The organism is Vagococcus humatus (assembly GCF_003950325.1).
Classification (GTDB): Bacteria; Bacillota; Bacilli; order Lactobacillales; family Vagococcaceae; genus Vagococcus_C; species Vagococcus_C humatus.
In genome coordinates, this window is the sequence record NZ_PXZH01000002.1 from 57,672 (window position 1) to 173,014 (window position 115,343).

The window sequence follows — 115,343 nt, forward strand, 5'->3', positions numbered from 1 at the left end:
GAGAACGAGTCTTTCAAAAAGATTATTATTTTTCTCGCATTTCAGCGATGTTGCTTATGGAAACAATCTTTTTATTGTTATCTTTTGAGGATTCTGACAGATTAGATAAAATCAGAAACCATGAAGAACTTATTTCAGATAGCAAAATATAAATCATCAAGATAGAAACGTTTGACTAAATTTAATTTCAATATTATAATTTATGTGAAATTAAATTTCTTTTAAAAGGACATGAAGGAGATATCTTGATGAATAAGAAAGCTTGTGCAGAAAAAGCTGCCACCCTCATTCAGCCAAATACTGTGATTGGTTTAGGAGGCGGTAGCACCATAGCTTATCTAGCAGAAATCTTGTCACAACAAGCCTTAAACCTACAAATTGTCACCCCTTCTCACAAAACAAAACTATTATGTCAAAGATTAGGGCTCCAGGTAATAGAGACTTGTTTAGTAGATGAAATACCTATCGCATTTGATGGATGTGACGCGCTAGATCATGAATTAAATGGATTAAAAAGTGGCGGCGGCATTCATACTGATGAAAAAATTATAGCTAGTATGGCAACCGACTATGTGTTGTTAGCAGATGAAGAAAAGTTAGTATCTAACTTAATGGAAACTAGCCTTCCTATTACTTTAGAAGTGTTAGAGTCTAGTCAACAAGTCGTTCAAAAACAACTCTTAGCATATGACTGTTCTGTGGAATTTCGTAGTAGTTCTGTTTTAGCTGATGTTACTCGAACGAAACGTGGCAATTTATTATTAGATATGTACCATTGGCCAAAAGAGTTATCACTAAAACAATTAAATCAGTGGTTATTAATGATGCCAGGAGTAGTAGATACTTCTTTATTTTATCAACAAGCATCAAAAGCAGTGATTACCTCACAACAAGGTGTTGTGATATTAGAAAGGAAAGAGCGAGATGACAAGCTATAATTGGGGAATTGTTGGAACAGGTTGGATTGCACATGACATGGGAGAAGTATTGGCTAAACGAGACGGAGAAATTTACGGAGTATGTGGTTCTAGTTTAGTAAAGGCAAAAGAATTTGCTAAAGAGTATCCAGTTAAAATGGTGTACAGTGATTTAGACGATATGTTAGCCGATCCTCACATAGATATTGTTTACATTGCCACTCCTCATAACTTACATTATGCTATGATCAAAGCTGCCTTATTAAAAGGAAAGCATGTCTTTTGCGAAAAGGCGATTACAGTGAACTCTCAACAATTAGAAGAATGTGTCAACATTGCCAATGAAAAACAATTAGTGCTATCCGACGGAGTAACATTGTTCCATATGCCTCTTTATAAAAAATTACGACAAGTCGTTCAAAGTGGTAAATTAGGAAAAGTTAAAATGATTCAAGTGAACTTTGGTAGCTTAAAAGAGTATGACGTAAACAGTCGTTTCTTTTCAAAAGAATTGGCAGGTGGCGCACTACTTGATATTGGTGTCTACGCAGTCTCCTTTGCGCGCTATTTTATGACTTCTCAGCCAGAAGTGATTTTAACTAGTGTGGAATATTTTGAAACAGGTGTAGATGAAAGTTCAGGCATTATTTTGAAAAACCAAGAAGGTGAGATGGGAGTCATTGCCCTAACTATGAGAGCCAAACAGCCTAAACGAGGGGTGATTGCTTGTGAACATGGGTATATTGAAATTAACGAGTATCCTCGAGCAGATGAAGCGAAGATTATTTATACCAACACCGGTGAAACAGAAGTCATTAAATTAGGAGATAGTAAAGAAGCTCTCCACTATGAAGTATTAGATATGGAAAACTATATTTCCACAAAAACTGGAGCAGAAAATTTACAAATGATTCAAGATGTGATGACTATTTTAACAAAAGTCAGACAAGAATGGGGAATGGTTTATCCCTTTGAATAAATAAAATTATAAAAAAGATAGTCTTTTGAGATAAAAGAGACTATCTTTTTTGTTTAATAAAAAAAGGACTATTGAAAAAATAAACAACAAGCGTTATAGTATTAATATACGAATTGTGAACTTTTACACAATAAATGCTAATCTATAGATAGAATTTATGAAGTTAAATGTTAGTCAGTAAAACGATTTACTAAATAAGTTAATAGATTTCAAAATAGTTAGGCCAATTGGAAACTATTTTAAATAAAAAAATGAGATAAGGGAGTAATCAAATGAATGAAAAGTATTTAGAAGAAGCTGAGATAGCCTACACTATTAATACCGTCATGGAAGAAGCACAACGCTGTTTACTATGTCATGATGCCCCATGTTCTAAAGCCTGCCCAGCTAAAACTGATCCAGCTAAATTTATTCGCAGTGTTCGGTTTAGAAACTTTAAAGGAGCAGCAGAAACTATTCGAGAAAACAATGCAATGGGTTCTATTTGTGCCTTAGTTTGTCCGACTGAAAAATATTGTCAATTAGGTTGTTCACGTTGCGGGATAGATAAACCAATTGATATTGCAGGTATTCAACGATTTGTTACTGATTTTGAGCAACAATTAGATATGAAAATTTTGAAAAAAGGCGAACCAAATGGTAAACATATTGCCATTGTAGGAAGTGGTCCCGCTGGTCTACAAGCAGCAGCGTCACTGTTACAAAAAGGTTATGCTGTGACCATCTATGAACAAGCTGAAAAACCTGGTGGCTATTTAAGATATGGAATCCCTGCTTACCGGTTGCCTGATGTTATTGTAGATTATGAAATTGACAGAATTGTAGAATTAGGGGCCAATATTCTTTGCGGAGCTAAAGTTGGTCAAGAGACTAGTCTAAGTGAATTAAAAGAAAATTTTGATGCGGTATTAATTGCTGTTGGAGCAAGTGAAGGAAAAATGTTAGAAATGTTTGCAGATAATCCTTATACTGAAACAGCTGTAGATTTTCTAGCAAGAGTGAGAGATAACCAAGGAGACATCTCATTACCTAATAGTGCGTTAGTCATTGGAGGAGGAGATGTGGCAATGGATGCTGCAACGACTCTTAAAGTGCTAGGAGTAGAAAGTGTCACAGATGTTGCTTATGAAACGTTCTCTGAATTTTTAGCTTCTAAACAAGAATTAGCTGGTGCTCAAGCTAAAGGTGTAACAATCATTGATGGTTACCTACCAAGCAAAGTATCTGATAAACAAGTGACATTCAAACATCGTCACAATCAAAATGAGTTAACGATTACTGCTGATTTAATTATTTTAGCTGTTGGCCAAAAAGTAAACGCAGAAGAGTTAGCTCTTCCGATTGAACATAATGAAGTTACTTTTGAAGGTTATCAAACAAGTGATCCACAAGTGTTTGTGGCTGGAGATATTGCTAAGGGAGATAAAACAGTTGTATGGGCTGTTCAAAAAGGTAAAGAAGCAGCGGCCGAAATAGATGCTATGTTAGGAGGTAAAGCAAATGATTAACAAAGACTTATCTATTGATTTTTTAGGTGTTCACTTTGAAAATCCATTTTGTCTGTCATCATCCCCTGTAGGAAATTGTTACGATATGTGTAAAAAAGCCTATGATACTGGTTGGGGTGGCGTTGTTTTTAAAACAATTGGGCCAGAACATTTTGTTGTAGATGAAGTATCTCCTCGGTTTGATATTTTAGATAAAGAGAGTACGCCGTTTGTTGGATTTAAAAATATGGAACAAATTGCAGAACATACTTTAGAAGAAAACTTAGCCGATTTAAAAAGACTAAAAGAAGACTATCCAGATAAAGTGTTAATTGCCTCTATTATGGGAACTAATGAAGAAGATTGGGTAGAACTTGCTAGATTAGTAACTGAAGCAGGATCTGACATGATTGAAATGAACCTATCTTGTCCCCAAATGACGTCTCATGAAATGGGATCAGATGTGGGAACTAACGCTGAATTATGTAAAAAATACTGCCAAGCAGTTAAACGTGGTTCAGATTTACCAATGATGGCTAAAATGACTCCTAACGTAACCGATATGGTGCCAATTGCAAAAGCCTGTTTAGAAGGCGGAGCTGACGGTATTGCAACTATTAATACGATTAAATCTGTAGCTAATTTAGATTTAAATCGAAAAATTGGGTTGCCAGTTGTTAACGGAAAATCAGCTATCTCTGGTTATTCAGGTAAAGCAGTTAAACCGATTGCTCTTCGTTTCTTACAACAATTACGCTCGGCTGAAGGCTTAGAAAACTTACCTATTTCAGGAATTGGTGGGATTGAAACGTGGGAAGATGCTGCTGAATTTATTCTATTAGGTTCTTCCACTCTTCAAGTCACTACAGGTGTTATGCAGTACGGTTACCGTATTGTAGAAGACATGAAAAATGGCTTAATGCACTATATGGAAGAACAAGGAGTAGACCACTTAGAAGAATTAGTCGGTTTAGCTAACCCTAACATTATTCCAACTGAAAACTTGGACCGAGATTATAAAGTATACCCAGAAATTGACCATGAAAAATGTATTGGTTGCGGCCGTTGTTATATTTCTTGTTATGACGGAGCCCATCAGGCAATTATTTGGGATGAAAAAGAACGGAAACCTTATTGTGATAAAGACAGTTGTGTAGGCTGTCATTTATGTTCATTAGTTTGCCCAGTTGGTGCTATTACGAAAGGTGAAGTTGTACTAAAACCAGGACGGACAGGTAATCCAGCTGACAAAATTATTTAACTTATCTTAAAAAAATAAATCAAAAGCTAGTTATTCTATAAGAGAATGCTAGCTTTTTTATTTTCTTCCGTTTATCTTTAGTAGAAACTTTTGTACAATAAAGTAGCTTGCGAAGGAGGCGTTTAAATAAATGAGTACATCATTAATCACAGAAATTACCCAGTATCAAACAGTCAATGAGCAAGAAGAACGGGACAAAGCGTTGATTTTAGCAGAATTAACTAACAATCCTCAAGTTTTTCTAAGAGAAAGTTCTTTAGCTCATATGACAGCTTCAGCTTGGGTTGTGAATGAAGATAAAACGAAGGTATTAATGGTTTATCATCACATTTATAATTCTTGGTCTTGGCTAGGAGGACATGCTGATGGGGAAGAGGACTTGTTAAAGGTTGCAATCAAAGAAGTCAAAGAGGAAAGTGGATTAAAACAGGTTTCTCCTGTTTCTACTAATATCTTTTCTCTAGAAGTGTTAACAGTTGATGGACATATAAAACATGGCCAATATGTTTCCTCACATTTACATCTCAATGTGACTTATTTACTAGAAGCAAAAGAAAAGGACAAACTAGTGATTAAACCAGATGAAAATAGCGGCGTAGCCTGGTTTCCTTTAGAAAAAGCCGTAGAAGCCTCAACAGAACCCTGGTTTCAGAAACATGTGTATCAAAAATTAAATGCTAAGTTAGTTGAAAGGAATAAGAGATGACTAAAAGAAGATGGGGAATGTTGTTAATTGTTGTAGTCATAGGATTAGGAGTCGGTACGATAGTTAATCAAAAAAGATTAGATGATCAAAAGGTGCATCGCGCTAGCAATTATTTAGCTGATATAAAAGGGATAAATCAGCAAGAAATAACTGCTCAAAATATAAAAGTTAATCAAAAACAAGTGAAACAATTATCAGACAAGACTAATCAATTATTAGTAGATAATCTGTTTAATAAGCAAGAGAAAAGAAATGTGAAAAACGAAGTAGCACAAGAGTTAACTCTTTATAACAAGCGTTCGCTAATATTTACAAAAGAAAAAGAAAGAGTAGCAAAAGATGAGTATTTAGCAGAGTTAAGTGATTTAGAAGCAACGATTATTAAAGAATTTGATTGGCAATTTCCGCCTTTTACTGTGGAAGAGATAGAAGAGGTTTTGAGAATTGAACAAAAAAGACTAGCAGACTTTAACTATTATAAACAAGAAGTTCAAGAAAGATTTACACAATTTGAAGAGGAAGTGACTGACTATATAGAAGCCTATCAACTAAGGGCACATTCAACGAATAGTAAGGTGGTTGGCTTTGATGAGTTGCCAGAAGGAACACAAGTAGCAGTTATTGCTAATCAGTTTGATCATAGACTATCAATGGTTGACGGAGGAAAGTCTATGTATTTGTGGTATGACATTCAAGGAAATGTGCTGATTTTTAGAATTCATAGTGGTGTAGGAAATGCACATCCTTTCCACAAAGTAATGTTGTATGAAGATGGAATTGAATTGTCAGAAATATATTCTAGAGTAGGAGATCATCAAGATTATGAAACTAATTTAGCTAAAGGCAGACAAAAAGCTGAATTATATGCGGATTACCTTGCTAATCAACAGTTATATGATAGAGTCGGAGCAGCAGTTGAAGTCTTACCAGAGATATTCTCTCAATATATAGAGGGAACCCAAATGTCGGAAGAAAAATAGTGTTTTGACTAATCATTGAGTAGAAGTTTAACTAAATGAAATACCGTCTAAAGGAAATGTATAAGCTGTCAAATTTATGATAAAAATCATTTGTTTGACAGCTTTTTTAATTCGCTGATTATTAAAAAATTATTGTTTTTTATTAAAATAACTAATAATAGTAGTAGTATAACTATAAAAAAGGAGATTATAAAGGTAAATATAAGTATTGAATTAGGTGAATTAGCAACACTTTTCTGTACAAAAATTATAAGGTATTTATTTTCTTCAAATAGTTATTTTATAGTCTCCTAAATAGCTTGTTTCAACTCTCAATCTAAACGATAATTAATCGGGTATTGGTATCCAAGTTTTTTATGTTTCCTAAATTTGTTTTGTTATAGTGATGACTGAGAAAAATTAGTTTCATTAACACTGTCTAATCAATGGGATGATGAGGAAAATGATAATGCAGTATTATTTGAAAGAATGAGTTAAAAAAAGAAGGTATTTAGCCTTATTTTTTTGTTTGGTATAATGATAATGGATGAATTTATAGGGGGGATAAAGTGAATAATAGAGAAAAGCTACATGGTGAATTGAAAGAATTTATTGTAAATGTTGGTTGGACCCACAAAATCCATATCGTACGAGCTGATGAATATGTGTCTTATTCTAAAGCTTTTAAAATTATTCGAATTGTTTTAGCATCATTGACATCATCCGGGCTAATTGGGATTTTATTAATCAATGATTCATACATTCTTAAATTGGTGACTGCATTATTATCATTTGCGACTGCATCGATGAATGGATTTGATAAATCTATAGACTATGATAAATTGTCAAAGAAAGAGCAAGTTGATGCAAATAAATTTTGGGAACTTAGAGAGAATGCAAAATCCTTATTATTTGATGTAGTGTATGAAACAAAAAAATTAGATGAGATAGAAAACGATTTAAATGAATTAAAGCAGGCGAGAATTATTTATAATAATGAATTAGATAATGACATTCCAAATAGAACTGTTAATAAAGCGTCTAAAAGACTAAAAGTCAGAAATGATAATGTTTACGAGGAAGACTACACAAAATTTATTTCAGCAGATTTATTAAAATTGAAAAAAGGAATGTGATAGAACTATGGGATTAGGCAAAGAATTTGAAGAGTTTTGTTCTGATTTATTTATGGATGATGAAGAGACTGAAGAATGGAATAATCGAATAAAAAAAATAACTAAAAGATTAAATAAAAAATATTATGAAAATAATGATAGCGATTGTGAGCATATGTTAATAGTTGGCAGTGTTGGAAGAGAAACAGCACTACATAAAGTTAGTGATTATGATTGTATTTTTGAGTTACCCTCAAGTAAATACAAACAGTTTAATGAATATTCTGGCAATGGGCAGTCAGCGTTGCTCCAAGAAGTGAAAAATGAAATTAAATTATTGTATCCTAGTACTAAAGTTAAAGGAGATGGACAAGTGGTTGTCATATCATTTAACTTTGGTGATATTGAGCTTGTTCCAGCATTTAAACAGAGTGATGATTCTTTTAAGTATCCAGATTCCAATAATGGTGGGACTTGGAAGACAACTAAGCCAATTCCAGAAATTGACGAATCGATTAAAATGAATGTAGATTCAAATGGTACATTTGTTGATTTTAGTCACTTGATGAGACGGTGGAAAAATCAAGTAGGCTTTAAATTTAAAGGATTACTTATTGATACATTTGTAAAGAAATTTATAGATAAACAAGAAAACAGACTATCCTTATCATTTTCTGATTATTATAGAGAACTTATTGAGTTTATGAAATATCTTTCAGAACAGGATGAAGAAGCTTCTTACTGGTATGCTTTAGGTAGCAATCAACAAATTTATAATGATGATAGTGGTAAATTTATTAAGAAAGCCAAAAAAGCCTATAATAAGATTAAAGACATAAATGAAGACTCTGATGACGCAATTGTAGAACTAAGAAAACTTTTAGGGAAAGATTTTGCTAAGGATGTTGCTGTTGCCAAGAGTAGCTACTATATTGCTAAAGCCGAAAATGAAGAATTTATAGAAGATAAGTTTAGTAGTGTTAACATTATGTATAACTTGAAAGTTGATTATACTGTAACTCAAAACGGTTTTAGACCAAAAAGAATGAGATATTTTATTCAGAATAGATTAAAGCTAAAAGCTAATAAAAAATTAGATTTTATGATTGAAGAAACTAATATTCCAGATTATATGGAAAAAGAAGTTAGTTGGTATTGGAAGGTTAGAAATGTAGGTAGTGAAGCTATTAAAAGAGGTCAAGAGAGAGGGCAAATCGTTCAAGGTGGAAAAACTATTTCAGAAAGTACTAATTTTTCAGGAGACCATTTTGTAGAATGTTTTGCGGTGTATAATAATATTGTTATAGCTAAAGAAAGAGTAAAAGTACCTATTGATACATATTTTGGAGAAGATTAAAAAAACCCCGCTAAGCTTTTCTCTTGGCGGGGTTTTTCGCAGAAAACTATTTTATTTTTTGATTGATATTTACCTTTTTACAACGACTAAAAAGGTGTTAAATCAAGATAAACAATTCAATTTATATTTATGAATTACTCCCACTCAATGTAAGTTGGTATATAAAAACCTTTATATAACAACATTTTGAAGTGTTTATCTTCATTTTAGTAGGGAAAAAGTAGAGGTTATTTTTTTATTGCTTGATTACCATTAAAATTCGATACATTTGATTTTGTTGCAAAGGTAAAATTGATATTGCCTGTCATTTGTTCAGCTATCACTTCATCATTTCTACTCCATAAATGTGCATAATGTTTTAACGTGATTTCGGGACTTGAATGTCCAAGTCGTTGAGAAACAACAAGGATATCTGCATTAAACTCATTAATTAAGTAACTGACATGTGAATGTCGTAACCCTTTTCCTTGAATAACAGGTACTTTAGCAGACGTAGCATAGCGTTCAATGATTCGTTGAACGGTTGACCGATAGAGTGGAAGGTCAGTATAGCTAAGAATAAAATGTTCTATGCCATGCCTGTTTTGTGTATTCTTCCATTCTTTTAAGATTGATACAGTATCGTTATCAAGTGTGATAGTTCGCATACCATTTTCTGTTTTTGTGTAAGGTTTTCTAATGAAATTATTTTGATTTTGCATTTCAAGAGTATGATGAATTCTCAATTTCTTTCGTGATAAATCAACATCATCCCATGTAAGAGCCAATCCTTCACTCACACGTATTCTCGTCATGTAATACAACCAAATCATTACAAAACACATATGTTCATAGAAATCATTAGTGTAAATGACAGATAATACTTTTTCAAATTCTTCTTTAGACCAGTATTTAACGCTTGTTTTTCCTTTTGAAATAGCTTTTGTTCTTTTAGAAATATTTTCATTTAAGTATTGTAATATTACAGCATAATCTAGAGATTTTCTAAACATCCCGTATAGTAAAGGTGCGCAGCCTTGTGAGTATCCACTTGAATTTAGTAACCAAATTCGGTAGTTTTCACAATCTCAAACGTTTAAATCACGTAGCTTAGTATCTTTGAAATAATCTGAAATTTGATACAATCCACATTCTCTAGAATTCCAAGTACTTTTTTGCACACTTGCTTGATAATAAGGGATGTACGTATTTTTCATAAACTCAGCATAAGATAACTCATAATTTGCATAACCATTGTTAACTAGATATTCGTTTTTAATTCGAGTAACTTCTTTATGCGCAGAGCGTGCAGAAGTGAATCTTTTTCCATGCTGATCTTTAGTTCCTTTTTTCTGAATTCTTTTTCCAGTTAATTGATCATTTCCTAATTCTACTAAAAAATAAAATCGTCCGTTTTTGTCTTGATACACGCAAGGATACTTTGTTTTCGCCATTGGTTATTCCTCCTGATTTAGAGGGATACCGATAATTTCTTCAACGATGTGTTTGGGGGCAACCCCTACAAGATTATTATTATAATATGCATAGCCATTATTTACCATTTATTGCTTTGCTTCTCGTATGATTGAAGTTGCTTGATGTGTTTTAAAACCTAAATTTTCAAGTTCAGTTTTTGAAATCATATTACTCAAAACTAGAATACCCCCTTATGTGTCGTTCTTCCTTATTTAACAATGGAATTAACCTTGTATTAGGATTAAAATTTTTCATATTTGGTGCTTCGAAAATATTAACAGTAGGAGTACCTAAAGAAAACCAGCCTACTCCGAAAGAATCTAGTGGAGGTTGAATCCAATTAGATTGTTTACCAAATATCATTTCTCTAGTGGAAATAGGTGTGGTGACTCCTAAACATATTTTTAAACTGCATTGTTCTCTTATTTCAGTAGGTAAATTGGTGGCATTAGGTTGTTGTAAAGAGAATACTACTTGAATTCCAGCACTTCTTCCTTTTAAGATAATATTTTTTAATAACGATTCGTAGTGTTGTTTAGTTTCTTTTTTTGTTATTTGAGTTGTAAGGGCAGCTAACTCATCATAAAATAAAACAACAGGATGAAACCCAAGAGAGTAAGCATCTATTCCAAATCTCTTAGAACTGACAATTTCTTTTTGTCTATCATTCATTATTATCTCAATACGTTCTAAAATACTTATAGTAGAATTTGTATCGGTTGCTAAATGACCATTCGGCAAAAATTGACCAAGTTGAAATAAATCAGAAATTTTAGGGTCAATAATGTAAATTTCTGAGTTTAATTGAGCAAATTTATATAGTAAATAGATTAAAAGCATGGATTTTCCACTGCCACTAACACCACATACGATTGCATGTGGTTGATGTGATAGATTCCAAATTGTATTTTTTTGAAGTTGTATATTCATATTAGAAATCCTCAATTCTCTGTGAAGAGGTTGATTCAAAATAATAGATAAAAAATTTATTATCTTCAATTACAAGGGAATCTTGTGGTTGCAGTCTATATCCCGCAGGTAAAGAGGCTCTAACGACGGACTCAATTTTAAAATAATCTTTTTCTGTTGGCATAATAGGTTTACGATGATAATTGGGACTGTCGATAAGGGGTCTACCTGTTTCTATTCTAATTTTATTTCTATCATAAAGTACTTGCACCATGCCACCTTGAAAGGAATAGTTAAATTCAATACCTAAATTCAATACCTAAATTCATACATCTGTTGACCACCATGTTTGTAAAATCAACGCGATCATAATTTGTAGAGTGTGTATTTTTAGAGGGTGTTTTTTTCTTTGGCAACAGCATTTTTTTATTAAGTTAATAAACATTTTTTCTCTCCTTTTATTATAGTCACATATAGAAAGTAGCTACAGCTATACTTTCTATACGTAGAGTATCGTGTTATAAATTTTTTGAAATATTGTTATATCGCTTATTGAGTTTTTGTATCTCAGATTCATCTGCTTGAGTCAATAAAAGCTTTATTAACTCAACTAATTCTAGTTTGTCTTTAACATCTAGAAGTTTTAATCTAACCTCAAGAGCGCAAGCAGTTTGTTCTGTTATCACATCAAAATAGATTGAAGTAGCTGCACGTAAATAGCCGTTCGGGTTGTTTTTTATTTCTTTTCTCATAAAATCTCACCTTTAGTTTAATAGTTCTTTTAGTGAACAAAAAGAGTTAGTATCCTCTTGAGTAAAATTGAGTTTAAATGTTTCTGAATCAATTTGTTTAAATTTATCTAGACTTGAATCATATTCATACTCTATCAGTATATCTTTTCTTACTTCTATGATTTTTTCAAGTCGTCTATATAGTTGAAATGCTTTATCTATCTCTTTATCTAACCCTTTTATTTTTTCAAAAAATAAATAAGGTGGGTAAGGAGTTGTGATAATGATAGTTGTTGCAGTGAGAGGTTTATTGAAATATCTTGAAGATACAACCACATCAAAAGTATGTGGATCAAGTATTTTCAATAATTCGTTGTAAGCAATGATATTCGGTCGTAGTTCATCGAGTATGATTACTGATTGACCTTCATAATGTTGAAAAGGGTCATTATTACTACCTGACAAATAAAAATTTTCGCAGTTTTTCTTAGCTATTTTTTTGCTAAATATGTCTTACCTGTTCCAGTCTCACCAAAAATCCAAAATATTGATTTTTTTATATTATTGTCTTTCGTTTCTTTTTTAAATTCATTTGATTTTTTTTAAATGCATCTTTTCTATAGAAATGATAGTTTTTTCATTATGAGCATATTCAATACCTGATAAATTTTCAAGTAATGCTTGCTTATCGATAATTTTTAAATCAAAGAGTTCAATTAATTTGTTTACTTCATTTTTTCTCTTGTTTTTTAAGTCTTTATTATTCGATAAGATAGTTTCAATTTCATTTATACTCATTTCAAAATCAAAATTGGCTACAACATTTTTGGGTGAATATTGTTTTTTATTTTCTTTTCTAGCTTCATCAGTTCGATGTAATAAATAACTATAAGCATTCTTTATACTGCCTTTCCACACTTCGATATATTGAGGTTCAATATCTAAAAGCTTAGCAATTGATGTAATATGACGTGCATTTTCAAATTCTAAAATAATGTGAATATGTTTGAATTCTTCATTATCATCATGAATAATAAATGCATATCGTTTTGCTTTAACTATCTTTTCTAACACTTCTGTGAGTTCTATTACGTCTAAATTAAAGTGTTCAAGTGATTGATTTATCATCATATTTCTTGCTCTAATAAGCCTCACCTCCTTTTGTTTTGACACATTGACACTTTATATCAGCGTTGATAACAAGCCCTCAACGCTGATATAATAAGTTTTCTTCAAAGTTTGACACAACAAACTTTAAAACGATTATTATTTGAATAAGTGTTTTCACTGTGTCGCTTAACTTTGTTAGCTCACGTTGCAACACTTGTTCAATAAGTTCGTTCTAGTTTGTGGTCATTATTTTGATAATTTAATGACTTTTTCAATTTTTTCAGCGGTTACAGAGAGACCTGTAGAATAATCGCCCCAGACAGTTGCTTTTGAAATGTTAACAATTTTGATTGAATTGTTTCGTTTAAAATCAACGGGTGGTTGAATCAGCTTACAAATGAATTTTTCATATTGATTAATTGATTCTTCGTTAAGCCCTACCTCAGAATAATCAGTATTATCTTCCATGATAATTAGTTCAACCTTGTGTAACCCTATTTTTTCATCAATACCTTTGTCAGCAATAAAAGCTAATGATTTGTCTTCAAAAAAACTTTCTGTATCAAAATTTAAAAATCTGTTTAAGTTCTTCATGATTTCACCTACTTTTTGCACTAGAAATTTCATTTCTAATGTTTATATATTTATCTTAAATTATTAGATATTGTTCTTCAATTTGAAATATGCAACAATAAATTGAGATAAAAAACTCTTAGAAACGTTGATGTATCAATGCCTATTTTTTTTACTCAAAATTAGAGGGAGAAATTGAAGGAGGATGCTGATGAATAATGATGAAATAAAAAATTATTTAGATGGATTTTATACCAGAGAACAGATATGCGATAAATTAGGCATAGCTATGAATACTTTAAAAAAATATGAACAAGAAATTGAACAAGAATTTAGTAATTTAGATAACTATGAGTCTATTAATATTGAAGGTAAGCATTATAATCGATATTCTTGGTATTATTTTACAAGTATAGATTCTTTAGAAAAACATCTTAAAATTAAATACGTCGTTCCAGATTGGGATAAAAACAGGGTTGTTCTGTACAAAAGCTCTAAAAGGGGGAACCCAACATATTTTAATAAAAATTATTATGAAATAGTAAAGTATAAAAAAATTTTAAGGAGAGAAATGTTACTAAAAATTTAAGTAAAGCTCAACAGAGAGATAAAATTATAGAACTAACAACAAAAAATGAAGCTTTAGAAAGGGAAATTAAATTATTAAAAAGTTGTTATACACGTGAAATAAAGAAAATGATTAGAAATGACTACTCAAAATTGAAAATAGCAGAGCTATCATTTGTTGTGACAAGTTATTTAAATAGTGCAACAGATAGTAAGTTTAACAGAAAAAAGATATGAATACTTACTAAGTAGTATAGAAGACCTTAATATTTCTTATCAAGAAAATAAAGGGTTTCGAATAAAAAATCAAGATGAGTTGTTTGAATTTTTTGAAAAAAATCCTGATGAGTTCATAGAATAATAGAGGAAAAAAATAATATTCTATTTACTATTCTGTGATTATCTATTTATGTTGTTCATCATCTTTATATTATATTCACATAAACGGCTAATAATGAATAATAACTTTAATACTAAATATGTTTCGATTATGGTAAAATATTAGCTAATGGTTTTATAACAGAAAAGGTGAAAATAATGATAATAGAAGATAATTTTTATAGTAATTTAGAATCAAATTATAAAGTGACATATCCTGAACAAGAGGGAGCAACTTACACTAGTTTGCTGAATTTTTCAGATGAAGGAAATAAATTTAGACAAAGATGGTACAGGTATAAAGAAGGATACTCGGTTGATTTAATAAAAATATTAATAAACGAATATAACAAAAATGCTAATGGTATAATTTTAGATCCATTTTTAGGTAGTGGGACAACGGTAATGGCGGCTAATGAACTAGGGTTGAAAGGAATAGGGTTTGAGGTTAATCCTTTTTCCTATTTTTTATCTAAATGTAAGCTAACAAATTATACTGATTCAGAAAAAATGGAATTTAAAACAGCAGCAGTTGATACTCTGATAGAAGCTGAAAAACTATCAGAAAAAAAAGTAATATTATTACCTAAATTATCTATAGCTGAAAAAGTATTTAACCCTAATATTCAAAATTATTTTATGGCAATAAAAGAAGTTATAGATAGATATAATGGTTCTGAAAATGTTAAAAATTTATTGTTACTTGGTTGGCTTGCTAGTCTTGAAACGATTTCACAGTATAGAAAAGCTGGTAATGGTTTGAAGAAAAAATCATTGAGTAAAAATAAGATAGATAATATATTGTTAGTTACAGAAATAATTAAAGGCAACTATGATAACATCTATAATGACATTACTGGGAATACTTTGAAATTTAATGCAGAGCTTATAAATGATAGTTCATTAAATTTATCTAGCTACATTGACAAAGAAAGTATTAGTGGGGTTATTTTTTCACCGCCATATGCAAACAGTTTTGACTATACTGAAATATATAAATTAGAACTGTGGTTTGGCTCTTTTGTAAAAGAATATTCTGATTTAAAGAAATTACGTGAAATTTCATTTCGTTCTCATTTGAATGGCTTGTCATCTAAAACAGATATATCTAAATTAGATTTAAAAACGATTCCTGAATTAGATACTTTAATTAATGTTCTTCAAACAAAAGAACTGTGGGATAAAAAAATTCCTATTATGTTAAAAATGTATTTTTCAGAAATGTTTGAATTATTAGATAGAATTTGGGAATCTCTAGAGTGTGACGGTTTTTGCTCAATTGTGGTTGGAAATTCAGCCTATGGTGGGATTATATTCCCTACTGATTTATTGATAGCTAAATATGCTGAAACAATCGGATTCACGGTAGATAAGATTGAAGTGGATAGATATATTATCACTAGCTCACAACAATATCATATCACGTTAAATACAAAGAAATATCTAAGGGAGAGTGTCATATGTCTAGTGAAATCAAAAAAATAGAAGAACATATCATAGTAGAAAATTTACCAATCAATATAGTGGAGGACGCAACCTACTCAATTAGTCAAAACAACCCTAATTCATATACCCACGGTTTTTTTAAATATCCATGTAAATTCATCCCTGAAATTCCAAGATGGGCAATTAAAAAGTATGCAAAAAAGAACGCACTAGTATTTGATCCATTTTCTGGATCGGGGACAACATTATTAGAAGCTCAATTACAAGGATATGATGCTTTTGGTACTGAAATAGATCCTATAGCTAAAAAAATTATTCAGACTAAAACTCAAAAATATATAGAAGAAGACCTAAAAAAAATTGATATAGTATATAACCAAATTCTTATGACTTTTGATGATGAACATGATCAAACAAAAGTTTTTATTCCAAAAATTAAAAATTTAGAGCACTGGTTTAATAAAGAAAATGCTCATATTTTGGGTAAAATTAGAACAATAATTGATGAAGTTGAAAATGTTAAGGTGAAGTCTTTTCTTGAAATTGTAATGTTATCAATTATTAAATCAGTTTCTAATGCAGATGATACTTCTCCAAAGCCATATGTTTCATCGAAAATTGTAAAAATACCACCAAATGCTTTGGATCGTTTTAAAACTACCTTTGTAAGATATAGAAAAATGTTACAAGAATATTTTGAAAAACAAGTAACCAATGAAGTTAAAATCGTGGAAGGCGATGCTCTAAATACAAAAACCAAGTTTTTAGCTGATCTTGCAGTTACTTCTCCACCATATATTAATGCATTTGATTATCCTAGAACTCTAAGACTAGAAAATTTATGGATGGAGACGCAAACGGAAGAATCGATTCTTGAATCAAAGGGACAATATGTTGGAACAGAACGTTTTAGTTTGAAAGATGAAAAAGAAAAGGATTTAGATATCTTAGAGCTTTCTGAGACGTTGAAAGAAAAATTTGAATTAATTAAAGAAATTGATGAGAAACGCGCTTACGTTGTTAAAAAATTCTTTGAAGATATGAAAAGAAATATGCTTAATGTTAACGATCACCTAATTAATGAAGGACACTATGTAATAGTAATAGGAAATAGTGTAATAAGAAAGAACTTAATTGAAAGTTGGAGCATATTAAAAGACATAGCTCCGTATACGGGCTTTTCTTTTGTCGAGCATTTTTCTTATAATATTAAGAATCCATATATCAGAATTCCTCGTTCTGGTCGTGGCGGAGAAATAAAAAAAGATCATATTATAGTGTTAAAAAAAAATAGTTAGGAGGAGTATTTTTATGGCTAGTAGAAATAGAGATAAACAAGTTTGGTTTGTTCCCAAGCGGGCTAATGTACACCAAATGATTGCACTTCTTCATGGAATTATTAGTAGAAAATATGATGGTACAACTTGGAATACTTCAAAGCAAGATAATCTTAATTTAGAGTTAAAAAAACTTGGAGCTACACAGAGTGGAAATAAAATTGCTCCCCAGGGTATGCGAACATTATTAGCTTCACTTCACTACTTAGGTTTTGTTTATTTAGATACAACAACAACCCCAACTACTTTAAGAGTAACTAAAGCGGGATATAATTTTTATTCAACTCACCAAAATGATTTAAGACCTATGGATAAGTTAACTAAAGGCCTAACTATAGATTATTCTGAATCAGTACTTTATCAAATGGCTAAATTGCAAATAACTAATCCAATTATTTTGCCTCATTGCGAGGATATATATGTTTTTCCTTTTAGAGTTACGCTGCAGATGCTAAGAACGTTAAATTATTTAGATATGGAAGAAATTGCAATGTTTGTTTTTCATACTCGTGATATGTCAGAAATCGAATATAAAATATCTGAAATTTTGAATTTTAGAAATTTAAATTCCAAGGATAGAGAACATCTTGTTAATCAGTATAAGGCAACTAATATTGGAAATCTTACGCTTAAAAAGGCTCCTAGTGCAGGATATTTTATGGCATTTTGTATGGGAACAGGTATAATGACAAAAAGTCGAGTTGATACGAATGGTGGAAATAAAGTTGGGGCAATTTCTATTAAGAAAAATATGCTTCAATGGGTTGATGAATTACTCGAATTTCATAAAAATACAGAAATATTTGATTTCGAAGATAATTTAAATTTATGGATTAGTTATTTTGGAAATCCACTTAGAGATTTCCCACCTACTTTAATGAAGATTAATAATTATGTTAATAATGAGTTATACATAGAAATAAATGATAGTCAAGATAATCTTATTGATACTACAATTATTAATGCCAACGATAGATATTTTACCCCTATTTTTGAAAATGAAAATTATACAATTAATATTTACAATATTACTGATGGTACTTTAATTTATTCAAATTCATTTATTTCTATCAAACATCAGCAATTTACAATAGATGATCAATTAATTTTAAAAGGAAATTTTGTAAATGAAAAACCCATGTTTTTATCATATTCAACTTTAGAAACTAATCGTTTAATTAATGAAATACTTGATCATAGTGCTAGTAAAAATTTTTCGGATAAAATGCTTATTAAACTGAGGTTACTTCAAACTAAACTAGGAATCGATAAATTCAATGATAAGTCATTAAGAGGAGCCCAATATGAATATTTGTTTTATCTGCTGCTTTCTCAACTTAAAAATAGAAAGATAATTGATGAAGTTATTTGGAATGGAAAAATAGGAAATTATAATTTACCAACTCAAGCGCCGGGTGGTAAAACTGGTACACCAGATATTATTTTTATACTCAATAATGAAAGATACATTCTTGAATTAACAACTATTAAATCAAAATCAATGCAATTCACAGCAGAGGGTTCTTCAGTACCTGATCATATTAAGATTTATCAAGAAGAGTATCCAGATGTTGTTGTTAAAGGAATATTTTGTGCACCAATGGTTCATGAAAGAGTTCATGCAGCTATGAATTCTATTCTATCAGGATATAATATTCCATTGATTTCTATATCAGATGTAGAATTATTAAATATTTTAAATTCAGAAAGCAAACAAGAATTGTCTCAAAAATTAAATAGTATTTTTAATTGATAATTACTTTCATCAGAAGACAATTAAATTAGATATTATTAATAAAATGTTTTATATTGCATAAAAAACCTGCTGAAATTCAGCAGGTTTTTTTGGTAGGGAAATGGTAGGGAACTATATAGTTTTTAATGATTTTCAAGCATTTTAAGTATGCTAAAACGTTGATTTTTCGGTATTCCTCATCCTTATAAAGTATGTTCTTTATTCCCACTCAACAGTTGCTGGTGGCTTACTTGTAATATCATACACGATACGGTTAACGTGATCGACTTCATTCACGATACGAACAGAGATTTTTTGTAACACATCCCAGTCAATACGAGCAAAGTCAGCAGTCATTCCGTCAATAGAAGTAATGGCACGAATACCAATTGTATAGTCATAAGTACGACCATCTCCCATAACTCCTACACTACGAATACCTGGAAGAACAGTGAAATATTGCCAGATATCGCGGTCTAAACCAGCTTTTACGATTTCTTCTCGTAAAATAGCATCACTTTCACGAACGATTTCTAATTTATCTTCCGTTACTTCACCAAGCACACGAATACCAAGACCAGGTCCTGGGAAAGGTTGACGCCAAACGATTGAGTCAGGCATACCAAGTTCAGTTCCTAAAGCACGTACTTCATCTTTAAATAAAGTGTTTAAAGGCTCAATTAATTGGAACTGCATATCTTCAGGAAGTCCACCTACGTTATGGTGAGATTTAATCACTTGAGCAGTATCAGTACCACTTTCAATAACGTCTGTATAAAGAGTTCCTTGTGCTAAGAAATCAATACCGTCTAATTTAGCTGCTTCATCATCAAAAACATAAATAAATTCATTTCCAATGATTTTACGTTTTTGTTCTGGATCAGAAACACCTTGTAATTTATCTAAGAAACGTTTTTGAGCGTCTACTTTGATAATATTTAAACCAAATTTTCCGCCAAGGCTTTCCATTACTTGATCTGCTTCATTTTTACGAAGTAATCCATGGTCAACGAAGATACAAGTTAACTGGTCACCAATTGCTTTTTGTAACAATACACCAACAACACTAGAATCAACCCCACCTGATAAAGCAAGTAGGACTTTTTTATCGCCAACTATTTGACGAATTTTATTGATTTCCATGTCGATAAAGTTGCCCATAGACCAATCGCCTTTACAACCACAAATGTCAAAAGCAAAATGACGTAATAAATCATTTCCGTATTCAGAATGACGCACTTCTGGGTGGAACTGAACAGCAAAGAATTTTTTATCTAATTGTTGCATAGCAGCAATCGGACAATCTTGGCTAGTTGCGACTACTTCAAAGCCAGCTGGAACTTCTGTTACAAGGTCCCCGTGACTCATCCAAACTTGTTGTTTTTCAGGTAAGTCTTGGAATAATAAAGCCTCTTGGCTAGTGATGTTGATGAAAGCTTGTCCATACTCCCGTTTAGAAGCAGACTCCACTTTCCCACCAAAATGTTGTGTCATTAACTGCATGCCATAGCAAATGCCTAAGATAGGAATACCTAATTCGAAGATTTCTGGATCGATTTTAAAGGCATTATCATCATAAACGCTATTAGGCCCACCAGAGAAAATAATACCTTTTGGATTCATCTCTTTGATTTCTTGAGCAGAAATTTTGTGGCTTAATAATTCAGAAAATACACCAAACTCACGAATGCGTCGTGTAATTAACTGATTGTATTGACTACCAAAGTCTAATACGATAATTTTTTCTAACGTAGTGTCTTTTGTCACAATTTTCACCCTATCTGTTTCTTTATTTAAATATTAATATTTAGTTAAGTAAATGTCATCTATCCGGTGATTCGTTGTTTTGTGGATAATGACGTCTGCATTGTTGCGTGTTGGTAAAATAAACTCTTCTAAGTTTTTCAAGTTAACATTTTTCCAAACGCGTTTAGCCATGTTTAAGGCTTCTTCTCTTGGGCCTGTAGCATAAGAGTAATAGAAATTATCTTTGTCTTGAAAAGCAGTATCTAATAGTGCTTCAAACCGTTCTAAATACCATTCTTCAGCTTGTTCAGGCTCGGCATCGATATAAATCGAGAAGTCAAAGAAGTCACTCATATAAATTTGTTGGTTACTAGGAAGTTGTAAAACATTAATCCCTTCAACAATAACGATATCTGGATCAACTAAAGTTTCAGTTGTATCAGGTACAATATCATAAATTTCATGAGAGTAAACAGGCATGTCTACTTTTTCTTTACCACTTTTTACTTCATCTAAGAAGTTAATCAGTTTTTCCATGTCATAACTTTCAGGAAATCCTTTTCGGTTCATAAGCCCTTGTTCTTCTAACACTTGGTTAGGATAAAGGAAGCCGTCTGTTGTAACTAGATAAACATTTCGTCTTCTAAACGTACGAGCGATAATCATTTGTAGCAATCTAGCAGCTGTACTTTTACCTACGGCTACACTTCCGGCTACGCCAATAATAAATGGTGAGGATTCCCCAGTATAAGATTGCATAAATAATCCCTTACTAAGTTGTAGGGACTCGTATTCTTTCATATAAATATGAATAAGGTGGGTGAGTGGAATATAGATGTCTTGGACATCTTGTAAGGAAATATTATCGTTAAAGCTTTTGATTTGTTGCAATTCTTTATCGGTTAAAGGCGGGGTGCCATTTTTCCGGTAAAAGCTTTTCCACTCATCTCTTGAAAAGCGATAATACTTCTTTGAGTTTTCCATTGGGTACTTGCCTCCAACAAATAATCACTAATTGAGCTGTCTAATGGGCTTATTCTAACATAAAAAAATAGGAAATACCTAACATTTTCAAGAAAAAGTAGAAAAAGTTAGGAAATTTTCATTTTTTACGCCCAAGGCACGTCATATGATACGGCTTTAGCAAATTGCTCTTGAAAATCTCTTTCTTTAAGTCGTTGTTGACGGCGTTCTTCATAACCTGCACACACTAGTTTTTCTTCCTCTGATTCTGGAATAACTCCAGGCACAGTAATATCTGTTTCCCAGTTCATTTTAGAAGGGACAGCAACGAAAGTCATAAAACAAGTAGCAGCTAAGTAACGTTCTCCAGTTGCTAAGTCTTCTCCCATAATTTTAGCGAAAACCTCCATAGAACGTTTCCCTGTTCCAGAGATAAAGGTTTCAACACAAACAGAATGATTTTCATAAATAGGATGTAAGAAATCAAGTCGGTCTGTTGAAGCTGTCACTGCTCCTCTACGGCAATGTCTTGATACAGAGATGGAAGCTGTATCATCAATATAAGCCATTAGTTGTCCGCCAAATAAAAAGCCAAACGGATTTAGTTGAGGGGGAAAGACACGGTGAGTTTGAATTACTTTAGACTCTTTGCAGTATTTTTTTTCAATATGTTCCATAAAAATTACCTCCATAATCATTTATCAGTAAAGATATACAGTAGAAGTATAGCACAAGAATTAGCCTGTGCTAGTAATTTTGTTTGGTGTAAGGAAGAAACCTAGTTAAATTTATGGAAATAGTGTTATATCACTATAAAAATGCCTGTTATTCATGTTAAAAATGTTAAAATCATGGTAAGATAAATGACAACTTGTTTCTCTTTGATTAAAGATGTAAAGGAAGTGATTAAATGTATAAAATTATTTTATTTGGAGATAGTATTACTGCAGGTTATTACCATCAGGAAGTGACAGATCTATTAACTACACGTATCTCTCAAGCTTTTCCATTAGCAGAAGTAATCAATGCGGGGATCCCTGGAGACACCACAGTAGATGCTTTAGAAAGAATTGACCAACATGTTTTAACATATAAACCTGATTATGTGACAGTCTTTTTTGGGGCGAATGACATGGCAACCCACCATTTAAAGACCTCAGAAGATTACCGAGAGAACTTACAAAAAATAATAGATTTAATAGGAAGAGAAAAAATCATTTTAGTTTCTCCCCCGGCTAATAATCCTTTACTGCATGTATTAGACCGACCAGAACATCGGCTAGAAAAATATGTGGAAGTGGCTAAAGAAGTGGCAGAGCAAAATGATATTCCGTTTGTGTCTTTATTTGCTGAGATGAAAAAACAAGAATCATTACGGCCTTTGTTACAAGAAGATGGTCTACATTTTTCTGAGGAAGGCTATGATTTATTAGCTCTTCTTATGAACCGAGCGTTACGAGAAAAAATAAAGGAAGGAGACGAAGATTAATGGGAGATCATTATTACACAAATCAACCTAGTGCTACTCATCATTTAGAGACTTGGTCTTTTCCGTTAAAGGGAAAAACCTTTTATTTTACAACGGACAATGGTGTTTTTTCAAAAAAAACCGTTGACTTTGGTTCTAGAGTATTGATTGAAGCATTTCAAGATGAAGAACTACCAGAAGGTTCTATTTTAGATGTTGGATGTGGCTATGGTCCGATAGGGTTAAGTTTGGCCAGTCAAACTCAACGTGAAGTTGAAATGGTAGATGTTAACGAACGGGCTTTAGAATTAGCTAAACTTAATGCAGAAGCTAATGATATTCAAAATGTCAAAATTTATTCATCAAATATGTACGATCAAGTAACTAATCAAAACTTTGCGGCAATTGTTAGTAATCCCCCAATTAGAGCGGGAAAACAAGTGGTTCATGAGATTTTAGAAAAAGCCTATGATCATTTAGTTGATAAAGGAAAATTAACCATTGTGATTCAGAAAAAGCAAGGCGCTCCAAGTGCAGCTAAAAAAATGGAAGAAGTTTTTGGTAATGTTGTGACATTGACCAAGGAAAAAGGCTATTATATTTTACAAAGTCAAAAATAAAGTTGACAAATCAAATGAAATACATTAGAATAATTAGATGCAAAAACTGTCTTAGATTACGGAAAATAGGGGATGAAATATTGTCCATTCCTTATTTTTGGAATAAAAAGCAAAAATAGAGATCAGAAAAGACTGAATATCATCTATTTTTGGTTTTTTTTTGCCTTTAAAAGGTATTGTTACATACCGGTAATATAAACTTAATATTTGTAGCAATAATGTAATAAAGATGTGGTTTTGGAAAAAATTCAGAGGGGTGAAGAGCTTGGCTGGACACGTAGTAAAATACGGCAAGCATCGCGAAAGAAGAAGTTTCGCACGTATCAGTGAAGTTTTAGAGTTGCCAAACTTGATTGAAATTCAAACAGATTCTTATCAATGGTTTTTAGATGAAGGATTAAGAGAAATGTTTGAAGATATTTTACCAATCAGAGACTTCAATGACAAGTTATCGTTAGAATTTGTTGGATATGAACTAAAAGAACCTAAGTATACAGTAGAGGAAGCTCGTGCGCATGATGCTAATTATTCTGCGCCAATTTATGTGACACTTCGTTTAGATAACAAAGTAACAGGTGAAATTAAATCTCAAGAAGTATTCTTCGGAGATTTTCCATTAATGACTGAAATGGGAACATTTATTATTAATGGTGCCGAACGTGTTATCGTTTCTCAGTTGGTTCGTTCCCCAGGAGTTTACTTTAACGGAAAAGTTGATAAAAACGGTAAAGAAGGTTTTGGTTCAACTGTTATACCAAACCGTGGTGCTTGGCTAGAAATGGAAACAGATGCCAAAGATATTTCTTATGTGAGAATTGACCGAACACGTAAAATTCCTTTAAGTGTGTTGGTTCGAGCATTAGGTTTTGGATCTGATGATACTATTTTAGAGATTTTTGGTGAAAATGAAAGTCTACGTCTAACTTTAGAAAAAGACATTCATAAAAATGCATCAGATTCTCGTACAGAAGAAGGATTAAAAGATATTTATGAACGTCTACGTCCGGGAGAACCTAAAACAGCGGATAGTTCAAGAAACTTGTTAAATGCTCGTTTCTTCGATCCTAAACGTTATGATTTAGCTGCAGTAGGACGTTATAAAGTTAACAAAAAATTAGACTTAAAAACACGTTTATTAAATCATACCTTAGCAGAAACATTAGTTGATCCTGAAACAGGTGAAATTCTATTTGAACGTGGCACAGTGATTAGTCATGAAGTCATGGATCAATTAGGCGAACATCTAGATAATGGATTAAACAGTGTGACTTACTATCCAACAGAAGATGGTGTAGTAACAGAACCGATGACAGTTCAAGTTGTTAAAGTTCTATCACCAAAAGATCCAGAGCGTGAAGTGAATGTGATTGGCAATGGTCAACCAGCTGCAGACGTTAAAACTATTCGTCCAGCTGATATTATTGCTTCAATGAACTACTTCTTTAACTTAATGGATGGTATCGGAAAAGTAGATGATATTGACCATTTAGGTAATCGTCGAATTCGTTCAGTTGGTGAGTTGTTACAAAATCAATTCCGTATTGGTTTGGCTCGTATGGAACGGGTAGTTCGTGAAAGAATGTCTATTCAAGATACTGAAACACTAACACCTCAACAATTAATTAATATTCGCCCAGTAGTGGCATCAATTAAAGAATTTTTTGGTTCTTCTCAGTTGTCACAATTTATGGACCAAACAAACCCATTAGGTGAGTTAACTCATAAACGTCGTCTATCAGCCTTAGGGCCTGGTGGTTTAACTCGTGATCGTGCTGGTTATGAAGTACGTGACGTACATTACTCTCACTATGGTCGTATGTGTCCGATTGAAACACCAGAAGGTCCAAACATTGGGTTAATTAACAGTTTGTCTAGTTACGCTAAGATTAACCGTTATGGTTTTATCGAAACACCTTATCGTCGTGTTGACCGTAAAACTGGCCGTGTAACAGAACATATTGACTACTTAACTGCCGACGAAGAAGACCATTACATGGTAGCTCAAGCAAACTCTCCGTTAAATGAAGATGGAACCTTTAAAGAAGAGGCAGTTATGGCTCGTCTACAAAGTGAAAACTTGGAAGTTTCTACAGATAAAGTGGACTACATGGACGTATCTCCAAAACAAGTAGTTGCGGTAGCTACATCATGTATTCCTTTCTTAGAAAACGATGACTCTAACCGTGCGTTAATGGGTGCAAACATGCAGCGTCAGGCTGTTCCATTAATTGATCCACATTCTCCGTTTGTAGGAACTGGTATGGAATATAAAGCAGCCCATGACTCAGGTTCTGCTCTTGTATGTAAACATGATGGAGTAGTTGAGTTTGTAGATGCGAAAGAAGTTCGTATTCGTCGTAGTAACGGCACATTAGATAAATATATGGTGACTAAATTCCGTCGTTCTAATGCAGGTATGTGCTACAATCAACGCCCAATTGTTAGATTAGGTGAAAAAGTAGATGCAGGAGACGTTTTAGCAGATGGTCCATCTATGGAAGAAGGAGAACTTGCTTTAGGTCAAAACGTTTTAGTAGCGTTTATGACTTGGGAAGGTTATAACTACGAAGATGCGATTATCATGAGCCGTCGTTTAGTAAAAGATGATGTGTATACTTCTATTCATATTGAAGAGTATGAATCAGAAGCACGTGAAACAAAATTAGGACCAGAAGAAATTACTCGTGAAATCCCTAACGTAGGGGAAGATGCACTTAAAGATCTTGACGAAATGGGTATTATCCGAATTGGTGCTGAAGTTCGCGATGGTGATTTATTAGTTGGTAAAGTGACACCAAAAGGCGTGACTGAGTTATCAGCTGAAGAAAGATTACTTCATGCGATCTTTGGAGAAAAAGCTCGTGAAGTTCGTGACACATCTCTTCGTGTTCCACATGGTGGTGGCGGAATTGTTCACGATGTTAAAATCTTTACTCGTGAAGCCGGTGACGAATTAGCTCCTGGCGTAAACATGTTAGTTCGTGTTTACATTGTCCAAAAACGTAAAATTCATGAAGGAGATAAAATGGCGGGTCGTCATGGTAATAAAGGGGTTGTTTCCCGTATTATGCCAGAAGAAGATATGCCATTCTTACCTGATGGAACACCAGTTGATATCATGTTGAATCCATTAGGGGTACCATCTCGGATGAACATTGGACAAGTGTTGGAACTTCATTTAGGTATGGCTGCTCGTCAATTAGGTATTCGCGTAGCAACACCTGTTTTTGATGGAGCCAATGAAGATGACGTTTGGGAAACTGTTAAAGAAGCTGGTTTAGCTAAAGATGCTAAAACAACTCTTTATGATGGACGTACAGGTGAACCATTTGATAACCGTATTTCAGTAGGTGTCATGTACATGATTAAATTAGCCCACATGGTTGATGATAAACTACATGCCCGCTCAACTGGACCATACTCTCTTGTTACTCAACAACCATTAGGTGGTAAAGCACAATTTGGTGGACAACGTTTTGGGGAAATGGAAGTATGGGCTTTGGAAGCTTATGGTGCTGCTTATACTTTACAAGAAATCTTGACATATAAATCAGATGACGTTGTTGGTCGTGTGAAAACATATGAAGCGATTGTAAAAGGTGAACCAATTCCAAAACCAGGCGTACCTGAATCATTCCGTGTATTAGTCAAAGAGTTACAAGCTTTAGGTTTAGATATGAAAGTGTTAGATGGTGAAGATCAAGAAATCGAGCTTCGCGATATGGATGATGAAGAAGATGACTTGATTACAGTAGATGCTTTAGCTAAATATGCACAAGAACAAGCAGAAAAAAAAGCTGAGAAAAAAGACTAAAACTGAAAACTATCGAGCTTGTTGGTCAATAAATGAAACGGAGGGAACACCTTTTGATCGATGTAAATAATTTCGAAAGTATGCAAATAGGGTTAGCTTCTCCTGAAAAAATTAGAAGCTGGTCATACGGTGAAGTAAAAAAACCAGAAACAATTAACTACCGAACATTAAAACCAGAACGTGACGGTCTATTCTGTGAAAGAATTTTTGGACCAACTAAAGATTGGGAATGTTCTTGTGGTAAATATAAAAGAATTCGTTACAAAGGGATTGTTTGTGACCGTTGTGGCGTTGAAGTAACACGTTCTAAAGTTCGTCGTGAAAGAATGGGGCATATTGAATTAGCTGCCCCTGTTTCACACATTTGGTATTTCAAAGGAATTCCAAGTCGAATGGGTCTTATTTTAGATATGAGCCCAAGAGCATTAGAAGAAATTATCTATTTTGCTTCTTATGTGGTGACTGAACCAGGAGATACTGCTTTAGAAAAGAAACAGTTATTAACTGAACGGGAATACCGTGAAAAACGTGAACAATATGGTCAAAGTTTCCAAGCAGGTATGGGAGCGGAAGCTGTTAAACGTTTGTTAGATGACGTTGATTTAGAAAAAGAAGTAGTAGAATTAAAAGAAGAATTGAAAACTGCTTCTGGTCAAAAACGAACACGTGCCGTTCGTCGTTTAGATATTTTAGAAGCATTCCGTACATCAGGAAATAAACCAGGTTGGATGATCATGGATGTTGTGCCAGTTATTCCACCAGATTTACGTCCAATGGTTCAATTAGAAGGTGGCCGATTTGCAACAAGTGACTTAAACGACTTATATCGTCGGGTAATTAACCGTAACAACCGGTTAAAACGCTTGTTAGACTTAATGGCACCAAATATTATTGTTCAAAACGAAAAGAGAATGTTACAAGAAGCAGTGGATGCTTTGATTGATAATGGTCGTCGTGGCCGTCCAGTTACTGGACCAGGTAACCGCCCATTGAAATCTCTTTCTCATATGTTGAAAGGAAAACAAGGTCGTTTCCGTCAAAACTTATTAGGAAAACGTGTTGACTATTCAGGTCGTTCAGTTATCGTTGTTGGACCAAACTTAAAAATGTACCAATGTGGATTACCAAAAGAAATGGCTATTGAGTTATTCAAACCATTTGTTATGCGAGAACTAGTTCACCGTGAATTAGCTAGCAATATTAAAAATGCTAAACGTAAAATTGAACGTCAAGAAGACGAAGTGTGGGATGTATTAGCTGATGTGATTCGTGAACATCCAGTTTTACTTAACCGAGCACCGACTCTTCACCGTTTAGGTATCCAAGCTTTCGAACCAGTTTTAGTTGAAGGACGTGCTATTCGTCTTCACCCATTGGTTTGTGAAGCCTACAATGCTGACTTTGACGGTGACCAAATGGCGGTTCACGTACCATTAAATGAAGAAGCTCAAGCAGAAGCTCGTTTGTTAATGCTTGCTGCTCAACATATTTTGAACCCTAAAGATGGTAAACCAGTTGTAACTCCTTCTCAGGATATGGTTTTAGGTAACTACTACTTAACTATGGAAGAAGAAAATCGTGAAGGTGAAGGAATGATTTTCCGTGACCGTAATGAAGCAATTATGGCGTGGAAAAATGGCTATGTTCACTTGCATACACGGATTGGTCTACAAACCACTTCTATGCCTGACAAACCATTTACAGATTGGCAAAAAGAACGTATTTTAATTACTACAGTTGGGAAATCTATTTTTAATGAAATTATGCCAGCTGAATTCCCATACTTGAATGAGCCAACTGATTATAACTTAACTGTTCAAACACCAGATAAATATTTTGTTGAACCAGGAACAGATATTCCAGCTCATATTAAAGAGCAAGAATTGATTGATCCATTCAAGAAGAAAAATCTTGGAAATATTATTGCAGAAGTCTTCAAACGTTTCAAAATTACTGAAACTTCTATGATGCTTGACCGAATGAAAAACTTAGGATACCGTCACTCTACGTTAGCTGGTATGACTGTAGGGATTGCAGATATCGTTGTTTTACATGAAAAAGAAGGCATTATTGAAGATGCTCATAACCAAGTAGCAACTGTTACAAAACAATTCCGTCGTGGATTAATTACAGATGATGAGCGTTATGAACGAGTTATTGGTATTTGGAATAACGCTAAAGATAAAATTCAGTTAAAACTTATGGAAAGTTTAGATGTGAAAAACCCAATCTTCATGATGAGTGATTCTGGAGCCCGTGGTAACATCTCTAACTTTACTCAGTTAGCAGGTATGCGTGGACTGATGGCTGCGCCAAATGGTCGTATCATGGAACTTCCAATTATTTCTAACTTCCGTGAAGGGTTAACCGTTTTGGAAATGTTTATTTCTACTCACGGTGCTCGTAAAGGTATGACCGATACAGCTCTAAAAACAGCCGACTCAGGTTACTTAACTCGTCGTTTAGTAGACGTAGCACAAGATGTTATTATTCGTGAATCAGATTGTGGTACAGACCGAGGATTAGAAATTGCAGCTATTCGCGAAGGTAATGAAGTTATTGAAACTTTACAAGAACGTTTAGTTGGTCGTTATACTCGTAAAGCTATTCTTCATCCAGAAACAGGTGCAGTGATTGTTCCTGCTGATGAATTAATTACAGAAGAACTTACGAAAGAAATTATGGATGCAGGTGTGGAAACAGTTACGATTCGTTCAGTCTTTACATGTAACACTAAACACGGTGTGTGTAAGAAATGTTACGGACGTAATATGGCGACTGGTACAGAAGTTGAAGTTGGGGAAGCAGTTGGAACAATTGCGGCTCAATCTATCGGTGAACCAGGTACTCAGTTAACTATGCGTACATTCCATACTGGGGGGGTTGCCGGAGATGATATTACTCAAGGTCTTCCTCGTATCCAAGAAATTTTTGAAGCACGTAATCCGAAAGGACAAGCTGTGATTACAGAAGTAACAGGTTATGTAGCTGAAATTACAGAAGATGCTGCAACACGTAGTAAAGAAGTAACCATCAAAGGAACAACAGATACTCGTACTTATCAAATTCCTTATACAGCTCGTATGAAAGTAGCTGAGGGAGATGAAATTCATCGAGGCCAACCAATTACGGAAGGTTCTATTGATCCTAAACAATTGTTACAAATTCGTGATGTGATTTCTGTTGAAAACTACCTATTGCGCGAAGTACAAAAAGTATATCGTATGCAAGGGGTAGAAATCAGTGACAAACATATTGAAGTAATGGTTCGTCAAATGTTACGTAAAGTTCGTGTGATGGATCCAGGTGATACAGATATTTTACCAGGTACTTTAGTAGATATTGCTGATTTTAAAGCACAAAACTATCAAACCTTAATTGCTGGTGGTATTCCTGCAACAGCTCGTCCAGTGTTACTTGGTATTACAAAAGCATCTCTTGAAACAAATAGTTTCTTGTCAGCTGCTTCTTTCCAAGAAACAACTAGAGTCTTAACAGATGCTGCCATTCGTGGTAAAAAAGATCCATTACTTGGGCTTAAAGAAAATGTTATTATCGGTAAGATTATTCCTGCTGGTACTGGTATGCCTAAATACCGTAACATGGAGCCTAAAGAAGTGGGAGTAGCTAGTGAAAATGTTTATAGTATTAGTGACATTGAAGCTAAAATGGCTGCTGAAGATGCTTTATTAAATGGATTAGATCCTAAATAGCATGAATGAAAAGTCTGGCATTTATTTGCCAGACTTTTTTTATGTTCTAGAAAACCATTGCCACAAATAAAAGCTAACACTTAAAAAGGGAATAAAGGGTAAAGGAGCTTGCGTGGTTTTTTTCTTTAAAATAGTACAAATGAGCCAATAACAACCTGCTAACAAAATAGCTCCTAATAAAATTTTTTGAGTAAGAATAACTCCTAATAAACCACTCCAAAAAGCTAGTAATAAAATATCTCCTTCTCCTAATAAAAAATGACAAGTATTTAGTAGAGTATAAAAAGCGTAAATAATGACACTTTTTTCTAGATGAAAAGAGTAGGAGGTAAGGATAAACTGCATCAATAAAATAGATAATACATACATTAGTAACGTACTTTGCTGGATATAGCAGCTCTCTTGGTCTTCCAAACTTAAAATAATATGCCAAAAAATAAAGAATAAATCATAGGGTAATTCATTAGCAGCTCTGTGGAAAACAGCATATAAACTTATCCAAAAAAAACTAAGCATTAACTTGTGGATAAGTGTTTGATAGGGAGTTGTTTGGTAAAAAAAGTTATCCACAGAAAATGAATGGTGGATAAAATAAATAATTAACATGCTGAAATAGATAAAAATGATCATGTTCATACCTCCTTCTATAATAAAATTCGTTTAAAGGCAGGTTTTACATTGAATAACTAACTAATTTATCCGATAATAGAAAAGAGAATGAATAAAAAAGGATGTGGGAAACCATATTGTTTTACACAATATGCCTATATGAAATTTAATAAATTAAGTCTAATAGTGCTTGTCGGTGGGCTGTTTGTTTTATTAACAAGTTGCCGCTCAGCAGCAACACCAGAACAAGCCGGAGTTCTTTATGTGAACCAATTAATTTACGCTGATCAAGATCCTCGTTTTAGTAAGACCTTTAAACAAGGAGATCAAGTTGTTCAATCTTTGGATAAAAAAAGAGATCGGTTGATGAAAGAATTAGTGACTAATCTTAGCCTTGGAGCAGATGTGTCGCAAAAACAAAAAGAAGCTTTAGGGAAAACTTGGTATGATAGTATTCAAAAGAAAACGTCTTATGAAATTGACCAAGTCAAAGTTATTAAGAAAAAAACAGACTATCAAGTTTTTTACCAAGTAAAAGGATTAGATTTTACCCAAGTTTATACTGAAACGATGAATCAATTGATTACAGAAATGCTTAAAGATGAAAAATTAGCACAAGATAATCAACGGTTAAATGCTTTAACCATGAAGCTTTTAACGAAAGAATTAAAACAAGCTCCTGTAAAGAAAGAGTCTCTAAAAGTTTCTCTTCGGTTTAAACGGGTAGGAAAACAGTGGGAAATGGTCGAGATGAGTCAAAATGAAACAGACGTGGCTAATGTGTTATTAGCCTTTATGGTAGGATCAAATAATGTAGAACATTATACAGAAGAAATGAGTTTAGCTGTAAAAAATTCATTAGAGGCTGCCTATCAAAAAGTGAGAGGAAAAGAATTGCAACCAGAGAATCAACTATCTGAGGAAAAGTCAAAAGAATCTAAAAAGAAGGAAAAAAAATCAGATCCTCAAACGAAAGAGGAAGTTGAAACAGTTGAAACTTATGAAAAATAAACAAGCCAAATCCTTGGCTTGTTTATTTTTTAGTTCCTCTCTATACATGGTATACTGAAGAACGTAGGAGGATATTTCTGAAATGAATGATGTAATAAAAAATAAATTAGCCTTGTTACCAGACCAACCTGGTTGTTATTTGATGAAAGATAAACATGGAAGTATTATTTATGTAGGTAAAGCGAAGATTTTAAAAAATAGAGTTCGCTCCTATTTTACAGGTAGCCACGATACTAAGACAGAGAAGTTAGTCAGTGAGATTGCTGATTTTGAATATATTGTGACGGAGTCTAATATTGAGGCGTTGCTGTTAGAAATTAATTTGATTCAGCAAAATGATCCTAAATATAATATCATGTTAAAAGATGATAAAAGCTATCCATTTATTAAAATAACTCATGAAAAGTATCCGAGATTATTGATCACTCGTAAAGTCAAAAAAGACAAAGCTTTATATTTTGGTCCTTATCCAGATGTTAGAGCAGCTAATGAAACTAAAAAGTTATTAGACCGGTTATATCCTTTACGTAAATGCAAAGTGTTACCAAAGGAAGTTTGTCTATACTATCATATGGGTCAATGTTTAGCTCCCTGTGTCTTTAATGTTGAGAGGCAAGTATATGAAGAGATGGTTGAAGAAATTAAACGATTTTTAAAGGGAGAATACGAGCCTATCCAACAAGCACTAGAAGAGGATATGCGACAAGCAGCAGAAGCGTTAGAATTTGAGCGGGCAGCTGAACTAAGAGATCAAGTAGCAGCTATTCAAACAGTTATGACTAAACAACGAATGACTAATACAGATTTTGTGGACCGAGATGTGTTTGGTTATGCAGTAGATAAAGGCTGGATGTGCGTCCAAGTATTTTTTGTTAGACAGGGAAAAATGATTAAAAGAGATGTTTCTATTTTTCCTTTTTATAATGAGGCAGAAGAAGATTTCTTAACCTTTATCGGTCAATTTTATCAAGAAGATCAACATTTTATTCCTAAAGAAGTGTTTATTCCTGACCGAGTGGATTTGACCAGTGTTGAGGCTCTTTTAAATACAAAAGTTTTCCAACCAAAACGTGGAGAGAAAAAAAAGTTAGTAGCTTTAGCAGATAAAAATGCAACGGTATCTTTGCAACAAAAATTTGATTTAATTGAAAGAAAAGAAGAGCGAACTCTGGGAGCAGTTGAAAGATTAGGTAAAGCAATGCAGATTCCTAATCCTGTTCGAATAGAAGCCTTTGATAACTCTAATATTATGGGAACTAGTCCAGTTTCTGCTATGGTTGTTTTTATAGATGGAAAACCGGCTAAAAAAGAATATCGCCGGTATAAAATTAAAACGGTGGTCGGCCCAGATGACTATGCCTCTATGCGAGAAGTTATTTACCGAAGATATTCTAGGGTGTTGACAGAAGATTTACCTTTACCAGATTTAATTTTAATTGATGGGGGAAAAGGACAAGTAGATGCTGCTTTAGATGTTTTGAATAACCAACTGGGTTTAGATGTACCCATTGCAGGATTAGCTAAAAACGATAAACATAAAACTAGTGAATTGTTATTTGGCTCTAATCTAGAGGTAGTCCCTTTAAAACGTAATTCCTCTGAATTTTTTCTATTACAACGGATTCAAGATGAGGTTCACCGATTTGCTATTACCTTTCATCGGCAAGTGCGTAGTAAGAATACCTTTGCTTCTTCTTTAGATGATATTTCAGGTTTAGGACCTAAAAGAAAGCAACAATTATTTAAAACGTTTAAATCTGTTAAAAAAATTCGAGAAGCTAGTGTGGATGAGTTAATTCAGCAAAGTGGCTTGCCAAAATCAGTCGCCCAAAATGTTTATGATCATTTTCATCAAGAGTAACGTTGGTACCAAATTCTGAATAATTTATTAAGACGGTAGAAAAAAGTAAAGTTTAATGGTACAATTTTTTTAACTTATCGAGACAGCACCGAATGAGTAGCTGACATACCTTGATTTAAATTGTTATTCTAATAAGTATCTAGTTGTTATCATTCTAGATGAAAGAATACAGGTAAGAAAAATAGAAAGCTGGAAGTGTACTTATGGGAAGAATTGTTATTGAGTTAATTTGTAGTGTCCTTATGTTAGTTTCGATTGGTGGCTATTTTAAGTTATTAGCTAAATATCGTAACCAGGCAGAAGGATTTAAAATTTTAGCCAATGCTAGTCAAGTGACCTTTAGTGCTTTTATTATTGGTTTTGCTTTGATTATGATTTGGATTAATGTTTTAGGTTTAACACGAGGGAAATTTATTTTAAGTATGATGTATCATGCTACTTTTGTCAGTGTAGTTAATGTGTTAAGTATCTTATATTACAGTAAAACACTAGACTCTAAAAAATAGTGCCAATTGAATAAATAAAGGATAATCAGTCCAAACAACATCTTTCATAACAAAAAGATGTTGTTTTTTTTGTCTAGTAAATAGGTAAAAAGTTTTTAAAATCACTATAATATAGTATTCTTAACATAGCTAAGGAGGAGAAGTTATGAGAGAGAAACGACCAATTATTATTGATACTGACCCTGGAATAGATGATGCTGTGGCATTAGCTTTTGCTTTGTTTTCTGAGGAGCTAGAGGTTAAATTGATTACAACTGTGGCAGGTAATGTATCTTGTCCACAAGTAACAGAAAACACATTAAAATTATTAACTTTTTTTGATAAAGAGGTTCTGGTTGCCAAAGGAGCTAATCAGCCACTTGTGCAGCCGCAAATAGATGCTAGTGAGATTCACGGGGATAGTGGGTTAGCGGGCTTTGAATGGAAAGAGTATAACCGTCAATTATTGACAGAAGTGCCAGCTGCTATAGCTATTCATCAAGCTATTCAACAGTCAAGTGAGCCAGTCACTTTACTAGCTTTAGCTCCTCTAACCAACATTGCTTTGTGGTTACGTTTATTTGAAGAAGATAAAGAAAAAATAGCAGAGTTAGTCATTATGGGAGGCGCAACAGGAAGAGGAAACTCTGGTAATTTTTCTGAGTTTAACTTTCATGCAGATCCAGAAGCAGCTGAGATAGTGTTAAATAGCCAACTCCCTATTACATTACTACCTTTAGAAATCGGAAATAAAGCTCGGTTAACTTCTGAAACGATTAAACAAGTTAAAAAGGCAGGAAAAACAGGTAAAATGTTATCCCAATTGTTTGAACATTACCGAGGAGGAGATATTGTCACTGGTTTATCTATGTATGATAGTACTACTTTGGTTTATTTATTAGCACCACATCTAGTGGAAACCACCCCTTGTCAAATGGCTATTGAGCTAGCTGGTCAAGTGACACGCGGGGCTTCCAGTGTAACGTTTATTGAAGAATCTTCCTGTCAATTAGTAACTGATATTCAAGTTGAAGAGTTTCAGCAATGGTTTTTACAACAAGTAAGTCAGTGTGGTTAAGGAAATGTTCATGTTTTTTTCTTGCGTATCTGTACAAAAAATGATAATCTTTATTAGGTTTCAAATCGTAAACTTTACGTTTTGTTAAAGGAGGGGAATCGATGCATTATGTACAAGTTGAAAATTTAACATTTTATTACGGAGAAGAGCCGGTATTAGAGGACATCTCCTATCATATTGATCCAGGTGAGTTTGTAATTTTAACTGGTGAAAACGGAGCAGCTAAGTCAACTCTAATTAGAAATACATTAGGCTTGTTGAAGCCGGCAGCAGGTAAGATTACCTTATCAAAAGTCAATCAGGAAAATGAGCCTTTAAGTGTGGGGTATATTCCTCAACAGATTGCTTCGTTTAATGCAGGCTTTCCAAGTACTGTACTGGAATTAGTTCAGTCTGGACGATTTTCTAGAGGCAAGTGGTTCAAACCTTTAGATAAACGAGACCATCAACATGTTGAACGGGCCTTAAAATCTGTGGATATGTGGAATATGCGACATAAGCGAGTAGGAGAACTTTCAGGAGGTCAAAAGCAACGTATTTGTTTAGCTCGTGTTTTTGCCACAGATCCTGATTTATTTATTTTTGATGAGCCTACTACTGGGATGGATGAAAAATCACGCACTCAATTTTATGAATTATTGCAACATAATGCTCATGATCACGGCAAAGCTATTTTAATGGTGACCCATGAGCATGAAGAAGTAAAACAATATGCAGATCGTCATATTCATTTAGTGCGAAAGGAGGATTCTGAATGGAGATGTTTTCATTTGAGTTCATGAGAAAAGCTTGGTTAGCTGCTGGTTTTATGGCTGTTATTGCACCGATGTTAGGTGTTTTCTTAGTGGTTAGACGTCAGTCTTTATTAGCAGATACCTTGTCTCATGTTTCTTTAGCAGGAATTGCGTTAGGTTTTTTTCTTAATCAAAATCCAACCATGACCACTTTATTAGTAGTTATTATTTCTGCTGTTGTTTTAGAATATTTAAGAACGATGTATCAAAGCTATTCAGAAGTATCTACTGCTATTCTCATGTCTGGTGGCTTAGCTGTGGCACTGTTACTCATGAGTTTGACCAAAGATAATGCTCCTATGAAAATTAATCAGTATTTATTTGGCTCTATCATAACGATTAGTCAATCACAAGTTAAAGTATTAGGTGTATTATTTGTTATTATTATTTTGCTATTTCTGTTGTTTAAACGCCCGATGTATGTGTTAACCTTTGATGAAGATACTGCTCATGTAGATGGACTGCCCGTTCATAGAATGTCACTTTTGTTTAATATTATAACCGGAGTAGCAATTACGCTGATGATTCCTATTGCAGGAGCTTTATTAGTATCTGCTATCATGATTTTACCGGCTACTATTGCGATGAACTTAGGGAAAAGTTTCAATCGAGTGATTTTTTCGAGTATTGTGATTGGTTTAATTGGCATGCTATCTGGACTAGTATTTTCTTACCAATTAAATACCCCGCCTGGAGCAACTATTACTTTAGTATTTATTGCCATATTAGCTTTAGTTTCATTGGGACAAAAAATTCGTCATAAGTAAAAGGAGAAGATTAAAAGACTTCTCCTTTATTTTTTTATTATAATTACGAACGTTTTCTGTTAAAATTCATTTAGTACTATGATTTTGTTCAGTTTAATCATATAATTGAATGGAAAGTCACAGCAAGTAGGAGGAAAATCATGAAGGTTAGAAGAAGTGAACGACTAATCGATATGACGCAATATTTATTAGAACATCCACGAACATTAATATCACTGACTTTTTTTGTGAAAAGATACGGAGCAGCCAAGTCTTCAATTAGTGAAGATTTAGGGATTGTGAAAAAAACTTTTCATGAAAGAGGGACTGGGATTTTAGAAACTATTGCAGGAGCAGCTGGGGGAGTGCAGTTTATCCCTTCTATATCAGAAGAAGAAGCTCATGCAACTATTTTGTCACTATGCGACAGATTATCAGAAAGTGACCGCTTATTACCAGGAGGCTATGTTTATCTGTCTGATTTATTAGGAGAACCTAGTTTACTTAGAAAAATTGGTCAAATTATTGCAGCCAAATATAAAGATCAAGAAATCGATGCTGTTATGACAGTGGCAACTAAAGGGGTGCCTATTGCTCAGGCTGTTTCTTATCATTTGAATGTGCCTTTTGTTATTGTTCGTCGGGACTCTAAAATTACTGAAGGATCAACAGTGAGTGTTAATTATGTTTCTGGTTCTTCTCAACGAATTGAAAAAATGGAATTATCTAAAAGAAGTTTAAAACGTGGTTCACGTGTTTTAGTAGTAGATGATTTTATGAAAGGTGGCGGAACAGTGAATGGGATGACTGGTTTGATTGAAGAATTTGAAGCAGAACTAGTTGGCATTACTGTTTTTGCTGAGTCAAGTTTTAGTGGGCGACGTGTGGTAGATGATTATCAATCATTATTGTGTGTAGAAGAAGTAGATACTCATACTAAGACAATTAAAGTCGTACCAGGAACTTATTTTGATAAGTAAAGGGTTATTTATTAATGTGGAGGTAACAAGATGAAAAAACGTTATGCGGTTATTTTAGCAGCTGGCCAAGGCTCACGCATGAAATCAAAGAAATATAAAGTATTACATGAAATTTTAGGTAAATCAATGGTTGAACATGTGTTAACCCATGTAGAAAAATTAAATCCAGAAGTCATTGTAACAGTAGTTGGCTGTGGAGCTGAGCAAGTTAAAGAAAAATTAGGCAACCGAACAGATTATGCCTTACAAGAAGAACAACTAGGGACAGGCCATGCTGTTTTGACAGCTGAACCATTTTTAGGGGATAAAGAAGGGACTACTTTAGTTATTTGTGGGGATACTCCTTTGATTACAGGAGAAACAATTGATGCGTTATTTAAAGAACATGAAACAAGTGGGGCTAAAGCAACTATTTTAACAGCCCATGCCGATAATCCTTATGCCTATGGTCGTATTATTCGCAATGAAAAAGGTCATGTTGCTAAAATTGTCGAAGAACGAGATGCAACGGAATCAGAAAGACTGGTACAAGAAATTAATACAGGTACTTTTTGTTTCGATAATCAAGCCCTATTTAAAGCGTTAAATCAAGTGGGCAATGACAATGACCAAGGTGAGTATTACTTACCAGACGTAATTGGCATCTTAAAAGAAGCAGGAGAAATTATTTCTGCCTACCAAATGGCTGATATTCAAGAGTCAATTGGAGTTAATGACCGAGTGGCTTTAGCTAAAGCCACCCAAACTATGGTTCAACGTGTTAACGAAAAGCATATGAGACAAGGGGTTACATTGATTGATCCGAGTCATACCTATATTGATAGTGAGGTTGTAATTGGTCCTGATACAATTATTGAGCCAGGAGTGTTTATAAAAGGCAACACAGTGATTGGGAGAGATTGTTTAATTGGAAGTAACAGTGTGATTGTAGATAGTGACTTATCTGACTCTGTTCAGGTAACTTCTTCTACGATTGAGTCTAGTGTCATCCACTCTGGAGCAGATGTAGGCCCTTATGCTCATTTACGTCCTCAAACTGAGTTAATGGAAGATGTTCATATTGGTAATTTTGTTGAAATAAAGAAATCTAAAATTGGTAAAGGTACTAAAGTAGGGCATTTGACTTATGTGGGAGATGCGACTTTAGGGGAAGAAATCAATGTAGGATGTGGGACTATTTTTGTTAATTACGATGGTAAAAACAAGTTCCATTCAACAGTGGGAGATCGTGCGTTTATTGGCTGTAACGCTAATATTATTTCCCCTGTTCATATTGGGAAAAACGCCTTTATAGCAGCAGGTTCTACTGTAACAAAAGATGTACCTGAAAACGCTATGGCTATTGCTAGAAATCGTCAAGAAAATAAATTAGATTATGCAAAAAAATTACCTTATTCAGAAGACATCTAGAATACCCCTTGATTTTTCACGGAAAAATGACTACTATTTATAAGGAAGTAAAAAAATATTCTCACCAAAAAGAAAGCGGAGGTCCTCATGTCCAATCATTACTTTGATCCAAGATTGAAAATCTTTTCACTAAATTCAAATCGTCCATTAGCTGAAAAAATTGCAGCAGCTGTCGGTGTTGAATTAGGTAAATGTTCAGTGAAACAATTTAGCGATGGCGAAATCCAAATCAACATTGAAGAAAGTATTCGTGGTGATCATGTTTACTTAATTCAATCAACTAGTTCACCAGTTAACGACAACTTAATGGAGTTGTTAATTATGATGGATGCTTTACGTCGTGCAAGTGCCAAAACAATTAATGTGGTACTTCCTTACTACGGTTATGCTCGTCAAGACCGTAAAGCTCGTTCTCGTGAACCAATTACAGCGAAATTGGTAGCTAATATGATTACAGCTGCAGGAGCAGATCGTGTGTTAACGCTTGACTTACATGCATCTCAAATTCAAGGTTTCTTTGATATTCCTGTTGACCATTTAATGGCAGCTCCTTTATTAGCAGATTACTTTATGGAACATAACTACGTTGGAGACGATACAGTGATTGTCTCACCTGATCATGGTGGTGTTACACGTGCTCGTAAATTGGCAGAATTTTTAGGTTCTCCAATTGCTATTATTGATAAACGTCGTCCAAAAGCAAATGTTGCAGAAGTGATGAACATTATTGGTAATGTAGAAGGCAAAAAATGTATCATGATCGATGACATGATTGACACAGCTGGGACAATTACTCTAGCTGCTTCAGCTTTAACTGAAGCTGGCGCTACAGAAGTTGTAGCTTGTTGTACACATCCGGTTTTATCAGGTCCTGCTTTGACAAGATTAGAAGAATCATCTATCAAGCAAGTAATCGTTACAGATTCTATTAACTTACCAGATGATCGTAAGATTGATAAAATTGTTGAAGTAAGTGTGGGCGAATTAATTGGTGATGCAATTAAAAGAATTCATGAAAATAAACCAGTTAGTCCTTTGTTTGAAACTAAAAAAATGTAAGAAAAAACCTTTAAGAGAATATTCTCTTAAAGGTTTTTTTCATCAGATGGTTGAGTAGCAGTTGGTGTTTCTTCTGTTTTAGCTACTTGATTTTGCACAGCTAGTAGATCTCTAATTTCTTTTAAATATTCTTGAGTTGGATCAACTTCTGGTACAACCTCTTCTTCTTCTTTTTCTAACATATTTCTAGCAGTGTTAGCTGCTTTGACGATTAAAAAGACAACAATGGCGGTAATTAAAAAGGTAATAATAGCTGAAATAATAGCATCAAAGTCGAAAACCACTCCTTTAAATGCCACAGATAAACCTTTAATTTCCCCGTCTTTGTTACCAGTTAGTAATTTAATAGGTAACGCTACTAAAGGTGTAATTAAACCTTTAACAATAGAATCTACAATGGCGGTAAAAGCACCTCCGATAACAACCCCGACTGCTAAATCTAATACACTGCCTCGCATAATAAACTCTTTAAATTCTTTTAACATCTCGTCACTTCCTTTCCTTATTTATTGTCTTACTTAATATTATAGCTAAAATAAAAATTGAAGAAAACAAATATACTCACAGATATGCAATAACTCTGTTAATTGTGGGATAATCATACATGAAACATAAGGATTTAATTAAGAAGAATAGTTTCCGTTGTCAAGATTAGTGAGATTGATTATGATAAGATTAGGAATAGAGAGGAGTTATGCACATGAGTATTTCTTTGGTGCCGGGAGTGGATTTACATGTAATTCCCACAACTAAGTACAAGACTATTAAATTATATATTCGTTTTGCTGAAACATTATCTAAGGAGACAATTAGTCAGCGAACTTTATTAAGCAATTTACTAGAAACCAATAGCTTAAATTATTCAACGCAAGCTGATATAAGTAAAAAATTAGCAGATATGTACGGAGCAAGTTTTGGTTTTCAGGTAAGTAAAAAAGGTGACAGTCACTACCTTACTTTAGTGTTAAATATTGTGAATGAAAAATTTCTTCCCCATCACGAAAACATTTTAGCTGAAGCCATTGATTTTATTAAAGAGGTTTTATTTTATCCGAATAGATCTGAAGCAGCTTTTGATTTAGAAACTTTTGAACGGGAAAAAACTAACTTAATAGAATATATAGAATCTATTTATGATGATAAACAAAGTGAAGCAGCACTAAAATTACAAGATTTATATTTTCAAGATAACGATCAACAAACCCCAAGTTTTGGGACTATTAAAGATTTAGAAAAAGTCACAGCTAATTCTTTATCAGCTTATTATGACTGGATGTTAGCTAATAATGCAGTAGATATTTTAGTAATTGGGGATGTAGATGAAGAAGAACTTCTTTCTTTAGTGAAGATTTTACCTTTTGAACCTAGAACATCTCCATTTTCTCCAGGTTTTTACCATCAACCAGCTCGTCAAAATTTATTAGAGAAAAAAGAGCAACAACCTGTTGTTCAATCTAAGTTGAATTTAGGATTTCGTACAGGTATTTACTATCATGAAACAGATTATTTCCCGCTACAAGTATTTAATGGATTGTTTGGAGGATTTCCTCATTCTAAGCTATTCATGAACGTTCGGGAAAAAGAAAGTATGGCCTATTATACTTCTAGCTCTATTGATACCTTTAGAGGCTATTTAACCGTTCAAACAGGGATTGAAGGTAAAAACAAGGAACGTGTTTTAGAATTAATCCAGGAGCAGCTAGAGAGCTTAAAACATGGGGACATAACAGATGAGGAGTTACTTCAGACTAAAGAGATGTTAAGAACTCATTATATTTTGTCACTAGATAACGGAAGTGCTTTATTAGAAAAAAGTTATCTCATGTCTAAATACCCTAAAGCTTGTTTAAGTGATGAAGAATGGTTAGCTTGCTTAAACCAAGTAACAGTTGAGGATATAAAACGAGTAGCTAATCAAGTGACTTTAGAAGCAGTTTATTTCTTGGAAGGGAGTCTTTCCTATGAAGAAGATTAATTATCCAGTTGTAGAAGAAACGTTGTATCAAGAAACATTAGACAATGGCTTACGTGTGACGTTATTACCAAAGCCTGATTTTCATAAAACATATAGCTTATTTACGACTGAGTACGGTTCGATTGATAATAAGTTTATTCCAATTAATCAAAAAGAATATTGCCAAGTGCCAGACGGTATTGCTCACTTTTTAGAGCATAAAATGTTTGAAAAAGAGGACGGGGATGTGTTTCACATCTTTGGAAAACAAGGAGCCTCTGCTAACGCTTATACCTCTTTTACTCGGACAAGTTATTTGTTTTCAACGACTGATCAAGTTGTTCAAAATTTAGAAACCTTATTAGATTTTGTTCAAGAGCCTTATTTTACTGAGGAAACAGTGGAAAAAGAAAAAGGAATTATCGCCCAAGAAATTCAAATGTATCAAGACGATCCTAATTGGCGTTTATTTTTTGGCATATTAAATAACTTATACCCTAATCATCCATTACATGTGGATATAGCAGGGACAGTAGAGAGTATTCAAGAAATTACTGCAAAAGATTTATATACGTGCTACGAAACCTTTTATCATCCAAGTAATATGAATTTATTTATTGTAGGGAATATTGAACCTAATGCTATTATGAAAGTGATTAAAGACAATCAACTGAAAAAAGAGTTTGAACCGAGTGCTCCTATTAAGCGCGATTTACCAAGTGGGACAGAGCCAGGGATTATTAAAGAAAGCAGTTTAACTATGCCTATTAGTAAGCCTAAAGCAGTTTTAGGTATCAAAGGAGTGACTCCTTTACCTACTACAGAAAAAGAACAATTGATTTATAAAACAGCAGCGTCTTTATTATTCCAATTGTTATTTGGTTCAACCTCTCAAAACCAATTAAGCATGTATAATGAAGGGTTGATTGATGATAGTTTTTCTTATGAATTCAATCTAGAACGGGATTTTTATTTTGCAGATATTAGTACAGATACTAAAGAACCCGAACGTTTTGTTAAAACGATTGAAGATATTTTATTAACAGCTAAAACTAGTCCAGATGTAACGGACGAAAGACTAGCTTTACTTAAAAAACGTTTGCTTGGAAAACATTTACAATCGCTAAACTCATTAGAATATATTGCTAATCAATTCAGTCAATTAACCTTTGAAACAGTGACTTTATTTGATTTAACTGAAATCATTGCTCAAATTCAATTAGCAGATATTTATCAGGTAGTGGATACATTTTTCCTTGCTGAGAACTTTAGTCATTTCTTTATGTATCCAGAAGAAGTGAAGGAGTAGGAATAAGTATGAAGTATGCATTAATTTTAGGGGCTAGCGGAGATATTGGTAGAGCCTGTGCTAAGGCTTTGGCGGAAGATGGTTGGTCCCTTTATTGCCATTATTATCATCATAAAGAACGTGTAGTAGAGTTGAATGAAGAACTTCGTCAGTTATATCCTAAACAAGATTTTTTTTCAGTAGGATTTGATATGACTCATGAAACAAGTTTAGAGCCATTACTCAATCAGTTGTTTCAAGTTGATAGTATCATTTTTGCAAATGGCAAAACTGTTTATAAATTGTTGACGGATACTACTAGTCAAGAAATAGATGAGCTGTGGCAATTAATGATTAAAACCCCTATGTGCATGTGTCAAGCGTTACAAAGCAAATTAAGTCATCAGCACCAAGGGCGAATTATTTTTATAGGCTCTGTATATGGGCTAAGTGGTAGCTCAATGGAAGTGGCTTATAGCACTGTGAAAGGGGCCCAGCAAAGCTTTGCGAAAGCCTATGCTCAAGAAGTATCCTCTTTAGGTATTACAGTTAACGTAGTGGCACCAGGAGCTGTTAATACGCAAATGAACGCGAATTGGACTGATGAAGAAAAAGCGTGTTTATTGGCTGAAATACCGATGAGAAGAATGGCTGAACCAAAAGAAGTGGCCCAAGTTGTTCGGTTTTTAGTTAAAGAAGAAGCAGGTTATATTACAGGAACAACGATTCCTATTACAGGTGGCTGGAAAATATAAAGAAGAAAAAAAGGTGAGCACGTGAAAACAATAGGAGAAAGATTAAAAAGTGCGCGATTAGCTAAAGGCTTAACCATTGATGAACTACAACAGTTAACAAAGATTCAAAAAAAATATTTAGTTGCATTGGAGCAGAATGACTTTGAGGCAATGCCTGGTACTTTTTATGTGCGCTCTTTTATTCGCCAATATGCAAAAGCTGTGGGAATTGACGGAGAGCAGTTAGTAAACTTATTAGATGGTAAAGAAGTAGTAGAAGAACTACCTCCAGTTGAAACGATTAATAGTTCTCGGGTAGCCATGCACCAAAAACAGCATCAAACTAAATATGACTTTAAAAAATGGCGTCAACGATTACCTATGATTATTTTAACGATAGCTTCTGTGACAATTGTAGCGACTGTGGCGTATCTAACTTTAAGAGAAGATCCTAATCAGAAGATGATAACCAAGCCGAATGAAGTGAGCATTGAAAGTGAATTTACTGAAGAAAATGCTCCTGATGAAAGCAAAACAGAAAGTAAAGAAGAAGTGGCAGAAGAAAAACCAACTCATGCTGAAAAACCTAAACCAGCTAAAAAGAAAGGGATGAGTATTCATTTTGATGGTGAAGAAGGCCAACAAGTAGAGATGAGTCTTAAAAAAGTTACGAATCCCCTAACTTTTGAGTTTGATGCTAAAGAGGGTCGTTGTTGGTTAGGAATTCAGGTAGACGGGGCATTTGTTTATGAAAAAACATTGGAATTAGGCGAAAAAGATCAAATTGAATTACCAGATAAGGTGGAAGAGGCAACCCTAGTGATTGGGGCAGCTGATAAAGTTCAGATTCAGGTTAACAATAAAAAATTAGATGTTAATCCGAATCAAACCCCTATTCAAACAAGAAATGTCCATTTAACTATCTCATATAACTAGACACTAAGTGAATTAGTGGGTCTGACATAGACTTTCTAGATGAACTCGATTAAAATAGATAGGGACAAAAGAAAGAAGGGTGAATAAAGTGAACTTACCAAATAAGTTAACCGTAATTAGAATTTGTATGATTCCAGTATTTTTAGTGGTAGTTAGTGGCGCTTTTGATTGGGGCGTTTTAACCGTAGGACAAACAAGTGTCGAGTGGACTCAGTTTGTCGGGATGTTAATTTTTGCTTTAGCTAGTATGACAGATTGGTTAGATGGAAAAATTGCTAGAGCTAGAGGGTTAGTAACTAACTTCGGTAAATTTGCTGATCCATTAGCAGATAAAATGTTAGTGATGACTGCTTTTATCGTTTTAGTTTCTCAAGGCAAAGTGTCTGCATGGATTGTGGCTATTATTGTTTGTAGAGAATTAGCAGTCACTGGTCTAAGATTATTGTTAGTAGAAGACGGAGAAGTAATGGCAGCAGCTTGGCCTGGAAAAGTCAAAACAGCTACTCAAATGTTGGCAATTATTTTTCTGATGATTAATAATATTCCATTTGCTAGTTTAGGTTTACCAGTAGATCAGATCTTATTATATACGTGTTTATTCTTTACTATTTATTCAGGGATTGACTATTTTGCTAAAAATACACATGTGTTTAAAGGATCCATGTAATCAGTTATGAATAAAAGATTGTTTCAGGTTAGAAGTTTTTTCTAACGATGGAACAATCTTTTTTATTTAGAGTTAGAGTTTTGTTTCTTTTTTTAATGAAGTGTTACAATAAAAACGAATCTATTTAAAATGGAATAAATGTATTATGAGTTTAACTGTGATACATTTAACCATACTATTTGGGGGGATTATGTTGAAAGCAGAAATTATAGCAGTTGGCACAGAACTATTATTAGGTCAAACCGTTAACACTAATGCCACTTTTTTATCTGAAGAATTAGCTAGTTTAGGGTTTGAAGTTTACTATCATAGTGTTGTTGGGGATAATGAAGCACGGCTATTAAATCTATTAGCATTAGCCGATACTCGTAGTGAGTTAATTGTTTTATGTGGAGGTTTAGGTCCAACTCAAGATGATATTACTAAAGAAGTATTAGCTAAGCATCTTAATCAACCTTTAGAAGCAAATGAAATGGCCTTAAAAAAAATCGTTCACCATTTAACTCGTTTAGGTCGTCCGATTACAGAAAATAATCGCAAACAGTCCCAAAATATAAAAGGGGGAATTCCTATTCAAAACCCAAATGGTCTAGCTCTAGGAACCCTATATACAATAAAAAATCGGAGTTATTTAGTATTACCAGGGCCACCAGTTGAATTAGAACCGATGTTTTTAAAAGAAGTCACTCCACTTTTGAAAAAAATATTGCCTCAAGAATGGGTACTAGATTCAAGGGTTTTACGGTTTTATGGAATTGGAGAAGCGCAGTTAGTAACAGAAATTGAAGAGTTAATTACTCATCAAATGAATCCAACGATTGCTGCTTATGCTAAATCTAACGAAGTTACATTAAGGGTAACCGCTAAAGCCAATACCCATGAAAAAGCTAAAGAGTTATTAGATCAAGCAGAAAAAGACATTCAAAAAATAGTCGGAAAGTATTTTTACGGATATGGTGATAATCATTCTTTAGAAGCTGAAACTGTGGGGTTATTAAAAAAATATCATCAAACAGTCACGAGTGCTGAAAGTTTAACTGCAGGACTTTTTCAAGAAACTTTGGCTAAAGTGCCAGGGGTTTCACAATGTTTTCCTGGAGGATTTGTCACGTATTCGAAAGAAGCTAAAGCTCAGTTGTTAGATATTTCATTAGATCAATTAAATCAAGTAGGCGTAGTTAGTAAAGAATGTGCTTGTTTAATGGCAGAACAATCTCGGCTAAAATTAGGAACAGATTACAGTATCTCTTTTACAGGAGTAGCTGGTCCAGAGGAATTAGAGGGAAAGTCGGCAGGAACTGTTTGGATAGGGGTTTCTTCTAAAAAGTCGGGCACTACTGCCTATTTGTATCAATTTAACCGAGATAGAGAGTATATTAGACATAGTGCATTAATGGCTGGTTTGAATTTATTAAGACAACAAATCTTAATGGAACATTAAAAAAGCGAATGCTTGTTCGTATTTTTCTTGCTTTTTTAGCTATTAAACCGTATGATATGAGAGTAGATTTTTTTAAATAAAAAGATAAAGTAGCTGATTTAATCAAGAGCTAGTCATAGTTATTAGCTGTTTAAAACATGAGTAAATCTGGTTTGTTAGTTTTGATATATAAGGAGGATACAAGAGTGGCAGATGATCGTAAAGTAGCATTAGATGCAGCATTAAAGAAAATTGAGAAAAGCTATGGTAAAGGCTCTATTATGAAGCTTGGTGAAAAAGCTGATACTAAAATATCCACCATTCCTAGTGGTTCATTAGCATTAGATGTAGCTTTAGGGGTTGGCGGATTTCCTAAAGGTCGGATTGTAGAGGTATATGGACCTGAAAGTTCTGGTAAAACAACTGTTGCCTTACATGCTATTGCCGAAGTGCAAAAGCAAGGAGGAACTGCAGCGTTTATTGACGCGGAAAATGCTTTAGATCCAGCTTATGCTCAACGTTTAGGTGTGAATATTGATGAATTATTACTTTCACAACCAGATACAGGAGAGCAAGGTTTAGAGATTGCGGATGCTTTGGTATCAAGTGGTGCTATTGATATTGTTGTAGTGGATTCTGTAGCAGCGTTAGTTCCCCGTGCAGAAATTGAAGGGGAAATGGGAGACACTCATGTAGGTTTACAAGCTCGGTTGATGTCTCAAGCTTTGAGAAAATTATCTGGCTCTATTAATAAAACGAAAACGATAGCCGTGTTTATTAACCAAATTCGTGAAAAAGTCGGCGTTATGTTTGGTAATCCAGAAACAACTCCAGGTGGACGAGCATTGAAGTTTTATTCAACTATTCGTCTAGAAGTACGTCGGGCAGAGCAGTTAAAAAATGGAACAGAAATTGTCGGAAACCGAACTAAAATTAAAGTAGTTAAAAATAAAGTAGCTCCACCATTTAGAGTGGCTGAAGTGGATATTATGTACGGAGAAGGTATCTCTAAAGAAGGAGAGTTACTAGATATGGCGGTTGAAAAAGATATCGTCGATAAAAGTGGTGCATGGTATAGCTACAAGGAAGAACGAATTGGACAAGGACGGGAAAACGCTAAGCGGTATATGAAAGAACACCCTGAAATGTTTAATGAAATTAACCAACTAGTAAGAGCCGCTTACGGGATTGGGGAAGAGCCTGTTAGTGAAAAAGAAACAAAAGAAACTCAACCCAAAACAGAAAATAAACCATCTGCTAAAGGATAGCTAATAAATAAAGAAAAGAACTAGATTTCAGTAGAGTCTAGTTCTTTTTTTTGAAAAAAGGAAGAGTTTTCAGTTTTTTTAGCTATATAGAGAAGAAAGCTAGAGTTTCAGGAAATTAAAGTTGACACACCTGTGGACTAATATTAGAATTAAAGATGTATAAATTTTATACAATTATGCAAGTAGTTTATGGACATTGAGTTTTATTCCCTAGTTTTTTATGAAATAAACTACCCATATATGATAATAGAAGATCCTACGGAGGTGTACAACATGTCAATTATTGCTATACTCCTCGGTATCATCGGATTGATTGTCGGTCTCGGCATCGGATTTGTTTTTGCTAAGAATCATTTACAAAAAGAAATGGAAGCAGCAAAAACATCTGCTGAAAGTATTTTAGAAGATGCTCGGCGTGAAGCTGAAACATTAAAGAAAGAAACTTTATTAGAGTCCAAAGAAGAGAATCAAAAGTATCGATTAGAAGTAGAAAGTGAGTTGAAAGAGCGAAGAGACGAAATTAAAGCCCAAGAAAATCGTTTATTACAACGTGAAAATAATCTTGACCGCAAAGATGAAACTCTTGTTAAACGCGAAAACTCACTAGAAGACAAAGAAGAGAAACTTGATTCTAGAGAACAATTGATTGATGAGCGAGAAAAAGAGGCAACGCGATTAGTTGAAGAGCAAGAAAAAGTATTAGAAAAAGTAGCATCTCTATCCAGAGATGAAGCTCGTGATATTATTATGGATGCTACCCAAGAAGATTTAACTCACGAATTAGCTATGATGGTTCGTGAAAATGAACGACGTGCAAAAGAAGAAGCAGATCGAAAAGCGAAAAATATTTTATCATTGGCTATGCAACGTTGTGCAGCAGATCAAGTATCTGAGGCTACCGTTTCAGTAGTTAACTTACCAAATGATGAAATGAAAGGTCGAATTATCGGACGAGAAGGTCGAAACATTCGGACTTTAGAAACGTTAACAGGTATCGATTTAATTATTGATGATACGCCTGAAGCAGTGGTTTTATCAGGTTTCGATCCAATTCGTCGGGAAATTGCTCGAATTGCTTTAGAAAAATTAATTCAAGACGGCCGAATTCATCCAGCTCGAATTGAGGAAATGGTTGAAAAAGCTCGAAAAGAAATGGATGAAACTATCCGCGAATACGGAGAACATGCTGCTTTTGAAGTTGGCGCGCATACCCTTCACCCAGATTTGATTAAAATTATGGGTCGTTTGAAATTCCGAACAAGTTATGGTCAAAACGTCTTAAATCACTCTATTGAAGTAGCTAAGTTAACAGGTGTTTTAGCTGCTGAATTAGGAGAAGATGTTGATTTGGCTAAACGTGCAGGTTTCTTACATGATATTGGTAAAGCACTAGACAGAGAAGTAGAAGGCTCCCACGTAGAAATTGGTGTGGAGCTAGCGAAAAAATACAAAGAACATCCTGTTGTAATTAATGCTATCGCTTCTCACCACGGAGACATTGAAGCTACTTCAGTTATTTCCGTTTTAGTTGCTGCTGCTGATGCTTTGTCTGCAGCTCGCCCAGGTGCTCGTAGTGAGTCACTTGAAAATTATATTCGTCGCTTAGAACGTTTAGAAGGCATTGCCAACGAATTTACTGGTGTAGATACAAGTTTTGCTATTCAAGCAGGACGTGAAGTTAGAATTATGGTTAAACCAGATGAAATTAGTGATGATGATGCTACTTTATTAGTTCGAAACATTCGAAAGAGAATTGAAGATGAACTGGAATATCCAGGACATATTAAAGTCACTGTAGTACGGGAAACACGTGCAGTGGACTACGCTAAATAATAAAAAAAGTTATCTGTTTTAAGACAGATAACTTTTTTTATTTGTCTAAGATTTTCCTTTTCTTTCTTTTCTTTCTAAAAATTGCTAAAATGAACAAAGATGCTATTAGAGAAGAGGAAGCGTTTATGCGCATATTATTTATTGGAGATGTTGTAGGATCTTTAGGAAGAAAAACGATCGAGCAATATGTCCCTAAGTTAAAACAAAAATACCGTCCCCAAGTAACGATTATTAATGGTGAAAATGCGGCAAGTGGTAGAGGAATTACGGAAAAAATTTATAAAAAGTTATTACAAGATGGAGCCGATGTAGTGACTCTAGGAAATCATGCTTGGGATAACCGAGATATTTTTAATTTTATTGATTCGGCTAAAAAATTAGTCAGACCGATTAATTTCCCAGAAGCCAGTACTCCAGGCCATGGAATTGTGTATGTGAAAGTCAATCAAGAAGAACTAGCTGTGATTAATTTACAAGGTCGAACGTTTATGACGGCGATTGATGATCCCTTTCAAAAAATAGAAGATTTGGTCAGTGAAGCCAGAAAAAGAACGCCTTTAATTTTTGTGGATTTTCACGCTGAAACTACTAGTGAAAAACAAGCAATGGGCTGGTTTTTAGATGGCCAAATTTCTGCTTTAGTAGGGACTCATACTCATGTTCAAACAGCGGATCAACGTATTTTACCTAAAGGAACAGCTTATTTAACAGATGTAGGTATGACAGGCCCTTATGATGGTATTTTAGGAATGAATAGAGCCGCTGTAATTGGTAAGTTCCAAACTGCCTTGCCTCACCGATTTGAAGTGGTAGAAGAAGGACGTTCCCTATTATCTTATTGTGTGATTGATTTAGATAATAAAACGGGAAAGGCTAAATCAATTCAAACTGGTTTAATTAATGAAGATCATCCTTGGAAGGATTAGAAAATGTTAGAAGATAAAGAAAAAAACTTGTTAGATAGTCAAGGTCAAGCAACATTAGACCGGTTAATTGCTCAGTTAAAAAGAAGTCAAGCAATCCATGACTATCAGGAGATAGAAAAAAAAGTCAGTCAACATGAGGGCTTAAAAATGTTAGTGGAAGAAATAAAAGCGTATCAAAAACAAGCAGTCCAGTTTGCTCACTATCATAAACCAGTAGCAGAAAAAGAAGCAATTAAACAAGCGGATGCGTTAACTAAACAATTTGATGAACATCCACTAGTGATTCGTTATAGAGAAAAATTAGTGGAAGCTAACGATGTGGTGCAATATATCACAACAGTTATCGAACAAGAAATAAACCATTCAATAACAGAAGATTTAAATGGAAAAGAACAAAGGAGAGATATTTAATGCCTCAAAAAACTAAACGAACTCCTATGATGGAACAATATATGAACATTAAAGAGCAATATCCAGATGCTTTTTTATTCTATCGTTTAGGAGATTTTTATGAATTGTTTTATGAGGATGCTGAACAAGTCGCTCAGTTACTTGAACTAACGTTGACTAGCCGTAATAAAAATGCAGAAGAGCCGATACCTATGTGCGGAGTTCCCCATCATGCTGCTCAGGGTTATATTGATACTCTTGTGGAAAAAGGATATAAAGTAGCTATTTGTGAACAAATGGAGGATCCTAAAGAAGCTAAAGGAATGGTCAAAAGAGAAGTAGTTCAACTAGTTACTCCTGGAACTATTACTAATGCTAAAGGGATTGAAGCCAAAGCTAATAATTTCTTAACGGCTATCGTGTATGAGGAAGGTTTAGGGTATGGTTTTGCCTATACCGATTTAAGTACAGGGGAATTAAAAGTCACTTCCTTACCTGATGCTGAAAGTGTGTTAAATGAGTGTGCTAGTCTTCAAACAAAAGAGATGGTGTTAGGCACAGCTATTCCTGAAACCTTAACGAAGCAATTAAGTGCTCGGCTTAATTTAATGTTTTCATATCAAGAAACTTCACTAGAAAATGCGGAACTTTCATACATTTCTCAGCCACTTTCTCTTGAATTGGAAAAGCAAGTGGTTCAAAAGCTATTAACCTATATTAGTGAAACACAAAAAAGAAGTTTAGCCCATTTACAACAAGCAGTCGTTTATGAACCGACTCACTATTTAAAGCTAGATCACTACTCTAAGTTTAATTTAGAATTAGATCGTTCTATTCGAACAGGAAAAAAATATGGCACGCTTTTATGGTTGTTGGATGAAACCAAGACAGCTATGGGAGGACGACTTTTAAAACAATGGTTAGACCGTCCTTTAATTCAAGAAGCCGAGATTTTAGCCCGTCAAAATATGGTTCAAAGTTTATTAGATGCATTTTTTGAGCGAGCTGACTTACAAGAAGCTTTAAAAAAAGTATATGATTTAGAACGGTTAGCTGGTCGGGTGGCTTTTGGAAGTGTTAATGGTCGTGATTTAATTCAACTAAAAACCTCACTTCAAATGGTGCCTAGAATCAGAGAGTTACTTGAGGGAATTGATCAAGGTGAATGGCAATCTGTTTTAGCTCAACTTGATCCAGTGGAAGATATTGTTTTAGTGATTGATCAAGCAATTAATGAAGAACCTCCGTTAAGTGTGACTGAAGGAGATGTTATTAAAACTGGCTATAACACTCAATTAGATACTTACCGAGATGCTATGTTAAATGGTAAAAAATGGTTAGCGGAATTAGAGGCTAGAGAGCGTCAACGAACTGGAATTAAGAATTTAAAAGTAGGATTTAACCGAGTGTTTGGTTATTATATTGAAATTAGTAAAGGGAATTTACACTTATTAAAAGAAGATACCCACTATGACAGAAAACAAACCTTAACTAATGCTGAACGGTTTATTACAGATGAATTAAAAGAAATTGAAACCTTGATTTTAGAAGCAGAAGAAAAATCAAAAGAGTTAGAGTATCAATTATTTGTCCAAGTTAGAGAGGTAGTTAAACAAGGAATCCAACGACTTCAGCGTTTAGCTAAAGGGATTGCTAGTCTTGATGTGTTGCAGAGTTTTGCCACTGTAAGTGAAAAATATCAATACATTCGCCCAACTTTAACCAAAGAAACCCATGAACTTTGTCTAAAAGAAGGCAGACATCCTGTGGTAGAAAAAGTGATGGGGTATCAGCAGTATGTTCCTAATAGTGTGCAAATGAATCAAGATACCACCATTTTATTAATTACCGGACCTAATATGTCTGGAAAAAGTACTTATATGCGGCAATTAGCCTTAACAGTTATTATGGCGCAAATGGGGTGTTTTGTTCCAGCTGAAGAAGCTACCTTGCCTATTTTTGATCATATTTTTACTCGAATTGGAGCAAGTGATGATCTGATTGCTGGGCAAAGTACTTTCATGGTAGAAATGATGGAAGCCAACGAAGCCTTAAGACATGCTACTCCGGATAGTTTAATTTTATTTGATGAGATTGGTCGGGGAACAGCTACTTATGATGGAATGGCTTTGGCTCAAGGGATTATTGAATATCTTCATGAACAAGTTCAAGCTAAAACCTTGTTCTCAACCCACTATCACGAACTAACTCAGTTAGAGGATACCTTAACAGGACTTAAAAATATTCATGTAGGAGCGATGGAAAAAGAAGGAGAAGTTGTCTTTTTACATAAGATGATGGAAGGTCCGGCAGATAAAAGTTATGGTATTCATGTGGCTAAATTAGCAGGTTTACCAAATAATTTATTGCAACGAGCAGATGATATTTTAACTATGCTAGAACAAAATCAGAAAATTAATTTAACAGACTGTCAAGCTACAGAACAATTAAAAGAGAGTCAAGATTTACCAAAACCAGCAGTAAGTGTAGGTGAGGAAGATAGTGGTCAACTGTCTCTTTTTAGTGAAATAGATCCAGTTTCAGAAGAAATTATTTCAGAATTAAAAGAATTAAATTTACTAGACATGACCCCTATGGATGCTTTAAACACCTTATATGCTCTACAAAAACGGTTATAAAAAAGGAGGTAGGGACGAATGACATCACATATTCAAGAGTTATCACAACAGTTGGCCAATCAAATTGCCGCTGGGGAAGTGGTTGAACGTCCTGCTTCAGTTATTAAAGAACTGGTTGAAAATGCCATTGATGCTGAGAGTACTAAAATTGATATTTTTTTAGAAGAAGCAGGTCTAAAAAAAATGGAAGTCATTGATAATGGTAGTGGTATTTTGCCAGAAGATGTGTTAAATGCGTTTAAACGACATGCCACAAGCAAAATTCATACTAGGGAAGACTTGTTTCGTATTCGTTCTTTAGGGTTTAGAGGAGAAGCTTTACCTAGTATTGCCTCTGTGTCTAAAATTGTTTTAGAATCATCTACTGGCGAACAAGCAGGTACCTACCTTTATCTAGAAGGTGGCCAAGTGGTTGAGGAAAAAGCTAATGCTATGCGAAAAGGTACACGAGTTCTTGTTACCGATTTGTTCTATAACACACCGGCTCGCTTGAAGTATGTGAAAACTCTACAAACAGAATTGTCTCATATTAGTGACATAGTGAATAGACTAGCTATGAGTCATCCTAATATTGCCTTTAGTTTAAGGCATGATGGTAATCAGTTAATGCGTACAACTGGTAACGGAGACGTTAAACAAACCATTGCAGGCATTTACGGGGTAGAGACTGCTAAAAAAATGCTAGAGATTGAAAAGCAAGATTTAGATTTTCAGATAAAAGGTTATGTATCTCTTCCAGAATTAACCAGAGCTAGTCGTAATTATATTTCGTTAATGATTAATGGTCGCTATATTAAAAATTTTTTACTAACTAAAGCAATCGTAGAAGGTTATGGTTCTAAACTGATGGTAGGTAGATTTCCGATAGCTGTTATTCATATTACTATGGATCCTCTGTTAATTGATGTGAATGTTCATCCAACTAAACAAGAAGTTCGTTTAAGTAAAGAAAAAGAACTGATGGCTTTATTAAGTGAGACTATCCGGGAAGCCTTAGTGCACAAACAACTAATCCCAGATGTTAGTCAATCTCAGCCTTTTAAAAAAGTCATTGCATCAAAAGACGTATCAGAACAGTTGTCTTTAACACCTAAACAGGTTTCTTCTTCTACACAACTAGAAACTAATACCTATGATCATTTTCAGAAGAAACCATTAGCTTACGATTCACAGTCTGGTCGATTCTACGTTGAAGAGTTACCTAAGTCGACTGGAGATCTGGCTAGTGACAATACTAATCAGCAACCGATATCTGAAGCTGACTTAGAATCAACTGCTTTAGTCGATTCAGTTGCTGTTCATGAGGAATTGTCTGAGCCTTCTATTTCTGAGGAACAACGATTTCCTGATTTAGAGTATTTTGGACAAATGCATGGCACTTATTTATTTGCTCAAAGTAGTGAAGGGCTGTATATTGTGGATCAACATGCCGCTCAAGAGCGAATTAAGTATGAGTATTTTAGAGAGAAAATAGGTGAAGTGACCCAAGATTTACAACCTTTATTAGTTCCTATCGTTTTAGAATACCCTACTAGTGATAGTTTAAAACTCAAGGAGTTATTGTCAGAATTAACTCAAGTAGGGATTTACTTAGAAGATTTTGGCGAAAATAGTTTTATTGTCAGAAGCCATCCAACTTGGTATCCCAATGGCCAAGAAGAAAGTATCATTCGAGAAATGATTGACTTAGTGCTAAAAGATGGCAAAATTAGCGTAGCCAAATTTCGGGAAGATACGGCTATTATGATGAGTTGTAAAAAATCGATTAAGGCAAATCACTACCTAGATGATAGACAGGCTAGACAGCTTTTAGAAGATTTAAAACAGTGTGACAATCCTTTTAACTGTCCTCATGGCCGTCCTGTTTTGATTCATTTTTCTAATCAAGATATGGAAAAAATGTTTAAACGAATTCAAGATCCACATTAAAAAGGTAGGTCAGATTTATGGGATTAATTTTAGCGTCACAGTCACCACGTAGACAAGAACTATTAAAAAAAATAACTGATGATTTTATTGTTGTGCCAGCTGATATTGATGAAAGTAGTTTGCCACATGAAACACCAGAAGAGTATGTGTTACGAATGGCTAGACAAAAGGCTTTAACTGTTGCAAAACAACATCCCCAAGCTCAAGTTTTGGGATGTGATACTATTGTTGTGGATAATCAAATTATTTTAGGCAAACCTTATACCAGTGAAAAAGCTTATGAGATGTTAAAACAGCTAAGTGGTCACACTCATCAAGTTTATACAGCAGTGTGTTTGGTTATGAATGAAAAAATAACGGAAAAGCTCGTTCCTTCACAGGTTACTTTTTTTGAATTAACAGAAAAAGAGATAACTGATTATGTGGCAACAAAAGAACCTTTGGATAAAGCAGGAGCTTATGGAATTCAAGGGAATGCAGCTTTATTTATAAAAGAAATTAAGGGAGATTACTATAGCATTATGGGGCTTCCCATAGCGAGTGTCTACCGGATGTTGAATCAAAATTAGAAAACAACCATTAGATTGAGAATGACAATCTAATGGTTGTTTTTCACTATCTATCAAAGTGAAATGATGAACATGTATTGAAAAAAAAGCACCTGTTACCCTATTGTTGGAGAGAAATCAGCATGATATGATGGGTTTGAAAAAAGAATTTGTAGTGACGTCACGATGTTTTTTTTATAGTTTAAATGAAACCGTTGTCAAAATCGATGAGGAGGCTTATTCATGAAAAAACGAGTACTGGTAGGCATGTTGGTAGGAGCATTAGCTTTAGGATTAGTTGGTTGCGGACAAAAGAAAGAAACTAAAGAAACAAACAAGGATCAGTTTAAAGTGGCAATGATTACAAGTGAAGGAGGATTAGGGGATCGCTCTTTTAATGATTCTGGTAATGAAGGATTAAAACAGGCAAAAGAAAAACTGAATGTTACGACAAAAGTAGTTGAACCTGGAGATGTGTCTGAAGGGGAAACATATCTCAGTCAACTAGCTGAAAGTGGGATGGATTTAGTTATTACATTGGATTTAGGTCATTCAGATGTTCTTAAAAAAGTAGCTAAGAAATATCCAGATACTCAGTTTGCTATTTTTAATACAGCTGTAGAAGGTAGCAATGTTTCTTCTGTTTTATTTAAAGAACAAGAAGGGTCATTTTTAGCAGGAGCATTATCTGCACTGGTAACACAAGATACTAGTTTGGAACAAGTCAATGATAAAAAAATAATCAGCTTTATTGGAGGAATTGACTCACCAGGTATTAATATCTTTTTAAGTGGGTTTAAAGAAGGAGCAAGTCATATTGATCCTGAAATAAAAGTATTATCTGGTTATACCAACTCTTTTGCAGATCCAGCTAAAGGAAAAGAAACAGCCCTATCTCAAATTGGTCAAGGTTCGGATATCGTTTTCCAAGCAGCAGGAGCAACAGGTGATGGAGTTATTCAAGCAGCCAAACAAAAAAATGTATTTGCAATTGGTGTGGATTCAGACCAAGACGGTATTGCTAAAGGAAATGTTTTAACCAGTGTGATGAAACGGGTAGACAATGCAGTATATGGACTAGTTGAAGATGGAATGAAAAAAGAGTATCAAACAACTTATGAATTAGGACTAAAAGAAAAAGGTGTAGAGCTTTCTCCAATGACTTATACAAAAGACCTAATTTCTGAAGATTACTTAAAACAAATAGAAGGTTTACGTGAACAAATTATTTCTGGAGAGATTAAAGTTAAAGACATTAGAAAATAATGGTGGGTGAAGACATGAGTGTCATAGAAGTTCAAGAAGTAACAAAACGCTTTGGAGATTTTACTGCTATTGATCAGATAACTTTAGATTTTGCTGAAGGAGAAATTCATGCTATTTGTGGAGAAAATGGAGCAGGTAAATCTACTTTCATGAATATGTTGTTTGGTTTACTACAGCCTACAGAAGGACAAATCCTATTGCATGGGAAACCAGTTGATTTCCATTCTCCAAAAGAAGCGATTCATAGTGGAATTGGTATGGTTCATCAGCACTTTAAATTAGTTCCTAGTCTAACGGTATTTGAAAATGTGTTATTAGGGGAAGAGATGACTCAGTCATTAAAAATTGATCGTCAAAGAGAAAAAGAAAGTGTTCAAGCAACCATTGATAATTTTGGATTTGATTTAGATGCAGGAGATAAGATTGAAGCAATTTCTGTAGGGGCTCAGCAGCGTGCAGAAATTATTAAAATGTTACATCGTAATGTGGATATTTTAATCTTAGATGAGCCTACTGCCGTTTTAACTCCGCAAGAAACAGATGAATTACTTGATAAATTAATAGAATTAAAAAATTTAGGTAAAACCATTATTATTATTACTCATAAATTGGATGAAGTAAAAAAATGTGCAGATAGAGTGACAGTCATTCGCAGAGGGAAAAAAATTGGCACAGTCTACAACCAAGATGTTACTGAAAAAGATATTTCTCGGATGATGGTAGGAAGAGATGTTAGTCTAGATTTTGATAAAAAACCGTGTACTTGTGGTGACCTAGTTTTACAGCTAAATAATGTAACCGCTACCTCTAAACTAGGAAAAAAAGTGCTAGAAGGCATTGATTTAGAAGTTAAACAAGGTGAAATTGTCGGGATTGCAGGAATTGAAGGAAATGGTCAAGCGGAGTTAATGGAGTTGTTCTCAGGAACACGGAAGTTAACAGATGGGGAAATGATTTACAAAGGGAAAAAAATTAATTGTTGTGATCCTGCTGCTCTTAGAAAAATGGGCTTTGGTCTAGTTCCTGAAGATCGATATCGGGATGCTCTAAATGCCACGATGAGTATTTGGGAAAATATGATTGCAGGCAGACACAAAGATTATTGTAAGTTATGTTTCTTTGATGATAAAGTCATTCGTCAAGTTACTAAGGAATTGATTGAAGAATATGATATTAGAAATTGTGACAATATTGACGCTTTAGTTAGTACACTGTCTGGTGGAAATGCTCAAAAAATTATTATGGCTAGAGAAATTTCATGTAATCCAGACATTATGATTATGAGTCAACCTACTCGTGGAGTGGATATTGGATCCATTGAATTTATTCATCAACGGATTATTCAGTTAAGAGATGAAGGGAAAGCAGTGATTGTTATTTCTTCAGAATTAACAGAAATAATGAATTTAAGTGACCGAATTTATGTCATGCATAAAGGTAAGATTGTTGGAGAAAGAGAGACAAGCCAAACAAATAAAGAAGATATTGGCTTGTTAATGGCTGGTATTAATCATCAGGCTAATAGAGAGGTGGCTTTTTCTTATGGAACTTAACAAGTGGCGTATTCAAATGGTGATGAAATCTTTACTGCCGATTTTTCTAGCACTAATGATTGGTTATATCCTGATATTTATTTCAGGATATAACGCTAATGAAGCTTTTACCTATTTATTCATGGGAGCTTTAGGTGGTAAGAAACAAATAATGAACACCTTGTTTGCAGCAACTCCTTTAATTTTTACAGGGTTAGCTACCGCTATTTCATTTAAAGCCGGGCTATACAACATGGGAGCAGAAGGTCAACTTTATTTAGGAGCTTTTGCAGCAGCGTATCTAGGATTTAGTTTACAAGGTTTGTCACCTGGTATGCATATTACTATTTGCTTACTAGGTGGTGCTTTAGCAGGATTTGTTTTTGCATTAATTCCTGCTGTTATCAAAGCATATTTACAAGTAGATGAAATGGTCTCCACTTTAATGCTTAATTATGTAGCTATTTTGTACACGACTTATCTGGCAAGTTATCCTTTTAGAGCACCAGGCTCTTCTAATGCAGAAACTATTAATATTTTACCAACAGCAGTCTTGCCAAGATTTGTAAGTGAATCACAGTTACATGTCGGTTTTTTACTAGCTTTAGTCGCTTTTGTCATTATCTATATTATGTTGAATAAAACTATTTTAGGATATGAAATTACAGCTTTAGGAAAAAATCAACATTTTACTGAATATGTTGGAATGAATGTAGCAAAAAAAATCGTGATTGTTATGACTATTAGTGGGATTTTAGCAGGACTTGGAGGCGCTATTGAAACACTAGGAACACACGGAAAGTTTGTTAGCGGTTTTTCACCAGATTACGGTTGGACAGGATTAACCATTGCTTTAATTGGTAAATTTAATCCAATTGGGGTGTTAGCAGGTGCCTTTTTATTCGGTATTTTAAAAAATGGTGGAAGTTCAATGGAAATAATGGTAGGGGTGCCTCGGTCTTTAATCTCTATTATTGAAGGACTTATTGTTTTATTTATGACTGTAGATATGCTTAACAAACGCTTTAGCTTAGGAACTAAAATAAAGCAAGCCATTCAGTCACTTGGTTCATCTAAAGGATCACAAAATAACCTCAAACAGGAGGTAAATTAAATGGAGCAATTACTAAGTATTTTACATACGACATTAAGAATGACTACTCCTATTGCATTAGCTGCTTTAGGTGGGCTCTATGCACATCGGGCTGGAGTATTAAACGTTGCTTTAGAAGGAATGATGTTAGCTAGTGCCTTTTTTGGAGTAATTACAAGTTTTGCTACTGGCAATATTTTTCTAGCGTTATTTGTGGGCATACTTGCTTCAGTCGTTTTAGGTTTTGTCTTTTCCTTTTTCGGTATCACATTAAAAGGAAATTTAACTATTGTCGGTTTGGCTATCAATACATTGGTAGCTGGTGCTAGTTCTTTTATATTACAAGTTGTTTTTGGCCAAAGGGGAACTTTTGCTAATCAAAAAATTGTTGGCTTAAAAGAATTAGATATTCCTATTTTACGTAATATTCCTATTTTAGGCGACATTTTTAATAAACATACTCCGATTGTTTATCTTAGTTTACTAGTCTTGGTTGTGGTTCATTTTATTTTGTATCACACAAAATTAGGAGTATATATTCGGACAGTTGGGGAAAAAGAAGATGCAGCAGTTTCAGTTGGCTTACCAGTAAATAAATTAAGATATATCTCGGTTTTAATAGGTTCAGTTTTATGTGGTTTAGCGGGCATTAATATTGCATTAGAGAATGTTACGATGTTTGTTGAGAATATGACTGGTGGTCGCGGTTTTATTGCATTAGCAGCAATCTATTCTGGACGAGGCACTGCTATTGGAACTTATGTATTTAGTTTGTTATTTGGTTTTGCTGATGCTATGCAAATCCGGATGCAAAATATTAAAATTCCAGGTGCTTTTATCCAAATGATTCCATATTTATCTATTATCGTTGTGTTATCTGTCATTGGTTTATTAAATAAACGAAGTAGGAGAGTAAGTGATGATGTATAAACAAGCATTGATTGTCATTGATTTATTGTACGATTTTGTTAATCCAAATGGGGCTGTTTACCATGAAAATAATGAGAAGTTATTACCTAAAGTCAGTCAATTAATTACTCAAGCTAGAGAAGAAGATACGCTAATTATTTTTATGCGTCACTCTCACCGAGCAGGTAAATATGATCCTAAAACGTTAACTGGACGTAAAAATTGCTTGGAAGGAACAGGAGGAGATGAGTTAGCTCCTTCATTACCAGTAGACGAGGCTAAAGATTATATTTTGAAGAAAAGACGATACAGTTCTTTTGTAGGAACTGATTTAGATTTGATTTTAAGAGAGCATGATATTAAAAAAGTGCTGATTTGTGGAACTAAAACCAATAATTGTGTTCGTTCAACTGTAGAGGATGCTTATCATTTAGGTTATGACACGGTTGTAGTAGGGGATTGTGTGGCAACAGATAAACCAGAAGTCAATGAAATCTATTTATATGATATTAATCGTTATTATGGTCAAGTGATTTCATCTGAAGAATTATTTAATTAAAAGAGGAGAGGGACAGATGCGAGGAAAAAGTTTGTTAGCTATTGGATATCCAAGTTTAGACTACATGATAAAAGTTTCTGATTCCGTTACATTTGGTCAAACGACTCTTATTGAAAATGATGATAATCAATGTCCAAATTACGGAGGTTGTGGAGTTAATATTGCTTATTTAGTCGCTCAGTTTAGTCATAAAACGGGTGTAGCCATGCGAGTGGGCAATGATTTTCAGAAAACAGGTTACGAGAAGTTTTTAAAAGATGGACAAGTTAATTTAGAGGAAGTCCAACAAATTAAGAGTGTACCAACGTCATCGACTCGTCTGATTATGAATGAAGCAGGAGATCACATTACATTATTTTATCCAGGAGCGATGGAGTCAAAGTTTCATCAAGCTACTAGTTTTGACCATTTGTCTGAATTTGATTATGGGGTAGTAACAGTTTGCGAACCTCAATATGGTCAAGCCTTTGTCAATCAATGCATCAAGGAAAAACATCCACTTATTTTTAGTATGAAAGCAGATTTTACTTCTATGCCAGTCGCTTATATTGACCAAGTTATGCAGCATAGTGAGTTGATTTTTATGAATGAAGTAGAGTATTCCTTATTAAATGATAAATTACCACAACCAGTTAAAGCTTATTTAAATAATCCTATCACACAAGGAATTATTGTTACTCAAGGTGGTCAGGGGAGTTACATTTACACAAAACAAGAAGAAATAATCATTCCTGCAGTGAAACAAGTTGCAGTCGTTGATACTGCTGGAGGTGGAGATGCTTATATCGCTGGTTTCCTACATGGATATTTTAGTGGAAAAGATTTAAGTGTTTGCGGCGAGTATGGCAGTGTGTTATCAGCTTTTATTATTGAAAAAATAGGTTGTTTAAGTAATGTGCCAACCTTAGAACAATTTACGGAAAGACATCAAAAAAATTATAACTAAAAGGGAGAATAAAACGTGAGTAAACCAACACTTTATTTACAATCAAAACCAGAGGATATTGCTAAATATGTTATTTTTTCAGGAGATCCAAGGCGAGTAGAAAAAATTATTACTCAATTAGAGAATGTTACAGAAGTATCTGTTAATAGAGAATATCACACTTATACAGGATTTTATCAAGGAGTTCGAATAACTGTGACGTCAACTGGGATAGGAGGACCATCTGCAGCCATTGCTATGGAAGAAATGTATGAATGTGGCATGGAAGTAGCAGTCCGTTTAGGAACAGTTATGGGATTAAAAGATAATTTAGGCCACTTTATTATTCCTTCTGCTGCTATGAGATGGGAATCTACTAGTAAAGAATATGTAGACGCTTCTTTCCCTGCTGTAGCTAATCATGAATTAGTAGAAATTATGAATGAAAGTGTGGCTCATAATAACCGAGTATCAGAGAACGGGATTGTTTGTAGTACAGATGGCTATTACACACAAATGAAAGAGTCACGGTTATCTAAAAAAATGGGCACAGACGTGTTAGGCACATTTTCTGGTCTACAAAAGTATAATATTGCTGGCATGGACATGGAATCTGGTGTGGTGTTAACGTTAGGCAATTTAATGGATATTAAAGCTTGTACAGTAACCTTAGCAACTGTTTTAGATAATTTAAAAGAAGAAATTCCTCATGAAGAGAGAATTGAAGAAGAACGTATATTGGCTAAAATTGTGCTAGATGGATTAGTAGCATATGACAAAAAGGAGAAGCAGAATGACTAATATTTTACAACAAAAAAATCTGATTATTGGCATGGTACATTTATTGCCTTTGCCTGGTACACCTTTATATAAAGGGAATATGGATGAAGTATATGAATTAGCTTTAAAAGATGCTCTAGCTTTAAAAAATGGCGGAGCAACTGCTTTGATGATTGAGAATGCAGGAGATACTCCTTTTAAAAAAGAAATGGCTATTGAACAAATCACAGCGTTAGCAGCGGTTTCTGCTTATATCAAAGAAAAAGTTCAAATGCCTATCGGAATTGATGCTGCTTTTTGTGATTATAAAGCTGCTTTGAGTGTGGCAACAGCAGTGAGAGCAGACTTTGTACGATTAGCTGTTTATGTAGATACAGTGGTATCGGCTTGTGGGGTTATGGAGCCATGCTCTGCTGAAGCTATTTATTACCGAAAACAATTGCAAGCAGAAAACATTGGGATTTTAGCAGATATCCAAGTGAAATACTCTAATATGTTAATTCCATCGGTTTCAATTGAAGAATCTGCTAAAAATGCAGAAGCATCAATGGCAGATGCCATTATTGTAACAGGCAAACATTCTGGAAATGAAACACCAATAGATATTATTAAGCGAGCGAAAGCAGTAGTTAAATGCCCACTGATTATTGGTAGCGGAGTTTCTGTTGAAAATGTTAAAGAACAATTAGCGATTGCTGATGGTGCAATTGTAGGAACTAGTTTGAAAGAAGAGCAAGATGGTCAGTTAGTCATGAGTGAGGAAAAAGTAAGAGCGTTAATGGAACAACTATAAAATAATAAAGTAAAGATACTGGAGGAATAAATAAATGTTACCAATGAGACCCATGAAATTAGGCGGAGATTTTATTATGTTCGGAGAAAATTCTCTGGAATATTTACAACAATTACCAGCTAAAACTAAACGTGCTTTTATTGTACTAGGTGGTAATTTTATGGAAGAAGCAGGTTATTTAAAAGAAATTACAGATTTATTAGAAGAAGTGGGTTATACCATTGAAACATTTAATGACGTAGAACCAGATCCATCTTTTGATACAGTTCAAAAAGGTGCTAAAGCGATGTTAGCTTTTGAACCTGATTGGATTATTGCAGTAGGTGGCGGTTCAGTGATGGATGCAGCTAAAGCAATGTGGATTTTCTATGAACATCCTGAATTAAAAACATTAGAAGAAATTGTCTCTCCTCTTCCTAAATTAAGAAACAAAGCTAAAATTGCATGTATTCCAACATCAAGTGGAACAGGTAGTGAAGTCAGTCGGTCCATTGTTATTACAGATAAAGAAACACACATTAAGCATGGAATTGGTGATATGGAATTAATGCCAGATATTGCTATTTTAGAACCTAAATTAACGACAACTTTACCTAAAGGCATGACTGCTGCTACTGGTATGGATGCTCTAACTCATGCCCTAGAAGCAAAAGTATCAAACCGAGCAAATGTCTTAGCAGATGTTTTAGCAGAAAAAGCTATTAAAGATGTCTTTGCGTATTTACCAACTGCTTTTCATGAACCAGATAATTTAAAAGCAAGAGAAGGCATGTTGTTAGCTTCTTGTATCGCTGGTATGTCATTTACTAATGTTTCATTAGGAATTGTGCATAGTTTAGCTCACGCTATTGGTGGCAAATTTGGAGTTCCTCATGGTTTAGCTAATGCCATCATTTTACCTTATATTGTTTCTTATAATTCACAAGATGAGACAGCTAAACAACTTTATCAAGAAGTAGCAGATATGTTAGAAGTAGCAGATTTAGTAACAGCTATTCAAGAGTTAAATAAAGAATTAGGTATTCCAACTACTTTACAAGCGTTTATTAAAAAAGATGAAGCATTTGATGCTAGTGTGAAAGAATTAGCTAAATTAGCTAAAGCAGATGGTTGTACTAAAACAAATCCAGTCATTCCTGATGAAGCTGGTTTTGAAGAGTTATTTAATAAAGTTTACTACGGAGGAACTATTTAATTATGGTTAAAGTTATTTGTTATTTATCAAATGGGTATCCTACACCAGAAGAAACGATTAAAACAGCGGATTATTATGTAGAAGGTCAATGCGATATTATTGAAATAGATTTACCTACAGACAATCCTTATCTAGATAATGAGCTAATTGGTGGACGCATGAAAGCTTCTTATCAACATGATCCAAGTTTTTCAGCTCATCTAGAAACAGTTAAAACAATTAGAGAGAAACATCCAACACAAGAGATGTTATTCTTGTCTTATGAAAGTTCTATTAAAACAGTTGGAGTGGAAAAATTTATTAGTTTTTGTCAAGAACACAATATTTTAGATATTATTTTAGTAGGAAATGAAGACAATGTTGTTAAAAATCAGTTAATGGCAGCAGGGATAAAAGTTTCTAGTTTTATTCCTTACCACTTACCTCAAGAAGAAATTGATTTAGCAAAAAATTCTAATGGCTTTATTTATCTGCAAGCAAAATCAACAGGTAAAGAAAAAGAAGGATGTCACACATTAAAAGAATGTATTGACTATTTACGTGGATTAGGTTTATCTCAACCGATTTATTGCGGCATGGGTATTTCAACTAGAGAAGATATTGAATTAGTTGAAAAATCTGGAGGAGATGGTGCTTTTATTGGAAGCGCTGTGTTAAAATTACAAGAAGAGCCAGCTAAATTAGTCTCATTTATTCAGGAGTTAAAAGGAAATTAATGCAAGCAGCAGGTTCTATTTAGAACCTGCTGCTTTTATAAAGGAGAGGAACCTTGATGTTTAGTAGTGAATTACCATTATATTATCAGTTAATGGAAGAAATCAAAAAAATGATCGACGAAGAGTGTGAATGTCATGACTCTATTCCTTCTGAGCATAAATTAATGGATTATTACCGAGTAAGTCGAACTACGGTTAGAAAAGCAATTGAAGAATTAGTTAATCAAGGCTATTTATACAAAGTACATGGAAAAGGAACCTTTGTTTCAGGTAATTCTATTGGCCAAGGGTTAGTTAATTTAACCAGTTGTACGGAAGATGTTAAAAATATGGGATTGAGTCAACATTATGATTTATTAGCTGAAGAGGTCATATTATCTAACAAACGGATTAGTGATCATTTACATATTCGACACAACCAACCTGTTTTTCATTTAGAGAGGGTTAGTTATGGAGATGATACTCCGATAAACTTAACACATAGCTATATTCCTTATGACTTTGTGCCAGATATTGATCAGTATGATTTTGGGGAAAATTCGTTGTATCAAATTTTAAAAGAGCAATATCATATAAAATTAACGGAATCTGTCCGAAGTTTTGAAGCAATTTTATGTAATCAGCCATTATCAGAACAGCTTCATGTGTGTGAAGGAACTCCGTTAATTAAGTTTATTGGACAAGTTAAAGGGATTCTTCCTACTGGAGAAGAAAAACAGATTGAATACTTTGTTACGTATTACCGAACGGATACGGTTAAGTTTTTTGTCAAACAAGTCAATCAATAAAACCAACAAATCTTTCTCATTATCTGAGAAGGTTTGTTGGTTTTTTGTTAGTCCACTTGTTTATCTACAATGGCTTTAGCTATTTTTTTACGCATATCCACATTATTGATACCATACATCACTTCATAACAAGTAATTAGCACATCCATGGCGTAAATCTGAGAAACTTTACCAGATAGTGAGCCTCCGTTTAACAGGTACTCTTCAATGGCTGTTTGAATAACCACATCTCCTAATTGGGCAATAGGGGAAAGTAAATAATTAGAGATGACAATAATCTTTGCGCCATTTTGTTTAGCAACTGTTAAAGAGTCAACCAAATCTTTCGTGCGGCCAGTTAAACTAAAAGCAATTACCACATCTTTTTCATTAAATAAGGAGGCATTCATTGCCTGATAGTGAGGGTCGATAATTGCTTTAGAACGGATACCACTTCTAAGCAATCGAGACTCCATATCTAAAGCAGATAGACCACTAGAACCTACTCCAAAAATAAAAACTTGTTGGCTGTGGTGAATCAGCTGGGCTGCTTGTTCTAAAGAGTCTATCTTAGCCAGTGAATAAGTTTGTTTAATAGAGTCTATTAATTTTTCTTCGACAATTTTTGCAAAAGACACATCTGAATCAGGGATTTGGTAGCCTTTTTCTGCTATCGCAATTTTTAACTCGGAAAAACCTGAAAAGCCTAATTTTTGGCAAAAACGAATGATAGTGGCATCTCCTACAGAGGTAGCTTTTTTTATATCTTGTAAGGTACTACTAATGAGTTTAGTACCAGAAGACACAACAAAATCTGCCACTCGTTTTTCTGATTTAGTAAATTCTTCATAGTTATCTTTAATGAGTTCTAAATAATCTGTCATTTTATTCATCCTTTCCTATTGAAGGAATATGGTTACATTTTACTGATAAGGTTTAGTCTTTGTCAACTTCTCTTTTCTCCAATATTGACAAAATGGAGAAAAGGATATATAGTACTTTTAGGAGAAAAACTCCTTAATCATAAAAATGGAGGGAGAAAATTGGTGAAGAAACAAACTTTTTTAAAACAAATTGAGAATGGGTTAATCGTTTCTTGTCAAGCATTGCCAGGGGAAGCCTTATATACAGAAAAAGGTGGAGTTATGCCACTATTGGCTATTGCGGCTGAAAGAGCGGGAGCTAAAGGAATTCGTGCTAATTCTGTTCGAGATATTAAAGAGATTAAACAAGTCACAGATTTACCTATCATTGGCATTATTAAAAAAGAATATCCACCACAACAACCATTTATTACAGCTACTATGAAAGAAATAGATGAATTAGTTGCTTGTGAAACAGATGTAATCGCTTTAGATTGCACACTTAGAGAACGTTACGACGGCAAAACAATTAATGAACATATTCAAGCTATTAAAGAAAAGTATCCAGAGCAATTATTTATGGCAGATATCTCCACATTTGAAGAAGGTATCAATGCGTTTAAATGTGGGGTTGATTTTGTTGGAACAACCTTATCTGGTTATACAGAAGAAAGTATTAAAAAAGAAGGACCGGATTTTGAATTGATTGAACAGTTAGTGGAAGCAGGGGTTGATGTGATTGCTGAGGGGAAAATTCACACACCTGAACAAGCTAAAAGAATTCAAAAAATGGGAGTTGTAGGTATTGTTGTTGGAGGGGCAATTACACGTCCACAAGAAATAGCTGAACGTTTTATCAAAGAATTAAACAATTAGTAAAAAATAAAGGGGGATACAAAGATGTTTAAGAAGTTTTCTCAACTAGGAAAGGCCTTTATGCTACCGATAGCCATGCTACCGGCAGCTGGTCTATTATTAGGAATCGGTGGAGCCTTATCAAATGCGAGTGCTATTAAGGCATATCCGTGGCTTGATCAAGGTTGGCTCCAAACTATTTTATCTGTTATGAACAACGCTGGTGGTGCTATATTTGGTAATTTAGCTCTTATTTTTGCAATCGGTTTATCTGTTGGTCTAGCTAATGGTGACAAAGGAACAGCAGGTTTAGCAGGTGGTGCCTCATTCTTAGTTTATACAGCAACTATCAGTGGTTTACTTCAAATGTTTTCACCTAAAGTGACGATTGATACGGGAGTAGTTGGTTCATTAGTAATTGGTGGAATGGTAGCGTTCTTACACAATCGCTATCGTAAAATTGAATTACCTCGTTTTTTAGGCTTCTTTGGCGGTTCTCGTTTTATTCCTATTATTAGTTCTCTTGTTTCTATTGTAATCGGTGCCATATTCTTTATCATTTGGCCACCTATTCAAAATGTCATGACACAAGCAGGTGAACAAATTGCTCAAATGGGAAGTTTTGGAACGTTCTTATATGGCTTTTTACTTCGTTTAACTGGCGCAGTTGGTTTGCATCATACGATTTATCCTATGTTCTGGTATACAGCTTTAGGTGGAGTAGAAACGGTAGCAGGTCAAACTATTGAAGGAGCACAGAATATTTTCTTTGCTCAATTAGCAGATCCTAATCATACAGGTTTATTCACTTATGGTACTCGTTTCTTTGCAGGACGTTTTGCAACAATGATGTTTGGATTGCCTGCTGCTTGTTTAGCGATGTATCATGCAATTCCAAAAGAAAATCGCAAGAAAAATGCAGGACTTTATGCAAGTAGTGCTTTAACTTCATTCTTAACAGGTATTACAGAACCCATTGAATATACTTTTTTATTCAGTGCACCTTTACTTTATGTGATTCATGCCTTTTTAGATGGGTTATCTTTTTTAGTAGCTGATTTGCTAAATATTCGGATTGGTAACTCATTTTCAGGTGGTTTAATCGATTTTCTATTATTTGGAGTATTCCAAGGAGAAGCTAGAACTCATTGGTTATACGTTCTTCCAGTTGGTATGATTTGGGCATTAGTCTATTATGGTGTGTTCTCATTCTTTATTCGTAAATTCCAAGTGCCAATTCCAGGCATGGTGACAGAAGCTGATTCAGATGATTCTAACCAAGTGATAGACCAACCTTCCAGTCTAAACGAGGAAGCACATATTATTATTGAAGCGTTAGGCGGAGAAGCTAACATTATTTCTGTAGAAGCTTGTGCTACTCGGTTACGTGTAGCTGTTACTGACAGTTCTATTGTTAACAAACAGCGCATTCAAAACTTAGGGGCAACAGCTGTTTTTGAAATAAAGGGAGGCATTCAAGCTGTATTTGGTGGTAAAGCAGATTTATATAGTCAAGAAATCAATGGTATTTTAGGTCGGGATTAATCAGTCAATCATTAAAAGACACTTAGCTTAAAGCTAGGTGTCTTTTCTATCTCATCTCTTTCTACTTTTATGATACAATCGTAGGGAACAAATGTTTTCTATGGAGGAAAAAAATGTACGAATATCTAAAAGGTAAAATTACTTATATCAGTCCTTACTATATAGTAGTAGAAGTTTTTGGAGTGGGCTATCAAGTGTTTGTTGCTAACCCCTTTAAATACTCAAGTAGTTTAGAACAAGAAAAGACAGTTTATCTGTATCAAGCAGTTAGAGAAGATGCAATTAAATTATATGGTTTTATGAGCTTAGAAGAAAAAGGTTTATTTGAAAAGTTGATTCAAGTATCAGGTATCGGACCTAAAAGTGCTCTAGCTATTATGGCAGGAGAAGATCATTTAGGGTTAGTACAAGCGATTGACTCAGAAGATTTTAAATACTTAACGAAATTTCCAGGAGTAGGGAAAAAGACAGCGCAACAAATGATTTTAGACTTAAAAGGAAAATTAGATGAATTAGCAGTAGATCAATTTTCAGCACCTACTTCAAATGAAGAACAACTAAGTCTTGAATTTCCAGATAACACTAAACAACAAGCTCAAGCTTTAGAAGAAGCTAAAGAAGCATTAAAAGCTTTAGGTTACAGTAGCCGAGATTTAACTAAAATTGAAAAAGATTTGCTAAAAGCAGATGAGGATACTACAGATGGTTATCTTCGTTTAGCTTTAAAATTATTGATGAAGAAATAAAAGGAAGGAGGGACTAACATGGAAGAGAACCGAATGACAGATGGTGATTTTCAAGAAACAGTAGATGCTTTTGAACTTTCTTTAAGACCTCAATTCCTTAGTCAATATATTGGACAAGATAAAGTGAAACGAGAACTAGGTATTTATATTCAAGCAGCTAAAATGCGAGAAGAAGTTTTGGATCATGTGTTATTATTTGGCCCACCAGGCTTAGGAAAGACAACATTAGCCATGGTTATCGCCAATGAAATGCACGTGCAAATTAAAACAACCAGTGGCCCAGCTATTGAAAAACCAGGAGATTTAGTGGCCTTATTAAATGAACTAAATCCAGGAGATGTTTTATTTATTGATGAAATCCATCGTCTTCCACGAGTTGCAGAAGAAATGCTTTATTCAGCGATGGAAGATTTTTATGTGGATATTATGATTGGGCAAGGGGAAACATCTCATCCTGTCCATTTTGAGTTGCCTCCTTTTACCTTAGTAGGAGCGACTACACGAGCTGGTATGCTTTCAGCTCCTTTAAGGGACCGATTTGGTATTGTTTCCCATATGGAATACTATGCCCAAGATGACTTAAAAGAAATTGTTCTAAGATCTGCTCAAATTTTTGATACACAGATTGTGGAGGAGGGAGCATTTGAAATTGCTCGTCGTTCTCGTGGGACTCCGCGAATTGCTAACCGTTTACTTAAACGGATTCGTGATTTTGCTGAAGTAGAAAGTGACGGGGTTGTTGATCGTCAAGTGGCTTCTGAAGCTTTAGCCTTACTTCAAGTTGACGCAGCTGGTTTAGACTATGTGGATCAAAAAATTCTGAAAACAATGATTGAGTTGTACGGAGGAGGTCCAGTAGGGTTAAGTACGTTGTCAGTAAACATTAGTGAAGAAACGGAAACAGTTGAAGATATGTATGAGCCGTATCTTATTCAAAAAGGCTTTATTCAAAGAACGCCTAGAGGACGAGTAGCTACTCCTTTAGCTTATGAGCATTTAGGTTATCCTTGTCCTTTAGACTAAGCTTTTTTCTGTTAGTTTGACGTTGGCTTATAGAGTTAAAAGTGTTAGAATAGCACAGTGATTAAATTGAGAAGGAAGAGTGACATAATGACGTTGACAACGGAAGATTTTGATTTTGATTTACCAGAAGAACTTATAGCTCAAACACCTATTGAGCACCGTGAAGAATCTCGTTTATTAGTACTTGATTCTAAATCTGGTGAAATAGAAGATAGACATTTTTATGATATTATAGATGAATTAAATCCAGGAGATGCTCTTGTAATGAACAATACTCGCGTACTTCCTGCAAGACTTTACGGAGAAAAACCGGAAACTGGCGGACATTTAGAGGTCTTACTTTTAACCAATACAGAAGGGAACACTTGGGAAACGTTAATTAAGCCGGCTAGACGTGCTAAAGTGGGAACTGAAATTACTTTTGGAGATGGTCGCTTAACGGCTGTTGTAAAAGAGGAATTAGAACATGGTGGTCGTATTGTGGAGTTTTCTTATGACGGAGTTTTCTTAGAAATCTTAGAATCTCTAGGAGAGATGCCACTTCCTCCTTATATTAAAGAACGTTTAGATGACCCAGACCGCTATCAAACAGTTTATGCCAAAGAGAATGGCTCAGCAGCAGCTCCTACAGCTGGTCTACATTTTACCCAAGACTTACTGAAACAGATTGAAGCTAAAGGAGTTAAACTTGTTTATTTAACTTTACATGTTGGTTTAGGTACCTTTCGTCCAGTTAGTGTAGATAATATAGAAGAACATACTATGCATAGTGAATTCTATAAATTATCTGAAGAAGCGGCTCAAACATTAAATCAGGTTCGTCAAGCAGGTGGCCGAATTATTGCTGTTGGAACTACTTCTATTCGAACTCTTGAAACTATTGGCTCAAAATTTGATGGAGATATTCAAGCAGATAGTGGTTGGACAGATATTTTTATCAAACCAGGGTATACATTTAAAGTGGTAGATGCTTTTTCGACTAATTTTCATTTACCAAAATCTACTTTGGTAATGCTTGTTAGTGCTTTTGCAAGCCGTGAGTTAGTATTAGAAGCTTATCAGCATGCCATTGAAGAAAAGTATCGTTTCTTTAGTTTTGGCGATGCTATGTTTATTAAATAAAAGGAAAAGGTAGGTAGACGTAATGACAGAACCAGCCATTCGTTATCGATTGATAAAAAAAGAAAAACATACAGGAGCTCGCTTAGGTGAAATAATAACTCCACACGGAACATTTCCTACGCCAATGTTTATGCCTGTTGGAACTTTAGCGACAGTTAAAACTATGGCACCAGAAGAGCTAAAAGAAATGGGAGCAGGTATTATTTTAAGTAATACCTATCACTTATGGTTAAGACCTGGAGAAGATATTGTGGAGCAAGCAGGTGGGCTTCATCAATTTATGAACTGGGATCAAGGAATTTTAACTGACTCTGGTGGTTTCCAAGTTTGGTCTTTAGCAGATATGCGTAACATTGAGGAGGAAGGGGTCCATTTTAAAAACCATTTAAACGGCTCACCGATGTTCTTATCTCCTGAAAAAGCTATTCAAATTCAAAATAAATTAGGCTCTGACATTATGATGAGTTTTGATGAGTGTCCTCCTTTTTATGAAAGTCATGATTATGTTAAACGTTCTATTGAGCGGACAACTCGTTGGGCAGAACGTGGACTAAAAGCTCATGCCCATCCAGATCGCCAAGGGTTATTTGGTATTGTTCAGGGAGCTGGATTTAAAGATTTAAGAAAACAAAGTGCTGAAGAATTGATGAGCTTAGATTTTCCTGGATATTCTATTGGTGGTTTATCAGTTGGCGAAACAAAAGGAGAAATGAATGACATTCTTCATTTCTTAAATCCTATTTTACCTGAGAATAAACCAAGATATTTAATGGGAGTCGGAACTGCAGATTCTCTAATAGACGGGGTTATTAACGGAGTAGATATGTTTGACTGTGTATTACCAACACGGATTGCTAGAAATGGTACTTGTATGACTAGTCAAGGACGATTAGTAGTGAAAAATGCTAAGTATGCTGAAGACTTTAGACCATTAGATGAAAAATGTGATTGTTATACATGCCGAAATTATACGCGAGCTTACATTAGACATTTAATTAAATGTAACGAAACATTTGGTTTCCGGTTGACTTCTTATCATAATCTTTATTTCTTATTAAATGTAATGAAACAAGTTCGTCAAGCAATTATGGACGATAATTTATTAGAATTTAGAGAAGCTTTCTTTGAAGAGTATGGTTTCAATAAAGAAAATGCTAAGAATTTCTAGTCTTTTAAGAAAACACTAGTCGAATAGATAAAATTTTGGTAGAGTAAAGAGGAAAGAATAAAAAGAGGTGACGAAATGGGCGGAGCAGGAGCAATGTTTTTGCCATTAATTATTTTAGCGGCTATGATGATATTCATGACGCGTTCACAAAAGAAACAACAAAAGCAACGTCAAGAACAACTTGACAGTATGCAGGTTGGTTCAAAAGTGGTAACAATTGGTGGTTTACATGGTATTATTTCAGAAATCAATCGGGATAAAAGCACAGTTTTATTAGACTGTGAAGGAATTTATTTGGAGTTTAATCGTTCATCTATTGCAACGGTTTTACCAAGTGAGCCTGTTGTAGCAGCTACTACAGTTGACGCTAGTCAAAAAGAAACAGAAGAAGTTTCTGAAGTTGCAGAAACAGATGACAAAGACGAATAAAGACCTATCTAAAGAAAGCCATTGAGCTTTCTTTTTTTGTTTCAAAAATTAAATAAATGGATGTTATTCCTGACTGTTTGCTGAAAATGGGGAATCTTCATTTGTTAATAATTACACATGTTATATATCATTAGCGTTTTCTTATTGAAGTAAACGTTTACAATTAATTGTGAAATTGAAATCTGTTTTGTTGTTATAGCATGGTTGTTAATATTAAAAAATTCACTAAAAATTAAAAGTGAAATTAATCACAAGAAACTATTTACAAATTTTAAAAAATGAGGTATTATAACTGTGAAATGATTAACAAACGAAAACAACCAGGAGGTTTTCTGAAAATGGAAAATAAAAAAATAGTGAAAACTGCTGTTAAAGAAGATAAAGTGGCTACTGCTAAGAAAATGATCGATGCTTTAGTTGTTAAAGGTAAAGAAGCATTAAAAGAAATGGAACACTTCAATCAAGAACGTGTGGATCATATTGTGCATCAAATGGCTATGGCTGGCTTAGACGAACATATGTCTTTAGCTAAGTTAGCAGTTGAAGAAACTGGTCGTGGTATTTATGAAGATAAATGTATTAAAAATATTTATGCATCTGAATATATTTGGCATAGTATCAAACATGATAAAACAGTTGGAGTTATCAACGAAGATAAACAAAAACAATTAATTGAAGTAGCAGATCCTGTAGGCGTTGTTTGTGGAATTGTTCCAACAACTAACCCAACTTCAACAACTATCTTTAAATCAATGATTGCTCTAAAAACTCGTAACCCAATTATTTTCTCATTCCACCCAAGTGCACAAAAGTCTTCAATTGAAGCAGCTAAAGTTGTTCGCGATGCAGCTGTTGCAGCTGGAGCTCCTGAACACTGTATTCAATGGATTGAAAAACCATCTATGGAAGCAACAAGTGCTTTAATGAACCATTCAGATATTGCTATTATTTTAGCAACAGGTGGAGCAGCGATGGTTAAAGCAGCTTACTCAACTGGAAAACCTGCTTTAGGTGTAGGACCTGGTAACACTCCAGCTTATATTGAAAAAACTGCTAAAATTAAACGAGCAGTTAACGATATTATCGTATCTAAATCATTTGACAATGGAATGATTTGTGCGTCTGAACAAGGAATTATTGTTGATAAAGAAATCTACGATACAGTTAAAAAAGAATTACAAGCTCACCAAGTTTACTTTGTTAAACCAAGTGAATTACAACAATTAGAAGATACTATGATGAATGATACCAAAACAGCTGTCAATCCTAAAATTGTTGGTATGCCAGCTCCAACTATTGCTAAATGGGCAGGAATCAATGTACCAGAAGGCACTAAAATTTTAGTAGCTGAATTAGAAGGTACTGGTAGCAAATACCCATTATCTTTAGAAAAATTATCACCAGTTTTAGCTATGGTTAAAGCTAAAAACTCAGAACATGCGTTTGAATTATGTGAAAACATGTTGGAATTTGGATTAGGTCATACTGCTGTTGTTCATTCAGAAAATGAAGACTTACAATTAGCTTTCTCACTTAAAATGAAAGCTTGTCGTATTTTAGTTAATACTCCAGCTTCTGAAGGTGGTATTGGTAATATTTATAATGAAATGATTCCATCTCTAACATTAGGATGTGGATCATATGGTAAAAACTCTGTATCACGTAACGTATCAGCAATAAACTTAATTAACGTGAAAACAGTAGCGAAAAGAAGGAATAATATGCAATGGTTTAAATTACCACCAAAAATTTATTTTGAAAAAAACTCAATTCAATATTTACAAAAAATGGAAGATGTTGAGCGTGTATTCTTAGTATGTGACCGAGGTATGGTTGAATTAGGCTATGCTGATTTAGTAATGGACGAACTTAAAAAACGTAAAAACTTAGTGAAAGTGGAAATTTTCTCTGATGTTGAAGCAAATCCATCAACTAATACAGTTTATGCAGGAACTAACAAGATGATTGACTTTAAACCAGATACGATTATTGCTATTGGTGGTGGTTCTGCAATGGATGCTGCAAAAGGCATGTGGTTATTCTATGAACATCCAGAAACTGAATTCTTTGGCGCAAAACAAAAATTCTTAGATATTCGTAAGAGAGCTTATAAAATTCCAGAAGCAGAAAAAGCTAAATTAGTGTGTGTACCAACTACTTCAGGAACTGGTTCTGAAATGACACCATTTGCAGTTATTACAGACAGTGAAACTCATGTTAAATATCCATTAGCAGACTATGCTTTAACACCTGACATTGCTATTGTAGACCCACAGTTTGTTTTATCTGTTCCAGGATCAGTAACAGCAGATACAGGAATGGACGTGTTAACTCACGCTATTGAAGCTTATGTATCTGTAATGGCATCTGACTACACAAGAGGTTTAAGTTTACAAGCTATTAAGTTAGTCTTTGAATTCTTAGAAGACTCTGTTAAAAATCCTAATGAAGAAAATCGTGAAAGAATGCATAACGCTTCTGCTTTAGCAGGTATGGCTTTTGCTAATGCATTCTTAGGAGTTTGTCACTCAATTGCCCATAAATGTGGAGGAGCTTTCGGTATTTCTCACGGACGTACCAATGCAATTCTTTTACCACACGTTATTCGTTACAATGCAAAAGATCCATCTAAACATGCTATGTTCCCTAAATATGACTACTTCCGTGCTGATCAAGACTATGCAGACATTGCTCGTTTCTTAGGTCTACCTGGTAACACAACAGCAGAATTAGTTGAATCATTAGCAACAGCTTGTGATAAATTAGGTAAAGATGTTGGAATTGCAATGAGCTTTAAAGAACAAGGTTTGACTAAAGAACGTTTAGATTCAACTGTAGATGAATTAGCAGAATTAGCTTACGAAGACCAATGTACAACTGCTAACCCTAAAGAACCATTAATTAGTGAGCTAAAAGAGTTAATTATTCAAGCTTATGAAGGTAAATAAAGATTATTAAGTAATTCAAGAGATGCGATTTTTATCGCATCTCTTTTTTGTTACAAAAAATGGGTAGATAAATAGCTTCTAATTAATTGAAAACTTAAAATGTTTAAACATTGTTCAAAGTCCTGAATCATTTATAGAAAACCCCTATGATTAATGGTAAAATGTAGGGTATTGTGTGATGAATATGGAAAGTGTGTCGTGAGGTGGAAAGGTGAAAAAATTTAATTCAAGTAAACGTATTATTATTGGAATTATTTTAGTAATTATCATTGTTTTTTTGGTCAGCTTTAGTTCGATGCAAAGAAATCAACAGAAAAAAACTGGCAAAATTAGCGGGATAGCTAATGATGTGGTTGCAGTGGTTGACCGAGGGATTAGTTTTCCCTTAAGAGCCATTGAAAATAGTGTGCGATCTGTAGGTAATTTATTTAGCACTTATGAAGAAAATGACCGTTTGAAGAAACGATTGGATAATTTTGCAGCATTAGAAAGCCAAAATCAGATGTATAAGCATGAAAATCAAAAGTTAAAAGAACAATTAACTATTAATGAGGCTTTATATAATTATGAAAAAATTAACGCTAGTGTTATTAGTCGGTCTCCAGATACGTGGCAAGATATTTTGATTATTGATCGAGGAAAACAAGATGGTATTGAAGCTAATATGTCAGTATTAGGTAGTCAAGGGTTAATTGGCCGAGTGATTGTGGCTAATGACCATTCTTCCAAAGTGGAGTTACTTACAACAACGAATCAAAATAGTGATCATTTTCCAGTCATGGTAACACCTGAGACTGGGGAAGCAGCTTACGGATTAATGGGAGCATATGACGAAGAGGAAGAAGCCTTTGTGGTGACCCAACTAACTACTATGGACAACTTAAAACCTGGAGATTCTGTCACAACATCTGGTTTAGGTGGGGGATCACCAAAAGGTTTATTAGTGGGGACTGTTAAAAAAATAAAACACACTAGTTTTGGTTTAGATAAAGAAATTTATATAACACCTGTGTCATCTATGTATGATATTTCTGTGGTAACAGTGGTTAAACGTTTAGCAGAAGGTGATGTCACTTATGAATAATCAAATACACTGGAAATATGTTTATCCTATTGGCTTGTTACTAGTTATGCTAGCCGATGGTCAAATCAGCAACGGCTTACGTACTCTTAGCCACAATTCCTTATTTTTAAGTAGTCACTTGTTTTTATTAGGGTTAATTATGGGGAGTTTATATTTTTCTAAAACTTATATGGTGACTTTATCTATCGTTTTAGGTTGGATATTTGATAACTATTATTATAGTATTCTAGGCATTAACATGGTGTCACTTCCTCTAACGGTTTTACTGATTTATTTAGTTTTTGAATATGTGGAACCCTCTATTTTATCTTTAATTTTAAGTCTAGTCATTTTTATTACCATTATGGATAGTAGTTTATTTTTAGTTCAAATTGTTTTTAAATTAATCTATTCAGATGCTTTAGTCTTTATTACGAAACAATTGGGACCAACGTTATTAATGAATTTAGCAGTTGTTATTCTCTTTTCTTATCCATTACGTCATTTGATAAAGGATAGATAGATTCTAATAAGTAATAATCGAAGACTTATTGAAATGTTTTTGTAACATATCTATTATCATATTGACATCTCCCTATGATACAATTTATTTGTTGACTTAGATAGATACTAATTTTACTGATACATATTATAATTATTCGGGGGAATGACACTGTGAAGAAAAAGATTTTATCTGCTTTAATGATTAGTACAATCACATTAAGTACTGTGGCTCCAATTATGGTTAGTGCAGACAATATTGATAATAAAATTGAACAATCTGATAAAAAGATTAATGATTTAAGTAATAAAGCTGCATCCGCTGAAGCAGAATTAGCATCTGTTAGAGCGAACATTGATTCTATTCGTTCAGAAGCAACTAAATTACAAACGCAACAAGTAAAATTAAATAAAGATGTTACTCAATTAAATAAAGACATTGAGGTATTAACTCAACGTATTTCAAAAAGAGATGCGACGATTAAAGAACAAGCTCGTTCTGCACAAGTTGAAGGAACTACAACTGGTTATGTTGAAGCTGTTTTAAGCTCAGAATCTGTTTCTGATGCCATTACTCGTGTAGCAGCTGCTTCAAAATTAGTAAGTGCTAGTAATGATTTAATGAAACAACAAGAAGCAGATAAAACTGAAGTGGAAATTAAAAAAGACTCAACTGAAGAAAAATTAGAAAAAATCAATCAAAATGCTGCTGAATTGGAAAGTAAAAAAGGTGAATTAGAAGATCAAGAATTACACCAAGTCGTTTTAGTTAATGGCATTGCAGCTGAGAAAGAAACTGAACAAGGTAAAAAATCAACTTATTTAAAACAAAAAGAAGATGCTGAGAAAAAACGTGCTGAGCAAGCTCGTCAAAAAGCTGAATCTGAGCGCTTAGCTGCTGAACAACAAACTCAAAAAGGGTCTAAAGATGATGCTGGACAACAACCAACAGCACCAAGTAACCCAGCACCAAGCAATCCAGCACCAAGTAACCCAGCACCAAGCGTACCAGAACAAACTGTTCCAGAACAAAATGTACCGGAACAAACTGTTCCAACTCCACCAGCTAATGCTTCTGGAGCAGCAATCGTTGCTGAAGCACAAAGACATATTGGTAAACCATATGTTTGGGGAGCTAAAGGTCCTGATACATTTGATTGCTCTGGTTTAACTCGTTATGTTTATTTACAAGTAACTGGTCGTGATATTGGTGGATACACTGTTCCTCAAGAAAGTTCAGGCGTGAGAGTACCATTATCTCAAGCTCAACCTGGAGATTTATTATTCTGGGGTTCAGCAGGTGGAACACATCACGTAGCTATTTCAACTGGTGGTAGTGGCTATATTCATGCTCCTGCACCTGGACAAACTGTTACATATGGCAGTTTCCAATGGTTTGCACCAGATTTTGCTGTAAGAGTTTTATAAAATAATCTAAATAAAAGCCATCTAGTTAATTAACTAGATGGCTTTTTTCTTATAAGTAAGATTCAGTCAAACTTAGAAATTCTTCAATATCTTTTTTAACAATATCAATATCCGCTTGCCAAAAATCTGGTTGAGTTAAATCTACCTGTAAATGTTTCATAGCTAATTCTTCTGTAGTCATCGAAGCTGTATCTCTTAAAAGAGCAATATAAGAATCTTCAAAGTTTCCAGTATGTTGCTGTGCATAAGCATAGATTCCTAAACTAAATAAGTAGCCAAATGTATATGGGAAGTTATAGAATGGAACATCATCAATGTAGAAATGAAGTTTGCTTGCCCAAAAGTGTGGATGATAAGTGGCTAATGAGTTAGCGTAAGCCTCTTTTTGAGCATCCAACATTAAGGTAGTGATATCTTCATCAGATAACACTTGGTTTTGTCGTTTAGTATAGAAGTTGTATTCGAAAATAAACCGCGCATGAATATTCATAAACATTGCAATCGCATTTTGCATTTTAACATCAATTAAATTAATTTTTTCTTCTTTAGATGTAGCGGATTTAAGTGTAGCATCTGCCACAATTAATTCTGCAAAGGTACTAGCAGTTTCGGCTACGTTCATAGCGTAATCTTGGCTCATTACTGGTAAGTCCCACATTACTTCACTATGAAAGGCATGTCCTAACTCGTGAGCTAGTGTGGAGACTTCATTAATGGATTCTCCGTAGGTCATGAAAATACGAGATTCTTCACTTTCGGAGAAACTAGTACAATAACCACCTGGCCGTTTTCCAGCACGGTCTTCTGCTTCAATCCAGCTATTATTAAAAGCATGTTGGGCAAATTTGGCCATTTTAGGGCTAAATTGGTTAAAGTTTTCAATAATAAATTCTGCAGCTTGATCAAAAGAAAAACGTTTCTCTTTTAGATCTCCAAGTAAAATAGGAGCATCTTGGTCTTGCCATTCCATTTTATCTTTACCAAATAATTGTGCTTTTCTGGTTAAGTAAGCTACCATTAGTTCTTTGTTTTTAGCAATCGTTTCCCACATAGTCATTAATGTTTCACGTTTTAAACGGTTATATTCTAATGGTTTAACTAAAAAGTCATCTTCTCCATGTAGTTTATAATTAGTTAATCTAAAGCCGTCTAAATGATTTAAAATATCAGCAAAAATAGGAGCTTTTTCTTCCCAAGCTTTTTCCCATTTATCAAATAATTCTTTTCGGACTTCTGGATTAGGATCTCCCATCATCTTGTTAAAAGCTTGTCCTACTGATAATTCTTCTCCTTCAAAAGGAATATGGATGGAAGCAACAACCGTATCATAATGAGCACTCCAAGCATTAAAGCCATCAATTGACAGGTTGTTGATGATGCTTTCTTCTTTTTCACTAAGTAAGCGTTGGCCATCTCGTCTAATTTCTTTTAAGTTAAATGCGATACCTTGTTTTTTCATACTAGAAGTGGATAACAATAATTCCCAATCTGCATCTGAAATAGTAGTTATTTTTTTACTAAAAATAGTTTGTGCATCATTGAATTCTGTAACAAACTGAAAAAGTTCCCCTAATAAAGTGTTTGCTTTTTTATCGTGAACATTAGCAGATTGTAAAGCTGTAACAAAACTCATAGTTTCTGAAAAACCTTTTGATATTATTTCATACTCTTTTAGTAATTGAGTAAACACTAGAAATTCTGGGCTATCAGTTTCTGTTTCCCACTGTTGAACACTATCTTTATACTGTGTAACTTGTTGTTGAAGTAAGTCTAATCGTTTTCGTAAGGCATCTGATTCGCTACCTCCTGCAAAAATACTTTCTAAATCCCAAATTAATTTATAAGTCATTTCTTTTTCTCCTCTCATATGTTTCTCATTATAATATAAAATAGTGAAATTGTCAGAAAAACAAAAAATAGTGTCTTTTTACCACTAGTTTTTGTACAATAAATAGGAGGTGATTGAGGTGGCAAAAAAAGAAAAAGGAAACAAATCAGATATTTATTTCTTGGTAGCCTTTGTGATGATGGGGATTTTATTTTATAGTTCTTCCCAAACTTATGAACAACAGTCTCAAATTTCTACTTTGCATAGGTTGCTACAAAATGAACCGTTTAAGGAAAAATTAGCAGGAACAGTCATTCACTATGCTGGCAGTACGATAAGTATTGAGGAATCTGGCTATTTTCATTTTATTGAATTTTTCATTCGAAAAGGAGCTCATTTTTTCTCCTACTTTATAATAGGTGGTAGTCTATTTTTAGGGTTACAACCTCGGATAAATCACTTGTTATTAACAGGGGTGATAAGTTGGCTAGCTGCAACAGGTTATGCAGCAACTGATGAGTTTCATCAAATGTTGACAGGTGGGCGAACGCCTTTATTTCAAGATGTTGCTTTAGATAGCGTAGGTGCTTTTACAGCCATTGTAATATGTGTTATCATTTGGATAGTTAAGCGCTCTAAAACTTGATATAAAGTAGCTTAATGTAAAATATTGAAAGTGGGTGTATTAGAATGGCAGGACATTCTAAATGGAGTAATATTCAAGGAAGAAAAAATGCACAGGATGCAAAACGTGGTAAAATTTTTCAAAAGTTATCTAGAGAAATTTATATGGCAGCAAAAAGTGGCGGTCCTGATCCTAGTGATAACCCATCTTTACGTATGGTTTTAGATAAAGCAAAAGCAGCTAACATGCCTAATGATAACGTGAACCGAGCTATAAAAAAAGCAACTTCTGCTGGCGAGGGAGAAAATTATGATGAAGTTATCTATGAAGGATATGGACCTGGCGGGGTAGCTGTTTTAGTTCATACTCTAACAGATAATCGAAACCGAACAGCAACTAATGTTCGAGTAGCGTTTAATAAAAATGGAGGCTCTCTAGGTGAGACTGGCTCTGTTAATTATATGTTTGACCGCAAAGGTTATATTGCCATTGCTAGAGAAGGTTTAGATGTAGATGAAGATACTATGTTAATGAGTATTTTAGAAGCGGGAGCAGAAGATATGGAAGTTTCTGATGAAGTATTTGAAATTTATACAGAAGCGACTGCTTTTACAGAAGTAAGAGATGCTTTAAAAGAAGAGTATGAGTTAGCTCAAGCAGAATTAACGATGATTCCTCAAACAACTATTGAATTAGATGAAGTAAAACAACAACAATTAGATAATTTAGTGGATGCTTTAGAAGATGATGATGATGTATCAGAAGTTTTCACATCAGCTGAATAAGCTATTAAATTAAGTTAGAAAGCACGAAAAATCTTATAAAAGATTTTTCGTGCTTTTTTTTTCTTTTGATTAATGTTAATAGTGAGGTGATTAGGGTGGATATTAAAACGTTAAGTGAGTCTATTTTAATAGCAGCAATGAAACAATTTGTTAGCGATATTTATTTATTTCCTCATCAAGAGGGGTATCAATTGTTTTTCAGAATCCAACAAAAACATCAGGTATTTATGACATTGAGTGAAGAGAAAGCCCAGCAAGTTATTGGTTACTTTAAGTTTATGGGAGGAATGGACGTATCTGAAAAACGGCTAATTCAAGCAGGTTCTTACTCTTTTAAGATAAATAAACAAAGTTATTTTATTAGATGTTCAACCGTTGCTAACTTTAAACAAAAAGAAACATTGGTCTTGCGTATTATTTATAATAATCAAGGGCAAGGCTACCAGCATCATTATTTTTTACCGAAACAATTAGAAACAATTCAAACTCACTTAGGAAAAAGAGGTCTTTATATATTTAGTGGCCCAACAGGTTCAGGGAAAACCACTACTATGTATGAGTTAGTCAAAAATATATACGGACAACAGGCACGAGTGATTTGTATAGAAGATCCTGTTGAAATAACGGAACCACTTTTTTTACAACTACAAGTAAATGAAAAAATAGCGTTAACTTATGAAGCACTGATCAAACTATGTTTAAGACACCGACCAGATGTATTAATCATTGGAGAAATTAGGGATACTCAAACGGCTAGAGCAGCTATTCGTGCTGCATTAACTGGCCATCTAGTTTTATCTACTTTACATAGTTCAAGTAAAGAAGGAGTTTGGGAGCGACTGATTGAATTAGGGATTGGTAAAGAGGAGCTAGAGCAATGTTTAGGAGGAGTTGTTTATCAGAGGATTCTTCCTCATTATGAGCCATTATCTCAAATAGCTAATAATAGAATCCAGTATGGAGTGTTATTTGATATGTTATTCCCGAAACAAAGGAGGAAAGGACATGCCGGTGAGCGCAAGAAAAAAAGTTCGAAAAAAACTTGGCAAAAAAACTTACAAAAAATCTGGGCGTATGGATTCATTTCAACGGCTGTTTTTTATGAAGAGTGGCTTTAATGGTAAGTTCAAGTTTAAAAAACAAAAACAAGAAACATTTATCCACTTGTTAGGGGAATTACTTGAGCATGGTTTTTCTATTCAAGAATCCTTTCATTTTCTACACAAGATAGGCGTTATAGAAATAAGTCAATTTCAACATACCCAACAGTTATTGTCTCAAGGAGAAAGTTTAACCAAAATATTTGCTGATTTTGGTTTTGCTTCAGACTATCTGACTCAAATTTATTTTGCTGAAATACATGGTAATATTCTCCAAACGTTTCAACAAATTAATATGCAAATGACTAGTTTGAATAAACAAAAAGCATTGTGTTCAAAAATTTTAGCCTATCCTAGTTTACTTTTATTGTTTGTTATAGGTATGTTGTTAGGTCTTAAATATTTTTTATTACCAAATTTAAGACAGCTAAGTTCTGGAGAAACACAAAATGTATTGTTAAAGACGATTGATTTATTGCCTAATCTATTAGTTGGGCTACTAATATTCAGTATCTGTCTTATCGCTATTTTTTCTTTTTATTTTAAGCATAAAAACAAGTTAGACAAAGCTAAATTTTTAAGTAGATTACCTGTGTACGGTTCTTTTTATAAACAGTATGTAACAGCATTTTTTGCATTTGAATGGGGGAGGTTTTTTGCGCAAGAAATAGATTATAAAACGATTGTTGAGATGATGTTACAAGAAAAGCGAGCCTCATTTATGTACGAATTAAGTCAATCCATTCAGAAAAAATTAGAGAAGGGAGAAGATTTTGGAGAAATACTCAGTACCTATCCATTTTTTCAAAAAGAGTTACCGATAATTATTAGTCAAGGGGTGATTAAAGGGAAATTAGGAGAAGAATTAATGATTTATGGGTATCGGCTATGGCAATTAATGTTTGCTAAAATGGAAAAGCGTTTAGCTTTGATTCAACCATTAATGTTATGTTTAGTAGCATTTATGATTTTAGGTTTATATCTGTCTTTATTATTACCAATTTATCAGGAGGTTAATCAATTTTTATGAAAAAGAAAAAATATCGAGGATTTACATTAATAGAAATGTTGATTGTTTTGTTTATTATTTCTGTTCTGCTACTACTGATTGTTCCCCAACTGACTAGTAGAAAAGATAGTATTGTGAAGCAAGGAGATGCTGCTTTTACTGAAGTTTTGCGAACACAAGTCCATTTATATGAAATGGATACTAACAATAAATTAAGTACATGGGATGAATTAAGTAGTTATTTGAACCAAGACCAAATTGAAAAAGCTAAAACATTATACCCAAATATTGATGATTTGGATAAATAAGAAATTAGCTAGCTTTACTTTAATTGAATCTTTACTAGTCTTATTAATCATCACTATTATATGGCTGATGCCTGTGTTATATACTCGTTATTGGGAGGAAAATATCCAAACAACTATCTTTTTTCAAAGCTTTGAGCAAAAATTACTTAAAGCACAAGAACAAGCGATTATTTCTGGGCGGCCGAGTTATGTCAATATACTTTTTAGTAACGATAAAGTAGACTGGCACTTTTTTAAATTAGATCAGCAGCCGCTAGAAGAAAGCTTAAATATTCCTACTAAAGTGACCGGATTACAAGATAGTCATTTAGTTTTTTTAGCGTATTCTGGTAATATTAGTCAAATCATTAAACTCACATTTACAGATCACCAACACCAAGAAAAAATTGTTTATCAGTTTCAATTAGGAAGTGGCAAATATGAAAAGAAAATATCCAGGATTCCTGCTGTTAGAAAGTAGTCTTTCTTTTATGTTACTAGTTAGTTTAAGTTTGATTGTATGTTCTACTATAACCTTAATGAGTGAACAAAAACAGCAACAGATTAGAAAATTGGAAGCTAGTCGCTACATGTATGAATTAGTCACTCAGTATAGAGTAACGAATCAAATCGACTTTGGTGAGAAAAACTTAGCGACAGGAACTCTTGTGTCCGAGGGGGCTTATTCAGATATAGCTATTGATCATATTCTTATTACAGGGGAGTGTTTAGGCGATTCCCAGCTAAAGATTGAGAGATTGAAAAGTTATGAAAAAAAGTAAGTGTTACCAGGGTGTTACCTTGATTGAAAGTTTGGTTGCTTTATTGATTGTTTGTCTCTTATTTCAATTATTTACCTATTTAGTCGGTATGTCACGTAATGTTTTGAGACAGGCAGATTATCATCAGCAAATTGAATGGCATATATTTTTGCTTCAATTAGAAAATGAAATAGCAGGCGGGAAAGAGGTTCGAGTTGAGAAAAATACCATAGTGTTTAAAGAATTAAAAGATGGAGAGGATAATATTTGGGTAACTACTTTTATTAAATTAGCAAATCAGAAGATTAAGAAGGAAAAAAATAAAGGGTATCAACCTTTACTAATGAATGTCTCTTCTTGGAAAGTAGAAGAAAAAAGACAGGAGGTAGTTATTCAACTTGTTTTTACTAATCAAAAACAGTATCAAGCGTCATTGGCCATTTCTAAACCGTAAGTATGCAGGAGGTATTTTCTTTTCTACTATTATTATGGTTGGCATTTTATTAGCTATTTTTTCTGTTAGTTTAAATCGTTATCAAGAACATTTATCAGAGTATTATGAGCTTAATCAATATTATACTATGTTAATTTTGAGTCAAATGACTTATGGGGAAGTTAAGGAAACATGGTTAAGTCAACAAAGAGGAGAAATAAAAGGGAGTATTACATATAATTTAGGGGAGACTCATTATGATATGACTAAAGAGAAGCTAACTATTGAAGTGGTCTTGCTACCTAAACAATTAAAACGAAAATTTTTTTATACCAAATAAAAAAACCATTTTTCGAAAGAAAAATGGTTTTCTGTGTATAATCTTAAAGAATTTTGTTGTAGAATTCAACGATGAATGATTCATCAACATCTGGTGTTAATTCATCACGTTCAGGTAAACGAGTTAAGCTACCTGCTAATTTTTCATCATCAAAAGTAACGTAAGCTGGGTTAGCTACTGAAGTTTCAACTGCTTCTTTAACAACTGTTAAGTCTTTAGAGCGTTCACGTACAGAAACAACTTGACCAACTTCAACATGATATGAAGGGATGTCAACACGTTTGCCATCTACTTCGATATGACCATGGTTAACTAATTGACGAGCTTGACGACGAGTTGTTGCTAAACCTAAACGGTAAACAATGTTGTCTAAACGTTGTTCTAATAAAATCATAAAGTTAACACCGTGTTTACCTTCTTTGATTTTACCAGCTTTAATAAATAGGTTAACGAATTGACGTTCGTTCATGCCGTACATATGACGTAATTTTTGTTTTTCAGTTAATTGTTGACCGTATTCTGATTTTTTGCCACGGCTGTTTGGTCCGTGTTGTCCTGGAGCGTATGGACGACGAGCTAATTCTTTACCTGTACCTGATAATGAGATACCTAAACGACGAGATATTTTCCAACTTGGTCCTGTATAACGAGACATTTGTATTCCTCCAATGAATATAAGTATTTTTTGGAGTAAAATAATTTCTTGAAAATTTTGTAATCGTGCAGTTTATCCTTCAATCTTCACCTTTGCAGCCGCGGTTACACAATTGCACCAAAACTGGCGATAAACTGTTGACGAACTTACTATTTTCTAGCTGCATTATTTTACACAATAGCCATTATACAGGATAAATGGTCTGTTCGTCAAGGATAATTTTTTATAAAGAATGTTGAAATTTTCAAAAAGTTTTCAAAAAGATTAACATTTTTCATGAGTTTGCTATATAATAGAGCCAGTACGTTTGGGGGAATGTTAAATGAAGTTATTTCGAGAATTTTTATGGATTATCAGTTTTACCTATCTAGGAGAGTTGATTTCTCATGGTTTTCACTTACCGATTCCAGGAAGTGTGATTGGCATGGTTTTACTGTTTCTAGCTCTTTATTTCAACTTGTTAAAAGTCAAACATGTGGACACAGTTGGCCAATTTCTTTTAGATAATCTTAGTATTTTCTTTTTACCAGCAGGGGTTGGCATTATGGTTTATTTTCCAGTTATAAAAGACACTTGGTGGTTATTACTTTTGATTACATTAATTGTGACTGCATTTACGATTGGTCTAGTTGGGTTCACTGTTCAACAAGTGAAGCGACGTTTTGAAGGGGATCTTTCAGAGCATGTAATGAAAAAAGAAACGAAAATGATTAGGGAGGAAAAAACACGTGTTGTCTCAGTTGACTAATAATCCGTTATTTGGTTTGATACTATCCATTGGTATGTTTCTAGTAGCTAAATTAATTGCTAAAAAATTGAAACATCCAGTTTTTAATCCGTTAATTGTTGCTATGATTTTAGTAATTATTTTTTTAAAAGTTACCCATATTTCTTATGAACATTATTATCAAGGTGGTCAAATTTTAAATATGCTAATTGCGCCAGCTACAGTAGCATTGGCTATTCCTTTGTACAAATCTTTTCATTTATTGCAACATCATGCTCGGTCTATTATGGTAGGAATTATGGTAGGAACTTTTTTTAGTACTTTTTTAACAGGAATTTTAGCGATTGTTTTCAGATTAGATCACAGCTTGACAGCTTCTTTAATGCCTAAATCTGTTACGACTGCTATAGCGATTGATATTGCTGATAAGATGAAAGGTGTGCCAACTGTTACGTTAATTGTAGTTATTGTGACAGGGATTATTGGCGCAATCATTAGTCCAACCATTCTTAAAATTTGTCGCATTGAAGAACCTGTAGCAAAAGGCATTGCGATTGGTAGTTCAGCTCATGCGATTGGAACAACTAAAGCGATGGAATTAGGGGAAGTGGAAGGTGCTATGTCTGGTTTAGCAATTGGCGTCACTGGGTTGGTCACAGTATTTGTAGCTCCTCTTATGATGCGTTTTATCATGCATTTGTTTGGTTAGTTATGTATCTGTGAGAAAAGTAAAGAAAAAGCTCTTTGTTTTTCTCATTTATATAAAATTCACTAAAAAAACGATTTGCCAATATTGGCAAATCGTTTTTTGCTATTCAAGAATTAATACATCAGAAGATACTCCAAATGGATTTTGTTCATTAATATGATCATAAAACATAATACCATTTAGATGATCAATTTCATGTTGTACCACAATAGCTTCGTAATTTTTCAACTTAACTTTATGAGAATTTCCTTCTAAATCTTGATAGGTAACCGTAGCTCTAGCATGACGAACAACATAGCCAGGCACATCACGATCTACAGACAAACAGCCTTCTCCATCTTTTAGACAAGCATCTTGGACAGAATGGCTAATGATTTTAGGGTTAACCATTACAACACTTAAAGAAGCTTCCTCTTTTTCTGGATTTAAACTTGGAACATGAACGGCAATTAAACGTTTAGCTACATTTAATTGTGGAGCAGCTAAACCAACACCACCCCGTAGTTCATATTTTTCAGCTAATTCAGGATCTTGACTATTTTTTAAAAAGATGAGCATATCTTCACCTAATTGTTTTTCTTCATCAGTTAGAGGAAAAGTTAACTCTTTGGCTGTTTCACGTAAAGTAGGATGACCTTCTCGGATCACATCTTTCATCGTAAGCATAATTATCACTCCTTTACTTTCTTTTCAATTATAGATTGTAACATATTTCAAGAAGTAAGGGTTGAAAAAAGCAACTTTTACTTGCATTTAATAGTAGGTTCATGTAAAGTATGACTGTACGTATTCCTACTACTTGGTTTGTCGAATCACCAACGATTTACTCAGTTTTAGGAGAACGACTAATATTTAGAAGAGGTGAATAAACATGGCAATTTCAAAAGAAAGAAAAAACGAAATCATTAAAGCATATGCTCGTCATGAAGGAGATACTGGTTCTCCAGAAGTACAAATCGCTGTATTAACAGAAGAAATCAATCATCTGAATGAACACGCACATGCCCACAAAAAAGATCATCATTCTTACCGTGGTTTAATGCGTAAAGTTGGTCATCGTCGTAACTTATTAGCTTACTTACGTAAAAAAGATATCCAACGTTACCGCGACTTAATCCAACGTTTAGGCTTACGTCGTTAATTTTTGCACAACGCTAGAAAGTGAGATTCATATGAGTCTCGCTTTCTTTTAGTATGATGAGAGAAAAATAATTGAAAACGTGATTCGTGATACTACTATGCAAAGATGAATCTTTTAAAGATTAACGGATTGATCTTTGTTTAGTAGCACACACGCGTTTTCCCTAATAGAAAAGAGGAGACCCATGAATTCAGAAAAACGAGTATTTTCTACTACCTTAGGGGGTAGACCTTTATCAGTTGAAATCGGCCAACTAGCTAAACAAGCCAACGGTGCTGTTTTAGTTCGCTATGGTGATACAGTTGTTTTAAGTGCAGCTGTGGCTTCAAAAGAAGCTAAAGATGTTGACTTTTTCCCATTAACAGTTAACTATGAGGAAAAAATGTATGCAGTAGGTAAAGTACCTGGTGGTTTTATTAAACGTGAAGGTCGTCCAAGTGAACAAGCGACTTTAACAGCTCGTCTAATCGACCGTCCAATTCGTCCAATGTTTGAAGATGGCTTCCGAAATGAAGTTCAAATTACTAACGTGGTTATGAGTGTGGAACAAGATTGCGCACCAGATATGGCAGCTATGTTAGGTTCTTCTTTAGCACTATGTATTTCAGATATTCCTTTTAATGGTCCAATTGCTGGAGTACATGTTGGTAGAATTGACGGAGAATATGTAATCAATCCAACTGTTGAACAAGTTGAACAAACAGATATTGAATTAACAGTAGCTGGAACAAAAGATGCTATTAACATGGTTGAAAGTGGTGCTAAAGAAGTATCAGAAGAAGACATGTTAGGAGCTCTTTTATTCGGACATAATGTAGTAAAAGAATTAGTAGCTTTCCAACAAGAAATTGCTAAAGAAATTGGCAAAGAAAAAATGGCTATTCAACTTCTACAAATTGATGCTGATTTAGAAGAAGAAATTAACCAAACATATCAAAAACGTATGGTAGAAGCTATCCAAACAGAAGAAAAATTAGCTCGTGAAGCAAATATTGACGCATTAAAAGAAGAAATTACTGCTTTATATGAAGAAAAATTTGCATCAGAAGAAGATTTAGCTAAGTTGATGAAAGAAGTTCGTCAAATTTTAGAAAACATGGAAAAAACGGAAGTTCGTCGTTTAATTACTGTGGAGAAAGTACGTCCTGATGGTCGTAATATTGATGAAATTCGTCCATTAGCTGCAGAGGTTGGTTTATTACCTCGTGTTCATGGTTCTGGTTTATTCACTCGAGGACAAACACAAGCTTTATCAGCAGCTACATTAGCTCCACTTGGAGAACACCAAATTATTGATGGCTTAGGTGTGGAAGAAAGCAAACGATTCATTCATCATTATAATTTCCCACAATTTTGTGTTGGATCAACTGGACCAATGCGCTCTCCTGGTCGTCGTGAAATTGGTCACGGTGCACTTGGTGAACGAGCTTTAGCTCAAGTTATTCCATCAGAAGAAGAATTTCCATATATGATTCGTTTGGTAGCAGAAGTGTTAGAATCAAATGGTTCATCATCTCAAGCAAGTATTTGTGCAGGAACTTTAGCGTTAATGGATGCAGGTGTGCCAATTAAAGCACCAGTAGCAGGAATCGCGATGGGACTTGTTATGGATGGTTCTGATTACACTATTTTAACTGATATTCAAGGAATGGAAGACCATTTAGGGGATATGGACTTTAAAGTAGCTGGAACTAAAGAAGGTATTACAGCTTTACAAATGGACATTAAAATTGAAGGTATCACAGAACAAATTTTAACAGAAGCTCTAGCTCAAGCTAAAAAAGCACGGATGGAAATTTTAGATGTGTTAACTAGTGCAATTGATGCACCTCGTGAAGAATTAAGTCCTTATGCACCGAAAATTGAAATGATTATGATTGATCCTGCTAAAATTAAGGATGTTATTGGTAAAGGTGGAGACACTATTAATAGCATTATTGATGAAACTGGGGTTCAAATCGATATTGATCAAGATGGTAAAGTTAGTGTAGCTTCTTCAGATGCTGCAATGATTAAAAAAGCTATTAGTATTATTCAAGATATCACTAAAGAAATTAAAATTGGTGAAATCTATTTAGGTAAAGTCGTTCGTATTGAAAAATTCGGAGCTTTTGTTAATGTTGCTCGGGGTAAAGATGCCCTAGTTCATATTTCACAATTAGCTCATGAACGAGTAAATAAAGTAGAAGATGTTGTTAGCCTAGGAGAAGAAATCTTAGTAAAAGTAACTGAGATTGATAAACAAGGTCGAATTAACGCTTCTCGTAAAGCCACTTTAGAAGATACTCGTAGTGAAGAAGAAAAAGAAAAAGAACGTGAACAACAAAAAGCACGTCAAACTCGTAAACCATTTCGCAAAAAAGATTAGTCCTCAGGGCTAATCTTTTTTTCTTGTTGACAAGAAGTTTAGGATTTGCTACAATATAGAAGTTGAGAATGAAGCAGAAGCACCCGCTTCTCGCCTTAGATGACATTTGTCTCTGGGCTTGATATTTTTTTCTAGAGAGTAATCTCTAGTTATTTGCGGGTTCTTTATTAAAAAGAACTCTTTTTTTCTGCCTTATTTCTCTTAATAATACTAGAGAGGTGAATGACCATAGCAAAAGATATGATGGTAAATGACGGAATTCGTGCACGTGAGTTGCGATTGATTTCAGATAGTGGAGAACAATTAGGGGTTAAAACAAAAGCGGAAGCTTTACGTATTGCTGAACAAGCTAACTTAGATTTGGTTCTAGTTGCACCTAATGCTAAGCCACCAGTTGCTCGTATAATGGATCATGGTAAATATCGCTATGAGCAACAAAAGAAAGCGCGTGAGGCTCGTAAAAAACAAAAAGTTATTAATGTGAAAGAGGTTAGACTTAGTCCAACTATTGAGCAAAATGACTTTAACACGAAATTACGTCAAGCACGTAAGTTCTTAGAAAAGGGCGATAAAGTTAAAGCGTCAATTCGCTTTAGAGGTCGTGCGATTACTCATAAGCAAATTGGTCAGGATGTCTTAACTCGCTTTGCAGATGAAACAAAGGATATTGCTGATGTTGAAGTTAAACCAAAAATGGAAGGCAGAAGCATGTTTCTAATGCTAGCACCAAAAACTGATAAGTAAGAAGACTTTGAGGAGGAAAAAACTATGCCAAAACAAAAAACACACCGCGGATTAGCTAAACGCGTTAAACGTACAGGTGGCGGCGGCTTAAAACGTTACCGTGCATTTACTAGTCACCGTTTCCACGGAAAAACTAAAAAACAACGTCGTCAATTACGTCGTCCAGCAATGGTATCAGCAGGCGATTACAAACGTATTCGTCAACAATTAGCTTACTTAAAAAAATAAATAAATAATTAAGAAGCTTACGTGGAACACACATTAAATGTAAATTAGGAAATATCCAAGGAGGAATTTAACATGGCACGTGTCAAAGGTGGATCAGTAACTCGCCAACGTCGTAAAAAAACACTGAAGTTAGCAAAAGGCTACTACGGTTCAAAACATACATTATATAAAACAGCAAAAGAACAAGTGATGAAATCTTATAGCTACGCTTATAGAGATCGTCGTCAGAAAAAACGTGACTTCCGTAAATTATGGATTGCACGTATCAACGCTGCTGCACGTATGAATGGTTTAAGCTACAGCAAAATGATGCATGGCTTAAAAGTTGCAGGAATTGATATTAACCGTAAAATGCTAGCTGACTTAGCTGTTAATGATGCTACAGCTTTCACTGCATTAGCAGAAGAAGCTAAAAAAGCAATTGCTTAATCAGTCAATAAGACATTGATCAAATAGAGATATCCAATTATGGATATCTCTATTTTTTGTTATTTAATAATAACTTGTTTCATAAGGTTAACACAATATATAGTTGTCAAGGCCTTTTTTTAATAAAATTAGCCCTATATATAGTTGAATAAAAACACTAGTTCGTTTAGAATAGATTATAGAACTTAACAAAAGGGGTCGATGATAATGATGGGATTTGCTTATGAAACAGAAGAAGATGTGACCTTTGACACGTCTTTAGATAATATAAAAGTGGTAAAAAGAGATGGACGCCTTGTTGATTTTGATGAAAAGAAAATTTACGGTGCACTATTAAAAGCTGAAGAAAGTATTCACGGAGAAATTAATCCACTAACACAAGCACAAATTCAACATATAACTAATTTAGTGTTGACTGAAATTAAAGAACGTTTCACTAAAGACATTAAAATTTATGAAGTTCAAAATATAGTAGAGCATACTTTGTTGGATGAACAAGCCTATGATCTAGCAAAAGAATATATTAACTACCGAACACAACGAGATTTTGAACGTAGTAAAGCAACTGATATTAACTTTACAATTGGCAAATTATTAAATAAAGATCAAACAGTGGTTAATGAAAATGCTAATAAAGATAGTGATGTGTTTAATACACAACGAGATTTAACTGCAGGGATTGTTGGAAAATCAATTGGATTAAAAATGTTACCACCTCATGTAGCAAATGCTCATCAAAAAGGGGACATTCACTATCATGATTTAGATTACCATCCCTACACACCGATGACTAATTGCTGTTTAATCGATTTTTACAGCATGTTAAACAATGGCTTTAAAATAGGCAATGCTGATGTAGAATCTCCTAAATCTATTCAAACAGCAACCGCTCAAATTTCTCAAATTATTGCCAATGTAGCATCTAGTCAATACGGAGGATGTTCAGCAGACCGAATAGATGAATTACTAGCACCTTTTGCTCGTAAAAATTATGAAAAACATTTAGCAGATGCTAAAAATTGGATTGAAGATGAAGCCCAACACGATGCTTATGCGAAAGCTAAAACAAGTAAAGATATTTATGATGCTATGCAAAGTTTGGAATATGAAATTAACACGTTGTTTACCTCAAATGGTCAAACACCTTTTACTTCTTTAGGTTTTGGTTTAGGAACAGATTGGTTTGAACGTGAAATTCAAAAATCTATTCTTCAAATTCGGATTAAAGGTTTAGGACAAGAACACCGAACTGCTATTTTTCCTAAGTTAATCTTTTCTATTAAAGAAGGGGTAAACCGTCAACCAGGAGATCCTAACTACGATATCAAACAATTGGCAGTAGAATGTGCGACTAAACGGATGTATCCAGATATTTTAAACTATGATAAGTTAGTTGAATTAACAGGAAGTTTTAAAGCACCAATGGGTTGCCGCTCATTCTTACAAGGCTGGAAAGATGAAAATGGTCAAGAAGTTAATTCTGGACGGATGAATTTAGGCGTAGTTACACTTAACTTACCAAGAATTGCTCTTGAATCTGAAGGAGATAAAGATAAATTCTGGCAACTATTTGAAGAACGTCTAACTATAGCAAAAGATGCTTTAGTTTTCCGAGTGAATCGTTGTAAAGAAGCAACACCGGAAAATGCGCCTATTCTTTATATGTATGGTGCTTTTGGCAAGAGATTAAAACGTGGGGAATCTGTTGATGAACTGTTTAAAGGTAAACGTGCTACAGTTTCTTTAGGTTACATTGGTCTTTATGAAGTAGCAACAGAATTTTACGGTGGAGAATGGGAACATAATCCTGAAGCCAAAGAATTCACTTTAGATATTATGCGTTCTTTAAAAGCTCATGCAGATGACTGGGGAAATGAATACGGCTATCACTTTAGTGTTTATTCAACTCCAAGTGAAAGCTTAACCGATCGTTTCTGCCGATTAGACCGAGAAAAATTTGGTGTTGTACCAGACATTACTGATAAAGATTACTATACAAATAGTTTCCATTATGATGTCCGTAAAAACCCAACTCCTTTTGAAAAATTAGATTTTGAAAAAGATTATCCACAATACTGTTCAGGTGGTTTTATTCATTACTGTGAATATCCTGTTTTACAACAAAATCCAAAAGCTTTAGAAGCTGTTTGGGATTATTCTTATGATAAAATTGGTTATCTTGGAACTAACACACCAATTGATCATTGCTATGCTTGTGGTTTTGAAGGAGATTTTGAACCAACAGAACGAGGATTTAAATGCCCACAATGTGGTAATACAGATCCTAAGACTTGTGATGTTGTTAAACGTACTTGTGGCTATCTAGGTAATCCTCAAGCTCGTCCAATGGTTCATGGTCGTCATAAAGAAATTTCTTCTCGTGTTAAACATATGAAATAAATAGCTGAAACAGATAAAGACTATTTGATGGTAATCAAGTAGTCTTTCATCTATATGGAAGGTAGATAATATAATGAGCAAAATAACTGTTCGACAACCTAATTTAAGAGAATGGGAATCTAAAAACGTAAGCAAACAACAAATTGCAGATTATAAAGCATTTAATTTTGTTGATGGTGAAGGAGTTCGCTGTAGTTTGTATGTCAGTGGCTGTTTATTTGCCTGTGAAGGATGTTATAACCGAGCTATCCAAAACTTTAATTACGGAGTTCCATATACAAAAGAACTGGAAGATCAGATTATAGCTGATTTAAGTCAAGATTATGTTCAAGGTATGACTCTTTTAGGTGGCGAACCTTTTTTAAATACAGAAGTTTGTTTATCTTTAGTTAAACGCATTCGAATAGAATTCGGTGATAGTAAAGATATTTGGGCTTGGTCAGGGTATACTTTAGAACAATTGCTAGAGGAAACACCAGATAAACAAGAGTTATTATCTTATCTAGATGTCTTAGTAGATGGCCCGTTTATACTAGGACAAAAAAATTTAAATTTACAATTTAGAGGTAGTAGCAATCAACGAATTATTGATGTTGTCCCTTCACTAGAGCAAGGTCAAGCTATTCTGTGGGCTAAGTGTACCGATGCAACGGAAACCTATGAACCTATCAAAAAAGACATTTAATCATAAATAAAAAACTTACCAATCATGAGAATGATTGGTAAGTTTTTTTTTAATGGGAAGAGATTAGTTTTTCTTCATTATCTTGAGTAAAGTAAGTTAAGTATGGAAATAAAATTTGAATAGTCGTTCCTTGGTTAAGTTCTGATTCAACAAATATTTGATGACCTAATTTCTCACAAAGCTCTTTAGCTAAGTATAGACCAAGTCCTGTAGATTGCTTATTTAAAGAGCGACCATGGCTGCCTGTAAATCCTTTATCAAAAATACGCCGCTGTTCATGGAGCGGAATTCCTATACCGTTATCTTCAATGCTTAGCCAAGTACCTTGGCTATTTTGATAGAGCTTAATTTTAAGTGAGCCACCTTCTGCCGTGTACTTAATGCTATTGCTGATAATTTGTTTTAGGATAAAGGAAAGCCATTTTTGATCAGTTAAAACAACTTGATCCTCACCAATCATTTCATAATGTAAGTTCTTTTGGATAAAGTAATGAGCATTTTCTCGGAGGATGGGGATGATTAACTGCTTTAATTGACACTCTTGGATTAAGTAGTCTTTTGAAAAGCTGTCTAGCCGAGCATAGTATAAAACTTGATCCACGTAACTTTCAATTTGTTTAAGACTGTGTTCCATTTGATAAAAATGTTGATCGGTTAAATCATCTTGTAAGGCTTCACCTAGTAATCTTAATGAAGCTAAAGGTAATTTAATTTCATGCACCCAACTGTCGATAAACTCTTGTTGCTCTTGTTGTTTATTAAGCGTTTTAGTCAAAATATCTCGATGCTCATTGATGGCTTGATTTAAATATTCTTGAATAAGGATGTCCTCATGGGACTGGGCTAATTCTAAATAGTTAGTAAAATAATCTTGTTCTTCTTGCGTTTTTTTAAAAAAAGACCACCAGTTTTTTTTCTTAGAGTAACGAATTAACAAATGAATAGTTAAGACTATGCTATATAAAACTGCTAAGTAAGCTACTGTTTCCCATGAGAAGATAACATCAGGGGTTAACCAAATTATCAAACAACTTAGTAGCCATAATATTAATGTGAAGATAAGAGTGGCTAGTTGATCTATTAAAAAATGAAAAAAAGACATGAGAGTACCTCCTTACTGATCAAGGAATGATGTATCCTTGTCCCACTTTAGTTTCAATATAATGAGTTAGACCGGCTTGCTCGATTTTTTTTCGTAAACGATTAATATTGACGGTTAAGGTATTGTCATCTACAAAACGTTCATCATCCCAGATTGCTCGTAAAAGTTTTTCTCGGCTAACAATTTTGCCGTGATGCTTCATCAGATGATAAAGCAACTGGTATTCATTTTTACTTAAATCAACTACCTGTTCTTGAATGGTCATGGTGCTATTTTCGATATTAAGCAATAAACCATTGTGCTCTAAGACTGTAGTGGTTTGTTCCGTATAATTATAAGTTCGTCTGAGTAGTGCTTGGATTTTAGCGATAAGAATATCCATAGAAAAAGGTTTATTAACAAAGTCATCTCCTCCCATATTCATAGCCATAATCATATCCATGTTAGTTTGACGGCTAGATAGAAAAATAATAGGGACTTTGGAGATTTCTCTAATTTTTTGACACCAATAAAAACCATCATAAGCAGGTAAATTAATATCTAATAAAACTAAATGAGGTTGGTAGTCTAAAAAATCTGTTAACACTTGGTGAAAATCTGTTACACAGGCTGTTTCAAAATTCCATTTTTGAAGTGCTTCACTTAAAAGATGGCGAATATCCTGGTCATCTTCAATAATTAATAGTTTAAACATGGTGACATCCTCTCTTTTTAGAGTGTTTTTTGTATAAAAAGAGTAAAAGACTTAGCTTTTACTCTTCTTGTAGTTCGATGGTTACATGAAAGACCTGTTTTTCTTTAGGAGTTTGATTAAACCAATCGAATTGAATTTTTTTAATAGTATCTTCTTTTGGCCATTTAGCAATAGGTATAGATAAGCTACCATGTTGTTGGTCAGATTCTTTCAAATCAGCATCTCTCAAAGTAGTTTTAAGTTCTTTTGTTTTGTTTCCATCAATTGTTACACTCGTTTTGCTAGGTTGAATAGCCACAGTTTCTTTTCCTTTATTTTCGATAAGAAACATTAAATCAACCACACCTTCTCCTTTTAAATCAATTGCCTTCATTGAGTCTGGACTCATTTTTGCCACGTTGACTGTTTGCAGCTGTACTTGAAAACTATCTTTAGGATTTAAGGTTTTATCTAATTGATATTGATAGAAAATTTCATCATCAAAAGCATCTTTTTCAGTAACTTTTGTTTTGTAAGTAATATTTTGTTCTGTGGTAGGTAATTTCGTTTTAGTTTCGCTTTCCTTAGTAGTGTTTTTCTCTGTTTCCTTTTCTTTTTGTCTATCAGAACTTGTCGTAGTTTTTTTATCCCAAGGCAGTTTAGCAGTGGGTTTTTCTAAGGGTTTTGCTTTACTCTTTGTTGTGTTATTAGTCTGTTTTGTTTTATCAGATTGTTCTGTTTCTTTAGTTTCTTTCGTGTTTTTAGTTTTTTTGCTTTCTTTTTTCTTTTCTTTAGTTGAACTAGTTGTTTCTTGTTTTTTGTCTTGATAGGGTAAGATAGGATTTTTAGTTTGTGTCCAAAAACCATAAATCGTAGTCCCTAGCAAATAACTAGTCAATATAATTAAAATTAAATGGATAATCACAAGTGGGTTTTTAATAAGTTTTTTCCAATTTGACGGTTTCATCATTTTGACTCCTTTATTAACACACAATTTCTGAAACACTTAAAGTAATCATACTAATTATTAACAGGTGTGACAAGTCCAACTCTTTCTTTGTATAATAAGTTTAATAATATAGTAGAAAAAGTCTAAGGAGTGAGATTAATTGGTTGAAATAATTCGGGCAGAGCATGTGTCTAAAAAGTATGGACATCGGTTTAATCAAATAGATGTGTTAAGCAATATTTCTTTTTCAATAGAGAAAGGTGAATTTGTTGGAATTATGGGGCCAAGTGGAGCAGGTAAAACTACGTTACTTAATAGTTTAGCAACGATTGATAAGCCTTCTTCTGGAAAAATTTGGTTGGATCAACAAGAAATCACAGGGATGAGGGAAGGAAAATTAAGTCAACTAAGGCAAAAGAAATTAGGATTTATTTTTCAAGATTTTAATTTGATTGATTCCTTAACAGTGAAAGATAATATTTTACTACCTTTGTCTTTACAACGAGTTGCCGTGAGTGAGATGGAAAAGAGAGTCAAAGACCTTAGTGGTGTGCTTAATATTCACTCTATCTTAGAAAGAATGCCAGCTGATATTTCCATTGGTCAAAAACAACGGGTAGCAGCAGCCAGAGCTATGATTACAGAGCCTATTTTATTATTTGCTGATGAGCCTACTGGATCTTTAGATTCTAAGTCTGCCACTGAGCTTCTTCAACATTTAACTGGATTAAATAAAAGTTATCAGACAAGTATTTTAATGGTAACTCATGATGCTTTTACAGCTAGTTATTGTCAACGAATTTTATTTATTAAAGATGGAGTAATCTTTGCTGAGTTAGTTAAAGAAAATAGCCGAAAAGAATTTTTTAAACAGATTATGGATATGCAGATGACGATTGGAGGAGGTCAGTTTTATGCAGATATTTAAACTGGCTAGAAAAAATATTTTTCGCCAATTTCATATTTATTTTTTATACTTATTAAATATGTCTTTTTCAGTGATGGTCTATTATAGTTTTTTAACTATGATGGATTATCCTGAATTAGAAAAAATAACTAGTAGTCAATCGATTACTACTGGACTTCAGTTGGGTAGTGGGATTATTTTGTTATTTTTGGTTGTTTTTATGATAAGTGCTAATCATTTTTTTATGAATCAGCGTCATAAGGAATTTGGTTTGTATACAGTTCTTGGTATGAGAAAATCCCAAATTATTCAGTTGCTTTTTTTAGAAATGATGTATTTAAGTGGTACTTCTTTAGTAATTGGCTTGTTACTAGGAGGGGTTTTTTCTAAATTATTTGGGCTTATTTTAGGTAAGGCAATGTTATTAAACTTAAAACTTCCCTTTTACCTCTCTTTAGTTGCTTTAAAAAAAGTTAGTCGTGATTTTATGCTCGTTTTTCTTTTTATTTTTTTCCAAAATGGATTTAGATTATATCGGACTAGTCTAGTAACATTATTTAAAAGAAATCAACCCTCTACTCCTTCTACTAGATATCCCCTCTTTCTTTTGCTAATTGGAGTAGGAGGAATATCATTACTGGCGTATGGGTATTGGCAAGCCAGTCATTTTACCTCTTATATGACAGCATTAGGAGGGGTAGATACTGGTTTACTTAAAGGCAGCTTTTTTATTTTAATTAGTTGTGTAGTGGGCACCTACTTTCTTTTTTACGGAGGGCTACCTATTTTATTAATTGGTTTAAAAAAAGTTAAATCTATTTACTACAAAGATCTCCATATGATAACTATTAGTCGTTTATATGTTCAATTAAAAGAAAACGCTCGAATGTTAGCAACTATTGGCGTGTTGGCAGGGACTTCCTTTTCACTTATTGGCGGAACGACTGGTTTATCAGATTTTTTATTACAAAATGCCAAGGCACGTGTACCAGTTAGTTATATGATTGATCAGCAAAGTAGTGAGTCTTTCAAGAAAAAATTAACAGAGAAAAAAATTGACTACACTGCAAAATCTATTGAGGTTAAACAAGTCGGCTCTTATTGGGAAAAGGAGCTATTCCGTAAACAAGATAATTATATTGGACCTAGTTCGTTTATTCGCGAAAGTGACTATCAATCTGTGAAAAAATATTTACTGTTTTCTTTACCTAGTGTAAAATTGGAAAATGGTGAAACCATCTATTTAGATCAAAAAAATGAGTTATTAATTGAAGGGGCAAAAACAGGTGAGAAAATTAGATTGTCTCAGACTTTACCTAATTTTAGTGTGAAAGAAAAAGTAGAAGATAAGTTAGGGGGACAAGGAGGAATTCGCTATAATCAACCTACCTTTATCCTAACAGACGAAGATTGGGAGAAATTGCCAAGGACTCATAGTTATGGCTATGACATGATTCAATTAAAGCATTCTAGTCAAGAAACTTTAGCGAACCAACTTTACCATGACCAAATACCTGAAGTTTTATATGGCCAAATAGAAAATTATTATGTTCAAAATAATCAGTTAATAGGTGCTCAAGAACCAGAAAGAAACGTAGAATCTGAAGCATCTATTTCACAAAGTGTTCCAGAAGGTTACGGCTATTTAACTAGAAAAAATAGCATGAGTTATTATGATGAGTGGCAAGAAGCCAGACATAAATTTGGCTTGATTACTTATGTAGCTGTTTTTTTAGGGATTACATTTTTACTAGCAATAGGAAGCATTATTATGCTAAAACAATTATCTCAAGCGGATGAGGATAGAAAAAGATATCAATGGCTGGCAAAAATTGGTGCAAGTCAAGCACAAATTAAGCAAACTATTTATCAACAAAATCGTTTAATCTTCTTTTTACCTATCACTATTGCTTTAAGTCATGCCTATTTTGCTTTGCAAGCTTTTAGCCATTTGTCAGATATTTCCCAATCGCCTTTTATTTTCATTGTAATAGCTTTTCTTTTACTACTGTATATTCTTTTTTATAGGTGGACCTCTGCTGTTTATTATCAATTAGTTGTGGGCTAAGTTAACTAAATAGATGGGAGTGAAACCTTTTATCTGAAAATTTTCGAAAAAATCAGACTAAAGTCGTAGAGAAATGTCCTTTTCTGGAATGATAACAGATCTTATATTTCGTTTTATACTTAGTTTAACGTAAAAACCTAGGAAAAAGGAGGCACAATAATGAGTAAGTTACAGCATCTATGGTTGAAAAATCAAGATAATTGGGGATATTGGATTAAATTTTTTGGGAAAACCTTCTTCTATTTGGTGGTTATGTTGATTTTGATTTATTTCTATCATTTTAGTCAATTTGATGGAGGCAGCTTTATTTATAATGAATTTTAATCAAAGGACATGGAAGGGAAGGAGCCTTATGATAAATATATTAGAAAAAATTGATGAATGGGCAGTCAAAACTCCTCAAGCTATTTGTTTTCAAGATCAAGAACAAGCCTATACTTTTTTAGAATTGAAAGAACAATCTGATACATTGGCTCACTATTTAGATGAACACTATCAAAATAAGTTACCAGTGATTGTCTACGGAGGGCTAGATTTTAGAATGTTAGTGGCTTTTCTAGCAGCCACGAAATCAGGACATGCTTATATTCCACTAGATGTGGACACACCAGAAGACCGAATTGAGATGATTACTCAAGTAGCAGATTTTACAGCGGTAATTGCTTTTTCTGATTGGCCTAATATAGTCATAGCAGAACCTATTGTGACTGAATCTTTATTTGATGAGTTAACTAAAACACCTAAGAGTTATCAGTTGACTCATGAAGTAAAAGAAGAAGAAAATTTTTATATTATTTTCACTTCAGGAACAACTGGTGTTCCAAAAGGAGTGCAAATCAGTCATAACAACTTAGCTAGTTATACAGATTGGATGTTGGCAGATTTTAATTTAAAAGAAGAGGCAACCTATTTGTCTCAAGCCCCTTATTCTTTTGATTTATCTGTTATGAATCTTTATCCTAGCTTGTTGACAGGAGGAAAATTAGTTCCATTATCTAAAGCAATGGTACAAGATTTTCAAGCTTTATTTGAGAATTTGCCTAAAATGAAATTAAATGTTTGGGTATCAACTCCTTCATTTGTAGATATTTGTTTAATGGAACCAAGATTTAATGGAGAGGTATTATCTGATTTACAAACCTTTCTATTTTGCGGAGAAGAATTAACAGTTCAAACTGCTCAAGCATTATTAGAAAGATTTCCTACTGCGGATATCTATAATACTTATGGACCAACTGAAACGACTGTGGCTGTCACTGAAATAAAAATTACATCAGAAGTATTAGCTAAGTATGATCGGTTACCAGTTGGCTATGCTAAAGAAGATACAACTCTTTATATAGTGGATGAAAAAGGACAAGTTTTATCTGAAGGAGAGAGCGGTGAGATTGTGATTGCTGGACCTAGCGTTTCAAAAGGCTATTTAAACAATCCTGAAAAAACTGCTCAAGCTTTTCTAGAGATTGAAGGACAACCTGCTTATAAAACGGGAGACCAAGGAATGATGAAAGAACACCTTCTTTTTTACCAAGGAAGAATTGATTTTCAGGTTAAACTACACGGTTACCGGATAGAATTAGAAGACATAGATCATCATTTGATGAATGTGAGTTATGTGTCTAAAGGGATTGTAGTGCCGAAATATCACCAACATAAAGTCGTTCAATTGATTGCTTTTGTAGTTCCAAAAGACCGAGAAATATTTGCTAAAGACTATCAACTAACAAAAGCGATTAAAGCAGAGTTAAAAGAAGTGGTAATGGATTACATGGTGCCACAAAAATTTGTTTATGTGGACAGTTTGCCTCAAACCTTTAACGGAAAGATTGATAGAAAAAGTTTAATTCATGAGGTGAATGCCACATGATTAATACATTAGAACAAATGTTTTCCAAAATAGTTTACTACTCGCCATATGAACGGCCCTTTTATTTTATATTATTAGGTGTAGCTCTTATTCCATTAATTATTCAGCTATTAAGAGGTAACCGCATGATGTGGTATCAAAACATCCTGACCCTTACATTTCTTTGGCTAAGCTTTAGTGGGCCAAATGCTAGACAAGGCATTGCTTTAATTTTATATGTGTTATGGCAAACAGTGTTGGTTTATGCTTATTTTAAATATCGGCAACAAAGGAATAAAAGCAGTGTGTTTTATGTGGCAGTTGCTTTAGCTATTCTCCCTTTGTTTATTCTCAAACTGTTTCCTTTTCTAGCGAATCAAACCATGTTATTGGAGCATAATCCTCAGTTGCGATTTATTCCAATGACGATTGGATTTTTAGGGATTTCCTATTTAACCTTTAAAGCAGTTCAAATGATTATGGAAATTAGAGATGGTGTGATTAAGGAATATTCAGTCGGTCGCTATATTCAGTTTCTGTTGTTTTTCCCAACCATTTCGTCAGGTCCTATTGATCGGTATCGTCGCTTTGAAAAAGACTTGTTACATCCACCTTCAAAAGAAACGTATGTAGAGATGTTGAGTAGTGGATTAAATATGATTTTTTTAGGGTTTCTATATAAATTCATTTTAGGAAATTTATTAGGTACTCAATTATTACCTCGGGTACAAGATTTTGCTCTTCAACGAGAAAATTTATTTTTAGGGTTATTAGGTACGATGTATGTTTATACTTTTTATTTATTTTTTGACTTTGCAGGGTATAGCTTGTTTGCAGTAGGTGTTAGTAAATTAATGGGATATGATACACCGATTAACTTTAATAAACCTTTTTTAAGTCATAATATCAAAGAATTTTGGAATAGATGGCACATGTCTTTATCTTTTTGGTTTAGAGATTATGTATACATGAGACTAATGTTTACCTTAATGAAGAAAAAAGTTTTTAAAAGTCGTGTGGTAGCTTCTAACGTTGGTTACTTTGTTTTATTCTTAGTTATGGGCTTTTGGCACGGACTTACTTGGTACTATATTGTGTACGGCTTGTATCATGCTACATTAATTTGTTTAACAGATGCTTGGATTAGATTTAAACGAAAACATAAAAAACAGCTACCAAGTAATATGTGGACAAAAGGGTTATCTATTGTATTAACTTTCCACGCAGTTGCCTTTAGTTTTCTAATATTTTCCGGCTTTTTAGATACACTACTTAAAACTATTTTTTAATAAAATTTAACAGAATTAGAGGAGATAATTATGGAACAAAAAGATGTACAAGAATTATTACTAACTATTTTAGAAGAGTTAACTGGAACAGATGAAGTTCGAGAAGATTTAGATATGAATTTATTTGAAGAAGGTTTACTAGATTCATTAGGAACAGTCCAATTATTAGTTGAAATAGATGGACAATGTGGCGTAACAGTTCCAGTTTCTGAGTTTAACCGGGAGGAATGGGCGACTCCACGTAAAATTATTGAACAAGTAGTTGCTATGAAGTCATGAGTTCTCGCAGGAAACTCTTTCTAGCTATTGGTCCTTTTGTGCTAGCACTTTGCTTGTTAGGAGGTATTTTCTTACTACCTTCCACTAAAATGAAACCAGCTGAAAAAACCATGGAAAAAGCATCTACGTCTATGTCAGTTAATGTGATTAAGGGAAATAACTTAAAAAATACTGCCATGGCAAATCCTTACTACGTTCCTTTTTTCGGGTCATCTGAGTTGAGCCGTGTGGATGCCTTTCATCCATCAGTGTTAGCAGAAAAATATAATCGGCCCTACCGCCCATTTTTATTAGGTGCTGCTGGAACACAATCTTTATCACAATTTTTAATGCTCCAATCAATGAGTAAAGATTTAAAAGGCAAGAAAGCTGTATTTATTATTTCACCTCAGTGGTTTGTAGATAAAGGAGTGAGTAAAGAAATGTTTGCTCTTTACTATTCCCCTTTACAAACTTATCAATGGTTAATGAATGTTAGAGAAGTGGGAGACAATGAAAAATATTTAGCTCACCGTCTGTTGCAATTTCCTAATACACGGAAAGATACGACTATGAAAACCTTATTAAAACAAATTGCTAGAGGGGAGCGGTTAACTCCTACTCAGTTAAAAATGTGTGAAACCAGTTCAAAAGTATTAATCCGAGAAGATGAATTATTTGGACATCTTGGATTAATTAGTAAAGATTACAAAATAAAACAAAAATTAAAACAATTACCTGATGCTTATAATCTTCAAAGTTTGGATCAATTAGCATTTGAACAAGGGAAAAAACAAACAAAAGGGAATCCTTATGAGATTAGTAATAGTTTTTACCGGAAACGGATTGCCCCAATTGAATCTTCTTTGAAAAATTCACAAGAAGATTTTGATTATACTCGTTCAGTTGAGTTTGCAGATTTCCAAGTAGTATTAAATGAAATGGCTAAGTTACATATGGATGTCATGTTTATCATTCCACCAGTTAATCAAAAATGGATGGATTATACAGGGCTATCTCCTGAGATGTTAGATACATTTAGTCATAAAATCACTCATCAATTAAATAGCCAAGGCTTTCGTCATGTAGCAGATTTTACCTATAAACGTTCTGAACCTTATTTTATGGAAGATACCATTCATTTAGGTTGGCGTGGTTGGGTAGCAGTGGATCAAGCTGTAGAACCATTTTTAACTAATACAGAAGAAAAACGCATGTCTTACCGAATAAACGATGATTTTTTAACCTCTGATTGGCAAAAATCACCTTATCCAGCAAATGATAGATAAATAAGCAAGAAAAAGAAGAACAGAATCTATAGAAGATTTTGTTCTTCTTTTTTTATTAATATGTTCCCATTAGAACTTGTCTGATAAAAAAATATCGAAATATAATAATAAATTCTTATTGACTTTTTTCTTGTTAGCCCTTACAATAAGTTTTGCAAACGGTAATAATTTTTTATTACAATTTAATAATTTTTTATAACGGAGGAAAAAAATGGAAAAAGTTATTTCAAAGCAGCAAGAATCGACTAAAAAATGGTTTACTTTAGGCATTTTAATTTTAGCAGGAGGGACAGTCTTTAAATTGTCATCTTTAAAGGATGCTTTCTACATACCTATGCAGGAATATTTTGGTTTATCCCATACTGAAATTGGAGCCGCTTTATCAGTTTATGCGATTGTTCAAACAATAGGTTATGCATTTTCAATATATATATCAGATCGATTTTCTAAAAGAATTTTAATTCCAACTGGCTTAATTGGTGTAGGGGTTATTGGTTTGTATCTTGCAACTTTTCCTAGTTATTATGGTATTTTAGCTTCCTGGGGAGGAATGGCATTATTTGCAGAAGTTATTTTTTGGCCTGTTTTAGTTAAGGCAGTAAGATTGTTAGGCGATTCTGATGAGCAAGGACGTATGTTTGGCTTTTTAGAAGCAGGACGTGGGGTTGTTGATACAGTGGTTGCTTTCTCAGCTTTAACTTTGTTTGTTAAGTTAGGTAGTGGAGCATTTGGTTTTAGAGCAGCTATTTTATTCTTTGCCATTACTGCGATTGTAGTAGGGATAATTACTTATTTCTTTGTTGAAGATGATGCTCCAGTGATTGATGAAGTAAGTGGTGAAGAGGTTAATAAGAAAAAACTGGCAATGGCCGGGGCTAAGCAAGCTATAAAAATTCCAGAACTGTGGATTGCTTCTTTTATGATTTTTGCCGTTTATAGTGTATATGCAGGACTAACTTACTTTATTCCGTTTCTGAAAGATATATATGGTATGCCAGTTGCATTGGTTGGGGCATATGGAATTATTAATCAGTATGGGTTGAAAATGGTAGGTGGACCTGTAGGAGGTATGTTAGCAGATAAAAAATTTAAATCTTCTACTAAGTATTTGCGCTTTACTTTCTTATTAGCAGGAATAGCGATGATTGGATTTTTAATGTTACCACATGATACGATGAATATTTATTTAGGTATGACTTGTACGTTATTATTTGGAAGTATTATTTTTAGTCAACGTGCTATTTTCTTTGCTCCAATCGACGAAATTAAGATTCCTAAAGAAATTAGTGGAGCAGCTGTGTCTGTTGCTTGTTTAGTTGGTTACTCACCATCTATGTTTGCTTTTACTCTTTATGGAAGTATTTTAGATAATTTTCCTGGATTAACAGGCTATCGCTATGTGTTTATGGTGATGAGTGGGTTTGCATTTGTAGGATTTTTCATTAGCTCTTATTTACTTAGAAGAATTAATAAACAAAAAAATGAAAGGGGTACAATTTAATGAAATTAGGACTTGAGACAGAAAGCTACCATATTCATTTCCAACATGGGCGTATGGATATATTTGATTTTATAGAGAAGACAGTAGAGTTGGGACTTGATGGTGTACAAATAAACATTATTGAAGATTTAAATTTAAATCCAGAATGGGGATGTTTGGGAAGTAATGACCCTGATCATTTAAAGAAAATAAAAACATTACTAGATAAACATCAATTATATTGTGAAATTGATATGCGTGGTGTAGAAAAAGAAAAAATGGTGCAAGTTATTGATGTCGCTAATGTTTTAGGTGCTAAGGTCATTAGAACGTATATTAATAAAGGACATTTTGATCCTGTTAAAACACAGCAAGCAGTGGATAAAATTTTGAGTATTGAACCATTATTAAAGAAAAATGATATCCATTTAGCTATTGAAAATCATGAAGAAGAAATAGCGGATGAGGTAGTTGAGTTAATAGAAAAAGTAAATAGTCCATATGTAGGTTGTTTATGTGATATAGGTAATGGCATGATGGCCTGGGAAGATCCAAAAACAACCGTGGATAAACTGTTGCCATACGCAAAAACAACGCATTTTAAAGATCATATCGTCATTAAAGATGGGGATCAATTAAGAGTTAGTGGTTGTCCAATTGGTTATGGAAACATTGATACAGACTATTGTTTTAAAAAAATTGTAGAAGAAACAGATTTAACACATATTAACATTGAAATGTGTCATCCCTATGTATCTTATTTTAAACGGCCATTAGGTTTAGGTGGAGTAGAGTATCTAGGAGAAGGTGCTTTTAAAATAGAAGAACCCTACTTTGATCCTGCTATTATTAAACCGATGGAAACCTATCATCCTTCAGCAGAAAATTTGGAGATGATGTTAAAAGCTCAAGATGAAGATGTAAAAAAATCAGTGACTTATATGAAAAAATTACGGGATAAATATTGTTCATAATATAGAAGGAGATTAGATAAATATGAAAAATGAAATTTTAACGCAAGCAGCCCCTTTACCAATAGGCCCTTACTCTCAAGGAGTAGAAGAAAATAAAACCATGTATATATCCGGACAATTACCAATTGATATGAAAACAGGTCAACTTGGTGTAAATATTGAGGAACAAGCTACCAATTGTTTAAATAATTTAGCTTCTATTTTAAAAGAAAATGGAGCTACAATGAATCATATAGTTAAAACAACTATTTTCATGACTAATTTGGAAGATTTTAATCAAGTAAACGATATATATGGTTCATACTTCTCTGCTCCTTACCCAAGTAGAAGTACTGTTCAAGTAGCTTCACTACCTAAAGGTGCTCAAATAGAGATAGAGGCTATCGCTGTAATTGCTTAATAAATCTGTTTAGGTTAATTAAAAAATTATTTATAAAAAATGAGGACAAGTTTATAATTGTCCTCATTTTTTTACTATCCAGTGAGTGAAACGCTTTTTTCCATGATATAATAGGGGTACTAATAAAAAAGAGGTGACTGATTTGGATATTCAAGAAGAAAAATTTTTACAAGAATTAAGTGAAGCAAAAGGTGTTCCAGGGCATGAAGATGCGGTACGTGAGATTGTAAAAAAATATACAGAACCTTACGCAGATAAAATGGTTTATGATGGTTTAGGAAGCATTGCTGCTCGTCATAAGGGAGACAAAGAAGGTCCAAAAGTTCTTCTAATGGGGCATATGGATGAAGTTGGTTTCATGGTGACTCAAATCACAGAAGGTGGATTTATTAAGTTTCAAACATTAGGTGGTTGGTGGGGACAAGTTATGTTAGCCCAACAAGTCCAAATTCAAACACGAGAAGGTAAAATCATTCATGGTGTTATTGGCTGTAAACCGCCTCATGTATTATCTGCAGAGGCGCGTCAAAAACCTTATGATGTAAAAGATATGTTTATTGATATTGGTGCTTCAAGTGAAGAGGAAGTAAAAGAATGGGGCATTCGTCCAGGAGATTCTATTACCCCTTACATTGAGTACCGTCGTTTAAATGATTCAAAATTCTTATTAGGTAAAGCATGGGATAACCGAATTGGTACAGCAATTTCTATTAAAGTATTTGAAAAATTAGCTCAAGAAGGTCATCCTAATATTTTATTTGCAGGAAGTAACGTGCAAGAAGAAGTTGGATTGCGAGGAGCTAAAACAAGTACCTATAAAATAGATCCAGATATTGCTTTTGCTTTAGATACAGGAACAGCTGGTGACACACCAGGAATGACTGCAAAAGAATCTATGTCTAAATTAGGTGAAGGTCCACAAATTTTAATTTTTGATGCCTCAATGGTACCACATCGCAAACTAAGAGATTTCGTTATCGATGTAGCAGAAGAATTAAATATTCCGTATCAACTAGAAGTCGTAGCTGGTGGAGGGACTGATGCAGGTAGTCAACATTTAACTCGCTCAGGAATTCCGTCATTAGCGATTACAGTAGCAACTCGTTACTTGCATTCTCATACGTCAGTTATTCATGAAGACGACTATTTAAATGCAGTTAAATTAGTGACTGAAGTGGTTAAACGCCTAGACAAAGACACCGTTGAAAAATTAACTAGTTACTAAAAAAAGTTAATAAAAACAATTTTGTACTTTAAAATGAAAAAGTATTTTAAAAGCTTATAATTCTTTGAATTATAAGCTTTTTCATTTATTTTTGATAAAAAATAACGTAAAGTAAACTATGAAAGAAGGCATATTATGAAATTAACTGTTTTAGGCTATCTAGGAGGCTATCCTTATAAAGGTCAAGGAACTAGCTCCTATCTATTAGAAAGTGATGGATTTTCTTTATTAATTGATGCAGGAAGCAGTACATTGAACATTCTTCAAAAACATATAGATCCCTTAAGATTAGATAGTGTGATTCTCTCTCACTATCATGAAGATCATGTGGCAGATTTAGGTGTGCTTCAATACTATAGACAATTAAGAGGAAAAGACAAGTCCATACCTATCCTACCAATTTATGGTCATACAGAAGACTTAGTAGGGTATCGTAGATTAACCTTAGAAGGTGTCTCGATTAGTATGCCCTATGAGGAGCAGCAAGTTTTAGATGTAGGCCCTTTTTCAATTCAGTTTTTAAGAACTGTTCATCCAGTCCCTTGTTTTGCTATGCGGATTAAAGAAAAACAAACAGGAAAAAATTTAGTCTACACAGGGGATTCTGGTTATTTAGGAGAACTAATTCCCTTTGCTTTTCAAACAGATGTCCTGTTAGCAGATACTTATTTGTTTGCTGGAAAGGAAAAACATCCAGCCCATTTGACTGCTAAGGAAACAGGGGAAATAGCTCGATTAGCACAAGTTAAACAAGTTGTATTATCTCACTTGCCTCAAGATGGAGATTTACAAGTATTAAAAAAACAAACAGAAAAAGAAGTTACCAATATTCCTGTCAGACTAGCTAGTGAAAGTATGATTGTAGAATGGTGATATAGGAGGAGAAATAGATGATTTATGTTCCAAATGAAAACAATGATCCACGAGTAAACTTAGCGATTGAAACTTATTTGATGAAAGAAGTTCCAGTTGATGAGCCGATTTTATTATTTTATATTAATGAACCTTCTATTATTATAGGAAGAAACCAAAATACGATAGAAGAAATCAATAAAGATTATGTGGAAGAAAAAGGCATTCATGTTGTTCGTCGGTTAAGTGGTGGGGGAGCAGTTTACCATGATTTTGGTAATTTAAACTTTAGTTTTATTATGCCAGATGACGGCAACTCATTTAGAGATTTTGCGAAATTTACTCAGCCGATTATTGATGCTTTACATGCAATGGGAGTAGAGGGAGCTAAACTTAAAGGGCGTAATGATTTAGTTATTGATGACAAGAAATTCTCAGGTAATGCGATGTATGCGACTAATGGCCGCATGTTTGCTCACGGCACGATTATGTTTGATAGTGACATTAATGAAGTAGTTAAAGCATTAAAGGTAAGAAAAGATAAAATTGAGTCTAAAGGGATTAAATCTATTCGATCAAGAGTGACTAATATTAAACCTTATTTATCAGATGATTACCAAAACATGTCTACGATTGATTT

Annotated in this window: 110 protein-coding genes, 2 pseudogenes and 1 other annotated feature (2 of these 113 cut by a window edge); of the genes and pseudogenes, 92 read left to right on the forward strand and 20 right to left on the reverse strand. The window is 33.9% G+C overall.

Translation table 11 applies throughout. The annotated features are described in order from the left end of the window. The 9 genes from C7P63_RS05335 to C7P63_RS05375 form a co-directional block, all read left to right on the forward strand. Window positions 1-152 carry the 3' end of a MurR/RpiR family transcriptional regulator gene (locus C7P63_RS05335; protein WP_125943135.1) on the forward strand. The gene continues 670 nt to the left of window position 1, outside the view, so the window shows 152 of its 822 coding nt (coding positions 671-822); its start codon lies off the left edge, out of view; the stop codon is at window positions 150-152. Window positions 153-248: 96 nt separating this feature from the next. Continuing rightward, window positions 249-938 (forward strand): ribose 5-phosphate isomerase A, encoded by a 690-nt coding sequence (gene rpiA, locus C7P63_RS05340; protein WP_125943136.1) that lies wholly within the window; start codon window positions 249-251, stop codon window positions 936-938. Beyond that, window positions 925-1,896 (forward strand): Gfo/Idh/MocA family protein, encoded by a 972-nt coding sequence (locus C7P63_RS05345; protein ID WP_125943137.1) that lies wholly within the window; start codon window positions 925-927, stop codon window positions 1,894-1,896. The genes rpiA and C7P63_RS05345 overlap by 14 nt, the downstream gene beginning before the upstream one ends. Window positions 1,897-2,168: 272 nt before the next feature. Continuing rightward, window positions 2,169-3,404, forward strand: a complete 1,236-nt coding sequence (locus C7P63_RS05350; protein WP_125943138.1) for an FAD-dependent oxidoreductase — start codon at window positions 2,169-2,171, stop codon at window positions 3,402-3,404. Beyond that, entirely contained in the window at window positions 3,397-4,644 is a 1,248-nt protein-coding gene (gene preA, locus C7P63_RS05355; protein ID WP_125943139.1) for an NAD-dependent dihydropyrimidine dehydrogenase subunit PreA, read from the forward strand. Before C7P63_RS05350 ends, preA begins: the two co-directional genes overlap by 8 nt. Window positions 4,645-4,774: 130 nt before the next feature. After that, window positions 4,775-5,350: an NUDIX hydrolase gene (locus C7P63_RS05360; protein WP_125943140.1), complete on the forward strand. Its 576-nt coding sequence runs from the start codon at window positions 4,775-4,777 to the stop codon at window positions 5,348-5,350. Then, entirely contained in the window at window positions 5,347-6,330 is a 984-nt protein-coding gene (locus C7P63_RS05365; protein WP_125943141.1) for a hypothetical protein, read from the forward strand. Before C7P63_RS05360 ends, C7P63_RS05365 begins: the two co-directional genes overlap by 4 nt. Window positions 6,331-6,878: 548 nt before the next feature. After that, on the forward strand, window positions 6,879-7,445 hold the full coding sequence (locus tag C7P63_RS05370; RefSeq protein WP_165863783.1) for an SLATT domain-containing protein: 567 nt from the start codon (window positions 6,879-6,881) through the stop codon (window positions 7,443-7,445). 7 nt (window positions 7,446-7,452) lie between these two features. Continuing rightward, window positions 7,453-8,781 carry an SMODS domain-containing nucleotidyltransferase gene (locus tag C7P63_RS05375; protein ID WP_125943143.1) on the forward strand — a complete coding sequence of 443 codons (1,329 nt, stop codon included), beginning with the start codon at window positions 7,453-7,455 and terminating at the stop codon, window positions 8,779-8,781. A gap of 227 nt (window positions 8,782-9,008) precedes the next feature. On the opposite strand, the pseudogene C7P63_RS05380 reads toward C7P63_RS05375, so the two are convergent. The 8 genes and pseudogenes from C7P63_RS05380 to C7P63_RS05420 form a co-directional block, all read right to left on the reverse strand. After that, window positions 9,009-10,214: pseudogene (locus C7P63_RS05380) on the reverse strand (tyrosine-type recombinase/integrase). A 3-nt stretch (window positions 10,215-10,217) separates the two neighbouring features. Continuing rightward, window positions 10,218-10,403: pseudogene (locus C7P63_RS05385) on the reverse strand (DUF3173 family protein). A 1-nt stretch (window position 10,404) separates the two neighbouring features. Further along, window positions 10,405-11,166: an FtsK/SpoIIIE domain-containing protein gene (locus tag C7P63_RS05390; protein ID WP_125943144.1), complete on the reverse strand. Its 762-nt coding sequence runs from the start codon at window positions 11,164-11,166 to the stop codon at window positions 10,405-10,407. A gap of 1 nt (window position 11,167) precedes the next feature. After that, the gene (locus C7P63_RS05395) at window positions 11,168-11,461 is read right to left on the reverse strand and encodes a hypothetical protein (RefSeq protein ID WP_125943145.1); all 294 of its coding nucleotides are present in this window, start codon (window positions 11,459-11,461) and stop codon (window positions 11,168-11,170) included. A gap of 202 nt (window positions 11,462-11,663) precedes the next feature. Then, entirely contained in the window at window positions 11,664-11,897 is a 234-nt protein-coding gene (locus C7P63_RS05400) for a hypothetical protein (RefSeq protein ID WP_125943146.1), read from the reverse strand. A gap of 12 nt (window positions 11,898-11,909) precedes the next feature. Beyond that, window positions 11,910-12,341 carry a hypothetical protein gene (locus C7P63_RS05405; protein WP_125943147.1) on the reverse strand — a complete coding sequence of 144 codons (432 nt, stop codon included), beginning with the start codon at window positions 12,339-12,341 and terminating at the stop codon, window positions 11,910-11,912. A 123-nt stretch (window positions 12,342-12,464) separates the two neighbouring features. Further along, window positions 12,465-13,007, reverse strand: a complete 543-nt coding sequence (locus C7P63_RS05415) for a Rep family protein (RefSeq protein ID WP_125943148.1) — start codon at window positions 13,005-13,007, stop codon at window positions 12,465-12,467. A gap of 225 nt (window positions 13,008-13,232) precedes the next feature. Continuing rightward, window positions 13,233-13,580, reverse strand: a complete 348-nt coding sequence (locus C7P63_RS05420; RefSeq protein ID WP_125943149.1) for a hypothetical protein — start codon at window positions 13,578-13,580, stop codon at window positions 13,233-13,235. A 190-nt stretch (window positions 13,581-13,770) separates the two neighbouring features. Here C7P63_RS05420 and C7P63_RS05425 point away from each other — a divergent pair, with 190 nt between their 5' ends. The 4 genes from C7P63_RS05425 (at window position 13,771) to C7P63_RS05440 (ending at window position 19,040) form a co-directional block, all read left to right on the forward strand. Further along, complete coding sequence (locus tag C7P63_RS05425) at window positions 13,771-14,148, forward strand: hypothetical protein (protein ID WP_125943150.1); 378 nt, start codon at window positions 13,771-13,773, stop codon at window positions 14,146-14,148. Window positions 14,149-14,663: 515 nt separating this feature from the next. Continuing rightward, window positions 14,664-15,989 carry a DNA methyltransferase gene (locus C7P63_RS05430; RefSeq protein ID WP_207852980.1) on the forward strand — a complete coding sequence of 442 codons (1,326 nt, stop codon included), beginning with the start codon at window positions 14,664-14,666 and terminating at the stop codon, window positions 15,987-15,989. Beyond that, complete coding sequence (locus tag C7P63_RS05435; RefSeq protein ID WP_125943151.1) at window positions 15,965-17,248, forward strand: DNA methyltransferase; 1,284 nt, start codon at window positions 15,965-15,967, stop codon at window positions 17,246-17,248. Before C7P63_RS05430 ends, C7P63_RS05435 begins: the two co-directional genes overlap by 25 nt. Window positions 17,249-17,261: 13 nt before the next feature. Beyond that, window positions 17,262-19,040, forward strand: a complete 1,779-nt coding sequence (locus C7P63_RS05440; RefSeq protein ID WP_125943152.1) for an AlwI family type II restriction endonuclease — start codon at window positions 17,262-17,264, stop codon at window positions 19,038-19,040. 201 nt (window positions 19,041-19,241) lie between these two features. On the opposite strand, the gene guaA is transcribed toward C7P63_RS05440, so the two are convergent. From guaA to C7P63_RS05455, 3 genes are all read right to left on the reverse strand, one after another. After that, on the reverse strand, window positions 19,242-20,789 hold the full coding sequence (gene guaA / locus C7P63_RS05445; RefSeq protein WP_424580142.1) for a glutamine-hydrolyzing GMP synthase: 1,548 nt from the start codon (window positions 20,787-20,789) through the stop codon (window positions 19,242-19,244). A gap of 33 nt (window positions 20,790-20,822) precedes the next feature. Beyond that, window positions 20,823-21,752: a type I pantothenate kinase gene (coaA, locus tag C7P63_RS05450; protein WP_125943154.1), complete on the reverse strand. Its 930-nt coding sequence runs from the start codon at window positions 21,750-21,752 to the stop codon at window positions 20,823-20,825. Window positions 21,753-21,877: 125 nt separating this feature from the next. Continuing rightward, window positions 21,878-22,408, reverse strand: coding sequence for an acyl-CoA thioesterase (locus C7P63_RS05455; RefSeq protein ID WP_125943155.1), 531 nt, complete (start codon window positions 22,406-22,408; stop codon window positions 21,878-21,880). Window positions 22,409-22,641: 233 nt separating this feature from the next. Between C7P63_RS05455 and C7P63_RS05460 the strand changes: the two genes are divergently transcribed. From C7P63_RS05460 to rpoC, 4 genes are all read left to right on the forward strand, one after another. Further along, entirely contained in the window at window positions 22,642-23,220 is a 579-nt protein-coding gene (locus C7P63_RS05460) for a DUF459 domain-containing protein (protein WP_125943156.1), read from the forward strand. Next, window positions 23,220-23,819, forward strand: coding sequence for a class I SAM-dependent methyltransferase (locus tag C7P63_RS05465; protein ID WP_125943157.1), 600 nt, complete (start codon window positions 23,220-23,222; stop codon window positions 23,817-23,819). The genes C7P63_RS05460 and C7P63_RS05465 overlap by 1 nt, the downstream gene beginning before the upstream one ends. A gap of 265 nt (window positions 23,820-24,084) precedes the next feature. Continuing rightward, window positions 24,085-27,633 (forward strand): DNA-directed RNA polymerase subunit beta, encoded by a 3,549-nt coding sequence (gene rpoB / locus C7P63_RS05470; protein ID WP_165863784.1) that lies wholly within the window; start codon window positions 24,085-24,087, stop codon window positions 27,631-27,633. 53 nt (window positions 27,634-27,686) lie between these two features. After that, window positions 27,687-31,346: a DNA-directed RNA polymerase subunit beta' gene (gene rpoC / locus C7P63_RS05475; RefSeq protein WP_125943159.1), complete on the forward strand. Its 3,660-nt coding sequence runs from the start codon at window positions 27,687-27,689 to the stop codon at window positions 31,344-31,346. A gap of 39 nt (window positions 31,347-31,385) precedes the next feature. On the opposite strand, the gene C7P63_RS05480 is transcribed toward rpoC, so the two are convergent. Beyond that, window positions 31,386-31,976, reverse strand: coding sequence for an A24 family peptidase (locus C7P63_RS05480; RefSeq protein ID WP_125943160.1), 591 nt, complete (start codon window positions 31,974-31,976; stop codon window positions 31,386-31,388). Window positions 31,977-32,063: 87 nt separating this feature from the next. Here C7P63_RS05480 and C7P63_RS05485 point away from each other — a divergent pair, with 87 nt between their 5' ends. The 9 genes from C7P63_RS05485 to C7P63_RS05525 all read left to right on the forward strand — a co-directional run bounded on the left by C7P63_RS05485 (window position 32,064) and on the right by C7P63_RS05525 (window position 41,379). Continuing rightward, window positions 32,064-32,966, forward strand: coding sequence for a hypothetical protein (locus C7P63_RS05485; protein WP_125943161.1), 903 nt, complete (start codon window positions 32,064-32,066; stop codon window positions 32,964-32,966). A gap of 82 nt (window positions 32,967-33,048) precedes the next feature. After that, a complete protein-coding gene (gene uvrC, locus C7P63_RS05490; protein WP_125943162.1) occupies window positions 33,049-34,827 on the forward strand; it encodes an excinuclease ABC subunit UvrC in 1,779 nt (592 codons plus the stop codon). Between the two features lie 203 nt (window positions 34,828-35,030). Further along, window positions 35,031-35,333 carry a hypothetical protein gene (locus C7P63_RS05495; protein ID WP_125943163.1) on the forward strand — a complete coding sequence of 101 codons (303 nt, stop codon included), beginning with the start codon at window positions 35,031-35,033 and terminating at the stop codon, window positions 35,331-35,333. A gap of 145 nt (window positions 35,334-35,478) precedes the next feature. After that, window positions 35,479-36,390 (forward strand): nucleoside hydrolase, encoded by a 912-nt coding sequence (locus tag C7P63_RS05500; protein ID WP_125943164.1) that lies wholly within the window; start codon window positions 35,479-35,481, stop codon window positions 36,388-36,390. Window positions 36,391-36,491: 101 nt separating this feature from the next. Beyond that, window positions 36,492-37,172: a metal ABC transporter ATP-binding protein gene (locus tag C7P63_RS05505; RefSeq protein WP_125943165.1), complete on the forward strand. Its 681-nt coding sequence runs from the start codon at window positions 36,492-36,494 to the stop codon at window positions 37,170-37,172. Next, window positions 37,145-37,951 carry a metal ABC transporter permease gene (locus C7P63_RS05510; protein ID WP_125943166.1) on the forward strand — a complete coding sequence of 269 codons (807 nt, stop codon included), beginning with the start codon at window positions 37,145-37,147 and terminating at the stop codon, window positions 37,949-37,951. Before C7P63_RS05505 ends, C7P63_RS05510 begins: the two co-directional genes overlap by 28 nt. Window positions 37,952-38,091: 140 nt before the next feature. After that, entirely contained in the window at window positions 38,092-38,910 is an 819-nt protein-coding gene (gene purR, locus C7P63_RS05515) for a pur operon repressor (RefSeq protein WP_125943167.1), read from the forward strand. Between the two features lie 30 nt (window positions 38,911-38,940). Next, on the forward strand, window positions 38,941-40,320 hold the full coding sequence (gene glmU, locus C7P63_RS05520; protein ID WP_125943168.1) for a bifunctional UDP-N-acetylglucosamine diphosphorylase/glucosamine-1-phosphate N-acetyltransferase GlmU: 1,380 nt from the start codon (window positions 38,941-38,943) through the stop codon (window positions 40,318-40,320). 87 nt (window positions 40,321-40,407) lie between these two features. After that, the gene (locus tag C7P63_RS05525; RefSeq protein WP_125943169.1) at window positions 40,408-41,379 is read left to right on the forward strand and encodes a ribose-phosphate diphosphokinase; all 972 of its coding nucleotides are present in this window, start codon (window positions 40,408-40,410) and stop codon (window positions 41,377-41,379) included. 26 nt (window positions 41,380-41,405) lie between these two features. Here C7P63_RS05525 and mscL read toward each other — a convergent pair whose 3' ends face one another. Next, window positions 41,406-41,864: a large conductance mechanosensitive channel protein MscL gene (gene mscL / locus C7P63_RS05530; RefSeq protein ID WP_125943170.1), complete on the reverse strand. Its 459-nt coding sequence runs from the start codon at window positions 41,862-41,864 to the stop codon at window positions 41,406-41,408. Window positions 41,865-42,079: 215 nt separating this feature from the next. Between mscL and yfmF the strand changes: the two genes are divergently transcribed. From yfmF to C7P63_RS05650, 24 genes are all read left to right on the forward strand, one after another. Then, the gene (yfmF, locus tag C7P63_RS05535) at window positions 42,080-43,354 is read left to right on the forward strand and encodes an EF-P 5-aminopentanol modification-associated protein YfmF (protein WP_125943171.1); all 1,275 of its coding nucleotides are present in this window, start codon (window positions 42,080-42,082) and stop codon (window positions 43,352-43,354) included. After that, a complete protein-coding gene (yfmH, locus tag C7P63_RS05540) occupies window positions 43,341-44,642 on the forward strand; it encodes an EF-P 5-aminopentanol modification-associated protein YfmH (protein WP_125943172.1) in 1,302 nt (433 codons plus the stop codon). Before yfmF ends, yfmH begins: the two co-directional genes overlap by 14 nt. An 8-nt stretch (window positions 44,643-44,650) precedes the next feature. Next, the gene (ymfI, locus tag C7P63_RS05545; protein ID WP_125943173.1) at window positions 44,651-45,376 is read left to right on the forward strand and encodes an elongation factor P 5-aminopentanone reductase; all 726 of its coding nucleotides are present in this window, start codon (window positions 44,651-44,653) and stop codon (window positions 45,374-45,376) included. A 21-nt stretch (window positions 45,377-45,397) separates the two neighbouring features. Continuing rightward, window positions 45,398-46,291, forward strand: coding sequence for a RodZ domain-containing protein (locus C7P63_RS05550; protein WP_125943174.1), 894 nt, complete (start codon window positions 45,398-45,400; stop codon window positions 46,289-46,291). An 88-nt stretch (window positions 46,292-46,379) separates the two neighbouring features. After that, a complete protein-coding gene (pgsA, locus tag C7P63_RS05555) occupies window positions 46,380-46,958 on the forward strand; it encodes a CDP-diacylglycerol--glycerol-3-phosphate 3-phosphatidyltransferase (RefSeq protein ID WP_125943175.1) in 579 nt (192 codons plus the stop codon). Window positions 46,959-47,151: 193 nt separating this feature from the next. Then, window positions 47,152-48,399: a competence/damage-inducible protein A gene (locus C7P63_RS05560; RefSeq protein ID WP_125943433.1), complete on the forward strand. Its 1,248-nt coding sequence runs from the start codon at window positions 47,152-47,154 to the stop codon at window positions 48,397-48,399. Window positions 48,400-48,584: 185 nt separating this feature from the next. Continuing rightward, window positions 48,585-49,646 carry a recombinase RecA gene (gene recA, locus C7P63_RS05565; RefSeq protein WP_125943176.1) on the forward strand — a complete coding sequence of 354 codons (1,062 nt, stop codon included), beginning with the start codon at window positions 48,585-48,587 and terminating at the stop codon, window positions 49,644-49,646. Window positions 49,647-49,919: 273 nt separating this feature from the next. Further along, window positions 49,920-51,479, forward strand: coding sequence for a ribonuclease Y (gene rny, locus C7P63_RS05570; protein ID WP_125943177.1), 1,560 nt, complete (start codon window positions 49,920-49,922; stop codon window positions 51,477-51,479). Between the two features lie 125 nt (window positions 51,480-51,604). Beyond that, window positions 51,605-52,405 carry a TIGR00282 family metallophosphoesterase gene (locus C7P63_RS05575; protein ID WP_125943178.1) on the forward strand — a complete coding sequence of 267 codons (801 nt, stop codon included), beginning with the start codon at window positions 51,605-51,607 and terminating at the stop codon, window positions 52,403-52,405. 3 nt (window positions 52,406-52,408) lie between these two features. Further along, window positions 52,409-52,816, forward strand: coding sequence for a YlbF family regulator (locus C7P63_RS05580; protein ID WP_125943179.1), 408 nt, complete (start codon window positions 52,409-52,411; stop codon window positions 52,814-52,816). After that, complete coding sequence (gene mutS / locus C7P63_RS05585) at window positions 52,816-55,434, forward strand: DNA mismatch repair protein MutS (protein ID WP_125943180.1); 2,619 nt, start codon at window positions 52,816-52,818, stop codon at window positions 55,432-55,434. The genes C7P63_RS05580 and mutS overlap by 1 nt, the downstream gene beginning before the upstream one ends. 18 nt (window positions 55,435-55,452) lie before the next feature. Next, a complete protein-coding gene (gene mutL / locus C7P63_RS05590; protein WP_125943181.1) occupies window positions 55,453-57,363 on the forward strand; it encodes a DNA mismatch repair endonuclease MutL in 1,911 nt (636 codons plus the stop codon). A gap of 17 nt (window positions 57,364-57,380) precedes the next feature. Continuing rightward, complete coding sequence (locus tag C7P63_RS05595) at window positions 57,381-57,932, forward strand: Maf family protein (RefSeq protein WP_125943182.1); 552 nt, start codon at window positions 57,381-57,383, stop codon at window positions 57,930-57,932. 222 nt (window positions 57,933-58,154) lie between these two features. After that, entirely contained in the window at window positions 58,155-59,177 is a 1,023-nt protein-coding gene (locus C7P63_RS05600) for a BMP family lipoprotein (protein WP_125943183.1), read from the forward strand. A 14-nt stretch (window positions 59,178-59,191) separates the two neighbouring features. Then, entirely contained in the window at window positions 59,192-60,730 is a 1,539-nt protein-coding gene (locus C7P63_RS05605) for an ABC transporter ATP-binding protein (protein WP_125943184.1), read from the forward strand. Continuing rightward, the gene (locus tag C7P63_RS05610; protein ID WP_125943185.1) at window positions 60,720-61,823 is read left to right on the forward strand and encodes an ABC transporter permease; all 1,104 of its coding nucleotides are present in this window, start codon (window positions 60,720-60,722) and stop codon (window positions 61,821-61,823) included. The genes C7P63_RS05605 and C7P63_RS05610 overlap by 11 nt, the downstream gene beginning before the upstream one ends. After that, window positions 61,824-62,732: an ABC transporter permease gene (locus C7P63_RS05615; protein ID WP_125943186.1), complete on the forward strand. Its 909-nt coding sequence runs from the start codon at window positions 61,824-61,826 to the stop codon at window positions 62,730-62,732. After that, window positions 62,722-63,270: a cysteine hydrolase family protein gene (locus tag C7P63_RS05620; RefSeq protein ID WP_207852987.1), complete on the forward strand. Its 549-nt coding sequence runs from the start codon at window positions 62,722-62,724 to the stop codon at window positions 63,268-63,270. The genes C7P63_RS05615 and C7P63_RS05620 overlap by 11 nt, the downstream gene beginning before the upstream one ends. A gap of 16 nt (window positions 63,271-63,286) precedes the next feature. Beyond that, window positions 63,287-64,216, forward strand: coding sequence for a carbohydrate kinase family protein (locus C7P63_RS05625; protein ID WP_125943187.1), 930 nt, complete (start codon window positions 63,287-63,289; stop codon window positions 64,214-64,216). A gap of 15 nt (window positions 64,217-64,231) precedes the next feature. Continuing rightward, a complete protein-coding gene (locus tag C7P63_RS05630; protein WP_125943188.1) occupies window positions 64,232-64,996 on the forward strand; it encodes a nucleoside phosphorylase in 765 nt (254 codons plus the stop codon). Further along, a complete protein-coding gene (locus C7P63_RS05635) occupies window positions 64,989-65,768 on the forward strand; it encodes a BtpA/SgcQ family protein (RefSeq protein ID WP_125943189.1) in 780 nt (259 codons plus the stop codon). Before C7P63_RS05630 ends, C7P63_RS05635 begins: the two co-directional genes overlap by 8 nt. A gap of 34 nt (window positions 65,769-65,802) precedes the next feature. Then, the gene (locus C7P63_RS05640) at window positions 65,803-66,963 is read left to right on the forward strand and encodes an iron-containing alcohol dehydrogenase (protein WP_125943190.1); all 1,161 of its coding nucleotides are present in this window, start codon (window positions 65,803-65,805) and stop codon (window positions 66,961-66,963) included. Between the two features lie 2 nt (window positions 66,964-66,965). Next, window positions 66,966-67,679: a tryptophan synthase subunit alpha gene (locus tag C7P63_RS05645; RefSeq protein WP_125943191.1), complete on the forward strand. Its 714-nt coding sequence runs from the start codon at window positions 66,966-66,968 to the stop codon at window positions 67,677-67,679. 56 nt (window positions 67,680-67,735) lie between these two features. Further along, window positions 67,736-68,467, forward strand: coding sequence for a GntR family transcriptional regulator (locus C7P63_RS05650; RefSeq protein ID WP_125943192.1), 732 nt, complete (start codon window positions 67,736-67,738; stop codon window positions 68,465-68,467). A 47-nt stretch (window positions 68,468-68,514) separates the two neighbouring features. On the opposite strand, the gene C7P63_RS05655 is transcribed toward C7P63_RS05650, so the two are convergent. Next, window positions 68,515-69,330 carry a MurR/RpiR family transcriptional regulator gene (locus C7P63_RS05655; RefSeq protein WP_125943193.1) on the reverse strand — a complete coding sequence of 272 codons (816 nt, stop codon included), beginning with the start codon at window positions 69,328-69,330 and terminating at the stop codon, window positions 68,515-68,517. A 162-nt stretch (window positions 69,331-69,492) separates the two neighbouring features. Between C7P63_RS05655 and C7P63_RS05660 the strand changes: the two genes are divergently transcribed. The 11 genes from C7P63_RS05660 (at window position 69,493) to C7P63_RS05710 (ending at window position 82,137) form a co-directional block, all read left to right on the forward strand. Continuing rightward, window positions 69,493-70,185 carry an N-acetylmannosamine-6-phosphate 2-epimerase gene (locus C7P63_RS05660; protein WP_125943194.1) on the forward strand — a complete coding sequence of 231 codons (693 nt, stop codon included), beginning with the start codon at window positions 69,493-69,495 and terminating at the stop codon, window positions 70,183-70,185. 24 nt (window positions 70,186-70,209) lie between these two features. Beyond that, window positions 70,210-71,709, forward strand: a complete 1,500-nt coding sequence (locus tag C7P63_RS05665) for a PTS transporter subunit EIIC (protein ID WP_125943195.1) — start codon at window positions 70,210-70,212, stop codon at window positions 71,707-71,709. Window positions 71,710-71,822: 113 nt separating this feature from the next. After that, on the forward strand, window positions 71,823-72,455 hold the full coding sequence (ruvA, locus tag C7P63_RS05670; RefSeq protein ID WP_125943196.1) for a Holliday junction branch migration protein RuvA: 633 nt from the start codon (window positions 71,823-71,825) through the stop codon (window positions 72,453-72,455). A gap of 18 nt (window positions 72,456-72,473) precedes the next feature. Continuing rightward, a complete protein-coding gene (gene ruvB / locus C7P63_RS05675) occupies window positions 72,474-73,478 on the forward strand; it encodes a Holliday junction branch migration DNA helicase RuvB (protein ID WP_125943197.1) in 1,005 nt (334 codons plus the stop codon). Window positions 73,479-73,565: 87 nt separating this feature from the next. After that, on the forward strand, window positions 73,566-74,600 hold the full coding sequence (gene queA, locus C7P63_RS05680; RefSeq protein WP_125943198.1) for a tRNA preQ1(34) S-adenosylmethionine ribosyltransferase-isomerase QueA: 1,035 nt from the start codon (window positions 73,566-73,568) through the stop codon (window positions 74,598-74,600). A 22-nt stretch (window positions 74,601-74,622) separates the two neighbouring features. Beyond that, window positions 74,623-75,768 carry a tRNA guanosine(34) transglycosylase Tgt gene (gene tgt / locus C7P63_RS05685; protein WP_125943199.1) on the forward strand — a complete coding sequence of 382 codons (1,146 nt, stop codon included), beginning with the start codon at window positions 74,623-74,625 and terminating at the stop codon, window positions 75,766-75,768. Window positions 75,769-75,843: 75 nt separating this feature from the next. After that, window positions 75,844-76,197 carry a preprotein translocase subunit YajC gene (gene yajC / locus C7P63_RS05690; protein ID WP_125943200.1) on the forward strand — a complete coding sequence of 118 codons (354 nt, stop codon included), beginning with the start codon at window positions 75,844-75,846 and terminating at the stop codon, window positions 76,195-76,197. A gap of 338 nt (window positions 76,198-76,535) precedes the next feature. After that, a complete protein-coding gene (adhE, locus tag C7P63_RS05695; RefSeq protein WP_125943201.1) occupies window positions 76,536-79,145 on the forward strand; it encodes a bifunctional acetaldehyde-CoA/alcohol dehydrogenase in 2,610 nt (869 codons plus the stop codon). A 211-nt stretch (window positions 79,146-79,356) separates the two neighbouring features. Further along, window positions 79,357-80,229 carry a rod shape-determining protein MreC gene (gene mreC, locus C7P63_RS05700; RefSeq protein ID WP_125943202.1) on the forward strand — a complete coding sequence of 291 codons (873 nt, stop codon included), beginning with the start codon at window positions 79,357-79,359 and terminating at the stop codon, window positions 80,227-80,229. Further along, window positions 80,222-80,731 carry a rod shape-determining protein MreD gene (mreD, locus tag C7P63_RS05705; protein WP_165863785.1) on the forward strand — a complete coding sequence of 170 codons (510 nt, stop codon included), beginning with the start codon at window positions 80,222-80,224 and terminating at the stop codon, window positions 80,729-80,731. Before mreC ends, mreD begins: the two co-directional genes overlap by 8 nt. Before the next feature lie 152 nt (window positions 80,732-80,883). Beyond that, window positions 80,884-82,137: a C40 family peptidase gene (locus tag C7P63_RS05710; RefSeq protein WP_125943204.1), complete on the forward strand. Its 1,254-nt coding sequence runs from the start codon at window positions 80,884-80,886 to the stop codon at window positions 82,135-82,137. Between the two features lie 49 nt (window positions 82,138-82,186). Here C7P63_RS05710 and C7P63_RS05715 read toward each other — a convergent pair whose 3' ends face one another. Next, window positions 82,187-83,986, reverse strand: a complete 1,800-nt coding sequence (locus C7P63_RS05715) for a M3 family oligoendopeptidase (RefSeq protein ID WP_125943205.1) — start codon at window positions 83,984-83,986, stop codon at window positions 82,187-82,189. 112 nt (window positions 83,987-84,098) lie between these two features. Here C7P63_RS05715 and C7P63_RS05720 point away from each other — a divergent pair, with 112 nt between their 5' ends. The 9 genes from C7P63_RS05720 to comGG all read left to right on the forward strand — a co-directional run bounded on the left by C7P63_RS05720 (window position 84,099) and on the right by comGG (window position 89,305). Beyond that, window positions 84,099-84,611, forward strand: a complete 513-nt coding sequence (locus C7P63_RS05720; RefSeq protein ID WP_243640813.1) for a VanZ family protein — start codon at window positions 84,099-84,101, stop codon at window positions 84,609-84,611. 44 nt (window positions 84,612-84,655) lie between these two features. Further along, window positions 84,656-85,375: a YebC/PmpR family DNA-binding transcriptional regulator gene (locus C7P63_RS05725; RefSeq protein WP_125943206.1), complete on the forward strand. Its 720-nt coding sequence runs from the start codon at window positions 84,656-84,658 to the stop codon at window positions 85,373-85,375. Window positions 85,376-85,470: 95 nt separating this feature from the next. After that, window positions 85,471-86,493, forward strand: a complete 1,023-nt coding sequence (comGA, locus tag C7P63_RS05730; RefSeq protein WP_125943207.1) for a competence type IV pilus ATPase ComGA — start codon at window positions 85,471-85,473, stop codon at window positions 86,491-86,493. Further along, window positions 86,381-87,505 carry a competence type IV pilus assembly protein ComGB gene (comGB, locus tag C7P63_RS05735; protein ID WP_125943208.1) on the forward strand — a complete coding sequence of 375 codons (1,125 nt, stop codon included), beginning with the start codon at window positions 86,381-86,383 and terminating at the stop codon, window positions 87,503-87,505. The genes comGA and comGB overlap by 113 nt, the downstream gene beginning before the upstream one ends. Continuing rightward, window positions 87,502-87,792, forward strand: a complete 291-nt coding sequence (gene comGC, locus C7P63_RS05740; RefSeq protein ID WP_125943209.1) for a competence type IV pilus major pilin ComGC — start codon at window positions 87,502-87,504, stop codon at window positions 87,790-87,792. Before comGB ends, comGC begins: the two co-directional genes overlap by 4 nt. After that, entirely contained in the window at window positions 87,776-88,252 is a 477-nt protein-coding gene (comGD, locus tag C7P63_RS05745) for a competence type IV pilus minor pilin ComGD (protein ID WP_125943210.1), read from the forward strand. The genes comGC and comGD overlap by 17 nt, the downstream gene beginning before the upstream one ends. Then, complete coding sequence (locus tag C7P63_RS05750; RefSeq protein ID WP_125943211.1) at window positions 88,212-88,553, forward strand: hypothetical protein; 342 nt, start codon at window positions 88,212-88,214, stop codon at window positions 88,551-88,553. Before comGD ends, C7P63_RS05750 begins: the two co-directional genes overlap by 41 nt. Beyond that, window positions 88,540-88,986: a competence type IV pilus minor pilin ComGF gene (gene comGF, locus C7P63_RS05755; protein ID WP_125943436.1), complete on the forward strand. Its 447-nt coding sequence runs from the start codon at window positions 88,540-88,542 to the stop codon at window positions 88,984-88,986. The genes C7P63_RS05750 and comGF overlap by 14 nt, the downstream gene beginning before the upstream one ends. Next, window positions 88,931-89,305 carry a competence type IV pilus minor pilin ComGG gene (gene comGG, locus C7P63_RS05760; protein ID WP_125943212.1) on the forward strand — a complete coding sequence of 125 codons (375 nt, stop codon included), beginning with the start codon at window positions 88,931-88,933 and terminating at the stop codon, window positions 89,303-89,305. Before comGF ends, comGG begins: the two co-directional genes overlap by 56 nt. A 43-nt stretch (window positions 89,306-89,348) precedes the next feature. Here the strand turns inward: comGG and rpsD are convergent, their stop codons facing one another. Beyond that, window positions 89,349-89,960: a 30S ribosomal protein S4 gene (gene rpsD, locus C7P63_RS05765; protein WP_125943213.1), complete on the reverse strand. Its 612-nt coding sequence runs from the start codon at window positions 89,958-89,960 to the stop codon at window positions 89,349-89,351. 322 nt (window positions 89,961-90,282) lie between these two features. Between rpsD and C7P63_RS05770 the strand changes: the two genes are divergently transcribed. Further along, window positions 90,283-90,708 carry a CidA/LrgA family protein gene (locus tag C7P63_RS05770; protein ID WP_125943214.1) on the forward strand — a complete coding sequence of 142 codons (426 nt, stop codon included), beginning with the start codon at window positions 90,283-90,285 and terminating at the stop codon, window positions 90,706-90,708. Then, window positions 90,692-91,396: an LrgB family protein gene (locus C7P63_RS05775; protein WP_165863795.1), complete on the forward strand. Its 705-nt coding sequence runs from the start codon at window positions 90,692-90,694 to the stop codon at window positions 91,394-91,396. Before C7P63_RS05770 ends, C7P63_RS05775 begins: the two co-directional genes overlap by 17 nt. A 102-nt stretch (window positions 91,397-91,498) precedes the next feature. Here C7P63_RS05775 and def read toward each other — a convergent pair whose 3' ends face one another. Next, a complete protein-coding gene (gene def, locus C7P63_RS05780) occupies window positions 91,499-92,062 on the reverse strand; it encodes a peptide deformylase (protein WP_125943216.1) in 564 nt (187 codons plus the stop codon). Between the two features lie 205 nt (window positions 92,063-92,267). Here def and rpsO point away from each other — a divergent pair, with 205 nt between their 5' ends. The 7 genes from rpsO to nrdG all read left to right on the forward strand — a co-directional run bounded on the left by rpsO (window position 92,268) and on the right by nrdG (window position 99,391). Beyond that, window positions 92,268-92,537: a 30S ribosomal protein S15 gene (gene rpsO, locus C7P63_RS05785; protein WP_125943217.1), complete on the forward strand. Its 270-nt coding sequence runs from the start codon at window positions 92,268-92,270 to the stop codon at window positions 92,535-92,537. A gap of 184 nt (window positions 92,538-92,721) precedes the next feature. Further along, a complete protein-coding gene (gene pnp, locus C7P63_RS05790) occupies window positions 92,722-94,905 on the forward strand; it encodes a polyribonucleotide nucleotidyltransferase (RefSeq protein ID WP_125943218.1) in 2,184 nt (727 codons plus the stop codon). Window positions 94,906-94,970: 65 nt separating this feature from the next. After that, window positions 94,971-95,099 (forward strand) — a sequence feature (ribosomal protein L20 leader region). Window positions 95,100-95,127: 28 nt separating this feature from the next. Then, window positions 95,128-95,649: a translation initiation factor IF-3 gene (infC, locus tag C7P63_RS05795; RefSeq protein ID WP_125943219.1), complete on the forward strand. Its 522-nt coding sequence runs from the start codon at window positions 95,128-95,130 to the stop codon at window positions 95,647-95,649. A gap of 24 nt (window positions 95,650-95,673) precedes the next feature. Continuing rightward, on the forward strand, window positions 95,674-95,877 hold the full coding sequence (gene rpmI, locus C7P63_RS05800; protein WP_125943220.1) for a 50S ribosomal protein L35: 204 nt from the start codon (window positions 95,674-95,676) through the stop codon (window positions 95,875-95,877). A gap of 72 nt (window positions 95,878-95,949) precedes the next feature. Continuing rightward, a complete protein-coding gene (gene rplT, locus C7P63_RS05805; protein ID WP_125943221.1) occupies window positions 95,950-96,306 on the forward strand; it encodes a 50S ribosomal protein L20 in 357 nt (118 codons plus the stop codon). Between the two features lie 210 nt (window positions 96,307-96,516). Beyond that, window positions 96,517-98,706, forward strand: a complete 2,190-nt coding sequence (nrdD, locus tag C7P63_RS05810) for an anaerobic ribonucleoside-triphosphate reductase (protein WP_125943437.1) — start codon at window positions 96,517-96,519, stop codon at window positions 98,704-98,706. Window positions 98,707-98,779: 73 nt separating this feature from the next. Continuing rightward, a complete protein-coding gene (nrdG, locus tag C7P63_RS05815) occupies window positions 98,780-99,391 on the forward strand; it encodes an anaerobic ribonucleoside-triphosphate reductase activating protein (RefSeq protein WP_125943222.1) in 612 nt (203 codons plus the stop codon). Between the two features lie 49 nt (window positions 99,392-99,440). Here nrdG and C7P63_RS05820 read toward each other — a convergent pair whose 3' ends face one another. The 3 genes from C7P63_RS05820 to C7P63_RS05830 are packed head-to-tail and all read right to left on the reverse strand — an operon-like array spanning window position 99,441 to window position 102,133. Beyond that, window positions 99,441-100,493, reverse strand: a complete 1,053-nt coding sequence (locus C7P63_RS05820; protein ID WP_125943223.1) for a sensor histidine kinase — start codon at window positions 100,491-100,493, stop codon at window positions 99,441-99,443. Window positions 100,494-100,512: 19 nt separating this feature from the next. Further along, complete coding sequence (locus C7P63_RS05825; RefSeq protein WP_125943224.1) at window positions 100,513-101,187, reverse strand: response regulator transcription factor; 675 nt, start codon at window positions 101,185-101,187, stop codon at window positions 100,513-100,515. Window positions 101,188-101,245: 58 nt separating this feature from the next. Continuing rightward, window positions 101,246-102,133 (reverse strand): hypothetical protein, encoded by an 888-nt coding sequence (locus C7P63_RS05830; RefSeq protein ID WP_125943225.1) that lies wholly within the window; start codon window positions 102,131-102,133, stop codon window positions 101,246-101,248. Window positions 102,134-102,275: 142 nt separating this feature from the next. On the opposite strand from C7P63_RS05830, the gene C7P63_RS05835 reads away from it, so the two are divergent. From C7P63_RS05835 to lplA, 13 genes are all read left to right on the forward strand, one after another. Beyond that, window positions 102,276-103,043 carry an ABC transporter ATP-binding protein gene (locus C7P63_RS05835; protein ID WP_125943226.1) on the forward strand — a complete coding sequence of 256 codons (768 nt, stop codon included), beginning with the start codon at window positions 102,276-102,278 and terminating at the stop codon, window positions 103,041-103,043. Further along, the gene (locus C7P63_RS05840; protein ID WP_125943227.1) at window positions 103,030-105,090 is read left to right on the forward strand and encodes an FtsX-like permease family protein; all 2,061 of its coding nucleotides are present in this window, start codon (window positions 103,030-103,032) and stop codon (window positions 105,088-105,090) included. Before C7P63_RS05835 ends, C7P63_RS05840 begins: the two co-directional genes overlap by 14 nt. 159 nt (window positions 105,091-105,249) lie before the next feature. Beyond that, window positions 105,250-105,414: a teichoic acid D-Ala incorporation-associated protein DltX gene (locus C7P63_RS05845; protein ID WP_125943228.1), complete on the forward strand. Its 165-nt coding sequence runs from the start codon at window positions 105,250-105,252 to the stop codon at window positions 105,412-105,414. Between the two features lie 28 nt (window positions 105,415-105,442). Further along, window positions 105,443-106,957, forward strand: coding sequence for a D-alanine--poly(phosphoribitol) ligase subunit DltA (gene dltA, locus C7P63_RS05850; RefSeq protein ID WP_125943229.1), 1,515 nt, complete (start codon window positions 105,443-105,445; stop codon window positions 106,955-106,957). Beyond that, window positions 106,954-108,225 (forward strand): D-alanyl-lipoteichoic acid biosynthesis protein DltB, encoded by a 1,272-nt coding sequence (gene dltB / locus C7P63_RS05855; RefSeq protein ID WP_243640806.1) that lies wholly within the window; start codon window positions 106,954-106,956, stop codon window positions 108,223-108,225. The genes dltA and dltB overlap by 4 nt, the downstream gene beginning before the upstream one ends. Window positions 108,226-108,255: 30 nt before the next feature. Continuing rightward, window positions 108,256-108,504: a D-alanine--poly(phosphoribitol) ligase subunit DltC gene (gene dltC / locus C7P63_RS05860; protein WP_125943230.1), complete on the forward strand. Its 249-nt coding sequence runs from the start codon at window positions 108,256-108,258 to the stop codon at window positions 108,502-108,504. Further along, the gene (gene dltD, locus C7P63_RS05865) at window positions 108,501-109,772 is read left to right on the forward strand and encodes a D-alanyl-lipoteichoic acid biosynthesis protein DltD (RefSeq protein WP_125943231.1); all 1,272 of its coding nucleotides are present in this window, start codon (window positions 108,501-108,503) and stop codon (window positions 109,770-109,772) included. Before dltC ends, dltD begins: the two co-directional genes overlap by 4 nt. A gap of 211 nt (window positions 109,773-109,983) precedes the next feature. Beyond that, the gene (locus tag C7P63_RS05870; RefSeq protein ID WP_125943232.1) at window positions 109,984-111,273 is read left to right on the forward strand and encodes an MFS transporter; all 1,290 of its coding nucleotides are present in this window, start codon (window positions 109,984-109,986) and stop codon (window positions 111,271-111,273) included. After that, window positions 111,273-112,226 carry a sugar phosphate isomerase/epimerase family protein gene (locus tag C7P63_RS05875; RefSeq protein ID WP_125943233.1) on the forward strand — a complete coding sequence of 318 codons (954 nt, stop codon included), beginning with the start codon at window positions 111,273-111,275 and terminating at the stop codon, window positions 112,224-112,226. The genes C7P63_RS05870 and C7P63_RS05875 overlap by 1 nt, the downstream gene beginning before the upstream one ends. Before the next feature lie 22 nt (window positions 112,227-112,248). Then, window positions 112,249-112,626 (forward strand): RidA family protein, encoded by a 378-nt coding sequence (locus C7P63_RS05880; RefSeq protein ID WP_125943234.1) that lies wholly within the window; start codon window positions 112,249-112,251, stop codon window positions 112,624-112,626. 142 nt (window positions 112,627-112,768) lie between these two features. Then, window positions 112,769-113,851, forward strand: a complete 1,083-nt coding sequence (locus C7P63_RS05885; protein WP_125943235.1) for a M42 family metallopeptidase — start codon at window positions 112,769-112,771, stop codon at window positions 113,849-113,851. Between the two features lie 135 nt (window positions 113,852-113,986). Continuing rightward, window positions 113,987-114,724 (forward strand): MBL fold metallo-hydrolase, encoded by a 738-nt coding sequence (locus C7P63_RS05890; protein WP_125943236.1) that lies wholly within the window; start codon window positions 113,987-113,989, stop codon window positions 114,722-114,724. Window positions 114,725-114,741: 17 nt separating this feature from the next. Continuing rightward, on the forward strand, window positions 114,742-115,343 hold the 5' portion of the coding sequence (lplA, locus tag C7P63_RS05895) for a lipoate--protein ligase (protein ID WP_125943237.1). It continues 403 nt past the right edge of the window; the window shows 602 of its 1,005 coding nt (coding positions 1-602); the start codon lies at window positions 114,742-114,744; the stop codon falls past the right edge of the window.

Bases quoted from the DNA above. Each gene is read 5' to 3' on its own strand.
- rpiA (WP_125943136.1), top strand. From the start codon at position 249: ATGAATAAGAAAGCTTGTGCAGAAAAAGCTGCCACCCTCATTCAGCCA.
- C7P63_RS05345 (WP_125943137.1), top strand. From the start codon at position 925: ATGACAAGCTATAATTGGGGAATTGTTGGAACAGGTTGGATTGCACAT.
- C7P63_RS05350 (WP_125943138.1), top strand. From the start codon at position 2,169: ATGAATGAAAAGTATTTAGAAGAAGCTGAGATAGCCTACACTATTAAT.
- preA (WP_125943139.1), top strand. From the start codon at position 3,397: ATGATTAACAAAGACTTATCTATTGATTTTTTAGGTGTTCACTTTGAA.
- C7P63_RS05360 (WP_125943140.1), top strand. From the start codon at position 4,775: ATGAGTACATCATTAATCACAGAAATTACCCAGTATCAAACAGTCAAT.
- C7P63_RS05365 (WP_125943141.1), top strand. From the start codon at position 5,347: ATGACTAAAAGAAGATGGGGAATGTTGTTAATTGTTGTAGTCATAGGA.
- C7P63_RS05375 (WP_125943143.1), top strand. From the start codon at position 7,453: ATGGGATTAGGCAAAGAATTTGAAGAGTTTTGTTCTGATTTATTTATG.
- C7P63_RS05390 (WP_125943144.1), bottom strand. From the start codon at position 11,166: ATGAATATACAACTTCAAAAAAATACAATTTGGAATCTATCACATCAA.
- C7P63_RS05400 (WP_125943146.1), bottom strand. From the start codon at position 11,897: ATGAGAAAAGAAATAAAAAACAACCCGAACGGCTATTTACGTGCAGCT.
- C7P63_RS05415 (WP_125943148.1), bottom strand. From the start codon at position 13,007: ATGATGATAAATCAATCACTTGAACACTTTAATTTAGACGTAATAGAA.
- C7P63_RS05420 (WP_125943149.1), bottom strand. From the start codon at position 13,580: ATGAAGAACTTAAACAGATTTTTAAATTTTGATACAGAAAGTTTTTTT.
- C7P63_RS05425 (WP_125943150.1), top strand. From the start codon at position 13,771: ATGAATAATGATGAAATAAAAAATTATTTAGATGGATTTTATACCAGA.
- C7P63_RS05430 (WP_207852980.1), top strand. From the start codon at position 14,664: ATGATAATAGAAGATAATTTTTATAGTAATTTAGAATCAAATTATAAA.
- C7P63_RS05435 (WP_125943151.1), top strand. From the start codon at position 15,965: ATGTCTAGTGAAATCAAAAAAATAGAAGAACATATCATAGTAGAAAAT.
- C7P63_RS05440 (WP_125943152.1), top strand. From the start codon at position 17,262: ATGGCTAGTAGAAATAGAGATAAACAAGTTTGGTTTGTTCCCAAGCGG.
- coaA (WP_125943154.1), bottom strand. From the start codon at position 21,752: ATGGAAAACTCAAAGAAGTATTATCGCTTTTCAAGAGATGAGTGGAAA.
- C7P63_RS05455 (WP_125943155.1), bottom strand. From the start codon at position 22,408: ATGGAACATATTGAAAAAAAATACTGCAAAGAGTCTAAAGTAATTCAA.
- C7P63_RS05460 (WP_125943156.1), top strand. From the start codon at position 22,642: ATGTATAAAATTATTTTATTTGGAGATAGTATTACTGCAGGTTATTAC.
- C7P63_RS05465 (WP_125943157.1), top strand. From the start codon at position 23,220: ATGGGAGATCATTATTACACAAATCAACCTAGTGCTACTCATCATTTA.
- C7P63_RS05480 (WP_125943160.1), bottom strand. From the start codon at position 31,976: ATGATCATTTTTATCTATTTCAGCATGTTAATTATTTATTTTATCCAC.
- C7P63_RS05485 (WP_125943161.1), top strand. From the start codon at position 32,064: ATGAATAAAAAAGGATGTGGGAAACCATATTGTTTTACACAATATGCC.
- uvrC (WP_125943162.1), top strand. From the start codon at position 33,049: ATGAATGATGTAATAAAAAATAAATTAGCCTTGTTACCAGACCAACCT.
- C7P63_RS05495 (WP_125943163.1), top strand. From the start codon at position 35,031: ATGGGAAGAATTGTTATTGAGTTAATTTGTAGTGTCCTTATGTTAGTT.
- C7P63_RS05500 (WP_125943164.1), top strand. From the start codon at position 35,479: ATGAGAGAGAAACGACCAATTATTATTGATACTGACCCTGGAATAGAT.
- C7P63_RS05505 (WP_125943165.1), top strand. From the start codon at position 36,492: ATGCATTATGTACAAGTTGAAAATTTAACATTTTATTACGGAGAAGAG.
- C7P63_RS05510 (WP_125943166.1), top strand. From the start codon at position 37,145: ATGGAGATGTTTTCATTTGAGTTCATGAGAAAAGCTTGGTTAGCTGCT.
- purR (WP_125943167.1), top strand. From the start codon at position 38,092: ATGAAGGTTAGAAGAAGTGAACGACTAATCGATATGACGCAATATTTA.
- glmU (WP_125943168.1), top strand. From the start codon at position 38,941: ATGAAAAAACGTTATGCGGTTATTTTAGCAGCTGGCCAAGGCTCACGC.
- C7P63_RS05525 (WP_125943169.1), top strand. From the start codon at position 40,408: ATGTCCAATCATTACTTTGATCCAAGATTGAAAATCTTTTCACTAAAT.
- mscL (WP_125943170.1), bottom strand. From the start codon at position 41,864: ATGTTAAAAGAATTTAAAGAGTTTATTATGCGAGGCAGTGTATTAGAT.
- yfmF (WP_125943171.1), top strand. From the start codon at position 42,080: ATGAGTATTTCTTTGGTGCCGGGAGTGGATTTACATGTAATTCCCACA.
- yfmH (WP_125943172.1), top strand. From the start codon at position 43,341: ATGAAGAAGATTAATTATCCAGTTGTAGAAGAAACGTTGTATCAAGAA.
- ymfI (WP_125943173.1), top strand. From the start codon at position 44,651: ATGAAGTATGCATTAATTTTAGGGGCTAGCGGAGATATTGGTAGAGCC.
- rny (WP_125943177.1), top strand. From the start codon at position 49,920: ATGTCAATTATTGCTATACTCCTCGGTATCATCGGATTGATTGTCGGT.
- C7P63_RS05575 (WP_125943178.1), top strand. From the start codon at position 51,605: ATGCGCATATTATTTATTGGAGATGTTGTAGGATCTTTAGGAAGAAAA.
- C7P63_RS05580 (WP_125943179.1), top strand. From the start codon at position 52,409: ATGTTAGAAGATAAAGAAAAAAACTTGTTAGATAGTCAAGGTCAAGCA.
- mutS (WP_125943180.1), top strand. From the start codon at position 52,816: ATGCCTCAAAAAACTAAACGAACTCCTATGATGGAACAATATATGAAC.
- mutL (WP_125943181.1), top strand. From the start codon at position 55,453: ATGACATCACATATTCAAGAGTTATCACAACAGTTGGCCAATCAAATT.
- C7P63_RS05595 (WP_125943182.1), top strand. From the start codon at position 57,381: ATGGGATTAATTTTAGCGTCACAGTCACCACGTAGACAAGAACTATTA.
- C7P63_RS05600 (WP_125943183.1), top strand. From the start codon at position 58,155: ATGAAAAAACGAGTACTGGTAGGCATGTTGGTAGGAGCATTAGCTTTA.
- C7P63_RS05605 (WP_125943184.1), top strand. From the start codon at position 59,192: ATGAGTGTCATAGAAGTTCAAGAAGTAACAAAACGCTTTGGAGATTTT.
- C7P63_RS05610 (WP_125943185.1), top strand. From the start codon at position 60,720: ATGGAACTTAACAAGTGGCGTATTCAAATGGTGATGAAATCTTTACTG.
- C7P63_RS05615 (WP_125943186.1), top strand. From the start codon at position 61,824: ATGGAGCAATTACTAAGTATTTTACATACGACATTAAGAATGACTACT.
- C7P63_RS05620 (WP_207852987.1), top strand. From the start codon at position 62,722: ATGATGTATAAACAAGCATTGATTGTCATTGATTTATTGTACGATTTT.
- C7P63_RS05625 (WP_125943187.1), top strand. From the start codon at position 63,287: ATGCGAGGAAAAAGTTTGTTAGCTATTGGATATCCAAGTTTAGACTAC.
- C7P63_RS05635 (WP_125943189.1), top strand. From the start codon at position 64,989: ATGACTAATATTTTACAACAAAAAAATCTGATTATTGGCATGGTACAT.
- C7P63_RS05640 (WP_125943190.1), top strand. From the start codon at position 65,803: ATGTTACCAATGAGACCCATGAAATTAGGCGGAGATTTTATTATGTTC.
- C7P63_RS05645 (WP_125943191.1), top strand. From the start codon at position 66,966: ATGGTTAAAGTTATTTGTTATTTATCAAATGGGTATCCTACACCAGAA.
- C7P63_RS05650 (WP_125943192.1), top strand. From the start codon at position 67,736: ATGTTTAGTAGTGAATTACCATTATATTATCAGTTAATGGAAGAAATC.
- C7P63_RS05655 (WP_125943193.1), bottom strand. From the start codon at position 69,330: ATGACAGATTATTTAGAACTCATTAAAGATAACTATGAAGAATTTACT.
- C7P63_RS05665 (WP_125943195.1), top strand. From the start codon at position 70,210: ATGTTTAAGAAGTTTTCTCAACTAGGAAAGGCCTTTATGCTACCGATA.
- ruvA (WP_125943196.1), top strand. From the start codon at position 71,823: ATGTACGAATATCTAAAAGGTAAAATTACTTATATCAGTCCTTACTAT.
- ruvB (WP_125943197.1), top strand. From the start codon at position 72,474: ATGGAAGAGAACCGAATGACAGATGGTGATTTTCAAGAAACAGTAGAT.
- queA (WP_125943198.1), top strand. From the start codon at position 73,566: ATGACGTTGACAACGGAAGATTTTGATTTTGATTTACCAGAAGAACTT.
- tgt (WP_125943199.1), top strand. From the start codon at position 74,623: ATGACAGAACCAGCCATTCGTTATCGATTGATAAAAAAAGAAAAACAT.
- yajC (WP_125943200.1), top strand. From the start codon at position 75,844: ATGGGCGGAGCAGGAGCAATGTTTTTGCCATTAATTATTTTAGCGGCT.
- adhE (WP_125943201.1), top strand. From the start codon at position 76,536: ATGGAAAATAAAAAAATAGTGAAAACTGCTGTTAAAGAAGATAAAGTG.
- mreD (WP_165863785.1), top strand. From the start codon at position 80,222: ATGAATAATCAAATACACTGGAAATATGTTTATCCTATTGGCTTGTTA.
- C7P63_RS05715 (WP_125943205.1), bottom strand. From the start codon at position 83,986: ATGACTTATAAATTAATTTGGGATTTAGAAAGTATTTTTGCAGGAGGT.
- C7P63_RS05725 (WP_125943206.1), top strand. From the start codon at position 84,656: ATGGCAGGACATTCTAAATGGAGTAATATTCAAGGAAGAAAAAATGCA.
- comGB (WP_125943208.1), top strand. From the start codon at position 86,381: ATGCCGGTGAGCGCAAGAAAAAAAGTTCGAAAAAAACTTGGCAAAAAA.
- comGC (WP_125943209.1), top strand. From the start codon at position 87,502: ATGAAAAAGAAAAAATATCGAGGATTTACATTAATAGAAATGTTGATT.
- comGD (WP_125943210.1), top strand. From the start codon at position 87,776: ATGATTTGGATAAATAAGAAATTAGCTAGCTTTACTTTAATTGAATCT.
- C7P63_RS05750 (WP_125943211.1), top strand. From the start codon at position 88,212: ATGAAAAGAAAATATCCAGGATTCCTGCTGTTAGAAAGTAGTCTTTCT.
- comGF (WP_125943436.1), top strand. From the start codon at position 88,540: ATGAAAAAAAGTAAGTGTTACCAGGGTGTTACCTTGATTGAAAGTTTG.
- rpsD (WP_125943213.1), bottom strand. From the start codon at position 89,960: ATGTCTCGTTATACAGGACCAAGTTGGAAAATATCTCGTCGTTTAGGT.
- C7P63_RS05770 (WP_125943214.1), top strand. From the start codon at position 90,283: ATGAAGTTATTTCGAGAATTTTTATGGATTATCAGTTTTACCTATCTA.
- def (WP_125943216.1), bottom strand. From the start codon at position 92,062: ATGCTTACGATGAAAGATGTGATCCGAGAAGGTCATCCTACTTTACGT.
- rpsO (WP_125943217.1), top strand. From the start codon at position 92,268: ATGGCAATTTCAAAAGAAAGAAAAAACGAAATCATTAAAGCATATGCT.
- pnp (WP_125943218.1), top strand. From the start codon at position 92,722: ATGAATTCAGAAAAACGAGTATTTTCTACTACCTTAGGGGGTAGACCT.
- infC (WP_125943219.1), top strand. From the start codon at position 95,128: ATGACCATAGCAAAAGATATGATGGTAAATGACGGAATTCGTGCACGT.
- rpmI (WP_125943220.1), top strand. From the start codon at position 95,674: ATGCCAAAACAAAAAACACACCGCGGATTAGCTAAACGCGTTAAACGT.
- rplT (WP_125943221.1), top strand. From the start codon at position 95,950: ATGGCACGTGTCAAAGGTGGATCAGTAACTCGCCAACGTCGTAAAAAA.
- nrdD (WP_125943437.1), top strand. From the start codon at position 96,517: ATGGGATTTGCTTATGAAACAGAAGAAGATGTGACCTTTGACACGTCT.
- nrdG (WP_125943222.1), top strand. From the start codon at position 98,780: ATGAGCAAAATAACTGTTCGACAACCTAATTTAAGAGAATGGGAATCT.
- C7P63_RS05820 (WP_125943223.1), bottom strand. From the start codon at position 100,493: ATGTCTTTTTTTCATTTTTTAATAGATCAACTAGCCACTCTTATCTTC.
- C7P63_RS05825 (WP_125943224.1), bottom strand. From the start codon at position 101,187: ATGTTTAAACTATTAATTATTGAAGATGACCAGGATATTCGCCATCTT.
- C7P63_RS05830 (WP_125943225.1), bottom strand. From the start codon at position 102,133: ATGAAACCGTCAAATTGGAAAAAACTTATTAAAAACCCACTTGTGATT.
- C7P63_RS05840 (WP_125943227.1), top strand. From the start codon at position 103,030: ATGCAGATATTTAAACTGGCTAGAAAAAATATTTTTCGCCAATTTCAT.
- C7P63_RS05845 (WP_125943228.1), top strand. From the start codon at position 105,250: ATGAGTAAGTTACAGCATCTATGGTTGAAAAATCAAGATAATTGGGGA.
- dltA (WP_125943229.1), top strand. From the start codon at position 105,443: ATGATAAATATATTAGAAAAAATTGATGAATGGGCAGTCAAAACTCCT.
- dltB (WP_243640806.1), top strand. From the start codon at position 106,954: ATGATTAATACATTAGAACAAATGTTTTCCAAAATAGTTTACTACTCG.
- dltC (WP_125943230.1), top strand. From the start codon at position 108,256: ATGGAACAAAAAGATGTACAAGAATTATTACTAACTATTTTAGAAGAG.
- dltD (WP_125943231.1), top strand. From the start codon at position 108,501: ATGAGTTCTCGCAGGAAACTCTTTCTAGCTATTGGTCCTTTTGTGCTA.
- C7P63_RS05870 (WP_125943232.1), top strand. From the start codon at position 109,984: ATGGAAAAAGTTATTTCAAAGCAGCAAGAATCGACTAAAAAATGGTTT.
- C7P63_RS05875 (WP_125943233.1), top strand. From the start codon at position 111,273: ATGAAATTAGGACTTGAGACAGAAAGCTACCATATTCATTTCCAACAT.
- C7P63_RS05880 (WP_125943234.1), top strand. From the start codon at position 112,249: ATGAAAAATGAAATTTTAACGCAAGCAGCCCCTTTACCAATAGGCCCT.
- C7P63_RS05890 (WP_125943236.1), top strand. From the start codon at position 113,987: ATGAAATTAACTGTTTTAGGCTATCTAGGAGGCTATCCTTATAAAGGT.